Raw genomic sequence first — 106,567 nt, 5'->3', positions numbered from 1 at the left:
GACGAAGTGATTCCGGATGCATACGACCCGTCGAAGAAGCATCGCCCGACGATGCTGACGACCGACCTGTCGCTGCGTTTCGATCCGGCCTACGAAAAGATCTCGCGCCGCTTCTACGAGAACCCGGCCGAGTTCGCCGATGCGTTCGCTCGCGCGTGGTTCAAGCTCACGCACCGCGACATGGGCCCGCGTACCCGCTATCTCGGCCCGGAAGTGCCGGCCGAGCATCTGCTGTGGCAGGACCCGATTCCGGCCGTCGACCACCCGTTGATCGACGCCGCCGACGTCGCGGCGCTGAAGGCGAAGGTGCTCGCATCGGGCCTCACGGTGTCGCAGCTCGTGTCGACCGCGTGGGCGTCGGCGGCGACGTTCCGCGGCTCGGACAAGCGCGGCGGCGCGAACGGTGCGCGCATCCGCCTCGCGCCGCAGAAGGACTGGGAAGTGAACCAGCCCGCGCAGCTCGCGACGGTGCTCGAGACGCTCGAAGGCGTGCAGAAGGCGTTCAACGACGCGCAGACGGGCGGCAAGAAGGTGTCGCTCGCCGACCTGATCGTGCTGGCCGGTGCGGCCGGCGTCGAGCAGGCCGCGAAGAACGCGGGCATTACGGTGACGGTGCCGTTCGCGCCGGGCCGTGCGGATGCGACGCAGGAAGAGACGGACATCGACGCGATGGCGGTGCTCGAACCGCTGGCCGACGGCTTCCGCAACTTCCTGAAGCACGCGTACAAGACGCCGGCCGAAGCGCTGCTGGTCGACAAGGCGCAACTGCTGACGCTGAGCGCGCCGGAGATGACGGTGCTGGTCGGTGGGCTGCGGGTGCTCGGCGCGAATGCGGGCGGTGCGAAGCACGGCGTGTTCACCGACCGTCCGGAAGCGCTGACGAACGACTTCTTCGTGAACCTGCTCGACATGGGCACGGAGTGGAAGCCGGCGTCGGCCGCGAACGACGTGTTCGAAGGGCGCGATCGGGCGACGGGGCAGGTCAAGTGGACCGGTACGCGTGTCGACCTGATCTTCGGTTCGCATGCGCAACTGCGTGCGCTGGCCGAGGTGTACGGCAGCGCGGATGCGAAGGAGAAGTTCGCGCACGACTTCGTCGCGGCCTGGAACAAGGTGATGAACCTCGATCGTTTCGATCTCGCGTGAATGTCGCGCGGCGGTAGTGCCGCCACGTTGTAACGTGAAACGGCCGGATCGTACGACCGGCCGTTTTTTCTTCCAATCCGTTGTCGAAGGAGTGACGACCATGACGCAAATGATGCTCAACTTGCGTGCCGCCGTGGCGGCGCCCGTTCTGCGATCGCCGGCCGGGGTGGCGCGATACGTCGTCGGTTTCGCGATCGTCGTCGGCGGTGCCGCGGAGCTGGTTTCGCAGGCGCTGCACGCGCTCGCGCCGTTCGTCTCGGCGGCCGGCGGCTGAGCGCCGCGGTTCGCCCGCCCTGCCGGGCCCCGCCGCCCGCAAGCGCAAGCCGCGCGATGCGGCACGCGGTTTGCTCGACGCATTTTCGCCGGTTCAACATTTCGAATGAGGAGTCCCGAAGATGGCCAAGAAAGGCAACGCCACGCAGATCAACATCGGCATCAGCGACAAGGACCGCAAGAAGATCGCGGACGGCCTGTCGCGCCTGCTCGCCGATACGTTTTCGCTGTACCTGAAGACCCACAATTTCCACTGGAACGTCACGGGGCCGATGTTCAATACGCTGCACCTGATGTTCGAAGAGCAGTACAACGAACTGTGGCTCGCGGTCGACTCGGTCGCCGAGCGCATCCGCACGCTCGGCGTCGTTGCACCGGGCACATTCGCGGATTTCGCGAAGCTGTCGTCGGTGGCGGAGGCGAACGGCGTGCCGGCGGCCGAAGAGATGATCCGCGAGCTCGTCGAAGGGCACGAGACGGTCGTGCGCACCGCGCGCGAGATCTTCCCGATCGCCGACGCGGCGAGCGACGAACCGACCGCCGACCTGCTGACGCAGCGCCTGCAGACGCACGAAAAGACCGCGTGGATGCTGCGGTCGCTGCTCGCGTAAGTCCGGGCGCTGCTTGGCCGCTCCGGCGCGGCTCGGCGCGGCCGGAACAGGGCACGCGTTCGGTGAATTCGGGCCAGTTCGCGTGCGTCCCCGCGGCAGCCCGTTCCGGCGGGCAAAGGCCTGGAATGAACAGGCTCCGCAGCTCCCTCGGCGAATCGGTCCCTTGATGGGCGTGCGACACGGCCGGCCCCGTGCGGCGGGCCGCCGCGGCCGATGCGGGCGCAGCGCCGGCCGGCCGCGGCCCGCGCCGACATGACGCGAAGCACCGCTCGGCTCTAAAATGCCGGAGTTATCTTCCCGGTGCTTCGCCATGCTTGCCCGCTTTCCCCTGTATCTGCGGCTCGTCCGGATGGACAAGCCGATCGGCAGCCTGCTGCTGCTGTGGCCGACGCTCAACGCGCTGTGGATCGCGTCCGACGGCCATCCGCGCTGGCCGCTGCTCGTGATCTTCTCGCTCGGCACGCTGCTGATGCGCTCGGCCGGTTGCGCGATGAACGACTACGCGGACCGCGATTTCGATCGCCACGTGAAGCGCACGGCCGACCGGCCGCTGACGTCGGGCAAGATCCGCGCGTGGGAAGCCGTTGCGATCGCGGTCGGGCTCGCGTTCATCTCGTTCCTGCTGATCCTGCCGCTCAACACGCTCACGAAGCAGCTGTCGGTCGTCGCGCTGTTCGTCGCGGGCTCGTATCCGTTCATGAAGCGCTTCTTCGCGATTCCGCAGGCATATCTCGGCATCGCGTTCGGTTTCGGCATCCCGATGGCGTTCGCGGCGGTGCAGGATACGGTGCCGACGATCGCCTGGGTGATGCTGGTCGCGAACATCTTCTGGTCGGTCGCTTACGACACCGAATACGCGATGGTCGATCGCGACGACGACATCAAGATCGGCATCCGCACGTCGGCACTGACGTTCGGCCGCTTCGACGTCGCGGCCGTGATGGCGTGCTATGCGGCGACGCTCGGCATCTACGTGTGGATCGGCGTGACGCTCGGCTTCGGCCTCGCGTATTGGGCGGGCTGGGCGGCGGCGGTCGGCTGCGCGCTGTATCACTACACGCTGATCAAGGGTCGCGAACGGATGCCGTGCTTCGCGGCGTTCCGCCACAACAACTGGCTCGGCGGCGTGCTGTTCGCGGGGATCGCCGTGCATTACCTGCTGGCGGGCAGCTGAACGACGGCGTGTGTCGGCGTGCACAGCCAATAAAAAAGCGGCCAGTTGGCCGCTTTTTTTCGTCCGATACCCGAGCAGCAGGTACCGCCGGCGCGCTTACGCGCGCCCGAGCTCGTCGCCCATTTCCTTCGCGCGCGCCTCGGCCGCGAGCGCGCCGCGCACGATCGCTTCCTTCACGCCCTGCGCGTCGAACGACGCGAGCGCGGCGGCCGTCGTGCCGCCCTTCGACGTCACGCGCTCGCGCAGCACGCTCGCCGGTTCGCCCGATTGCGCGGCGAGTTGCGCGGCGCCCGCGAACGTCGCGACCGCAAGCGCGCGGCCCTGTTCGTCGTTCATGCCGAGGCGGCGCGCGGCTTCCTGCAGCGCTTCGATGAAATAGAACACGTAGGCGGGGCCGCTGCCCGAAATGGCCGTGACCGCGTCGAGTTGCGATTCGTCGTCGAACCACACGATCTCGCCGACCGCGCCGAGCACGGTCGACGCGAGTTCGCGGCCCGCCGCATCGACGCCCGGCAGCGCGGCGAGACCCGTTACGCCCATGCCGACGAGTGCGGGCGTGTTCGGCATCGTGCGCACGATGCGCGGGTAGTCGCCGAGCCAGCGTGCGAGGTCCGCGCCGCGGATGCCGGCGGCGATGCTGATCACGAGCTGCGACTTCAGGTGCGGCGCGAGTGCCTGCGCGACGTCCTTCAGCACCTGCGGCTTCACCGCGAGCACGATCGCGTCGTAGTCGGCGAGCGTCGCGTCGATGGCCGCGCCGGTGCGCACGCCGAACTGCTGCGCGGCGCGTGCGCGTACCTCTTCGTTGACGTCGATGGCATACAGGCCGTCGGCGGCGACGCCGCGCTTGATCAGGCCGCCGATCAGGGCCGCGGCCATGTTGCCGCCGCCGATGAATGCGATTTTCATGATGTCGGATTGAGCGAGTGAGTGAACGGAAAGGCGGAAAAGGGCGCGGCGTTCAGTGCGAGTAATCGCGCGCGCCGAAGATCGCGGTGCCCACGCGCACGATCGTCGCGCCTTCGAGCACCGCCGCGTCGAGATCGGCGGACATGCCCATCGACAGCGTGTCGAGCGGCAGGCCGTCGGCGCGCAGCGTGTCGAACAGCGCGCGCAATGCGCGATGCGGCACGCGTTGCGCGTCGGTGGTATCGGCCGGTTCGGGAATCGCCATCAGGCCGCGCAGTCGCAGCGACGGCAGCGCGGCGACCGCGCGCGCGACCTCGGCCACGTCGGCCGGCGCGACGCCGCTCTTCGACGCCTCGCCGCTGATGTTCACCTGCACGCACACGTTGAGCGGCGGCAGATGCGCGGGGCGTTGTTCCGACAGGCGCTGCGCGATCTTCAGGCGGTCGACCGAATGGACCCAGTCGAAGCGTTCGGCAACCGGGCGCGTCTTGTTCGATTGCAGCGGCCCGATGAAATGCCATTCGAGGCTCGTGCGCAGGTCGGCGAGCGCGTCGATCTTGTCGATCGATTCCTGCACGTAGTTTTCGCCGAATGCACGCTGCCCGGCCGCATGCGCGGCGCGCACGTCGTCGGCGGGAAACGTCTTCGAGACGGCGAGCAACGATACGGTCGCGGGGTCGCGACCGGCCGCGCGGGCGGCGTCGGCGATGCGGCGATGAACGGATTCGAGACGGGCGGCGAGATCGGACATGACGGGCACGGGAGCAGGCACAAAAGCGGGCATGGAGCGGATGCGCCGCGGCACGCGACGCATCGATCCGCCCATTATACGGACGCCGCGCGCGAGGCCCGCGGCCCGGTTTCCGCCCGTCGTTCGCGTGACCGCGCGCTAGCCGTACAGCAGATGCTCGACGAGCTGGATCCAGTGGGCGACCGGAATCTGCGTGCCGCTCTGCAGGTGCGCGATGCAGCCGATATTGCCGGAGACGATCATCTGCGGCTCGAGCGCCTGCAGCTTCAGCAGTTTCTGCTTGCGCAACCGGTACGACAGCGACGGCTGCGTGAGCGAATAGGTGCCGGCCGAGCCGCAGCACAGATGGCTGTCGGCCGGCAGCCGCACGTCGATGCCGAGCGTCTCCAGCAGGCGTTCGACCTTGCCGCGCGACTGCTGGCCGTGCTGCAGCGTGCACGGCGGGTGATACGCGACCGTATGGATCGCGCGGCGCCGCGCGAGCGTGGCAAGCTCGGCCTCGAACGCGAGCAGCACGTCCGAGATGTCGCGCGTGAGCGACACGATGCGCTGCGCCTTTTCCGCGTAAGCCGGGTCGTCGCGCAGCAGGTGCGCGTATTCGAGCACCGTCGCGCCGCACCCCGACGCATTCATCACGATCGCCTCGACGCCCTGTTCGACATGCGGCCACCATGCGTCGATGTTGCGGCGCGCGTCGTCGAGCGCTTCGTCGTGGTAGTTCAGGTGCAGGCGGATCGCGCCGCAGCAGCCCGCATCGGGCGCGACGACCGTCTCGATGCCGAGCGCATCGAGCACGCGCGCGGTCGCGATGTTGATGTTCGGCAGCATCGACGGCTGCACGCAGCCGCCGAGCATCAGCATCTTGCGCGTATGCGTGCGATGCGGCCATTCGAGCAGTCGCGTGCGCGGCGGTACCTTGTCGCGCAGCCGCTTCGGCAGCAGCGGGCGCACGTGCTGGCCGAGCCGCATCACCGGCGAGAACAGCGCGGCGTTCGGCACGAGGCTCGCGAGCACGCGGCGCACGAGCCGCTGCTGCACCGGGCGCTGCACCTGCGCCTCGACGTGCTTGCGGCCGATCTCGACGAGCCGGCCGTACTGGACGCCGGACGGGCAGGTCGTCTCGCAGCTGCGGCACGTGAGGCAGCGGTCGAGGTGCTGCTGCGTGCTGCGCGTGACGGGCGCGCCTTCGACCATCTGCTTGATCAGGTAGATGCGGCCGCGCGGACCGTCGAGTTCGTCGCCGAGCAACTGGTAGGTCGGGCAGGTCGCGGTGCAGAACCCGCAATGCACGCACTTGCGCAATATCGCGTCGGCCTCGTCGCCGTCGGGCGTATTGCGGATGAAATCGGCGAGGTTCGTTTGCATCGAGCCCTCAGATATCGGGGTAGAGCCGGCCGCGGTTGAAGATGCGCGCGGGATCGAACGCGGCCTTCAGTCCGCGGTGGATTTTCATCATCGGCGCGGGGAGCGGCGTGAACACGCCGGCGCTGCGGTCGTAGCTGTCGCCCGCGCGGAACAACGTCGCGTGGCCGCCGGCCTGTTTCGCGCTCATCCGCACGGTCTGCGCATCGGCATCGGTGATCCACCAGCGCTGCGCGCCGCCCCATTCCATCAGCTGGGTGCCGGGCAGGTGCATCGGTTCGGTGATCGACGGCAGCGCGAGACGCCACAACGCATAGCCGGGCGGAATGCCGTTGAAGAACGGGTCGGTATGCTCGCGCAGGCCGGCCCAGAATCGTTCGGCCTCGACCGCGTCGACCACTTCTCCGCCGAGCAGCGTCTTCGCGGATTTCACGGCCGCTTCGGCGCCCGACAGGCGCAGCACGAGCGTGCCGTTGCGCCACACGCTCGCGCTCACGGGCAGCGGATGGCCGCCCCATTCGTTGAGCTTGCGCACCGCGTCGGTCGCCGTCATCTCGAACTTCAGCGTGACTTCGGCGACGGGCATCGGCAGCACCTTGATCGACAGGTCGAGCATCAGCCCGAGCGTGCCGAGCGCGCCGGCCATCAGCCGCGACACGTCGTAGCCGGCGACGTTCTTCACGACCTGGCCGCCGAAGCGCAGCATTTCGCCGCGGCCGTTCATCAGCGTGACGCCGAGCACGAAATCGCGCGGCGCGCCGCACGTGGCGCGCCGCGGGCCCGCGAGGCCGGCCGCGACGCAGCCGCCCACGGTGGCCGCGCGCCCGAAGTGCGGCGGCTCGAACGGCAGCATCTGGCCGCACTCGGCGAGGACGGTTTCAAGTTGCGCGAGCGGCGTGCCCGCGCGCACCGTGACGACGAGTTCGGCCGGGTCGTACGACACGACGCCCTGAAACGCGCGCGTGTCGAGTATTTCGCCCTCGAGCGTCTGGCCGTACCAGTCCTTGGTGCCGCCGCCGCGAATCCGCAGCGGCCGGCCGTCGGCACTGGCGGCGCGGATGCGCTCGGCCCATCCGGCGACGATGTCGTCCTCTTCCATGTTCTGTTGCTGCCTCGACTTGTTGTCCGGTCGATTGTACCGGGGTGGCGCGAATCCACATCGCGACTATCCCTAAGCCCCGTATTTCAGGCCGCATGGCCGGGCCGTCGCGCGAACGGGCCGCACGGGCACGGCCGTGCGCCGCGGCCCGGCCGCCGGGCCGGGCCGCGTCCCGCGCGCTGCTCAGAAGCGCGGCAGGTCGGGGTGCGGCAGCAGCCCGCCGCGCACGTGCTGGCGGCCGTATTCGGCACAGCGCGCACGGGTCGGGATGCCCTTGTCCGGGTTCAGCAACCCGGCCGGGTCGAATGCGCGCTTGACCGCGAAGAACGCATCGCGCTCCTGCGGCGAGAACTGTACGCACATCGAATTGAGCTTCTCGATGCCGACGCCGTGCTCGCCCGTCACGCTGCCGCCGAATTCCACGCAGCATTCGAGGATTTCCGCGCCGAACTGCTCGGCGCGGTGCAGCTCGTCCGGATCGTTCGCGTTGTAGAGGATCAGCGGATGCATGTTGCCGTCGCCCGCGTGGAACACGTTGATGCAGCGCAGCCCGTAGCGTGTTTCGAGCTGCTCGATGCGCGCGAGCAGCGGGCCGATCGCGCGGCGCGGCACGGTGCCGTCCATGCAGTAGTAGTCGGCCGAAATGCGGCCGGCGGCCGGGAACGCGTTCTTGCGGCCCGACCAGAAGCGCAGCCGTTCGTGTTCGTTGCGCGATACCTGGATGCGCGTCGCGCCGTGCTCGCGCAGCACGGCCGTCATCCGCACGATCTCTTCGGCGACTTCTTCCGGCGTGCCGTCCGATTCGCACAGCAGGATCGCTTTCGCGTCGAGGTCGTAGCCCGCGTGCGTGAACGCCTCGACCGCCTGCGTGGCCGGCTTGTCCATCATTTCGAGCCCGGCCGGGATGATCCCCGACGCGATGATCGCCGCGACGGCCTCGCCACCCTTGACGACGTCGTCGAAGCTCGCCATCACGAGCTGCGCCGTTTGCGGCTTCGGGATCAGCTTCACCGTGACCTCGGTGACGATCGCGAACATCCCTTCGCTGCCGATCATCACGGCGAGCAGGTCGAGGCCCGGCACGTCGAGCGCGAGCGAGCCGAACTCGACGACCTCGCCGTCGATCGTCACCGCGCGCACGCGCATCACGTTGTGCACGGTCAGCCCGTATTTGAGGCAGTGGACGCCGCCGGAATTTTCCGCGACGTTGCCGCCGATCGTGCATGCGATCTGCGACGACGGATCGGGCGCGTAATACAGGCCGTACGGCGCGGCGGCCTCCGAGATCGCGAGGTTGCGCACGCCCGGCTGAACGGTCGCCGTGCGCGCGTAGGGATCGACTTCGACGATGCGCGTGAAGCGCGCGAGCGACAGCACGACGCCGAGCGCGATCGGCAGCGCGCCGCCCGACAGGCTCGTGCCCGCGCCGCGCGGCACGATCGGCACTTCCATGCGGCGGCAGATCTGCACGATCCGCTGCACCTGCGATTCCGTTTCGGGCAGCGCGACCGCGAGCGGCAGGCGGCGGTACGCGGACAGGCCGTCGCATTCGTACGGCGCCGTGTCTTCGTCGCGGTACAGCAGGCAGTGCGTCGGCAGCACGGCCATCAGCGCCTGCACGACTTCGCGCTGGCGCTGCGCGCGTGCCGCGCTCGACAGTTCGACGGGAGCGTTCATGGGGTCTCCAGCAGCAAGCGGCGCGGTCCCGCGCCGCCGTGTCAGCACGTGAAAATCTTGCCCGGATTCATCAGGTTGCGCGGATCGAGCGCGAGCTTGATCGCACGCATCGTATCGATCGCGGCGTCGCCGTGCTCTTTCGGCAGGAAGCGCATCTTGTGCAGCCCGACGCCGTGCTCGCCCGTGCAGGTGCCGCCGAGGCGCAGCGCGCGCTCGACGATCCGGTCGTTGATGTGCTCGGCTTCCGCGATTTCTTCCGGCTTGTCGGGATCGATCAGGATCGCGACGTGAAAATTGCCGTCGCCGACGTGGCCGACGATCGGGCAGGGCAGCGTCGACGCGCGCAGGTCGACTTCCGTTTCCTCGACGCACGCGGCGAGCTGCGAGATCGGCACGCACACGTCGGTCGTCACCGCGCGGCAGCCGGGTTTCAACTGCAGCATCGCGAAATACGCGTTGTGGCGCGCGGCCCAGAGGCGGCTGCGGTCCTCGGGGCGGGTCGCCCATTCGAAGCCCTGGCCGTTGTTCTGGCCGGCGAGCGCCTGCACGAGCTCGGCCTGTTCCTTCACGCCGGCTTCGGTGCCGTGGAATTCGAAGAACAGCGTCGGCGCTTCGGTCAGCGTCAGGTTCGAGTGGCGGTTGATCGAGCGCACCGCGAGCGCATCGACGAATTCGACGCGCGCGATCGGCACGCCGATCTGGATCGTCTCGATCACGGTGCGCACCGCGTCGCCCATCGACGGGAACGTGCAGATCGCGGCCGATACGGCTTCGGGCAGTGGATGCAGGCGCAGCGTGATCTCGGTGATCACGCCGAGCGTGCCTTCGGAGCCGACGAACAGGCGTGTGAGGTCGTAGCCGGCCGACGACTTGCGCGCGCGCGAGCCGGTTTTCACCACGCGGCCGTCGGCGAGCACTGCGGTGAGGCCGAGCACGTTCTCGCGCATCGTGCCGTAGCGCACGGCGTTGGTGCCCGACGCGCGGGTCGCGGTCATCCCGCCGATGCTGGCGTCGGCGCCCGGGTCGATCGGGAAGAACAGGCCGGTGTCGCGCAGCGCTTCGTTGAGCGCCTTGCGCGTGATGCCCGGCTCGACGGTGACGGTCAGGTCTTCGGCGTTGATCGACAGCACGCGGTTCATTTCCGACAGGTCGAGCGACACGCCGCCGCGCACCGCGAGCAGGTGGCCTTCGAGCGACGAGCCGGCGCCGTACGGGATCAGCGGCACGCCGTACAGCGCGCACAGCGACACGACTTCGCGCACGTCGTCTGCGCTGTGCGCGAACACGACGGCGTCGGGCAGTTGGGGGTCGAACGGCGATTCGTCGCGCCCGTGATGGGCGCGCACGGCATCGGCGGTCGACACGCGCTCGCCGAAGGCGGCGCGCAGCGCATCGAGCATGGCGGGGGGAAGCGGGCGGCGCGTGGCGGCCGGCGGGGCAGGGTGATTCACGAACGTCTCCTTGTCGATCCGGGTGAGCGCATCGGCGCCGCCCCGGCTCCCGTGCTGCAGGGTTTCGGCCCATTCTACGCTGTAACGCCCGCTGCGCCTGCCGCCGCGGGCTGCGATAATCGCGTTCGAACGCAACCGGGCCGCGTCGCGGCCGAGCACGAGAGGACATTCGCATGGGCAACCGCTTGAGCAAGATCGCCACGCGCACGGGCGACGACGGCACCACCGGCCTCGGCGACGGCCGGCGCGTCGGCAAGGACGATACGCGCATCGCCGCGATCGGCGACGTCGACGAGCTGAACTCGAACCTCGGCGTGCTGCTCGCCGAAACGCTGCCGGACGATGTGCGCACGGCGCTGGTCACGATCCAGCACGACCTGTTCGATCTCGGCGGCGAATTGTGCATTCCCGGCCATACGGTGCTCGACGACACGCATCTCGCGCGGCTCGACCGCTGGCTGGCCGACTACAACGCGACGCTGCCGCCGCTGAAGGAATTCATCCTGCCGGCCGGCTCGCGCGCGGCGTCGCTCGCGCACGTGTGCCGGACCGTGTGCCGCCGCGCGGAGCGTTCGATCGTCGCGCTCGGGCGCACCGACACGCTCAACGATGCGCCGCGGCGCTACGTGAACCGGCTGTCGGACCTGCTGTTCGTGCTGGCGCGCGTACTGAACCGTACCGACGGCGGGTCGGACGTGCTGTGGGAGCGCGGCCGCGTCCGCTGACGCTTCGTCTCTTTTTTGCGCTGCGACAATTTGACCGAGGGGGCATGTTTTCTTAAACATGTATCGTATGTGCATGTTTAACGGAGAACGAACATGACCCACATCACCGCTGACCAGATGGCTCGCGTGAAGGCCACTGCCCCTGTCCTCGCCGAGCACGGCGCGACGATCACGAAGCATTTCTACCAGCGCATGTTCGCGCGCCATCCGGAACTGAAGAACCTGTTCAACCAGACGCACCAGAAAACCGGCAGCCAGCCGGAGACGCTCGCGAAGGCCGTCTACGCGTATGCGGCGAACATCGACAATCTCGGCGCGCTGGGCGGCGCCGTGACCAGGATCGCGCACAAGCACGCGAGCCTGAACATCCGCCCGGAGCATTACCCGATCGTCGGCGAGAACCTGCTCGCGTCGATCGTCGAGGTGCTGGGCGACGCGGTCGACGCGGAAACGCTCGAAGCATGGCGCGTCGCATATGGCCAGCTCGCGCAGATCATGATCGGTGCCGAAGCCGACCTGTATGCGAACGCGGCATGGAGCGGTTTCCGTCCGTTCAAGGTCGAGCGCAAGGTGCGCGAAAGCGACGAGATCACGTCGTTCTACCTGACGCCCGCCGACGGCGGCGAAGCGCCGACGTTCGAGCCGGGCCAGTACGTCACGGTGAAGCGTTTCGTCGGCGACCTCGGCGTCGACCAGCCGCGCCAGTACAGCCTGTCCGACGCGCCGCACCGCAAGTGGCTGCGCATCTCGGTGAAGCGCGAGGCGGGCAAGCCGGAAGTCATTCCGGCCGGCAAGGTGTCGACGCTGCTGCACGACGGCGTCGAGGAAGGGGCGATCGTCGAGGTGACCGCGCCGATGGGCGAGTTCTCGCTGAAGCGCGGCGTCGAGACGCCGGTGGTGCTGATCTCCGGCGGCGTCGGCATCACGCCGATGATGTCGATGGCGTCGACGCTGGTGGCTGAAGGCAGCAAGCGCGACGTGCGGTTCGTCCACGCGTGCCGCTCGGGCGCGGTGCACGCGTTCCGCGACTGGCTGAACGACACGGCGCGCGCGCACGCGAACGTCAGGCGCACGGTGCTGTACGAACGGGTCGGCCCGGCCGACCGTGCCGGTATCGATCACGATCTCGAAGGGCGCCTCACGCCGGAGCGCGTGAAGCAATACGCGCTGGTGCCGGACGCCGACTACTACATCTGCGGGCCGATCGCGTTCATGAAGGCACAACGTGACGCGCTGGCCGCGCTCGGCGTCGCGCCGGAGCGCATCCATACCGAGATCTTCGGCTCGGGCGCGCTCGAGTGATGGCCCGACGATCGTTTTCCGGCCTGTAAGCAAAACCCGGCGCGAGCCGGGTTTTGCTTTTTGCACGGGGGCAGGCGTCAGGCGCGCAGCACCAACGTCGCGTGATAGCGCCACACTTTGGGATCGGCGCTGACGAGCGGCATGCCTTCATGGAGTGCCTGCGCGACCATCACGCGGTCGAACGGATCGGCATGATCCGGAAAATCGGGTAGTGCGGCGACACCTTCGACGTGATCGCTGCTGATCGGCAATTCCGCAAAACCCGCAAGCCGGAATGCCGAACACGCATCGCGTGGATGGACGGGCAGATTGCCTTTGCGGTATTTGGTCGCGATTTCCCAGATGGACGCAGCGCTGACGTACAGCGTGTTTTCCGGATGTTCGATCCACGCTGCCGCAGTTGCCGAAAGTTGACGCGCACCCTCAGCCGCCCATAGCGCAATGTGCGTATCGAGCAGCAGCTTCACGGTGCGAGCCCCTGTTCCGAGCTGGCATCGAAGTCGGTGGCAATCGATTCATCGCCGGTATTGAATGCCTCGACGGTGGTCGGGATATTCAGCCCCGCAAGCAACTGACGGGCTGCACCGATCCGCTTCGGCGCAGCATAAGGAACGATCCGGGCAACCGGATGACCATGGCGGGCGATCACGACTTCGGATTCTCGCCCCAATTCAAGCGCTTCGCCGAGGCTCGAGAGCCGTGACTTGGCGTCGTGCATGTTGACGGTCGGCATGATCGTCCCTTGGCTAGCTAAATGATGTTAGCTAGTCTGGCAGACCGAAGCGACGACCGCAGGCTGGCCGCATGGCCGATCCGCCGCCCGGCGGCCAACCTGCTGGCGTCCGTCAGTTCCCGCTGCCGCGCGTGACGCGGCGCGCCTTCACCGCTTCCGCGAGGCCTTCGAGCACCTTCACGCTGTCGTCCCACGCGATGCACGCATCGGTGATGCTCTGGCCGTAGGTCAGCTCGCAACCTTCCTTCAGGTCCTGGCGCCCCTCGACGAGGTGCGACTCGATCATCACGCCGACGATGCGGGCGTCGCCGGCCGCGATCTGGCGGCCGATGTCCGCGCAGACCGGGATCTGGTTTTCGTGTTTCTTCGAGCTGTTCGCGTGGCTCGCGTCGATCATCAGGCGCGCGGCGAGGCCGGCCTTGCCGATGTCCGCGCACGCGGCGTTCACGCTGTCGGCATCGTAGTTCGGCGTCTTGCCGCCGCGCAGGATCACGTGGCAGTCCTCGTTGCCGGCCGTCGACACGATCGCCGAATGGCCGCCCTTCGTCACCGACAGGAAATGGTGCGGCTGCGACGCGGCCTTGATCGCGTCGACCGCGATCTTCACGTTGCCGTCGGTGCCGTTCTTGAAGCCGACCGGGCACGACAGCCCCGACGCAAGCTCGCGGTGCACCTGCGACTCGGTCGTGCGTGCGCCGATCGCGCCCCACGAGATCAGGTCGGCGATGTACTGCGGGCTGATCATGTCGAGGTATTCGGTCGCGGCCGGCAGCCCCATCTCGTTGATCTGCAGCAGCAGCTCGCGCGCGGTGCGCAGCCCTTCGTTGATCTTGAAGCTGTTGTCGAGGTGCGGATCGTTGATGAGCCCCTTCCAGCCGACCGTCGTGCGCGGCTTCTCGAAGTACACGCGCATCACGATTTCCAGCTCGCCCTTGAAGCGCTCGCGTTCCTTCACGAGCCGGCCCGCGTATTCGATCGCCGCCTTCGTGTCGTGGATCGAGCACGGCCCGATGACGACGATCAGCCGGTCGTCCATCCCGTGCAGGATGCGGTGCATCGACTGGCGCGCGTTGTAGATCAGCTCGGATGCGGCTTCGGAGCACGCGAATTCGCGGATCAGGTGGGCGGGCGGCGTCAGTTCCTTGAGTTCGCGAATGCGGACGTCGTCGGTATTGTGCGGGGGCATGCAGTTTCTCCTAAGTTCCGGGCGCCGTTCGGTCAGTGCGAGTGCGCGTGCGGCAGATTCATCAATTCAAGCGATTCAGTGGTTTCGGTCGGGGCCGCGATGTCGCTGCGGCGGCGACCGGCTGGCGAAGGGCGAAAAAAAACCGCCGGGTTCGCCGGCGGTTTTTTCGGGAATTTCGGTTGCGCTTGACGCGCCATCAACCCTCTCGATCCGCCAACGGTCTGAGATGCCAAAAAAAGTAAAAGTAAAACTTGGCGGACATGACGGAAATGGAGTTCGTCAAAAAAGTTGATTCGGAATTTATACCCCGTCGCCGCGCGGCTGGCAACCGGGGGTGGTCGAAAATGCGGACATTCCGCGCGTTTTCTTCAAAATACGCGGAATGTCTGCGCGGCGATGCGGTTATGCCGTACCGCCGACCGTCATCCTGTCGATCCGCAGGGTCGGCTGGCCGACGCCGACCGGCACGCTCTGGCCTTCCTTGCCGCATACGCCGACACCGCTGTCGAGCGACATGTCGTTACCGATCATGCTGACGTCCTTCAGCGATTCGGGGCCGCTGCCGATCAGCGTCGCGCCCTTCACCGGGTAGGTGACCTTGCCGTTCTCGATCATGTACGCCTCGGAGGCCGAGAACACGAACTTGCCGTTCGTGATGTCGACCTGGCCGCCGCCGAAGTTCACCGCGTACAGGCCGTTCTTCACCGACGCGATGATTTCCTGCGGGTCCTTGTCGCCGTTGAGCATGTACGTGTTCGTCATGCGCGGCATCGGCAGCGCCGCGTACGACTCGCGCCGCGCGTTGCCCGTGACCGGCATCTTCATCAGGCGCGCGTTCAGCGTGTCCTGGATGTAGCCCTTCAGGATGCCGTCCTCGATCAGCGTCGTGCACTGCGTCGGGTTGCCTTCGTCGTCGATGTTCAGCGAGCCGCGGCGGTTCGGCAGCGTGCCGTCGTCGACGACGGTCACGCCCTTCGCGGCGACCCGCTCGCCGATCCGGCCGGCGAACGCCGACGAACCCTTGCGGTTGAAATCGCCCTCGAGGCCGTGGCCGATCGCCTCGTGCAGCAGCACGCCCGGCCAGCCCGGGCCGAGCACGACCGTCATCGCGCCGGCCGGCGCGGGGCGGGCGTCGAGGTTCACGAGCGCTGCATGCACGGCGTCGTCGACGTAGCGCGACAGCACGTCGTCGGTGAAGTAGCCGTAGTCGAAGCGGCCGCCGCCGCCGCCGGAGCCGATCTCGCGGCGGCCGTTCTGTTCCGCGATCACCGTGACGGACACGCGCACGAGCGGGCGGATGTCGGCCGCGAGCGCGCCGTCGCTGCGCGCGACCAGCACGACGTCGTATTCGCCGGCGAGGCCCGCCATCACCTGCGTGATGCGCGGGTCGCGGCCGCGCGCCATCTGCTCGATGCGCTCGAGCAGCTTGACCTTGGCCGTCGCATCGAGCGACGCGAGCGGATCGGACGGCAGGTACAGGTCGCGGCCCGAGATGCCCGTCAGCGACGTCGCCGCCTTGATCTTCTGGCGGCCGCCGCCGGCCGCCGCGATCGCCTTGGTGGCCGCGGCGGCTTGCGCGATCGCTTCCGGCGACAGGTCGTCCGAGTAAGCGAACGCGGTGCGGTCGCCCGCGACCGCGCGCACGCCGACGCCCTGGTCGATGCTGAAGCTGCCCGATTTGACGATGCCTTCCTCGAGGCTCCACGCTTCGCTGCGGGTCGCCTGGAAGTACAGGTCCGCGTAGTCGACGCGATGCGTGAAGATGTCGGCGATCGTGCGCGTGAGCAGGCTTTCGTCGAGGCCGTACGGCGTGAGCAGGATGTCCTTCGCCAGCGCGAGGTTGCGGATGCCGGGTTCGATGATGTTCATGCGGATATCGGGGGTTCTCAAAAAGTTGTCGGGTGCTGCTGGGCAGATGGGTTGGTCGCGCGGCGTTTCAAGCAGCGCGGCGAATTCAGGTCAGCACGCGGTGTCGCCACGCGGGCAGGCTCTGGCGCACATCGGCGATGCGCTGCGGGTCGATCGCGCCGAGCACGACGCTGGCGCCCACGTCGCGGACCGCGACGATCTCGCCCCACGGGTCGATCAGCATGCTGTGACCCCACGTGCGCCGGCCGTTCTCGTGCTTGCCGCCTTGTGCGGCCGCGAGCACGTAACACTGGTTCTCGACGGCCCGCGCGCGCAGCAGCGTTTCCCAGTGCGCGCGGCCCGTCGTATACGTAAACGCCGACGGCACGACGATCAGCGCGCAGTCGCCCAGGCGGCGATACAGCTCCGGAAAGCGGAGATCGTAACAGACCGACAGGCCGACCCGCCCGAACGGCGCGTCGAACGCGACGACCGTGTCGCCCGCGCGGATCGTGCGCGCCTCGTCGAACGATTCGTCGCCCTTCTCGAAGTTGAACAGGTGGATCTTGTCGTAGCGCGCGGCCTCGTTGCCGGACGGATCGAAGACGAGCGTCGTGTTGAGCACGCGATCGGCCTCCGGCGCCTTCAGCGGCAGCGTGCCACCGATCACCCAGACGCCGTGGCGGCGCGCGGCGTCCGCCAGGAAGCGCTGGATCGGGCCGTCCTGGTAAGGCTCGGCGAGCGCGAGCTTGTCGGTGTCGCGCTGACCCATGAAGCAGAAGTATTCGGGCAGCAGCACGAGCCGTGCGCCTTCGCCGGCGGCTTCCGCGATCAGGCGGCGCGCTTCGTCGAGATTGCGTGTGACGTCCGGCGTGCTCACCATCTGCAGCGCGGCGACCCGGAAGGGCGTGGCGGAACGGGTAAGGTCGGTCATCGCAGGATCGGTTGCGTGATAAATGGGGTGCGGCCCGGCACCGTGCGCGGTTCGATGCGCGGCTCAATGACTCGCCGCATCGGCCGGACCGTGATTCATCTTACCCTGATCGCCCCGCACCCGCTCGATGTGCGGGTGCGCCCACGAGCCGGTGATCGCGTAGTCGAGCGCGAACGCGTGCGACAGCGTCTCCGACAGCGCGTAGTTCGCGGCCAGCACGCCGACGCCGAGCAGCGGGTTGATGATCGCCGCCCCGATCGCGGCCGCGCCCGCGCTGATTTTCGGCGCGACGTGCGCGTGCAGGTCCTGCGTCTCGGTGCCCAGATCGACCGCGCCGCGTACGGTGACGTTTGCGGGCCCCGTCATCATCGAGAAGTCGTCGGTGCGGGCGATCCCGTTCGAGATCCGGCCGGTACCGGTGATCTTGTCGAACGGCAGCCCCTTGCCGATCACGTCGCGGAAATTCAGCGTCAGGAAGCGCGCGAGGCTCTGCAGGCTCAGCACGCCGAGCAGCTTCGCCGCGCCCGGATCGACCTTCAGGATCTGGCCGTGTTCGAGATCGAGCGCGATCTGGCCGCCGAGCGACGGGAAGTCGAGCGCGGTCGGGCCGCCGCGCCAGCCCACCTTGCCGGTGACCGAGCCGTGGCCGTCCGCGAGCGTGCGCGGCAGGCCGACGCGATCGAGCAGCGCGCCCGCGTTGTCGATGTCGAGCTTGAAGTCGAACACGGTGCGGCGCGGCGCATCGCTTTCGTCGGCGCCGCGGGCGAGCGCCCGGCGCGACGTGCGCCAGTTGCCGGTCGCCGTCAGTTTCGCGGCCGGGTTCGACAGCTCCAGCTTGTCGAGCTGCCACACGGGCGTGCCGTCTTCGTCGATGTTGCGCGCGTTGACGACCAGGCGGCCGATGTCGTGGTTGCGCGCGACGACCTGGTCGACGATCAGGTCGATCGACGGCATCGGGCGATCGGTCGGCGTCGGCAGGTTCATCGCGCGGCCGACGAGATCGTGCTGCGCGCTGTCCGGGATCACGAGCTTCGCGAGCCGCGCGTTCAGCACGCCCGCGCCGTTGTGGCCGCCGCCCGGCGCCCACGACAGGTAGCCCGACACCTGGTTCGACGCGATGTTCGCCTGCCAGAGCTCGTCGACGTGCGACGCGCCGACGATCACGTTTTCCCAGTTGCGCTTGAGCAGCTTCAGCGTACCGAAATGGAGCGCGAAGCGCTTCGGCGCAAAGCTCGCGAAATCGACGCGCGGCGCGCTCTGCGGCTCCGGCACGCGCGGCGTGTCGGGCTTCAGCGTACGGGCCAGCGCGAGCCACGCATCGGCGTCCAGCTCGTTGACGTCGACGGCCGCGCTCACGCCGTCCTGCGGCATGTCGGGCATCCGGTGGATGCCCATCGCGCCGCGTACCGCGCGCAGCGGCTGGCCGCGCGTCGCGTCGAGCAGGTAGGTGGCCGACACGGGGCCGAGCGTCAGGTCGGCATGTTCGAGGCGCTTGCCGTCCGCCTGCGGCGCCGGCTGCAGCGTAAAGCTGAACGGCATCGGCGTGCCGGCCGGTTTCGCGAACGGCGCCGGGAAGTTCAGCGCGACACCCGTCAGGTCGGAATGCGCACTGACGTCGGGCAGCCGGCCCGGCGCGCCGCGCACGGCGACCTTGTACGGCGCATCGCCGACCACGTGCTCGAGCAGCGCGGCGGCGGGGCCGTGCAGATTCAGCCCGCGTGCGGCGTCGAGCGCGAGCCGGCCGTCGACGTTCACGGCGTACGGGCCGTGCGACTGGAAGTTGCCGTTCGCGCGCACCGGGCCGCCGAGGAACCGCCCGGACAGGTCGTGCAGCGACGCGCCGGCCTCGGTGAAGCGGACGCTGCCGCGCAGCGCCGACAACGGCGGCACGCCGCTGGTCGACAGCGTGTTGCCGCCGAATGCGAGCGCCCCTTCGATATGCGTATGCGGATGGGCGACGTGCTGCGGAATCGTGATCTTGAGCGCGAGCGACGCGGGCCCCTGCGCGTCGATCCGCTGGCCGATATGGCCGCTCATCGTGCCGAGCGAGCTGTTGTCCGCGTAGTCGATCAGGTCGGCGAGCGGGCCCTGCGCATGGCCGTCGATGATCAGCGGCGAGTGGGTCGGGTTGCCGAGATCGTCGATGCGGCCCGTGACCTTCGTCAACGCGACGCGCTTGTAGTGCGCGCGCCCGATGTCGAAGCGCAGCTTGTTCTGCGCGAGCTCGAACACGCCGTCGATCCCGTCGAGCGCCGGCCAGACGCTTGGCGTGCCGTTCGCGAGCTTGCGCGGCGGGTACGGCGTCGGCTCGAAGCGGCCGCCGGTGAACGGCGCGACGATGTGGAACACGCCGGCGTCCGGCTCGTGTTCGAACGGAAATTTTTCGAGCGGGCCGCGTGCGACGATCGACGCGCCCTTGGTCACCTTGCCGTCCTGCAGTGCGTGGCCGAGATAGTCGCGCAGGTGCTCGGACATCCCGGTCGGCAGGTAGCGCGGAATGCGCGCGACCGACGCGCGCGCGAAATCGGCGCGCAGGTCGAGCGAGCCGCGGCCGTGGCCGGGGTTCGTGTACGAGCCCGACACCGCAATTTCGGCATCGGGGTTCGACACGAACAGGTCGGACAGCGAGACGTCGACGCGCGCATGCTTGTCGCCGGGCGCGGGCGTGATCGCCCATTTCGCGTTGCCGCGCAGCCGGTCGAACGTCAGGCGCGGCTCGTCGAATTCGCCCGGCACCGTGACGGCTGCGTCGACCGTGTCGATATGCGCGGAGCCGCCCGTCTCGCTCGCATCGACGCGACCCCACAGGTTCTCGACGCCCGGCCAGCCGGCGCGCGGGTGGCCGCGCGGCGAGAGCCCGGGCGGCGGCTCCTGCGCGGCGAAGCTGATGCCTTGCAGGTCGCCGAGGAAACGGTAGCGGACGATCGGCGCGGCGCCCATGCGCCGCTCCTCGTCGGCGAGATCGGCATGCGCGGGTTTCGCGCGCTCGACCTCGATGTGATAGTTCGACACCATCCCGCGCGGGTCGAGCTTGATCAGCTCGTTGCGCAGGCGCGCCGACAGCGGCAGCCCGCGGATGAACTCGCTGAGGATGCCGAGATCGACGCGGTCGCCGACGACACTGAGCAACTGCCCCTGGTTCGCGGTCGGCACGCGGTAGCGGGCCGTCAGCGTCGACAGCGCGAGCGAGCGGGCGAGCGGCGTGCCGTCCGGCAGCGGCGGCTGGCCGAGCTCCGCGTTGAAGCGCGTCAGGTGCAGCATGTAGTCGTGGCCGGCGTCGAGCTGCATGTCCCAGCCGAAGCCGACCGTCGGCACGTCGAGCCGCGGCTGCGTCGGGCGCACGCGCAGCGCGACGTCCGCGCCCTGCAGGTTGCCGCCCGCCGAGTGCAGGTGGCCGTCGCCGAAGGTGGCCCAGATCGCGTTGTCGATCCGGCCCGCGTGAATCGTGAGCGGCATGTCGAGGTAGCGCGCGAGTGTCTGCAGGTCGACCGGGCCCGTCGACAGGTACGCATCGCCCGTCCAGTTCGACGGCTTGCCGACCGGCGCGAGCGGCTTGTGCCTGAAGCGCGCGCGGAAATCGAGCGGGCCGAGCAGCAGCGTGCCGTTCGCGGGCGCCTGCAGCGCGGCCTTGTGCACGCGGCCGTCGTTGAGTACCGCGAGCCGGATGCCCGACAGCACGAGTTCCGGCGCATCGTGCTGCGCGTCGCGCCAGCGCAGCGTGCCGCCACGCAGCACGATCGCCTCCTGCTTCAGCAGCCACGTGCCGAACGTGTCGTTGCCGCCGTGGGTGGTCGCCACGCCGACGCCGGCGATGCTCAGCGAGCCGTCGGCCGTACGCGCGACGACGAGGTCGGGCTGGTCGACGATCAGGCTCGACAGCGCGGGCGACAGCCGCAGCAGCGACAGCCACGACAGCGCGGCCGTCGCGTGCGGCACCGACAGCGCGACCTGGCCGTCGCGGCCGCGGATCGTCAGGTTCGTGAGTTCGACGCCCGGCTGCATGCCGGACCAGCTGGGAGAAAGCTTGCCGATCGAAAGCTGCGCGTGGAGCTTGTCGGACACCGCCTGCTCGATGCGCGGGCGGAATTCGTCGATGCGGGGCAGCACTACGTAGCGCAGCCCGAGGAACGCGCCGGCCGCGACGAAGTAGGTGCCGATCCCGACTGCCAGCGTCACCCTGAACACGCGGCGCAGGACCGGATGATCGTGCTTCGGAGGTCCCGCTTCGGGCGCAGCTACGGCGGATTCCTGACGGTCGGACATGCGGCGGACGGGCGGCGATATGGTAGTTTTGCAGACTGACGTTGAAATGTATCACACGGGTTCGTGCCGGCGGCCGTTGCGGCAGCGCGGCACGGGCTTTCCGGCGCGCGGTTTCGCGACGGGCGCACCTGCGTTCCGCGATGCCGCGCCGAGTCCATGGGGCCGGCCGGGCGCGGGGCGCGCATGCGCTTCCGGTGCCGGCCGGCCTTTCCGCCAGGCCCGCTTCTCGATGACCGACGCTTCCGCCCTGATCTGCACGTCCTATTCCCGTTACCTGGCCCGCGCGGCGGCCGCGCGACCCGCGCTGGCCGACCAGGTCGCCGCGTGGGCCGCCGCGCCGCTCGGTCGCGCGCAGCTCGACGCGCGCCTGACCGAACTGCTCGCGACGCCGGCCGGCACGGCCGCGCCGACCGAGGAGCAACTGAAGCGCGCGCTGCGGCAACTGCGGGCCGAGGCATTCGGCGCCGTGGCGGAGCGCGACCTGCGCGGGCTGGCGGACGTCGCCGAGGTGACGGGCGCGATGACCGATCTCGCCGAAGTGGCCGTGCAGCGCTCGCTCGCGCTGCTGTCGGCCGAACTCGAGGCGCTGTACGGCGAGCCGCGCGGCGCCGACGGCCAGCGCGTCGTGCTCGGCGTGGTCGGGATGGGCAAGCTCGGTGGCCGCGAGTTGAACGTGTCGTCGGACATCGACCTGATCTTCGTCTACGAGGACGACGGCGAGACGACCGGCGGCACGCGTTCGCCGCTGTCCACGCAGGAATACTTCACGCGGCTCGGCCGGCGCCTGATCGGCGTGCTGTCGGAGGTTACCGCCGACGGCTACGTGTTTCGCGTCGACATGCGGCTGCGCCCGAACGGCGATTCGGGGCCGCTCGTCTGCAGCCTCGGGATGCTCGAAGAGTATTTCTACGTGCAGGGGCGCGAGTGGGAGCGCTACGCGTGGATCAAGGGCAGGCTCGTGTCGGAAGGCGACAGCGACGCGGCGCAGCGGCTGGCGTCGCAGCTCGAATCGATCGTCAAGCCGTTCGTGTACCGGCGCTATCTCGATTTCGGCGTGATCGGCGCGATTCGTTCGCTGCACCAGCAGATTCGTCACGAAGCCGCGCGCCGGGCGTCGATGCGGCCCGACAAGGCCGACGACATCAAGCTCGGGCGCGGCGGCATCCGCGAGATCGAGTTCAGCGCGCAGGTGTTCCAGCTGATCCGCGGCGGCCAGGATGCGGAATTCCGCGTGCGGCCGACGCTCGCGGTGCTGCGCCATGCGCAGGCGCGCGGGCTGATCGGCGACGATGTGCGCGCCCGCCTGACCGACGCGTACAACTTCCTGCGCACGCTCGAGCACCGGCTGCAGTACCGCGACGACGCGCAGACGCATGCGATGCCGGTCGAGCCCGGCGAACGCGCGGCGCTGGCCGCGTCGCTCGGTTTTGCCGACTATGCGGCGCTGATGACGGTGCTGGACGGCCACCGCACGTTCGTCGAGGCGCAGTTCGACCAGATTTTTGCCGACAAGGCGAGCGGCATGCCCTGCGCGGCCGGTGACGACACGGCGGCCGCATGGATCTGGAGCGGTGCGCTGGCCGACGACGGCGAGGACGACGCGCTGGTCGCGCGTCTCGACGGCCTCGGCTTTACCGATCCGGCCGCCGTGCTCGCGCGGTTGCGCGCGATCTGGCAGTCCTCGCGCTACACGGGCCTGCCGGAAAAGAGCCGGCAGCGCTTCGACAGCGTCGCGCAGCGGGCGCTCGACGCCGCGCCGAAGATCGACGCCGCGCGCCGCGACGACACGATCGTGCGCCTGTTCGACCTGCTCGAGACGGTCAGCCGGCGCGGGGTCTATCTCGCGCTGCTGACCGAATACCCGGCCGCGCTCGACCGCGTGCTGTCGGTGCTCGGGGCGACGCGCTGGGGCGGCGGCTACCTGATCCGCCACCCGCAACTGCTCGACGAGCTGCTCGACGACGAGGCGATCGCCAGCCCGTTCGACTGGCCGGCGTTCAAGGACGCGCTGCGCGCGCGCCTCGCCGCGGCCGACGGCCCCGAGCAGCAGATGGACCTGCTGCGGCACGCGCAGCACGCGGAGGTGTTCCGAATCCTGCTGATCGATCTGGCCGGGCAACTGTCGGTCGAGCACGTGAGCGACCGGTTGTCCGAGCTGGCCGACGCGGTGCTCGACGTGACGATCGAGGTCGTCTGGTCGCAGCTCGCGAAGCGCCATCGCGACGTGCCGAAGTTCGCGGTGATCGCGTACGGCAAGCTGGGCGGCAAGGAGCTCGGCTACGCATCCGATCTCGACCTGATCTTTCTGTACGACGACGCCGACGAGCGCTCGGCGGACGTCTACACGACCTTCACGCGGCGCCTGATCACGTGGCTCACCACCGCGACCGGGGCCGGCGCGCTGTTCGACATCGACCTGCGGCTGCGGCCGAACGGCGAAGCGGGGCTGCTCGTCACCGATCTCGACGCGTTCCGCCGCTACCAGCTGCGCGAGGGCGACGCCGCGAACACCGCGTGGGTCTGGGAGCACCAAGCATTGACTCGCGCCCGCTACAGCGCGGGCGACGCGCAGATCGGCGCGGATTTCGAGGCGATCCGCCAGCAGGTGCTGACGACCCCGCGCGACGGCGCCGTGCTCGCGAAGGAAATCGTCGACATGCGCGGCAAGGTGTTTGCCGGCCACCCGAACCAGACCGAGCTGTTCGACCTGAAGCACGACCGCGGCGGGATGGTCGACATCGAGTTCATCGTCCAGTACTGGGTGCTGCTGCACGCGTCGAGCGATGCCGAGCTGATCCGCAACACGGGCAATATCGCGCTCTTGCGCGAGGTCGCGCGCTTCGGGCTGATGGGCGAGGACGAGGCCGAGCGCGTCGGCGCCGCCTACCGTACGTACCGGAAACTGCAGCACAAGCTGCGGCTCGACGGGATGGAGAAGGCGCGGGTCGATCCGGCCGTGGTGGCCGACGAGCGGGCGGCCGTGACGGCGCTGTGGACGCGCGTGTTCGGCTCGGTTGAAACGGAGAGTTGAAACGGCCGTTCGATCTGGTGCGGCAGGGCGGACGCGATCGTGCCGCCGTGCTCGGAAAAAGACCGGCGCGTGCGCCGGTCTTTTCGCGTTCGATCAACGGATCAACGGATGGCCGGCGTCAGGCCGCGAGCATTTCCTTCGCGTGCTTGCGCGTCGTGGCCGTGATTTCGAGCCCGCCGAGCATTCGCGCGACTTCCTCGATCCGGTTGGCCCGGTCGAGCGCGACGACCGTCGACACCGTGCCGCCGCGATCGTCGGCGCCTTTCGCGACCTGGAAGTGGTGGTCGCCGCGTGCAGCGACTTGCGGCAGGTGCGTCACGCACAGCACCTGGCGATCGCGCCCGAGCTGGTGCAGCAGGCGGCCGACCACTTCGGCGACGCCGCCGCCGATTCCCGTATCGACTTCGTCGAAGATCAGCGTCGGCGTCGGGCTGGCCGCGCTCGCGATCACCGCGAGCGCGAGGCTGATCCGCGCGAGTTCGCCGCCCGATGCGACCTTCGCGAGCGGCCGCAGCGGGACGCCGGGGTGCCCGGCCACGCGGAACTCGACCTGCTCGAGCCCGTGTGGGCCGCCGTCGGCGAGCGGCACGAGCGCGACTTCGAAACTGCCGCCCGCCATCGACAGCTCCTGCATGCCGGCCGTGACGGCCGTGCCGAGCGCCTTGGCGGCTTGCGTGCGTGCCTTGGACAGATGTCTGGCGTCGGCGAGGTAGGCTTCCCGCGCCTTGGCCTGCACCGCCTCGAGCGCGCCGAGATCGGCGGCCGCGTCGAGCGCGGCGAGCTGCGCGCGGCGTGCCGCGTGTTCTTCGTGCAGCGTGTCGGGCGGCAGCCGGAACTTGCGGGCGGTCGAGTGCAGCGCGTCGAGCCGCGTTTCGACCTGCGCGAGCCGTTCAGGATCGAGATCGATGCGCTGCACATAGTGCGACAGCGAATAGACGGCTTCCTGCAACTGGATTTCGGCCGGTTCGAGCGACGCGAGCGCGTCGCCGAGCGCCGCGTCGTAGTCGGCGAGGCTGCGCAGCTTCGACACGATCGTGCCGAGCTGCGCGAGCATCGCGTCGTCGGACTCGGAGAGCGCGTTGAGCGCACCGCGCACGCCTTCGATCAGGTTCGCCGAATGCGACAGGCGCTTGTGCTCGTTGCTGACTTCGTCCCATTCGCCGGCCTGCGGCGCGAGCTTGTCGAGCTCGGCGAGCTGCCATGCGAGCTTTTCGCGTTCGAGCTGCAGTTCGCGCTCGTGCGCCTTCGCGGCGTCGATCGCCTGCGTCGCGTCGCGCCACACGCGCCATGCGCGTGCGACGTTCGCCGCGTCGGCGACGAGCCCCGCGTGCGTGTCGAACAGCTCGCGCTGCGCGTCGGGCCGCATCAGCAGCTGGTGCGCATGCTGGCCGTGGATGTCGACGAGCATTTCGCCGAGTTCGCGCAGTTGCGCGAGCGTCGCGCTGGTGCCGTTGATGAACGCGCGCGACCGGCCGTTCGCGTCGATCACGCGGCGCAGCATCACGGTGTCCTCGGCGTCGAACGCATGCTCGTCGAGCCAGCGCGCGACGCGGTCGTGCGGCGTGAATTCGGCGGTGATGTCGGCGCGGCTGCAGCCGGTGCGCACGACGCTCGCGTCGGCACGTTCGCCGAGCGCGAGGGCGAGGGCGTCGATCAGGATCGATTTTCCGGCGCCGGTCTCGCCGGAAAAGACGGAAAAGCCGCTGTCGAATTCGAGATCGAGCGCGGCGACGATGACGAAGTCGCGGATCGAGAGGTGGCGGAGCATGATGTCGGGCGGAGCGGCGTCAGGACGCCTTGTCGTCTTCGTTCGAGGCGTGTTCGTTCCAGTGCAGCTTCTTGCGCAGCGTTGCATAGTAGCTGTAGCCGATCGGGTGCAGGAACGGCACCGTGTGCTTCGAGCGGCGCACCTCGATCGTGTCGTTCAGTTCGAGCGCGGTGAACGACTGCATGTCGAAGTTCACGTTGACGTCGCGCCCGCCGACGATCTGGATCGCGATTTTCGAATCGTCGGGCAGCACGATCGGCCGGTTCGACAGCGCGTGCGGCGCGATCGGCACGAGCACGACGCCCTGCAGCTGCGGATGGAGGATCGGGCCGGCGGACGACAGCGCATACGCGGTCGAACCGGTGGGCGTGGCGACGATCAGGCCGTCCGAACGCTGGTTGTACATGTACCGGCCGTCGACCGACGCGCGCAGCTCGACCATGCCGGAGAAGCCGCTGCGGTTCACGACGACGTCGTTGAACGCGAGCGCATGGTAGATCGGTTCGCCGTCGCGCATGATCCGGGCCTCGAGCAGCGAGCGCTCCTCGCGCTCGAACTTGCCCGACAGGATCACCGGCACGAGCGCCTGCATGTCGGCCGCCGCGATATCGGTGATGAAGCCGAGCCGCCCGTGGTTGATCCCGATCAGCGGTGTCTTGTACGGCGCGAGCTGGCGGCCGATGCCGAGCATCGTGCCGTCGCCGCCCAGCACGACCGCCACGTCGGCGCGCGCCCCGATTTCGGCCGGGGTCAGCGCCGGGTAGCCGTCGATGCCGATCTCGCGCGCGGTCTCGGCTTCGAAGACGACCTCGAAGCCCCGTTTGGCGATGCAGGCGGCCAGCGTGGCGAGCGGCTCGGCGATGTTGGGCGTGTTGCTCCGGCCGACGAGCGCGACAGTGTTGAACTGATTACCGGTTTTCATGCCGGCATTACACCATAGCTCGTTGACGAAAAGAACCGGCTGTGCGCGGGCGGGGCCGGATCGGGCCGGCCCGCGCAATGGTTGCCGACGCCACTCGCCGCGCCCGCGCGGTTGCGCTAGAATTTTCCACCATGCTAGATCCTCGCGCACGAACCCTCCTGAAAACCCTGATCGAACGGTATATCGCCGACGGTCAGCCAGTCGGATCGCGCACGTTGTCCCGTTACTCCGGGCTCGAGCTGAGCCCGGCGACGATCCGCAACGTGATGTCCGACCTGGAGGAGCTCGGCCTCGTATCGAGCCCGCACACGTCGGCCGGCCGCGTGCCGACGCCGCGCGGCTACCGGCTGTTCGTCGACACGATGCTGACGGTCGAGGCGCCGATCGACGCCGAGGCCGTCGCGCGGCAGGTGCAGAACACGCTGCAGGCCGGCGAGCCGCAGCAGCGCGTCGTGGCGGCTGCCGCGAGCGTGCTGTCGAACCTGTCGCAGTTCGCGGGCGTCGTACTGACGCCGCGCCGCAGCCACGTGTTCAAGCAGATCGAGTTCATGCGGTTGTCGGACAAGCGCATCCTGCTGATCATCGTCACGCCCGAGGGCGACGTGCAGAACCGGATGCTCGCGACGCCGCGCGACTACTCGCCGTCGCAACTGACCGAAGCGTCCAATTACATCAACGCGCATTTCGCCGGACTGTCGTTCGACGAGGTGCGCCGCCGCCTGCGCGACGAGATCGACCAGTTGCGCGGCGACATGACCGCGCTGATGCACGCGGCCGTGACGGCTAGCACCGAGGTGCCCGACACCGAGGACACCGTGCTGATTTCCGGCGAACGCAACCTGCTCGAGGTGGCGGATCTCTCTTCCGACATGGCGCGGCTGCGCAAGCTGTTCGACGTATTCGACCAAAAGACGGGCTTCCTGCAACTGCTCGACGTGTCGAGCCACGCCCAGGGCGTGCAGATTTTCATCGGCGGTGAATCGACGCTCGTGCCGATCGAGGAAATGAGTGTCGTGACCGCGCCTTACGAGGTGAACGGGCAGATCGTCGGCACGCTCGGCGTGATCGGCCCGACCCGCATGGCGTACAACCGCGTGATACCGATCGTCGACATCACCGCGCGCCTGCTGTCGCTCACGCTGAGCCAGCAGTAGCCTGCCGCCGCCAGCCCGATCCCGCACCGCCATCGTGCCGCGGCGGCGTGCATCCCGACAGTCGGCCGAACGGCCAGCCGACCACCGCGAGGCGGCCCGCTATAATTGAGGGCCGTCCGGTCCCGTGCCTCGAGCACGTTCTTGCCCATGCGTTTCGATCTTGAGCCGCCTTCGAGCACCGCGGCCGCCCATCGCATCGGTGTGCTGCTGATCAATCTCGGCACGCCCGACGCTCCGACGCCGCGCGCGGTGCGCCGCTATCTGGCTGAATTCCTGTCGGATCCGCGCGTCGTCGAGATTCCGCAGGCCGTCTGGCAGGTGCTGCTGCGCACGTTGATCCTGCCGCTGCGCGGCCGTGCGTCCGCGAAGAAATACGCGGCCGTCTGGATGCCCGAGGGCTCGCCGCTGCGCGTGTACACCGAGCGCCAGACCGACAGCGTGCGCCACCTGCTCACGTCGAACGGCTATCACGTGACGGTCGACTACGCGATGCGCTACGGCAGCCCGAACATTTCGCACGCACTCGCGCAGTTCAAGCGCGCGGGCGTCGAGCGCGTGCTGCTGATGCCGATGTATCCGCAATACTCGGCGTCGACCACGGCCACCGCATTCGACGCTGCATTCAACGCGCTCGCGCGCATGCGCAACCAGCCGGAGGTGCGCACGGTGCGGCACTACGCCGACCATCCGGCCTATATCCACGCGCTGGCCGAGCAGGTGCGCCAGTACTGGGCGCAGCATGGCCGGCCCGACTTCGCGGCCGGCGACAAGCTCGTGCTGAGCTTTCACGGCGTGCCGAAGCGCACGCTCGACCTCGGCGACCCCTACCACGACCAGTGCCAGCAGACGGGCGCGCTGCTGATGGCCGCGCTCGGGCTGTCGACGACCGAATGCCGCGTGACGTTTCAGTCGCGCTTCGGCAAGGCCGAATGGCTGCAGCCCTATACCGCGCCCACGCTGCGCGAGTTCGGCGAGGCCGGTGTGCGGCGGGCCGACGTGTTCTGTCCCGGTTTCACGGCCGACTGCCTGGAGACGATCGAGGAGATCGGCATGGAAGTGCGCGACGAGTTCCTCGCCGGCGGCGGCAAGGCGTTCCACCGCATTCCGTGCCTGAACGGCGCGCCCGCCTGGATCGGCGCGCTCGGCGAGATCGTCGCCGAGAATCTGCAGGGCTGGCCGGTCAAGGCCGTGCAGCCCGAAACGGTGAGTTGAGATGAAACGATCCTTGCGCGCTCTTCGGGCGGTCAGCCCTCTTGAGGCGGCCCGGCGGAGACTGACATGAACTACAAGATTTCGACCGATCCGTGCGCGAAGCTGCGCATCGACAAATGGCTGTGGGCGGCCCGGTTCTTCAAGACGCGTTCGCTCGCGACCGAGGCGGTCGACAAGGGGCACGTGAAGATCGGCGGCGCGGCGGTCAAGCCGGCCAAGGACGTGCGGGTGGGCGACGAGGTCGAGATTGCGATCGACGGCATCGTCTGGCACATTGCCGTGCTTGGCGTGTGCGACGTGCGCGGGCCGGCGAGCGTCGCGCAGACGCTTTACGAGGAAACGGAAGCGGGGCGGGCCGCGCGGCTCGCCGAACTGGAGCGCCGCCGCACGTATCGCGAGCCGGCGGCCGAATTGCACGGCCGGCCTACGAAGCGCGACCGGCGCATCATCGACAGATTTTCTGGTGGGAGCTGAACATCTGGTCGAACGTCGCCCGCGCGCTCCCGTATTCGGTCGTGCGGTCGGTAACGGCTCCAGACAGGCAGATGGTGGTGGTGCCGGCAATGAGTACCAGCGCGACCACCGATATCGCAAAGGTCAGTTTCACGGTACTCCCCTCGAAAGAAGGGTGAAAACGGCGCCAGGTGGATGTCAGGCGACGGTCAGCTAGGGGTAAACACGCTTTTCCGGCGTCTGGATGGAGTGTAGTGCAGCGGGCCTGTGCCAAGCTAGTACTTGCCAGGTAAGCGTTGTTACCGCCTGTTTCGCCCCTGCGGCGGACTATGCGGGCAATGCACCGGTGCCGCGCGCGGTTGTTTCGCGGCAATGGCGAATGCCGACGAATAACCCCCTTGAAATCGTCGTTTTCACCCTTATTTGCACCAGCAATGTGCGGTGCCGCCGGGTATACGGCTCGGCGGTTGCCGATTTGGCTTCAACCTCTAATCGACTTTCAGCGACATGGAAAACACGCAAGAGAATCCGGCTACCCAATCGGCCGAAGATATCGGCAGCGAGAAGCAGGCGGCGCAAGGCGCTGCCCCCGCCGCCGACGCAGCCGACGCGGCGCTCGCGGAGGCTCAGGCCAAGGTCGCCGAGCTGCAGGAAAGCTTCCTGCGGGCGAAGGCCGAGACCGAGAACGTCCGCCGCCGTGCGCAGGACGACGTCTCGAAGGCGCACAAGTTCGCGATCGAGAGCTTCGCGGAGCATCTGCTGCCCGTGCTGGACAGTCTGGAAGCGGCCGTCAACGATACGTCCGGCGACATCGCGAAGGTGCGCGAAGGCGTCGAGCTGACGCTGCGCCAGCTCACGAGCGCGCTCGAGAAGGGCCGCGTCGTCGCGCTGAACCCGGTCGGCGAGAAGTTCGATCCGCACCAGCACCAGGCGATTTCGATGGTGCCGGCCGAGCAGGAGCCGAACACCGTCGTCACGGTGCTGCAAAAGGGCTACATGATCGCCGACCGCGTGCTGCGCCCGGCGCTCGTCACCGTCGCCCAGCCGAAGTAAGGCCGTCGCGATGCTGCCCGCCGGCGTCGATCCGGCCGCGTTCGATGCTCCGAAGGAAGTCACCTTCTGGGGCGCGTTCGACATGCAGGCGCTGGACGCCGGCACGTTCGACGCGGCGATCGACGGCGCCGGCGATGCGCTCGCGGTGGTGTTCTTCTGGGGCGTCGACTGCTTCAACTGCGAGGTCGCGAAGAAGGCGATGCTCGCGCAGCCCGATGCGATCCGCGCACTGGGCCTGAAGTGGTTCCATTGCAACGTGTACGAAAACCATCAGCTGGGGCGCCGCTTCGGGCTGCACGGTGTGCCGGCGTGGTTCTTCTTCCATCGCGGCAAGCGGCTCGGTCGCGCGACGGGCTGGCATGGCCTCGCGCAGTTCCAGGCAGCCGTATCGGCGGCACGCGCGAAAATCGTCGCGTCGGGCGGCGATCCGCCGGGCGGCGATCCGCTAGCCGGCAGCGATTGAAAAATTTAATATCCGCATCGCTCGTCGGGTCTTGAAAACGGACCGGCCGGACGCATTTCGGGAACAGAGTTGAATTCTGGCGCGCAAAGCCGCCCCAAAACGCGGGTTTTTGCGCAGCAAACAAGCATTTCTGGAGATTAGGAAAAAATGGGAAAGATCATCGGTATTGACCTCGGCACCACGAACTCGTGCGTCGCCATCATGGAAGGCAACCAGGTCAAGGTCATCGAGAACTCGGAAGGCGCCCGCACCACGCCGTCGATCATCGCGTACATGGACGACAACGAAGTGCTCGTCGGCGCGCCGGCCAAGCGTCAGTCGGTGACGAACCCGAAGAACACGCTGTTCGCGGTGAAGCGCCTGATCGGCCGCCGCTTCGAAGAGAAGGAAGTCCAGAAGGACATCGGCCTGATGCCGTACAGCATCATCAAGGCCGACAACGGCGATGCATGGGTCGAAGCGCACGGCGAAAAGCTCGCGCCGCCGCAGGTGTCGGCCGAAGTGCTGCGCAAGATGAAGAAGACGGCCGAAGACTACCTCGGCGAGCCGGTCACGGAAGCCGTGATCACGGTGCCGGCGTACTTCAACGACAGCCAGCGCCAGGCGACCAAGGACGCCGGCCGCATCGCGGGCCTCGAAGTCAAGCGGATCATCAACGAGCCGACCGCGGCCGCGCTCGCGTTCGGCCTCGACAAGGCCGAGAAGGGCGACCGCAAGATCGCCGTGTATGACCTCGGCGGCGGTACGTTCGACGTGTCGATCATCGAGATCGCGGACGTCGACGGCGAAATGCAGTTCGAAGTGCTGTCGACCAACGGCGACACGTTCCTTGGCGGCGAAGACTTCGACCAGCGCATCATCGATTACATCATCGGCGAGTTCAAGAAGGAGCAGGGCGTCGACCTGTCGAAGGACGTGCTCGCGCTGCAGCGCCTGAAGGAAGCCGCTGAAAAGGCGAAGATCGAGCTGTCGTCGGGCCAGCAGACCGAAATCAACCTGCCGTACATCACGGCGGACGCGTCGGGCCCGAAGCACTTGAACCTGAAGATCACCCGCGCGAAGCTGGAAGCGCTGGTGGAAGACCTCGTCGAGCGCACGATCGAACCGTGCCGTATCGCGATCAAGGACGCAGGCGTCAAGGTGTCGGACATCGACGACGTGATCCTGGTCGGCGGCCAGACCCGCATGCCGAAGGTCATGGAGAAGGTGAAGGAGTTCTTCGGCAAGGATCCGCGCCGTGACGTGAACCCGGACGAAGCCGTCGCAGTCGGCGCGGCGATCCAGGGCCAGGTGCTGTCGGGCGACCGCAAGGACGTGCTGCTGCTCGACGTGACCCCGCTGTCGCTCGGTATCGAGACGCTCGGCGGCGTGATGACGAAGATGATCAACAAGAACACGACGATCCCGACGAAGCACGCTCAGGTGTACTCGACGGCCGACGACAACCAGGGCGCCGTGACGATCAAGGTGTTCCAGGGCGAACGCGAAATGGCAGCGGGCAACAAGCTGCTCGGCGAGTTCAACCTCGAAGGCATCCCGCCGGCACCGCGCGGCGTGCCGCAGATCGAAGTGACCTTCGACATCGACGCGAACGGCATCCTGCACGTCGGCGCGAAGGACAAGGCGACCGGCAAGGAAAACAAGATCACGATCAAGGCGAACTCGGGTCTGTCCGAGGCTGAAATCGACCAGATGATCAAGGACGCGGAAGCGAACGCAGCGGAAGACCACAAGCTGCGCGAGCTGGCCGATTCGCGCAACCAGGGCGACGCGCTGGTCCACAGCACAAAGAAGGCGCTGACCGAGTACGGCGACAAGCTGGACGCGGGCGAGAAGGAAGCGATCGAAGCGGCGCTGAAGTCGCTCGAGGACGCGCTGAAGGACACGTCGTCCGACAAGGCTGCGATCGACGCGAAGGTCGAGGAGCTCGGCAAGGTGTCGCAGAAGCTCGGCGAGAAGATGTACGCCGACATGCAGGCTCAGCAGGCGGGTGCGGCCGGCGCGGCCGGTGCAGCGGAAGGCGCGGCCCATGCGGGCGGTGCGCAACAGGCTGCCGACGACGTCGTCGACGCCGAGTTCAAGGAAGTGAAGAAGGACTAAGCCGGGTTGCAATGGCACCGTACGCCGCGCGCGCAAAACGCGCGCGGCGCGGCTGACAAGCGGTCTGTCTTTCCTTCCGGATGGCCGGATCGACTCCACGCCTGGCGGGCTTTGCGGCCCTCCGGGCACATTTGTTTTTTGGCGGGTGCTGCGCGAGCCGTCCGCGGACGGCGCAGCGCCAGACGAGTCGAGAGACTTTACTGCAGGCGAAAGGAGCCGCCGCGTGCGCGATGCGTGGCGGCACAGTGAATCGATATGGCGAAACGGGATTACTACGAGGTTCTGGGCGTCGCGAAGAATGCGAGCGACGACGAAATCAAGAAGGCATATCGCAAGCTTGCGATGAAGTATCACCCTGACCGCAATCCGGACAGCAAGGATGCGGAAGAGCATTTCAAGGAGGCGAAGGAAGCCTATGAAATGCTGTCGGATGGCCAGAAGCGGGCTGCGTACGACCAGTACGGGCATACGGGCGTCGATCCGAACATGGGCGGTGCGGGCGCACAGGGCTTCGGCGGCTTCGCGGATGCATTCGGCGACATCTTCGGCGACATCTTCGGCCAGGCCGCGGGCGGTGCCGCGCGCGGCGGCCGCGGCGGCCCGCAGGTGTATCGCGGCGCCGACCTGCGCTACAGCATGGAAATCACGCTCGAGCAGGCCGCGCACGGCTACGACACGCAGATCCGCGTGCCGAGCTGGGTATCGTGCGAAGTCTGTCACGGATCGGGCGCGAAGCCGGGCACGAAGCCGGAAACCTGCCCGACCTGTCACGGCCAGGGCACGGTGCGCATGTCGCAGGGCTTCTTCAGCATCCAGCAGACCTGCCCGAAGTGCCACGGCACGGGCACCTACATCCCCGAGCCGTGCGTGCATTGCCACGGGTCGGGCAAGGTGAAGGAAACCAAGACGCTCGAAGTGAAGATCCCGGCCGGCATCGACGACGGGATGCGCATCCGCTCGGCCGGCAACGGCGAGCCGGGCATCAACGGCGGGCCGCCGGGCGACCTGTACGTCGAGATCCACATCAAGCCGCACTCGGTGTTCGAGCGCGACGGCGACGATCTCCACTGCCAGATGCCGATCCCGTTCACGACCGCCGCACTCGGCGGCGAGATCGAGGTGCCGACGCTGGCCGGCCGTGCGTCGTTCCCGGTGCCGGAAGGCACGCAGTCGGGCAAGACGTTCCGTCTGCGCGGCAAGGGCATCAAGGGGCTGCGTTCGAGCATCGCAGGCGATCTGTACGTACACGTGCAGGTCGAAACGCCGGTGAAACTCACCGACCAGCAGCGCGACCTGCTCAAGCAGTTCGAGAAGTCGCTGGCGGAGGGCGGCGCGCGTCACAGCCCGCAGAGCAAGAGCTGGTTCGACCGGGTGAAGAGCTTCTTCGAGTAACAGCATGACTGAAGGCAACGAGAGCGCGTCGTTCGCGCTCTTGGACGATTGCGACTCGACCGCGCTCGCGCGGTCGAGTCGTTTGTATTCCGGCTTCGTGCACGAACGCGTGTGCACGGATCCGGCGCAACTCGACGCGATCGATGCGGCGGTGGCGCAGGATCTGCGCGACGGGCTGCATGCGGTCGTCGTCGGCGATTACGAATTCGGACGCAACCTGCAACGGGCGCAGCCGGGCCACGCCCCGCTGCGCTTTTTGCTGTATGCGCGCTGCGAGCGCCTGTCGCGCGACGAAGTCGACGCGTGGCTCGCGCAGCAGGACGGCGGCGGCACGCCGTCGATCGCGGGTGTCGCGCATGTCGCGAAGAGCGTGTCGCGCGATGCGTTCGACGCGGCGATCGCCGCCGTGCACGATGCGCTGCGCGCCGGCGATTCGTATCAGGTCAACTACACGTACCGGCTGAATTTCGACGTGTTCGGCACGCCGCTCGCGCTGTACCGGCGGCTGCGCGCGCGCCAGCCGGTGCGCTACGGCGCGCTGATCGCGTTGCCCGACGGTACCTGGGTCGTGTCGTGCTCGCCCGAGCTGTTCGTCGAGAAGCACGGCGACGTGCTGCGCGCGCGGCCGATGAAGGGCACCGCGCCGCGTTCGGCCGATCCGCGCGACGATGCGGCCGCCGCCGCGTTCCTCGCGAGCGATCCGAAGAACCGCGCGGAAAACGTGATGATCGTCGACCTGCTGCGCAACGATGTGTCGCGGATCGCGCGCACGGGCACGGTCAAGGTGCCGGCGCTGTTCTCGGTCGAGCCGTATGCGTCGGTGTGGCAGATGACGTCGACGGTCGAGGCCGGCTGGCGCGACGGGACGACGTTCGCGCAGATGCTGCGCGCGCTGTTCCCTTGCGGGTCGATCACCGGCGCGCCGAAGTACAAGACGATGCAGCTGATCGACACGATCGAGTCGACGCCGCGCGGGCTCTACACGGGCGCGATCGGCTGGCTCGATGCGCCGAAGGAAGACCAGTCGACAGGCGATGCGGCGCCCGACGGTGTGGCCGGCTGCGGCGATTTCTGCCTGTCGGTCGCGATCCGGACGCTGACGCTCGAAGCGGTCGGTATCGATGCTGTCGCAACGGTCGACGCGCGCGAGGCGGCGACTCGCCGGGCCGGCCGGCGCCGCGGCACGATGGGCGTCGGCGCGGGCATCGTGCTCGACAGCGTTGCCGCCGACGAATATGCGGAGTGTGAATTGAAAGCACGATTCCTGACCGACGCTGATCCCGGCTTCCAGTTGTTCGAAACCACGGCGGCCACGCGTACAGACGGCATCCGGTATTTCGAGCGCCATCTCGCGCGGCTGCAGGGCAGCGCGGACGCGTTCGGCTTCCGCCTCGACGCCGACGCATTGCGTCGCGAGGTCGATGCGCGCTGCGCGGCGCTCGACGGCGACGGCCCGTACCGGATGAAGCTCGCGCTCGCGAAAGACGGCATGCTCGACATCACGGCCGCGGCGCTGAAGCCGCTGCCCGCGGGGCCGGTCGGCGTGATGCTTGCGGCCGCGCACGGCTTCGCGCCGACCCGCACCGACGACGCGCTGCTGCTGCACAAAACGACGCGTCGCGCCGAATACGACCGTGCATGGCAGGCGGCGGAAGCGCTCGGCGGCTTCGACATGCTGTTCGTCAACGAGCGTGGCGAGGTGACGGAGGGCGGCCGCTCGAATGTGTTCGTGAAGCTCGACGGCCAGTGGGTGACGCCGCCGCTGGCGAGTGGCGTGCTGCCGGGCGTGATGCGCGGCGTGCTGCTCGAGGATCCAGCACTGGGCGCAGAAGAGCGTGCGTTGACGCTCGATGAAGTGCTGAACGCGGAGGAACTGATGATCTGCAATGCGTTGCGCGGGCCGATGGAAGCGCGGCTGATTCATGGCTGCGCACCGGCCTGAACGCGGATTACTTCTGCGGCGTACATCGCCAGCTTTGCACGATGGTGTGCCCACGTCTGTATCGCGCGACGCACGTCGGTGCCTGTCGGGCGCATGCGCATCCCTCATTTCACGACCGAAAAGGCATCGGCGTTATCGCCCGGATCGATGCAACCACGCGTGCGGCATGACGCGAGCCTTCGGCTGGTTGCCTCCCGGTCCGTCGAATCAGCGCGCTGGCGGTTTGCAGTGCCAGTCGATCATTGTCGATGGCGTCCGCTTCGCGTCGTAGCGGACCGTGCAGGTTCGCGCGGCGGTGCCGAGCGGCCGGGCGACAGTCGCGGCGGTGTCGAAATACTCGCAACTCACCCAGTACTCGGTGTCGGCCGAGGCAAGCGACCATGTATCGACGAGCGTATTGCCGCGTTTGACACCGCCCGACGGGGCGAGCATCGCGAGTCGATCGGGCGGTCCGGCCCAGAACGACACGCCGATCAGCGGATGCGCTTTCTGCGAATCGTAGGATTTCCAGCCCTCGGGTGCAGGACCGTTGACCGCTTGTGAAACCGGCAGACGGGCCGGACACTGGACGAGTGCCGACGTGGCGTATGCCGACGACATGCAAACGATTGTCAGCAACGTGGCGAGTGCCGCGCCGGCCGGAAAAAAGGCGCGCGACATCGTCATCTCACCACCGAGAACGCATCGGCGTTGTTGCTCGGGTCGATATAGCGACCGTTTCTGTCCTTGCCCTGGAACCGCATGTGCCGTTTCCTGACCTTCGACAGACTGCGCCATTGTTCGACGACGTAGATGCCTGTCGAATCCTGACCCAGATAGAACGCTGCATGGTTGCCGTGCGGTCTGTTCGGATAACGCTGTTGTCAAAGGTCGCGATGACCGTGCCCGGACGAATGGCCGAATCGCCCTTGACGATTTTTTCCGGCCGCCAGCCCGAGGCCGCACCCACTCGGGTATGAGCCTTCACGAGCGCGACGCACTCGCCGTCGCCTTGTAGCGGTTCGCCTTCCAAGGCGGCTGCGCGTTCGAATACGTGGGACATTTTTGCCTCCGTGGAGCGATGGAAGCGCAATGGTCTCAGTAACGAAGAGGCGCGGATATGGGACGTGTTTGAAATGCCAGGCTGTCAGATCGAACGACGAACGACGGGTGTCGTCGAGCAGGCGGCGACGCGTGTGTCCGCATCGCGTCGCCGCGTCGTTCAAAATCAGAAGGAGTGTTCGGGGCCGGGGAACGAACCGTCCTTCACCGCGCTCACATAGGCTTCGACGGCCGCCTGGATGGTCGGCTGCCCCTGCATGAAATCCTTCACGAATCGCGGGCGCTTGCCGGGGAAGATGCCCAGCATGTCGTGCAGCACCAGCACCTGCCCCGAGCAGTCGACGCCCGCGCCGATACCGATCGTCGGAATCTTCAGCATGTGCGTGACTTCGGTCGCGACGAGCGTCGGCACGGCTTCGAGCACGACGAGCTGCGCACCGGCGTCCTCGACCGCGCGTGCGTCGCGCAGAAGTTGCGCGGCGCCGGCTTCGGTCTTGCCCTGCACCTTGAAGCCGCCGAACGCATGCACCGACTGCGGCGTGAGGCCCACGTGCGCACACACGGGCACCGCGCGTTCGACGAGGAAGCGGATCGTCTCGGCGAGCCATTCGCCGCCTTCGAGCTTGACCATCTGCGCGCCTGCGCGCATCAGCTTGACCGCATTCGCGAACGCGTCGGCGGGCGTGCCGTACGTGCCGAACGGCAGATCGGCGACGACGAGCGCGCGCGGCTGGGCCCGCGCGACACAGGCGGTGTGATACGCGATGTCGTCGATCGACACGGGCAGCGTGGTGGTGTGGCCCTGCAGCACGTTGCCGAGCGAATCGCCGATCAGCAGCACGTCGACGCCCGAGCGGTCGAGCAGGGCGGAAAAGCTCGCGTCGTAGCACGTAAGCATCGCGATCTTCTCGTCGGCGTCGCGCATTGCCTGCAGCTTGGGCACCGTGACGGCAGGCCGGCTCGATTCCTGGAGATAGGTCATGGGAAATCCGGTTCGGATGGGTGAGGAACGACAGGCGAGGACGCGTTAGCGCGTCGTCTCGCCCTTGACGAAGAATTCCTTGCGGCCGCGCATCGTCTCGATGCGCTCGATCAGCAGGGCGAGGTCTTCGGGGGAGTCCAGCGGGTTCAGGTGTTCGGCTGCGACCGTCAGCACCGGCGTGCGGTCGTAGTGGTAGAAGAATTCGTTGTACGCGTCGACGAGCGAGCGCAGGTACGCATCGCTGATCTGCAGCTCCATCGGCAGCCCGCGCTTCTGGATGCGCGAGAACAGCACCTCGGGGCTCGCCTGCAGGTAGACGACGAGGTCGGGCGACGGCGCCTGCGGCACGTCCACATGCGTCGCGACCGAGCGATACAGCTGCCATTCGTCTTCCGGCAGGTTCAGCCGCGCGAAGATGTCGTTCTTCTGCGGCATGAAATCGGCGATGACCGGGCGGCCCGTTTCGAGCGCACCGATCAGCTCGCGCGCCTGCTGCGCGCGCTGCAGCGCGAACGACAGCTGCACGGGCAGCGCGTAGCGCGCGGTGTCGCGATAGAAGCGTTCGAGGAACGGGTTGTCCTGCGGGCGCTCGAGCAGCGCCTGCATCGACCAGCGCTCGGCGAGCAGCCGCGCGAGCGTCGTCTTGCCGACGCCGATCGGGCCTTCGATCACGAGATAGCGGTGCGGGGCGCGCAGGTCGGGCGCGGTGACGGTAAGGGGAGTCGGGGTCATCGGCAGCGGTTCTTGTCGGCGTCTTCGCCGGCGGCGAGCGCCTTCTGCATCGGGCACTGGCAGGTCTGTACCTTCTCGACGCGCTGGTCCGCGACGGCGGCGAGGAACGCAGCGGCACGGCCGCGCGCGGGGATGTCGAGCGCCGGCTCGATCTCGACGAGCGGCACGAGCGCGAACGCGCGGTCGGTGAGGCGCGGGTGCGGGACGATCAGGTCGGGTTCGTCGATCGAATCGGCGCCGAACAGCAGGATGTCGAGGTCGAGCGTGCGCGGCGCATTGCGATACGGGCGCTCGCGGCCGAAGTGATGTTCGATCTTCTGGCAGAGCGCGAGCAGCTCGCGGGCCGACAGCGTCGTGTCGAGCTTGACGACGCAGTTGTAGTAGTCGTCGCCGCCCGCTTCGAAGGGCGCCGTGCGATACAGGCTCGACTTGCCGAGAATCGAGATGGTGCGCTGCTGCGCGAGGCACACCACCGCGTCTTTCAGGGTCTGGCGTGCGTCGCCGAGATTCGCCCCCAGTCCGATATATGCAACCGTCATGGCATCACTTCCTACGTCGTTCGCCGGCGCGTGCGTCAGTCGTCGGAGCCGCCCGCGGTATCCGGCGCCGGCTCGGCGGCACCTTCACCCGGCTTGCGGTTTCGCGCGCCGCCGCGGCGGCGCCGCTTGCGGGGCGATTTTTCCTTCGAGCCGCCCTGCGTGAGCAAGGTCTCGCGAGCGGCCGCATCGCCTTCGATGAAATCCGTCCACCACTGTCCGACTTCCATATCGAGCTCGCCGGATTCGCAGCGTAACAGGAGGAAATCATACCCCGCTCTAAACCTTTGGTGTTCCAGCAGCCGCATCGCGCTGCGGCCCGAGCGTTTCTCGAGGCGCAGCTGCAGCCCCCAGATCTCGCGCATGTCGGCCGAATAGCGCTTGTGGATCGCGAGTTTCTCGGTCTGCATGTCGAGCACGTCGTCCATCGCGCGATGGAGCGCCGGCACCGGGATTTCGCCGTCGGCCGTGTATTGCTCGAAGCGCTGGCGCATGTCGTGCCACAGCAGCGTCGCGAACAGGAAGCCCGGCGACACCGGCTTGCCGGCGCGCACGCGCGCGTCGGTGTTGTTCAGCGCGAGCGTGATGAACTTCTCGCCCTGCGGCTGTTCGAGCACGACGTCGAGCAGCGGCAGCAGTCCGTGGTGCAGGCCTTCCTTGCGCAGCCGCGTCAGGCACGCGAGCGCGTGGCCCGACAGCAGCAGCTTCAGCATTTCGTCGAACAGGCGCGCGGCCGGCACGTTGTTGATCAGGTCGGCGAGTGCGCCGATCGGCTCGCGCGTGTGCGGCTCGATTTCGAAACCGAGCTTGGCGGCGAAGCGCACGACGCGCAGCATCCGCACCGGATCCTCGCGAAAGCGCGTGGCCGGATCGCCGATCATCCGCAACAGGCGGGCGCGCACGTCGGCCATCCCGTCGTGGTAATCGAGCACCGTCTGCGTCGACGGGTCGTAGTACATCGCGTTGATCGTGAAGTCGCGGCGCGCGGCGTCTTCGTGCTGCTCGCCCCACACGTTGTCGCGCAGCACGCGGCCGCTCGCATCGACCGCGTGGGTGCGGCGATCGAGTTCGTCGCGCTTCAAGCGCTTCGGCGGCTCGGCGGTCGCGGCCGCTTCAGGCGGCGCGTCGACCAGCGCGCGGAACGTCGACACCTCGATCAGCTCCTGGCCGAACTGCACGTGGACGATCTGGAAGCGGCGGCCGATCAGGCGCGCGCGGCGGAACAGGCGCTGCACTTCGGTCGGCGTCGCATCGGTCGCGACGTCGAAATCCTTCGGCGCGATGCCGAGCAGCAGGTCGCGCACCGCACCGCCGACGATGAATGCGCGGAAGCCCGCCTGCTGCAGCGTGTCGGTCACGCGCACCGCGTTCTTCGAGATCAGCGCCGGATTGATGCCGTGCACGCTGGCCGGCACGACGGTCGGCTCGTGGTTGCTGCGCGGTTTCTTCGCGCCGCCGCCGCGGGCGCCCTTCGGGGCACGCGGGGCAGCAGGGGCCGCTTCGTCGGCCGGGGCCGCTGCGGGAGAGGTTTGCTCGGTTTCGTCCTGGCCGAGCAGCTTGCGAATGAATTTTTTGATCACGACGTTCAGAAGAGATCGAGGATGCGCCAGCCGCGGTTGCTTGCATGCGCGCGCAGCGTGTCGTCAGGGTTGGTCGCGATCGGGTCGGTGACTTTCTCGAGCAACGGAATGTCGTTGTGCGAGTCGCTGTAGAAATACGTGTGTTCGAAGTCGCTCCATTGCTTGCCCAGCGACGCGAGCCACGCTTCGGTCCGCACGATCTTGCCTTCGCGATAGCTCGGCGTGCCGGTGGGCCGGCCCGTGTACGGCGAATCGGGATGCCCGTCGGTCGTTTCGACCTCGCAGGCGATCAGCGTGTCGACACCGAACGCGGACGCGATCGGGCGCGTGATGAATTCGTTGGTCGCCGTCACGACGCAGCAGAGATCGCCCGCATCGAGGTGCCGGCGCACGAGTTCGAGCGCGGCGGGCGTCATTGCGGGCCGGATCACCTCGTGCATGTACTGCTCGTGCCATTGCGCGAGCTGCGCGCGCGAATACTTCGCGAGCGGCGTGAGCATCGCGGTGAGGTACGCGTGGATATCGAGGTTGCCGGCCTTGTAGTCGGCGAAGAACTGATCGTTCTGACGCGAGAAGCTTTCCGCGTCGACGATGCCGAGCTTCACCATGAAGCGGCCCCATTCGTGGTCGCTATCGGTCGGGATCAGCGTGTGATCGAGGTCAAAGAGTGCCAGATTAGTCATGGAAGCGCATTTTACTCGAAGCGGTGGGGGCCCGCGCCCGGTGGTGTGATGTCGTCGCCGGGACGCGCGAGCATGCGGCGCAGCAGCGGCAGCGTGACCGCGCGCTTTTGTTCGAGCGAGAAGCGGTCGAGCGCGTCGAGCAGCGCCATCAGGCTCGGCATGTCGCGGCGGAAATGGGTCAGCAGGTAGGCGGCGATGTCGTCGGTGAGCGCGATTCCGCGCTCCTTTGCCGCGAGCTTGAGCACCGCGATCTTGCCGGCGTCGGACGGCGGTGACAGGTGGAAGACGAGCCCCCAGCCGAGGCGCGTGCGCAGATCCTCGCGCACGTCGAGCGCGAGCGGCGCCGCAGGGCCCGCTGCGACGAACGCGCTCGACGGGTGGGCGCGCACTTCGTTGAACAGGTTGAACAGCGCGACCTGCTGCGTGTCGCTCATCCGGTCGCAGTCGTCGATCGCGTAGATGCCGATGCGCGGGTCGAACGTGAACGCGCCGAGCGGGCTCTGCGGCGTGAGATAGCGCGCATAGCCGTACGACGCGTCGCTCACGAGCGCCTGCAGCAGATGGGTGCGGCCGCTGCCGGGCTCGCCCCAGATATAGAACGACCGGTCCGGCACGGGGCCCGCCGCGAGCGCGAGGTCGAGCTTCTGCAGGCGCGAGATGAGCTCGTCGTTCTCCTCGTTCATGATGAAGTTGTCGAACGTGGCGGGCGGCGGCGTGCCGAGATCGAGCGTCAGTTGACGGGACACAACAGTCACAATGCGGGTCGGTTGAAAATACGCGTGCCGTACGCCGGGCACGCGGCGGAAACTGCGGCTCCATGGGCTTCACGCGCGGCCGCACGCACGGCGCCGCGCGGGTTTCGGCGCGGTTCGCTCGGCGTTGAAAACGGGGACGTGTCGACCAAGATGCAATCCCTGACGATTCGGTGCTGGGAATTCCGGCCAACGGGCCGGCTTCGGGTAAAATCGCATTTTACCGACCTTCTCGCATTCCCCCATGAATCCTCCGAAATCCGCTCCCGACGCTCAGGGTCTGTCCTATCGCGACGCAGGCGTCGACATCGACGCGGGCGACGCGCTCATCGACAAAATCAAGCCTTTTGCGAAGAAAACCCTGCGCGACGGCGTGCTCGGCGGCATCGGCGGGTTCGGCGCGCTGTTCGAAGTGCCGAAGAAGTACAAGGAGCCGGTGCTCGTGTCGGGCACCGACGGCGTGGGCACCAAGCTCAAGCTGGCGTTTCATCTGAACAAACACGACACGGTCGGCCAGGATCTCGTCGCGATGAGCGTGAACGACATCCTCGTGCAAGGCGCCGAGCCGCTGTTCTTCCTCGATTACTTCGCGTGCGGCAAGCTCGACGTCGATACCGCTGCTACGGTCGTCAAGGGCATCGCGCAAGGTTGCGAACTGTCGGGCTGCGCGCTGATCGGCGGTGAAACGGCCGAAATGCCGGGCATGTACCCGGACGGCGAATACGACCTGGCCGGCTTCGCGGTCGGCGCGGTCGAGAAGAGCAAGATCATCGACGGCAGCACGATCGCCGAAGGCGACGTGGTGCTGGGCCTCGCATCGAGCGGCATCCATTCGAACGGCTTCTCGCTCGTGCGCAAGATCATCGAGCGCGCGAACCCCGACCTGTCGGCCGATTTCCACGGCCGCTCGCTGGCCGACGCGCTGATGGCGCCCACGCGCATCTACGTGAAGCCGCTGCTCGCGCTGATGCAGAAGCTGTCGGTGAAGGGCATGGCGCACATCACGGGCGGCGGTCTCGTCGAGAACATCCCGCGCGTGCTGCGCGAAGGCCTCACCGCCGAGCTCGACCAGAAGGCGTGGCCGCTGCCGCCGCTGTTCAAGTGGCTGCAGGAGCACGGCGGCGTCGCCGATGCGGAAATGCACCGCGTGTTCAACTGCGGGATCGGCATGGCCGTGATCGTTTCGGCAGCCGATGCGGACGCAGCGATCGCCGACCTGACCGCCGCCGGCGAACAGGTGTGGAAGATCGGCACCGTGCGTGCGACCCGCGAAGGCGAGGCGCAGACGGTCGTGGTCTGACACGCAGCAGCAGATGCAGCAAGGAAAGCCGCCCGGAGTCGATCCGGGCGGCTTTTTTTTCGTGCGGTGCGTGGCGTCACGGTGCGCGCCGATGAAGGAGGGACGACGATGACCGAAGACGAACGCGCGATCCGCGAGCTCGTGGACAACTGGTTCGTGTCGAGCCGCCGCGGGGACCTGGCGACCGTGCTCGACCTGATCGCCGACGACGCGATCTTCATGGTGGCCGGCAAGCCGCCGTTCGACAAGGCGGCGTTTGCAGCCGCATCGCGCGACGCGAACGCCGCGGGCGCGGCCGCACCGAAGATCGACGGCCGTTACCGGATCGACGAACTGCGCGTGTTGGGCGACTGGGCGTACATGCGCAATTTCATCGAGATCGACGCGACCCCGCCGGGCGGCGACGCGATCCGCCGTTCGGGTCATACGCTGACGATCTTCCGCAAGACCGACGGCCGCTGGCAGCTCGTACGCGACGCGAATCTCGTGACGCTCGCGCACTGAGTGCGGCAGCGGGCGTGACCGTGCAGGCCGACACTCATGCGGACGGCCGCGCCGCCGCCGTGGGCCGCGCGCCGGCCAGCAGCGGCGGCACGAGCAGATAAAGCAGTGCGGCCGCGGCCCAGACGAGCCCCGGCCACGTCGCGCGCGTCGCCGCGTAGGTGGCGGTGACGACCAGCGGCCCGGCGACGCCGATCAGGCTCGACACGCTCGCGAGCGTGCCTTGCAGTTCGCCCTGGCGCGCGTCGTCGACCTGCCGTGCGAGCATCGCCTGCAGTGCCGGCAGCGTCATGCCGCCCGCCGCGAACAGCGGCAGCAGCGCGAACGGCACCCATGCGGCGGTCGCGAACGCGATTATCGCGAGCCCGATCGCGTCGCCCGCGAGGCCCAGCGCAAGCGCGCGACGCTCGCCGAGCCGCGCGATCAGCGGCCCGATCGCGAAGGCCTGCGCGAGTGCGTGACACGCGCCGTAGCCCGCCAGCGACAGTCCCGCGATCGGCGTCGACCAGCCGAAATGTTCCTGGCCGTACAGGATCCACAGCGTCGCGGGAGCCTGCGACACCAGCGCCACGATCACGTAAATGCCGATCAGCGGCACGAGCGCCGGTGCGCCGCTCAACCGGCGCAGGCTGGAGAACGGGTTGAGTGCGCCCGCCGCATGGCCTTCGCGGGCCGAACGCGGCCGCGATTCCGGCAGCGCGCGCCAGACGAGCGCGAGATTGAGCGCGTTGAGCGCCGCGGCCGCGACGAACGGCGCGCGCAGATGCAGCGCGCCGAGCAGGCCGCCGATCAACGGGCCCGCGATGAAGCCGATGCCCATCATCGCACCGAGCTGGCCGAAGCGTCGCGCGCGGTCGGGTTCGGCGGTGACGTCGGTCATGTACGCGGTCGCGACCGCGACGTTCGCGCCGGTGATCCCCGCGATCAGCCGCCCGACGTAGAGCCATGCGAGTGTCGGTGCGAGCGCCATCAGCAGGTAGTCGAGCGCGGCGCCGGCGAGCGAGACGAGCAGGACGGGCCGGCGGCCGAAGCGGTCGCTCAGCGCGCCGAGCAGCGGTGCGCACAGGAACTGCGCGAACGCGTACAGCGCGAGCAGCATCCCGTAGTGGGTGTCGGTACTGCCCGCATCGGCAAGCGAGCGCAGCAGCCCGGGCAGGATCGGCATCACGATCCCGACGCCGATCGCGTCGAGCAGGACCGTGGCCAGAATGGCAATCAGGGACGGATTCAAGGGTGTGACTCTATCGGTGATAGAGTGGCGATTATTCCACAGCTTTCCCTATCGGTGATAGAGATGAAGGACACAGGCGCGCGGCTGACGCGCGACACGGTATTGCGCGCGGCGCTCGACCTGCTGGATGAAGTGGGGATCGACGGGCTGTCGACGCGGCGGCTCGCCGAGCGGCTCGGCGTGCAGTCGCCGACGCTTTACTGGCATTTCCGGAACAAGGGCGAACTGCTCGACGCGATGGCCGAGGCGATCATGCTCGAGCGCCACGACGCGTCGCTGCCGCGCGCGGGCGAAGTGTGGGATGCGTGGCTCGTCGACAACGCGCGCAGTTTCCGCCACGCGCTGCTGGCCTATCGCGACGGCGCGCGCCTGCATGCCGGCACGCGGCCGCGCGCGCTGCACTTCAGCTCGATCGAACGCAAGGTCGCGCTGCTCTGCGACGCGGGTTTCACGCCGGACGAGGCGGTCGACGTGATGTACGCGATCGGCCGTTTCGTGGTCGGATGGGTGCTGGAAGAGCAGGCCGGGCCGGGCGGCGACGCCGCTGCGCCGCTGCCGGACGCCGCCGAGTATCCGCTGCTTGCGAACGGCTGGGCCGCGCTGCGCGAGCGCAGCGGCGGCGCGGCATTCGAGCGCGGCATCGCGTGGATCGTCGACGGCGCGCGCGCGCGCCTGGCGGCGCGTCGGACGCGCTGACGCGGTCAGCCCGGTGGGTTGCCGTCGAGCACGCGTTCGAGCGCGTCCAGTGCGCGGGCCGTCGCGTCCGGCGCGATGCAGTCGACGACGATTCGCTCCGGCATCGCGCGCAACCAGGTGATCTGGCGCTTGCAGAGCTGCCGCGTCGCGAAGATCCCCTTGTCGCGCATCGTCCGGTAGTCGGTGTCGCCGTCGAGGAATTCCCACGCCTGCCGGTAGCCGACGCAGCGCATCGACGGCAGGTCCGGATGGAGATCTTTGCGACGGCGCAGCCGCTCGACTTCGTCGATGAAGCCCGCATCGAGCATCGCGTCGAAGCGCTGCGCGATCCGGGCATGCAGCACCGCGCGATCCGACGGCTCCAGCGCGACTGGCACGAAGCGGTAAGCGGCGGCCGCATCGTCGGTGCGCCGCGGCGCGGTCAGCAGCGCCGACATCGGCTGCCCGGTCAGCATGAACACTTCGAGCGCGCGCTGGATGCGTTGCGAATCGTTCGGCGCGAGCCGCGCGGCCGTGTCGGGATCGACCTGCGCGAGCCGCGCATGCAGCGCGGGCCAGCCGTCGCGCGCGGCTTCGGCATCGAGGGTGGCGCGCACGTCCGGATCGGCGCCCGGCAGGTCGTTGAGCCCCTGCGTCAGCGCCTTGTAGTACAGCATCGTGCCGCCCGCGAGCAGCGGCGTGCGGCCGCGCGCGGCGATCTCGCCGATCAGGCGCAGCGTGTCCGCGCGGAAACTCGCGGCCGAATACGCGTCGGCCGGGTCGATGATGTCGATCAGGTGATGCGGCACGCTCGCGCGTTCTTCGCGCGAAGGCTTCGCGGTGCCGATATCCATGTCGCGGTAGACGAGCGCCGAATCGACGCTGACGATCTCGATCGGGCGGCGCGCCGCGAGCGCCAGCGCCGCGGCCGTCTTGCCCGACGCGGTGGGGCCGAGCAGGCAGGCGATCGTCGTCGGGCTGGCGTGAGGTGCCGCGCTCATTGGCCGCGCATGAAGAGGCGGTCCAGATCGTTCAGCGTGAGCTGATACCAGGTCGGCCGGCCGTGATTGCACTGGTCCGCGCGTTCGGTCGCTTCCATCTGCCGCAGCAGCGCATTCATCTCGTCGAGCGTCAGGCGCCGGTTCGCGCGCACCGCGTGATGGCAGGCGAGCGTGCCGAGCAGTTCGTGCTGCCGCTCTGTGAGCACGCGTGAACCGCCGAACGCATGAAGGTCGGCGAGCACCGCACGCGCGAGCGACTGCAGGTCGGCATCCTTCAGCAGCGCGGGGACCGCGCGGATCGCGAGCGTCGTCGGCGACAGCACCGCCAGGTCGAACCCGAGCGATTCGAGCGTGTCGCGTTCTTCCTCGACCGTGCCGATCTCGACCGGCGTGGCCGTCATCGAGACCGGCAGCAGCAACGACTGCACGGCGACCGTGCGATCGGCCAGCGCGTTCTTGAACTGTTCGTACAGGATCCGCTCGTGGGCCGCGTGCATGTCGACGATCACGAGACCGTGCGCGTTCTGCGCGAGCACGTAGATGCCGTGGATCTGGCCGAGCGCGAAGCCGAGCGGCTGCTCGTCGTGCGCGGTGGCGGCGAGCGGCGAAGCCGCGAAGCCCGACCGCGGTGCGATCGGTGCGTTGGCCGAATCGGCCATATCGGCCGAATCGCGCGCGATGAGCGTCGTGCCGTCCGGCGTGCCCGCGCCCGTGTCCTTGCGGCCGAACAGCGCGTCATAGAGCGCGAGCGGCTGTGCGACGGGCAGCGTGCCCTGGGTCATCCGCGCCTGGCGCATCCAGGTGTTGCCCGACGACGAGGACGACGACGGCGAGAAGCCGCTGCCGCCGGTCGCGTTGCCGTGCGGGGCCTGGCCGAGCGGGGTATCCAGGAACGAAGCGGGCCCGCGCGGCGCCGGTGACAGTTGCGCGGCATGGCCGCCCGCGGTGGTTTCCGGCGACGCGCCCGCGTGACGCGCGAGCGCACGCTGGACTGCATGGAACACGTACTGGTGGATCGAGCGCGAATCGCGGAAGCGCACCTCGATCTTCGACGGATGCACGTTCACGTCGACGGCTTCGGGCGGCAGGTCGAGAAACAGCACGTACGACGGGTAGCGGTCGCCGTGCAGCACGTCCTCGTAGGCGGCGCGTACCGCGTGCGTCAGCAGCTTGTCGCGCACGAAGCGGCCGTTGACGAAGAAGTATTGCTGGTCGGCGCGACCGCGACTCGCGGTCGGCAGGCCTGCGCAGCCGTACACCGCAAGCGGGCCGGCCTGCTCGTCGAGCGGCAGGTGCGCGGTCGCGAAGCTGTCGCCGAGGATCTTCGCGACGCGCTGCGCGGGCTCGGTCGCATTCCAGTGCTCGACCGCCTTGCCGTTGTGCAGCACTGAGATCGCAACGTCCGGCCGCGCGAGCGCCGCACGGCGAATCATTTCCAGGCAGTGGCCGAACTCGGTCTGCTCGCTCTTCAGGAACTTGCGCCGCGCGGGCGTGTTGAAGTACAGCTCGCGCACCTCGATCGTCGTGCCGGTCGCGCCGGCGGCGGGCGACAGCACGCCTGTCTGCGCGTCGATCTTCATCGCATGCGCGGCATCGGCCGTGCGGCTCGTGATCGACATCTCGGCGACCGATGCGATCGACGCGAGCGCTTCGCCGCGAAAACCCAGCGTCGCGACCGCCTCGAGCTCCTCGAGCGAGCGGATCTTGCTGGTGGCATGGCGCATCAGCGCGAGCGCCAGCTCGTCGGGCGGAATCCCGCAGCCGTCGTCGGTGATCGAGATGCGCTTCACGCCGCCTTCTTCCAGCACGATGCGCAGCGTCGTGGCGCCGGCGTCCATCGCGTTCTCGAGCAGCTCCTTGACGACCGACGCCGGGCGTTCGACGACCTCGCCGGCGGCGATCTGGCTGATCAGCTGGTCGGGCAGGGGCTGGATCGCGCGCAGCGGGCGCGCGGCGGGGGCGGGCGCGGCGCCCGCGGCCGTTTCGGTGATATCGGACATGGCCGAATTATAGCGAGGCCGCGAATGCGTGCCGGGGCGAGCGGCGGTTACGTTTTTTCACGGAGCCTTAAGGTAGTTTCGGTATCATGGCCTCGTTACACGCACCGCCTTGACCGGCGGGCGCGCCAGCCTTTTTCGGCCGTTCCGGCCCTATCGCCATCGAGGAATCGCATTTGGATACGCTGCTTCATTTCGTCAACCTTGTCCTGCATATCGACGCTTTCCTCGGCGATTTCATCCGGCAGTACGGCGCATGGGTCTATCTCGTGCTGTTCCTGATCGTGTTCTGCGAGACCGGGCTCGTCGTGTTTCCGTTCCTGCCCGGCGATTCGCTGCTGTTCATCGGCGGGGCGTTCGCGGCGACGGGGGAAATGAACGTCGGCGCGCTGATCGTGCTGCTGCTCGTCGCGGCGATCGCCGGCAACACGGTCAATTACATGATCGGCCGCTGGGTCGGCCCGAAGGTGTTCAATACCCATATCCCGGTGCTCGAGCGCTTCCTCGATCGCGCCGCGCTGCAGAAGACCCACTCGTTCTACGACAAGCACGGCGGCAAGACGATCGTGCTCGCGCGCTTCATCCCGGTCGTGCGTACGTTCGCGCCGTTCGTCGCGGGCGCGTCGTCGATGAGCGTCGCGCGCTTCCAGTTGTTCAACGTGATCGGTGCGCTGGTGTGGGTGCTGCTGCTCGTGCTGCTCGGCTATTTCTTCGGCAATATCCCGTTCATCCGCCAGTACCTGAACGTGATCGTGCTGGCCGGGATCGGGGCGGCGGTCGTGCCGGTCGCGCTGGGTGCGGTGTGGAAGCTGGTGCGCGGCAAGCAGTCGGACAATGTGCCGAAGGCGGGTGGGCGCTGAGCGGGGGCGTTTCGTTTTCTTTTCGGGCAGTGAAAAAGCGTGGCGGGTGCCACGCTTTTTTTTCGTCCGTTGCGGGTGTTGCGCGTTACGCGGTGCGATGCGCGACGGGGGTTTCGGGCGTCGGGTACTGGGCGTCGCGGAACGTCTCGAGGATCACGCGGTTGGTGTCGCAGTACACCTGCCAGTAGTTCTCGGGCGCCGTGGACGGACGCACGAACAGCAGCGGACCTTCCGGCGTGAACTGCAGCACGCCGACGTCCGGCGCCGGGCTGGTCAGCACGTTCGGGATCTGCTGGATCGACGTCTTCAGGCGGCTGATCGCGTCGACGGCATCGACGCTGTTCGCGATCTTCGCGGTCAGGTCGACGCGGCGGTGCGACGTCGCGCTGTAGTTGGCAATGTTGTCCGAGAAGATCTTGTTGTTGCCGACGATCGTCACGATGTTGTCGGCGGTGATGATCGTCGTGCCGAACAGGCCGAGCTCCTTGACCGTGCCCGTGACGCCGCCTGCGTTGATCACGTCGCCGATCTTGAACGGACGCAGCACCTGCATGAACACGCCTGCGGCGAAATGTGCGAGCAGGCCGCCCCAGGCGGTACCGATCGCGAGGCCGAGGCCGGCGAGCAGGGCAGCGAACGAGGTCGTCTGCACGCCGAAGATCTGCAGGATCGCGAGGATCAGCAGGATCGTCAACAGCACGCCGACGACGGAGGTCAGGTAGTCGGTGAGCGTCGGGTCGACCTTGCCGCTGCGGCGCACGACCTTGCCGAGCAGGCGAGTGCCGATGCGGATCGCCCAGCGGCCGATGAACCATAAGACGATCGCGGCGAGGAGGTTGAGGCCGAAGTCGAGGCCGCGGGTCATCAGGAATTGCTGGGCTGTGGCGAGATCGATCATGGGGGCTCCGGGGGAGGGGCAGGAGGCGCGGCTGGCGAGCCACGGTGGTCCGCTTTTTTATAACTGACTGGAGCGAAAGGGGCAACTGTCCTGCAGGCAAGTGTTCGCGACATTGCAATCCCGAGGCCGTAGGTTGTCGGGCCGCCCGTACGGCGCTGGAGTGTAACGGGCTCACCTTTCGCGGCACCGTTCATGTGGCGATCACCTGTTCTCGCGGAAACGAATTCGTGAACTGCGTGCAGGATCAGCAGGGCTGCGTTTTCAAGCGGGACATACGAAGCAAGCGAGGTTTTTTGGGGGCTCTTTGCGAAACGATTACCGGGCCGTGGAGGACTTGCCGGCCATCTCGCGGGACTCGGGCCCATGAATGTATCATCGGTCGCAGATGGCGTGATTTCGTGGATCCAGCACGGCACCGATGCGATTTGCTCGTCAAGCGAGGCCCGGGCCGTCTTCGCGTTACATGCGCTGGTAACGCTGTCGGAAGCGCCAGTGGAAATGAACCAGTGCATTACGGGTCCAGCGAATTGCCTTGAGTAACGGGCGTAAGCGGTTGCCCCGAACCTGTTTCAGCGGGCGGCACGCTGCGTTGGCGATCTGTCGGCATACAGCTTCAGGAGTCGTGAAGCGGTGCAGCCGCCAATCCCAATACAGCGGGTAGCGCAACAGTGCGCCGGCCGTGAGCATGTCGAGCGACAATTTGCGCTCGCGCCACGGCACCGGTGCCAGCGCGTCATGGGTGAGTCCCCAGCCGGCGTAGAACGGTAGACCGTAAGTAAATACAGCCTTGCCACGCAACAGCGCTTCGAAGCCGGACAGTGATGACAACGTGTGCACTTCGTCGGCGCGTTCGATCAGCGAAATCAGATCGGCATCGGCGTCGACAACGTCGGCGAATCGTGCCGCATCGATGAGGCCGTTCCGATTACCCGACAGGACGTCGGGATGTGGCTTGTAGACGACGAACGCGTCGGGCCGAATCCGCCGAACTTCTTCCAGCAGCATTTCTGCGGTATTGATCGCCCGCGTACCGAGGCGGATGGACGCGTCATCGGCCACTTGACCTGGCACGAGGACGACGCGCTTGTCGCGCGGAACCTGCCATGCCGGTGCGCGGCGGCCAAGGTTGTATTTCGTGAGGCCGAGTTCTGCGATGAGGGAGCGTAGCATGGATGCGCGCGCCAGTTCGGCCGAATCGAATCTCGTGTTGTTCAGTATCGCGGTCAGATCATTCGGACGGCTTGCATCGAAATACAGGCCTTGACGATCGATTACCTGACTGCGGGGTGCAATCATGTCGGACCCGAGACCGGTCGAATGGAGGAAGCCGTCCTCGATCCTGATGATTTGAACGCCGGATGGAATCTCGGTTGCCTCGCGCCCGCCCCATACAACGGCCTGTTCGTCGGGGCGCAGTTGTTGCGGTTGGTCGATCCAGCGCAATGAGCCGCCACCTGCTGTTAGATAGGGGGTGGCGAATGGCCGTTTCCACCATTGGAAACGCAGCGCGGCAACGCATTTGAGCGTCGAATAGCGAGAGGCGACGGCTCGTTGAATTTCCACGCTATCCAGTACGGATGCCAGTGTCCCGGGTAGGTGCGTCTCGGGATCCAGATACCGGGCGTGGTGCAGGAACGCAACGTCGAAGAATGCAGCGAGCGTCGGACGGGCCGTTCGTTCCGGAAATTCTAAAGCGTCGTGCGTGAGGCCCCATCCTGCGTAGTACGGCTTGCCGAACACGTGCGTGGGTACATCCGCCAATATCCCGCCGACACCTTCCGACGCGCTGACGACATACAGGTGATCAGCTGTGCCGAGAACTTCGCTAAACGAATACGGTTCGTGAAGCCGGCGGATGTCGTCGGGCAAGGCTGCACCGGACGAAAGCCAGGCACCGCTCCCTGGGTCGCTGGAGCGCACGAGCCAGAACTCCGCGTCGGGATGGGCCGACCTTGCATTCTGCAGCAAGGTGCGGAAATCGCGACGTCGAGTGCGTCCCGGGGATCCAGGATTTGTTGCGGAGTACGTTCGTTCGTCAATGAGGATGATGCGTGAACTCGGCGAGCGGGATGCGGAGAACTGTTGTGACGCCGCCACTCGACTCGACGGGTGCAATGCGTCGGTTGAGAGGACGCGTTGCATCAGCAATGGGATATTGGACGTTTGGCAATCGGATTTCATGGTCAGCAGCATGGTGTTCATGCTATCGATCAGCGATCGCATTGCATCGTGCGCGGTGAATGGAACGGCAAACCACGAGAGTTGCGGGATGCCCAGGTCTCGGCTGGGTGCGACTGGGCCTGGCCATGCTGCCAAGGTTTCCGGCCGCACTGTGCGGGCCAGTCGCTGCACCAGCGGCCACGCAACCTTGCGGTCAACCCACAGATAGGGAGATTTGCCGAGCAGCCAGTTCAGCATGCGTCGCCCCGGAGTGATTTCGCGTAGGTCAAAGGTCCGAGGGGGGCTGGATTCTCGAGGTGAATCGCTCATCGTGGCGCGAACATTCAACCCAGTTCTTCCAGGAAGCGGTCGACCTGGGCGAAATGTTCGGTCCAGGTGGGCGCGCGAAACTGCGCGATCCGAACCAACTGATTATCACGCTCGGGGCTTGGCGCATGCGAATAGGCACGGATTCGGGCCATCCAGCCTGGGCCATCGAGCGGGTCCAGGTAGTCGGGAGCGTCACCCGCCACCTCCCGGAATACACCCAGGTCGCTGGCAATGACGGGAACCTGCATCGTCAATGCTTCAACGAGTGGCATACCGTAACCTTCTACGAACGAGGGGAACAGGAGGGCGCGCGCATGTTGCAGCCACACCTGCAATTCTCGATCGGAGCAATTGGGCTGTTCCACCACGGCGCCCTTCAGGCTTTCGCACCGCTCGAGCATATCGACGACGTTCTCGCACTCCCAGCCCCGCCGACCGATGACGATAAGCTTCGGCGCATCGAAGCCGGAATCCTCCACGATTCGACGCCATACGTGCAGCATGAACCAATGATTCTTGCGCGGTTCGATAGTGCCAAGCATGACGAAATAAGGCGAATCGATCGGGGCACGAGAGTTGCGTGTCGGCCGCTCGATTCCTGGAGCCAGCCTGGCGACGACGGTGCGCGGCAGCTTCATGCCGGCGCGATGTGCTTCGTCGGTGAGGGAATCTAGCGTGAAGCGGGAGTTGGCAATGACGCCTGACGCATGTTCGAGTACGGTATGAATGCGTAGTCGATGCGTTTCACGGACTCCTTCGCGACAATATTCGGCATGAGTCAGCGGAATCAGGTCGTGCACCATGAAGACGGTGCGGACGCCAAGATTGCGCATTGCCTGCAGATATCGCGCGAACTCCATCCCCGAGTGACTGGTGTGCAACAGGATGCTTCCGGGCAGCGGTGTTTTTCGCCATGCGCTCACGAGCGCCTTGGTGGCGAGGATCCGCATCCTGGCGACTCGGCTGAAATCCTGATCTAGCAAGGTCTGAAATACGACAGCGGAATCGCTCTCCGACAATACGGTGTGAAAGCCCCGCTCGCTGAGCACCGCTCGTGCCCTTGGCGCATAGCGGCGAATGTACTCGAGGCCGACACGGTCTACTCCGGTAGGGAGCATGCGCTTGCCGAGGCGTGTCAGCAGACGCGTCACGTCCAATAAGATTCTTTGCACTGGTCAACCCGATGATCGGAGATATTCGCTTGGAGCCCGTGTCGGGGCGGCCTCATATTCTAACCGTTACATGTGATAATCGAAGCTGTGGATTCGTCGGCGTAATGGACATTCTGAATGTCTGGGCGTCATGGAGTGGGATGCATTCTTGTTGTCGGTCCCCTTTTGGCGAGGAGCAGCGGGCTGTCTTCACGACCGCCTTCGGATGGCAGCAACGATTTTCGCAAAGGCTTCGCTGCTACACCATGCAGCGAGACATGGCCCTTGGACGACGTCGAAGCACGGTCGAACTTACTATGGTGCCGCGTTAGAGCGGTGAAATATACATCCGGTGTTTGGCCGCGATGGTGATTTTTGGATTTGAGCTGGGGAGAACGAGTGAATATCGTTGAGACGAATATTCCGGACTTGAAGATCGTCGAGCCGAGAGTTTTTGGTGATGAGCGCGGTTTTTTCTTTGAGAGTTTCAATCAAAAAAAATTTGTCGAGGCAATTGGTCGCGATGTTGAGTTCGTGCAAGACAACCATTCAAAATCGGCGAAGAATGTGTTGCGCGGCCTTCACTACCAGATACAGCATACTCAAGCAAAGCTCGTTCGTGTGGTTTCCGGTGAGGTATTCGACGTTGCTGTCGATTTGCGGCGCTCATCGCCTACGTTCGGTCAATGGGTGGGGGTAACGCTCTCTGCCGAAAACAATCGGCAACTTTGGATTCCAGAAGGGTTTGCCCACGGATTCGTGGTGACTTCCAGCTCGGCGGAATTCTTGTACAAAACGACGGACTACTGGTATCCCGAGTACGAGAAGACGATCCTTTGGAACGATCCGCAACTGAATATCGACTGGCCGCTATGCGACGCTCCTGTCGTTTCCGCCAAGGATCAGCAAGGGGTTCTGTTCGCAACGGCCGATCTGTTCTGAACACCGGTCATGCCCCGGTCTTCCGGGGCATCGGAGCAGCGACGAACAATTGTGTGCCGCGCCGCTCCGTTTTTTGCTGCGTGCGATTATTAAACGGCTTCCAGAACCAGAACGCCGGCAAGATCGAGCCGGTTTTCATGGCGTGATTCGCGAGATGCGTCATGGAATCCGTCGAACGTGAATATTTGCCCTGACGGAGGCGTCAGTCTGGTTTGTAGCGCAATGGTTTCCGTTCTGGGAATTGCAGCCAGCTGGTTGGGATTGCTTTCCATGAGAAGCGGAATGCTCGAGTAGATAAACTTTCCTTCGGGAATGTCTTGATACCGGGTCGATAGTGCGACAGGTCTTCCATCATGCTCCAGTTCGGCGTACCAATGAGCATTGGTCGATGCGAGTGACACGGCGATCGGAATGCCGGAAACGGGTATGGCGAGCTGCTCACCGGCCGTCAGTGTCAGACAATCTGCTTTTACATGCCGATTTTCGATGCGAACGAGTTTGCCTCCAGTACCGGTTTGCACCGCAATTTCTTTCGCGGAAGCGAAGCGGGGCTTCAGGCGCGTCTGGGTACCGGGGAGGGAAATGGGGCGAGTTAGCTCACCGAGCTTCGGACCCCGTTGCCATAGTGCATTGACGCGTTCGGCTAACAACGTGCCGATCATCGCGACCGTGCAGCCGCGGTGGTAGTGCGCCTCGTCCGAGTAGACGAACGACGGAATCGGCCAGCCGAACGTATCGAAGAACCACGAGCGGGTGTCGACGAACGAAATCCCGCGATCCCGATACCATGCGATTTCAGCATCGTAGATCTGGTTATGAATGTCGGTTCTGTAGAACGGCTGGGCGGACAGGATAAGCGGCACGATGGTCGCGTCCGGGAAGCGCTCCGCAGCGGCGTTGAAGAAAATCTCGAGGAACAGACGTTTCAGGTCCGCTCCGTCGGGGCGATGATTGAGGTGCCCCGTGTCGTTCAGTGAATATTCGAGGACGATGACATCGGGTACCTCGGTAATTTCCTGAAGGCGCCCGATGGAAGTGAGCGACGTGGTGCCGCCTACGGAAATGTTGTCGAGCGTCACCTCGTTGCCCGAAATCGCGGAAAGGTGGCTGGCGAACCTGCCAATGTACCCGTTGGCTATGACTGAGTTGGATCCGCCAATGATGGCTACGCGCATATTGCCTCGAAGAGTGAGCCGGTCATTATCAGCGATCGAGGCTTCGGCCACATGATCGCTATTGTGTGCAATTCGCCGGATTCCACGCATGCTGCAATGATCGGCACCCGGCGACAAATTGATATCTTAGCCGGATCGGTTACCGTGCAATCGAAAGAAAAACGCGACGTATCCCCCGAGTGGCACACTTGTGGTGCATAGCCACCGGGGTTGCAGCGGCCCCCGGCTAGCGCGTGTGCTCTTTCAGGATATTTTTCAGGTATTGACCGTAGCCGTTCTTGCTGAGCGGTGCAGCAAGGCGGAGCAATTGCTCGGAATCGATGTAGCCCAAGCGATAGGCAATTTCTTCGATGCAAGCCACTTTCAGTCCCTGGCGATGTTCCATCGTGGCGATGAAGTGGCTGGCCTCGAGCATCGAGTCGTGGGTACCGGTGTCGAGCCACGCGTAGCCGCGTCCCATCGTCTTGACGTCAAGCAGACCTTCGCGCAGGTAGGTTGCATTGACATCGGTAATCTCGAGTTCGCCGCGAGCCGACGGTTTGATCGATTTGGCGATGTCGACGACCATGCTGTCGTAGAAATACAGGCCGGTAACGGCGTAGTGCGATTTCGGCTGAGCAGGTTTTTCCTCGATGCTGATCGCGCGACCGTCCTGGTCGAATTCGACCACCCCATATCGTTCGGGATCGTTGACGCGATAGGCAAACACGCTGGCGCCGGTTTCCTTGCGCGCGGCCTCGTGCAGGAGCGACACAAATTCGTGGCCGTGGAAAATGTTGTCGCCGAGCACGAGTGCGGAGCGATCTCCCGTGAGGAACGATTCGGCAAGGATGAACGCTTGAGCCAGTCCGTCGGGGCTCGGCTGAACCGCGTATTGAAGATTGAGTCCCCACTGATGACCGTCACCGAGCAACTGCTCGAAGCGCGGTGTGTCCTGAGGCGTCGAGATGATCAAAATGTCGCGGATGCCTGCCAACATCAACGTGCTGAGCGGGTAGTAGATCATCGGCTTGTCGTAGATCGGTAGCAATTGCTTGCTCACCGCCTGCGTTGCAGGGTACAGACGGGTTCCCGAACCACCCGCGAGAATAATGCCCTTTCGTTTCATGATGTTGGTCTGCTCTCGGTTTCAATGTTGTAGTTGAGCGAATACATGGTCGATGCCGTATTGCCAGGGTTGCATGTGCAGATCGAATGTATTGGCGAGCTTGCTGCAATTCAGCCGTGAATTCGCGGGGCGTGTCGCGGCTGTCGGATAGGCACTGGTGGGGACGGCCTGAATGGCGTCTTGCTTCAGTTTCAATGCGATGCCGGATTCTTCGGCAAGGCGAACGATACGACGCGCGTAGTCATACCACGTCGTCTCGCCTGCGGCGGCCAGGTGATACGTACCCCAGGCGTCGAACGACGGGAACAGCGCGCGGGCGAGCACGTGGGCGGTCACGTCGGCGATGAAGGGCGCGGTGGTTGGCGCACCGACCTGATCGGCGACGACGTTGAGCTGCTCACGCTCTTGCGCCAGCCTGAGAATCGTTTTGAGAAAATTCTTCCCGTGCACGCCGACAACCCAGCTCGTACGCAAAATCAAATGACGGCTGCATGCTGCGCGAACCGCAACTTCACCCGCCAGCTTGCTCTGCCCGTAGACCGATAACGGATGCGTGGTGTCGTCTTCGAGGTACGGTTCTGCTTTCGTGCCATCGAATACGTAATCCGTCGAATAGTGAATAAACGGAACGTTCCTGTTTGCCGCCCACGAGGCCATGACGCTAGGAGCATCGGCGTTGATCGCATGCGCCAACGCAGCCTGGCTTTCCGCGAGGTCTACTGCCGTATAGGCGGCCGGATTGACAATGACATCCGGTTGCAATGCGGTGAGCCGTTCCGCAAGCGTGCCAATGTCGGAAAGATCCAGATCTTCCCGTTTCGGTACAAGCAACTCGCCGAGCGGTGCCAATGCACGTTCGAGTTCGAAGCCGACCTGGCCGCTGGAGCCCGTGATCAGGATGCGCGGCATGCATCGGCTCCATATTGCAGGTCAATCCAGTCGCGATAGCTGCCAGACGTGACGTTCTGCACCCACTCCTGATTGTCGAGGTACCAACGCACCGTCTTCCGGATGCCGCCTTCGAATGTCTCTTCAGGTTTCCAGTTCAACTCGCGCTCCAGCTTGCGAGCATCGATTGCGTATCGGCGATCATGCCCGGGGCGATCCTGAACGAAACTGATCTGGTTTGCGTAAGACTGTTTGTCGCTGCGAGGCTGAAGCTCGTCAAGAATCGAGCAGATCGTTCGAACAACCTCGAGATTCGTGCATTCGTTCCAGCCGCCCACGTTATAGGTTTCGCCGACGCTCCCTTGTTGCAGAACACGCCGAATGGCCGAGCAGTGATCCTTCACGTAGAGCCAGTCCCGGATTTGCTGGCCGTCGCCGTAGATCGGCAGGGGCTTGCCGGCCAGCGCGTTCAGAATGACGAGCGGAATGAGCTTTTCCGGGAAATGGTAAGGACCGTAGTTGTTGGAGCAGTTGGTGGTCAGTACCGGCATGCCGTAAGTGTGGTGCCATGCGCGGACGAGATGATCCGACGCGGCCTTGCTTGCGGAGTAGGGGCTGTTGGGCTCGTAGCGGTTCGTTTCCGCGAAGGCCGGATCGTTGGGGCCGAGCGTGCCGTAGACTTCGTCGGTCGACACGTGAAGAAAGCGGAAAGCCTCACGCTCTGCGTCCGGAAGCTCGCTCCAGTAGCCTCGCACCGATTCGAGCAGGTTGAAGGTGCCGACCACGTTGGTTTGAATGAAATCGCCCGGGCCGGAAATGGACCGGTCGACATGCGATTCGGCAGCGAAGTTGATGACCGCGCGCGGGCGATGCTGTTTCAGAAGGTCTCCGACCAGTTCCCTGTCACCGATGTCGCCGCGGACGAACGTGTGCCCAGGATTGTCGGCAAGCGATGCAAGCGTGTCGAGATTGCCCGCATAGGTCAGTTTGTCCAGGTTGATGACGGGCTCTTCGGAGCTGGCAATCCAGTCCAGAACGAAGTTGGCGCCAATGAAACCCGCACCGCCAGTGATTAGCAACATAATGGTCTCTACAATAAATATGAATGAATAGGGCAGTGTGCTTCGACGAAATCGAGTATTCGAAATCCATATGCGCTTTCGTCAATCGGAAAGGCATCGGAGCGCATGCTCATTTTCCGCTTTACGGCGGCGAAGCACTTCGAATGATTTGCCGCACGAATCGAATCGTGCGGCGGGAGATTTACGTGTGGATTACCGGAAAGTCGTAACCGTCGTCATGACCGGGTAAGCAACGGAGAAGATTACATTGAGGAATTTTTGCAGTTCCGCAATTGGCGCATTGGACACGTAGACCACATCCTTGTTGTCCATCATGAAGCTTTGCGCGACGAAGAAACTGTTGGGATCCTTCAGGTTGACTCGATAAACGACCGGAACTAGGCCGTTGGGTGCCGTCTTGACCGGCTGAAGCGGCCATTGGAGCGCATTCGCCTTCTCGAACCGGAAGATGAAGACGCCCTGGGCATCGGAGCGCGAATCGTTCAGGCCGCCCATGCGACCGAGCGCCTGGGCCAGCGTAATGCCCTGCGCTTCGAAGTTGATTTCCTCGTTCTTGCCGGTCGCGCCGAGCGCCGTGAAGCTGTTCGGCTGATACAGCGCCGTCACGACGTCGCCGGGCTGAAGCGGAACGTTCTGGCGCGGATCCCGGATGATCGTTTCCAGCGGCAGCGACTGCACGGTCTTGCCGCGTGTAACCTGTAGCGTCATTTTTTCGATCGGCTGCCGCACGCCGCCCGCGCTGGCGAGCGCGTCGAGGATGCGCTCGCCGCTGGGCGTCAGCGGCATGCGTTTGCTGGAATTGACGTCGCCGACGATCGTGACGTAGGAGGTCGTGTTCTGCACCAGCCTGACCAGCGTTTGGGGCTGATTGGCCTTGCCCTTCAGTCTCTCGGTGATCGCCACGCCGAGTTCCTCGGGCGTGCGTCCGGCGGCCTTGATCGGCCCGACGAACGGGATACGCACATTACCGTAGCTGTCGATCGTCTGATCCGGCAGCGCCGTTACGCGCGCATTGGAGGTGGTGTTGGGGCGCCCGTCCGTCGAAGACGTGCCAAACAGCAAAGCAGGCGGAGCCTCCCAGATCGACACCTCGATGACGTCGCCGGCGCCCAATTGCTGTGACGTCGTCGCGTGTTCGCCGAGGGTTTTCGAAAAGTCGCCGGCCATTTGCAGGGAGAGCAGGCGCCGGGCGACGTCGTCGTTGACGTCGACCACCTGAATGCCGATCGAGCCCGGATTGGCGGGAGCTTGCGTGACGGCCGACGTGCTCGGTCCGGACGTGGGGATAGACGAGCAGGCCGTGAGGGCCATTCCGCATAGTAGCGGCAACGTATAGGTCAGGGAGTGTATGCGACGCATGTTACGAGTGTCTTAAATTTTAGGCTGAGCGTTTGAGACCGCTGCTTCTGAACAAACCTGCAGCGGTCACGGAAAAGGGGGGGGCGATGTGATTCGGTTTCGCGGCTCGCATCCAATCGATCGTCGTCGGCTGAGGAGCGAGGACCGGGTACATGCCGGACGGCCCGCGCCGGCGGCAAAACGTCCGCGTTCGGCGGGGAGGCGGACGGTTTTGCGTTGCACGTGAATTGCTACATGTAGCAGGATGAGCCATTCAATATGCCCGGTCTGGTTCGAAAAACATCAGTGCTTGCCGGAAATTCAGCAGGCACCATTTTAAACAATACCGTACGCGGAAATACGCAATGATCCGGTACGGTCGGAACGACTGGATCTATCCCCCGATTCCTGCCGTCCCGGCTGATATCGCACCGAGAAAACGTTCCCACTGAGGCAGGATGTTCTTTGGCTGATACCGGGTTGCCATTTCGCGTCCCAGTGCTTTCAATTCGGAACGCCGCATTTCAGCGCCGTCGTCATAGGCAACGCGGCCGATCGCATCCGCCAGGCTCCGCGTGCAGTGCGGATCAAAGTATTCGGTCGCTTCGCCGTAGACCTCGCGATGGACCGCGATGTCGGATGACACCACGACCCCGCCGCTGGCCATGGACTCCAGGCCAGAATAGTCGAAACCCTCCGCGAGGCTCGGGCACACTGTCGCGACGGCGTGCCGGTACAACGTGCACAGATCTGCGGCGGGGACCCCGGACAGGACGAACAGGGCGCCGGTATCGATCCACGCGCGCATTTCCTGGGTCAGTACCTCGCTACCCCAGCCGGCGTTGCCGACGAAAACGAGCTTGATCGATGGATCGCGACCCGCCATGAGCGTCGACCATGCTGCCAGGAGTCTAGCGTGATTCTTGCGGGGTTCGATCGTGGAAACCATCAGTAGATACTTGAACGGCTGCCGATCCAGCGCGTCCGCGTAAAAGCGCTCTCTCGATTCGGTCGTGGAAAAGGTCGGATTCAGCGGGCCGGCCGGGGTAATGCGAAGCCTTACGATCTGCTTGACCCGATCGGCCGGCGCGTCGGTTTCGCGGAAATCGGCCGAGATCATGTTGTGAATCGTGACCGACCGATCGCGAACCTCGGGAAGCAACGCGATCAGGCCCTGTCGGGTCGTTTCGGACACACAGGCAAAATACGCGCCCGATTTTGCATTGCTGATCAACGCATGCATGTGCGTGGCGTGATGCCGGACCTTGTTGGCGATCGTGTCGGGCATCATGATCGGAAAGGCGTCGTGATAGCGCACGACGAACGCAACATCGCTGGGGATTCTGCCGGGATACGGCGTCTGCGCAATGAAGACGTTGGCCCGATCGAGCGCGAGGCGTGGATAGATTGCCTCACGCCGGAACTTCAAGGTCAGAAGTCCTGCACTCTGCAACACGTTCCAGGGAACCGTGCAGACACGTAGATCTCGCGCGGTGACGACCTTGAAATCGTCTGCCGGCAGGGTCTTCTCGAACAGGCGGCGCCAGACGAATTCCTCGAAGCCGCAGGGCGCGAAGCGAGTGAGCCGCACGTGAGCACGCGCGGGACGCAACAGCGCGGACAGCGCCAGCGCGTAGGCGGTTCGGCGGGAGCGGACATAGGTACGAACCGTCGCCCAGATGCCTTTGGGTCGCGGTTTGTCCATCGATACGACAACCCGCGTGCGTTCGCGTACGGCAGCGAGCGTCATGTCCGGTTCGCGAGCCGAATCGTCTTCGGCGCCCGGCGCAAGAAACGCGAGCGACGTCTGGAGCAGCCCCTCGACCTCGATCGCCTGGCACTCGCATAAGCCTCGAAACAGGAGTCTCGTTTCCTGGGGAATGCCGGCGTGGCCATCGAGGGCGGGCCGCATTTCCAGAAGAACGCTGAAAGTTCGGTTGTTTGTCATGACGGGATCAGGTTTCTTCCCTGTTCGAGTAGCCAACCGGATCGGCAGACGGCCGATCTTCGAATGTCGCGCACGGATGTGCCGGTACAGAGCCGGCCTTCCTGTTCGCGCCCAGCCCTGCTCTCGGCGGCCATGCAATCTGGCACTGGGCCCGATCCAGCGTCAGATTCCGGCTATAGGCCGGATCGTCCGCCATGAAATCGGCCCAATGTTGCCGCATGTACGCCACCTCGCCATCCGAGCGCCGCTTTTTTTCCGGCGTATCGTCTTCACCGCGGGTTGCCGATTCGTGATGATAGAGTTCGGCGAACGGCGTCCAGATGATTCGATATCCTGCGCTTCTGATGCGCAAGCAAAAGTCGATGTCGTTGAAAGCGACGGGCAAAGACGTTTCGTTGAGGCCGCCGATGTCGACGTAGAGCGATTTCCTGACGACGAGGCAGGCAGCCGTGACGGCAGAAAGGGATTGAACGACTGCTGCCCGAGCCTGATAGCCCGGATCGTGCCTTCGCAGCCCGCGGTGGATATGATCCGCGGCGCCGCTGAGGCCGAGGATGACACCGGCATGCTGCACGGTGTCGTCCGAATACAGAAGTTTTGCGCCGACGGCGCCGACTTCGGGGCGCGTTGCCTGCCCCAGCATTTCTTCCAGCCAGTCCGGGCTGATGACCTCGATGTCGTTGTTGACGAGGGCAAGATAGTCTCCGCGTGCGCGTGCACAAGCGTGGTTGTTGAGCGCGGAATAGTTGAACGGCCGGTCGTCGCGGACGATCTCGATGCGTTCATGCGTGGCCAGCGTGGCAAGGTAATCCAGCGTCTCGCGCTCGTCGGAGCCGTTGTCGACGACGACGATCTCGTAGTGCGGGTAGGTCGTTCGGCGCAGAATGGATTCGATGCATTGGCGCAGCAGCGACAGCCCGTTCCTGGTGGGAATGATGATGCTGACCATCGGGGCCGGCTCGGGTAGCCGATACCGAACCCGGTAGCCGTGCGCCGTTATGCTCGCATCCGCTGCGACTCCGTTGCGCTGCAGATGGTTCGCGAGTGCCAGGTATCCGGCTTGCCTGTCCGCATCGGTGGCCGTGTCGAACTGATCCCGGGCATCGGTGCGAACGTGGTAGAGGATGCTCGGAATATGCACGATGCCATCCGGTCGGGCAGTTCCGATGCACCGCAGCGCCAGATCGTAACCGGACGCGAAGCCCGGACGCGGATCCCAGCCGCCCACGGCCTCGAACAGGCGTGCATGGCAGGCGCTCAAATGCGAGAGCGTGCCGCGAGCCAGGCACAGATCTTCGTTCCAGTCGCATTTGAAGTGCGGATCCTTGCGTGATCCGTCTTCATCAATCCGATCCTCGTCGGAATAGATCAGCTCCGCATGCGGTGCTGCATCGGCAGTCTCGCAGATGGAAAACAGCGCGTGCCGGGGCAGCAGATCGTGCTGGCCGAGCACCGCGATCCACGATCCGGACCGAATCAACGCGCGGGTCAGTTCGTCTTGGGGAGTTGCGTGGTTGCCCGTCTGCAGGATTTTCACGCGGCTGTCGCTCCGGGCGTGATGCTCCAGCAAATGCAGAATCTCCGGATCCGACGTGGCGGGAGCGACGATATGAAGTTCCCAATACGGGTAAATCTGCGCCTTCACATGCAGAATGGTTGCGTTCAGCCAGGCGGCATCCGGCGTGGCCAACGCCATCGCCACCGCAACGGTGGGGCGATCACGGAATGAATCGATGCGACGGCTCATCCGGGCAAGTGCGTCGCCGTTCGGCGTGTCGAAGCACTCGACCCAGTCCGAGTAATCAACGAGCGCATCCGGGTTCTCGAAGAGCTGGCAGTAGTCGTGCCACATGTCCCGCTCAGGCCCGGCGTTCGCTTGCCGGGTCGATGACGAGCCGGATGCTTCGCGTTTGTACATCGGATGCAGCGCGCTCAGCTTTCGATGCATGCGCGAGCGTGCGAATCGGCCCGTCACGCGCGCCAACCTGAATTGCGTAACCGCGTCGTCCGGGTGCGCGGATTCCATCTGCAGGCTGACGCGTCCGGGCGAAGACAGGCGGATGAGCCGTTTACTGACTTGTCTCGTGCTCGTCGTGACCGAGAACGATTCGATTTCGCCACCTTCCTGGGCGACGACGACGCGCACCTTGACGCTGGGGGCGGCGGCATGCGCCCGAAGCTCCAGCATGTACCACCCCGCCTTCACGCGAGCGTGTACCGCATAGCACTTGCACGGCCGCGAGTTCTTCGGCTGATCGGTGTCGTCCGGAAGGCGCCGCAGGTGCGACATGTTCCAGCTCAAGCGAAAGAACTCCAGATCGATCATAGATGACACGGTAATGCGCTACGTCATGACGGAAGGCAGATTGCCGGACCGATGACAGACTCGTATTTCGGGACCTGCATTCACATGACGGGGACGATACGTCCCCGTCATGGCATGGCTGGCGCGGGGCGATCTCGCGAGGAGAGCGAAAGATCAAATCGCGTCCTGTAATGCCGGTAGCGTCGATGAACCTTCGGTTACGCCAGTTTCCGCAGCGCGTCGCAGACGTGGTCGACTTCGGCGTCGCTCAGGTATTCACCCATCGGCAAGCTCAGAACGGATTGACTGAGGCGGTGCGCGACCGGCGTTGCCTGGCTGTAGTGCTGCATGTCGGCGTAGCAGGTCTGCTCGGTAGGAATCGTCGGGTAGTGGATGCCGACACCGACCCCGGCTTCCGTCAGCTGACGCTGAACGGTATCTCGATCCCGGCAGACGATGACGTAGTTGTGCCAGACCGATTGCAGCCCGAAGTCGAGCAGCCGGAAGACCGGAGCGGACTCGTCGACGTTGCCGAGGGCCTGATCGTAGCGTGCGGCGATCGCCCGTCGCTTCTCGATGATGCGATCGAGATCCTTGATCTTCAGGGACAGGAAACCGGCCTGAATCGGATCGAGGCGGCTGTTGAATCCGATGGAATCGTGACGATACTTGACCGAGCTGCCATAGTTGCCAAGTTCGCGCACGCGCTGTGCGAGCACGCTGGAGTTGGTGACCACGCATCCGGCATCGCCGACTGCACCGAGGTTCTTGGAAGGGTAGAAGCTGAACGTCGCGATATCACCGAATGTGCCTACCTTGCGGTCGAAGCGGATATCGCCGTGAGCCTGGGCAGCATCCTCGATGACATACAAGCCGTGTCGCTTTGCGATCTCGTTGATGCGCTTCATATCGGCGGTCGCGCCATACAGATGGACGACGATGATCGCCTTGGTACGCGGCGTAATTGCAGCTTCGATCAGGTCAGGATCGAGGTTGGCCGTTCGAGGTTCGACATCGACCGGGACATTGACCGCGCCGACGTGGGTCACGGCAAGCCAGGTCGCGACGAACGTCTGTGCGGGAACGATGATTTCGTCACCCGGGGCGATACCGAGCGCCTTCAGGGCCAGCGTGATGGCGTCGAGCCCGTTGCCGACCCCGACGCAATGCTCGATGCCGCAATATTCAGCGAATTCCCGTTCGAATTGGCTAACGAGTCCACCGCCGATGAAAGTGCCGTCGTCGAAAAGCTTCGACGCGACGCTGAGAAATTCTGCCTTGTAAGGCGCATTCAGGCGACCTAGATCCAAAAAAGGTACATTCACAGCACGTTCTCCCGCGGTGATTTTGCTGTTTTGAGATATTGATGAAAGTCGTCATAGTTTCTCAGATAGTCCGACTCGCTATATTGCTCACTTGCGAGCACGGCACACACGGCGCCGGACGTGAAACTGTCGACGACGCGCCAGATATGAGGGCAGACGTAGAAGGGCTTGTTCGGTTGATTGATCAATACTGTCCGCTTGTTCGTGCCGTCGTCAAGGTGCAGCTCGTAACAGCCGGCGAACGCGAAAAACACTTGATGCAGATTCTTGTGTGCGTGCCCCGCGCGCTCGACGCCGAACGGTACGTCGTACAGAAAGTAGAATCGCTTGACGTCGAACGGAAGCGCGCCTCCATTTTCAATGAACGACAGGTTCCCGCGGCGATCCGAGAACTGCGGAAGGTCGATGAATCGACACATGTCAACTGAGTAGGTCATGTTTTATGGCGTCGGCGACGTGTTGAAAATTGCCGTAGATGACCGGCGGTGCATTCTCAAAATCTCGAAAATGCGTCTCAAAAAAAGAACTGCTGCGCTGCCCGGTAGAAAGCAGGTAAAACGGAAGCGCCGCTGCTACGGATGCCGACCAGTCACTCTCAGTGTCGCCGGCGTAGCAGCAGGCGCCGTGATGTACGAGGCGCTGTGCTTTCGAATTTCCGACCCCGCCCAGCGGCGAGACGGTTTCCCAGATTGGAAAGAACTTCAATAGATTCAGCGATACGAGTTGCCGTTCGAGCAGCGCCGCGTTGCGGCGCGCGGACAGCAGCATCAGATCGGCCGATGCTGCCAGACCGCGAAGCGCGTCGGCAACGTCCGGCAGCAGCCTGTCGTGCTCGCTGGCCTGTTCGCTCTCGACGATATCGATCCAGGCCGCCGAGATCTTGCTCGCCAGCACTTCATCCACGCCCGTCGCCGTCAGCGCCTTGAGCGTGGAAGATCCATTGCGTTTCAGGTCCCAGAACGTGTCGTGGGCATCGTAGGCGACGTGATGCAGCTTTGACGCTTCATCGAGCGCATACAACTGCTTTTCTTTGCACGAAACGAGCGTGCCGTCGAAATCGAGGGCGACTAGCGGGCGATGTGGCTTCATGACGAGAAGGTCACAATTTCTTCGTAATGGCGGCAGACGATCGCTTCACCGCCCTGTGCCAGCCGGTGCGCGCATGTGCTTTTGAATTCCGATGCTTCCTCGAGATCCAGGAGCGCGGCGAAATGCCATTGAAGCAGCGGAAATCCTGCCGCGACGGAAAGTGCCGTGCCGCCGCCGCAACGGGGATTGATGTCGATGATCTTCAGGTCACCGCTTTCGATGTCGCCGATTACCTGAAAACAGAACAGGCCCTGGAGTTCGAACACGTCCGCAATGCGGCGCGCGAGCGCGTCGGTGTTCGGGTGCACGAAGACGCGTGCCTTCGTGCATACGCCGGCCTTGGTTTCGAGACGCTCGCGTGCGACGGAAATCAGGTCGGCGCCGACACGAAGGACATCGATCGTATATTCGTCGCCGGCGCAGGGCTGTTGATACACGATGGCATCGGTCAGGTCTGCCTGACGGTCCAACTCGTCGAAGTTCGTCACCCGGCGAACGCCGACGCTTCCTACGCCGGATCGCGGCTTGCGAATCAATGCCTGATAGCGCTCGATATCGCTCGGCTGCAGTTTCGAGCCCGGAATCGTATCGGGAACGGGGAGGCCCGCCTCGCGGGAGATATCGAAATTCAGCAGCTTGTCGTTTGAATTTCGCACGCTGTCGGCCGACAGGGCCGGCAGCCGCACGCGCGCGGGAAATCGGGCGCGATGGGCGGTGACGGCAAGAATTTCAGCATCGTGGATCGGATAGATCGCATCGACGCCTTCTTTTTCGCAGATGGCCGTCAAGGCCGACACGAAGGCATCGGTATTGCTCGCGAGCGGTACCTGATAGTGCGTGGTATTCCAGCGAGAGGGAGCCGCAATCATGTGGCGCTCGTTGCTGTCCGTCGTCACAACTCTGACGCCGGGAATCTGCGACAGGCTCTTGATGACGTTGACTGCCGTGGCGGTACCGGCGGCAGTGACAAGGACGCACTTCTGAATATTGGTAGGCATATCGACTTTTGCGCTCACAACGCTTCACCCAATCATCGGACGTGCTTGATAGAACGACCGATGCCTCTCTTCCATGAACTTGAACAATTTGTCCATCAGACCATGATCCAGGTGCTGATCGGCTGCAATGCCGAATCCGCACGGATGGTCGCCGGTCTTTTCCGCGTCGAAAACCACGACTCGATGCTGGCGAGTCGCAGACAGGAATGAATCATAGGACTTCAATTGTTCGAGCTGAGTTTCCGAACATGCATACAGGTAGGGCAAATCGACGGACGAGAAGTCAATATGCGCGCCGTCCTGGAAGCAGCCTTCTTCGATCAGTGCCGTGACGAGGGGCGACAGTGCGTCATGAGCCGGAACGAGATACGGTACGCCGCTGTTGTCTCGCAGCAGATGGGCCGAACTGAGCTTTCTCAACGCAAGCGCCTTGCGCAGCAGGCCGAGCGCGCGGACGGTCTTGATCCGCATCGCGTTGACTTCCTGCAGACGCTCCGTTTCCCACATGCTGATGCATTCAAGGACCGCCGCGTGCAGCATGGCGATGCCGGAGCAGTAAGCCGTGACCATCGTCAGGCTGTGGTCGAGCGCTCGGACGAACTCGATACGCCGTTCCGAATCGTTGTTCAGGCCTGCATAGAAGTGCTCGAAACGACTGCTCATCAGTACCCGCATCAGCGTCATGAGCAACTCGTACTCGCTCTGCAGCCGCATCTGTGAGCCCGAGCTCAGATTGTTGTTGTGCAACCGGTACGAGCACGTGATCTGCCTGGTGAACACGAAACGGCCGTGCAGCAGCAAATTGAGCCACAGCTCGTAATCCTGCAGGCGCTCGTTCGACGCGCCCCAGTACGAGATGTTGAAAAACTCGCGGCGGAACATCGACGCGGGTGCGCAGAGGAAATTCCCGGCCGTCAGTTTGGCGAGCAGCATCTCATGACCATCTTCGTCGATGCGGCTGTGATTGAACACGGTAGCGGCCATCGGCTTGCTTTGCGCATCGATATAGGTGACGCCGGCAAAGGCTGCGCTCGCGTCCGGATTGTTGTCGAGCGCGGCGCAAAGCGCCGACAGGTGATCCGGCGACCAGACGTCGTCCTGGCCGATCTGCGCGATATAGCGTCCACGTGCGAGCCGCGATGCGTCAACGAGTGCGGCGCATACGCCCAGGTTGACCGGCTTGCGCAAACGCCGAACGGAGAGGGCGTGACCGCTCATCCACGACGTCAGAAGATCCCAGCTTCCATCGGTCGACCCGTCGTCGACGACGATCAGTTCGAAATCGGTCAGGTTCTGCGATGCAATGGAATCCAGCATCTCCTGCAGGTAGGCCTGTCCGTTGTAGACCGGCAAGAGGATGCTGACTGTCGGATTGGAACTGTTCTTGTTCATTTGTAGCGTGCTTCCATCAAACGACCAGCAGATGTGATGCCGTGCGGCTCTTGTTCATTTTCGGTGCTCGCTTGGAGCTCAGGATGCCGATGTTTTGCGCCGTCAGCTTGGCGAAATCAGCAGGGCTGAGTCTGTCGTCGATCGTTTCCAGCACCGGAACGTTGTTCAGGTGACGCGAGACGTTGTCGTGGATCCGGCTGTCGCGAGGAAGCTTGTGTCGCGGCACGACGAGGCATTTTCCGGTGATGAAGTCGTCGAGGTAAGCCAGCGGGACGTTGGACAACGCTCCAAGCAGCGGGTGGTCTCCCCGGCCCATCTGATGTTCCGAAATGGCGGTCATGCGGTGGGTATAGACGTCGAAGCGCGAGCAAATCAGCTTTGCCAGTTGCTTTCGGTCCTGCGCCGACGCAGTGGGATACCGGTATCGAACGAGGTAGCGTGCTTCATCGTCGAGCTCGATGTTCGCCAGCGGATCCAGCTCGCGGTAGAGGCCCTTGGCGATCTCTATCCGTTCACCGTCAGCAAGCGGCTTCTGGCCCAGACTCTTGGCCGTACTGTCGTCGTGAACCCGCCAGCCGTAGCTGGGATAGGGCATGTATTTGCTGGAAATCGGTTGCGAGCCGAAATGCCGGATGTAACCGAGCGACAGCCAGATGTCGAAGCAGCTGCGATATTTTTTGACGGCATCGGTTTCCTTCCCGATCAGTTCCTTGCAAATCGCCGTGCGGAACAGCGTGATGTGATGCATGTAGAAGTAATGCATCGAACTCAGCGGATCGAATGTCGGCTTGGCAAAGTGGACATTGACCTCCTGCCCGAATCGCACTTCGTCGGTATAGATGAGGTCGTGACGCTCCCCGACCTCGTTCAGGTGCGCGACGATCGGCGCGAGGTCCACCTCGTCGTCATGGTCGAGAATGGCGACGTACGGCGTGCTGGCGGCGTTGATGCCGCTGGTATAGGAGGTAAAGATTCCCTGATTGACGTCGTGCCTGACATATTTGATGTTTGGGAAGCACGATTGCATCCTGTCGATGAACGATTCGACATGGGGTACCCCTGGGGAGTCGTTGACGACGACCCATTCGATCGAGTCCTGTACGGCCCAGAGTGACGTCGCCAACCGTTCCAGATAATAGATCGACGTCTTGTAGAGCGGCGTGATGACGGAAATGAGCGGTGTATCGGTGCTTGCCGGCCCACGCATGACGGGCTGGTGATTTTCGCCGAGGGCATGAGGGAGCCGGGTCAGCGACGCGTGCAGGCTCGAGACTTGCTCGTTGGTCGACGCCGCGACGCGCGCGAGCGCATGCAGCGAGTTCTCCAGATCATTCAGCTTCCGGTCCTGATCCTTGTGGCGTCGCGTCCACGGTGCCGTGAAGCTGAAAAATCGCTTCAGCTTGGTCGCACGAATGGCGCGGTCCAGTCCACTCATATCGATCGAGCGTGCGCGGGCTTCCTTCGAATTTCTCAGCTGTCCGAGAATTTGAAGCTTGCCGATCCCGTTGCGGATACGGCGCAGATAATATGCATGGCCCTCCTGATCGGCTTCCCTGCCCAATACTGTCCGATATGCAGCAAGAACGAATGCTTCGTCGTCCAGACCGAGCAGATCGTCCAATGTAGCCGGAGGAACCTTGTGCGAATAAGGGGGGGAAGTGACAGTCATTGGTAAACCTACCTCAATTTTTCTTGCGATGTATTCTGCTTCGGTGGTGTGACAGGGAATCTTGGCGCTCTCCCGCCGCCTGCCAGTCGGTAAATTCATCCTGCCTCGCTATCTGGCGGGGATGATCCAGCGTCCTATTCGTCGTAAGGTCGAAGTGAGTTTCCATGAGGCGCTTGCCTTGATCCGCTCTAGCTCGTCGCGAGTTGCTTGCAGGTCCCGTTCGAGCATGTGTACCCGGGTCTCGGTTGCGCTCCACTGCGCCTTGTATTCCGTTGCTTCGGCCTGATGCTGTCGATCGCGAGTCTGCAGTTCACGTCGGGCTGCTTCAATATCCGCTTGAAGCGCTTTCACTTCATCGTGAAACTGCGCTTCACGTGCGATGCGCTTGTCGTCGGAGCCGCGCAGCGCTGCTTGCAATTCGTCTAACTGGTCGGTGAGAGTCTGGGTCTTCAGTAGGGCCGCAGACAGGGCGGCTTCTGATCTTTCCTGAAGAGAGGTCAATTGCTGGCGATGTCCATCGCGTTGTTCGTTGAGCGTTTGTTGCCATTGAAGTTCTCGACGCGCGTCAGCTTCGGCGGAGCCGTGTTTCTCGGCGACCAGACTACTGAGATTTTGCTGCGCGGTTTTGATCGCTGCGATCAATGATTCTCGCTCACGGAAAGATTCCGCTTCAAGCGTGCGTACCAACTGATTGTGAGTGGTTTCGCGAACCAGCGCTTCCTGGTTCCACGTCAATTCGCTTGCGGCATGCTCGGCAGTGACGCGGCTTACAGCAGCTTCGCTCAACTGGAGCGCCTGTGACAATGCGTCGATTCGAAGCGTTGCAGTATGCGCGTCTGCCTTGGACTGCCGTTCCAGCTCCAGAATTTTCTCTTCGAGTGTGCGGCACTGATCCCTTTGGCGAACGAACTCCCCGCCGTGCTGCATCGCAGTCTGGTAATAGAGATCGACCTGGGCCGATAGCGCGTCGATCAACCGAAGGGTAGGCTGCATGCCCGCGAGAGCGTCACTCCACTCGATGCATCGCTGCCGCAATTCGGGATCATCCAGATCGTGCTTCTGGAGTGCGCATGCCCTGAGTGCCGTGTAGGCATCCCGGACCATGGTCTGACACATTGGTTCGAGATCGAAGTCAGTGCTCGAGAAAACCGTGTGCCGTAGCGAAAGGTCCAGAAACTCGGTTTCGTACGCTGCCAGCCGTTGCGGGTCGATCTTCAGGCCAAATCGAGTTGCGCACAAGTCGATGTAGGGCTGAGGCGCTTCGAGAAAGGCGTCGTAATCTACGATGCATCTGGATGCGCCGTTGGTATGAACGAGTCCCGGCAGGACGTGCTGAAGCCACAGGAGGTAACTTTTTCCGGGGATGAAGCCGTTGCGTTCCTTGAGTGAACGAGCGACGCTCACCGGATTGCGCAAGGTAATTAGATAATGCGTCTCGACTTGGCAATGCGCGAAGACCTGTTGCCAGAAAGGGAGCAATTTGGACACCCGCGGATCCTTGAATCCGAATACATCCGCATCGCGGATTTTCTTTTGCAGCAGGTCGACTGCTTGTCCGAAAAAGCCCTTATGGCGCAACGTGTCGAAATCGATTTCTTCGAGCGACGTCAGATGATGCCAGTCATTTTCCACGGCATCGAGCATGGCGATGTTGAGCGCATTGAGGTCGCTGTCTTCGAAGAACCCTTTTGCGTTGTTTCCTTCAATGCCAGGAAGTAATGCGTCACCGAGCTGCACGCCCAGTACCGGGAGCATATTGGTGATTGCACTTGAGCCGCTGCGATGCATCGCAAGAACGACGATCAGTTTTTGACGGTAAGTTGCCACTCAAATACCTTTGCGCCCACGCGCGTCGCTTCGCTCGATTCTGTTGATAATCGACCAGTTGAGTTGGACGGCCGATCGAGTTCCGGCCCGATTTTCCGGAATATCTTTACATCAGACAAATAACCCGCTTTGCATGGCGATGTGGAGTCAAGCGGTGCTTGCCTGATAAAAATCGTAAGCTTGGCCGACGTCCGCGAAATTGTGAAGCTTTCCCTGCACCAGCACGGCTGCGCGGTCGCAATGCTGTCGAACATATGCGACATCATGGCTGACAATAATGAGCGCTCGATCCCGTCGTTTTTCGAAAAGCTCGTGATGGCATTTCGCGTGAAAGCGGCTGTCACCAACCGCGATAATCTCATCGATCAGGAAGCAATCAAATTCAATTGCCATCGAAATTGCGAACGCCAAACGTGCCCGCATGCCGGAAGAATACGTCTTAACTGGTTCTCGAAGGTAGCTGCCTAACTCCGAAAATTCCTGCACGAACGGCTCCGCGCGCTTCGCATCCGCACCATACACCCGACATACGAAGCGCAGGTTATCCATTCCTGTCAGGCTTCCCTGGAAGGCGCCGCCGAAGGCAAGTGGCCAGGAGACACTCATGTCACGCGTAATGCGCCCGGCCGTCGGAGGTTCTGCGCCGCTGATCATCCGGATCAACGTCGATTTCCCTGCACCGTTCCGTCCGAGAATGCCGACACGTTCGCCCTTGTTTACGGTCAGTGAAATGTCGTCGAGTACCGTGCGTCGGCCGGTCCGAGTGTGGTAAGCCTTGCTCAGGCCTTTGAGAGCAATCATTCCGGCTCCACGTGCTTGCTGGCCTCCCGGACGAGGCACAGACCGATGAGTAGAAGAACCAGGTCGAAGGTCACCATATAACCGATGTCGTAATGTGCTTTGACGAGAGGGCCGAAATAACCGGATCGGATCATTTCTACGCCGTGCACCATTGGCAGAAGCAAAACGAATTTCTGCGCATACTGAGGCATCCAATCCACCATGAATACCGCGCCCGACAATGGAAACAGCAGGTAGGCGATCGTGTGCCAGACTCGCTCGACGGTTTCGCTGCGCTCGCTTAGTGCGCCAAGCGTAAATCCGAGGCCGCAAGCGAGGGTCGCGATATGAATCCATCCGCCGAGGATCAGGGCGATGTTGTGCGGCGGCGCCATCATGCCGATCCCGATGAAGAGCACGCTCAGTACGAAAAACGACATCGTTGCGCCGGATATCTCCAGCACCAGGCGTGCCATCAGAAGATCGATTACCCTGACGTTGCGATGGTAGAGCAGGCTTTGATTGGGCTGGATCGCAAGCGAGCAGCGGCCTGCGCAATTGCGCCATAGCAGCACTGTCGAATAGCCGGTGACGGCAAATGCCGTGATCGGCAACGTCGAGCCGTGAGTCGCCTTGGTGACTGTCCATAGGGCTGTGACGCCCAGCGTGAACATCATCGGTTCGCACATGATCCACAGGAAGCCAACGTTGTGGCGACCGTAGCGCGTGATGATTTCACGCATCAGCAGCGCGCCGACGACGCGGATCTGAATGCGCAACGAACGAAAGAAGGGCGTGTCGTGATGCACGGCTTGCCGATTAGTCATAGTGCTCTCGGACGCCGGCCAGCAACAGGCTCAAGATGCCCCAGACGATCATGCTCAACGCGAAAGTTTCAAAAATCGATTTTAGGCGTCGCGGTTCGATTGCGATGTCTGGGGTGTTGGGCTCGACGAGCCGTTCGAGATAGAGTTGCTTGCGCTGCAATTCGGCGCGCGCGTTTTCCATACCTGTCATCGCGGAAGCTAGCTGCTTGTCCGCAAACTGCGATTCCAGCTGCAGGCGTGCGTATTGAGCAGCCTTGTCCGACAGCGAGCCGGTTCGGCCGGCGACACCGCTGGTGGCCGCCTCGATTTGACGCTGAAGCGTCGAAATATTGGTTTTTAGCGTCGCGACCTGCGGGTTTGCCGGCGCGGTGGACTGCAACTGGATTAGTTGGCTCTGTGCCGCCAGCAACTGCGATTGCAGACTGCTGACTTGCTGCAGCTCCAAGGCGGATTGCTTGTCGGGATCGAAAACCGTGTGCGTGTTCCGATATGAGGCTAGAGCTGCAGCTGCATCCTTGGCCTTTTCGGTTGCCTGGTCGACCTGCTTCTGCGCGAATCGCACGGTATCGTTCGCGGCACGATCGTTCATGCGATTTACGAGGCCTTCACTCAGCTCCAGCAGCGATTCGTTGATCCTTTCGGCATCCTGCGCAGTGTAGGCGCGGATCTGAAGGGTCGTGATGGCGGATGCTGAGTCGAAGTCGACCGAGACGACATGCTTGCGATAGTATTTCAGCAGGGCTTCAAAGCTGTTGTCGAACGACTTCGAGAACCTGCTGACGAAGTCGCCGTGGTCACCATACGCGTTGGCAATATAGTCGGCCTTGTTCAACTCACGTAGTGCATCGCGGGACTGGATATAGTCGACCACCGCGTAGGTGTCGTCCTGCGCGCGCGAGAAGCCGGAGCCTTGCAGCAATGCGCCCACGACGCTCGTTTGCATTTGCCGCTGTGGGCTGCGAACAACGAAGCGCGATTCCGAGACGTAAACGTCGGATGCGATGAGACCGAAGTACGCGACCGCGATCGCGGTTGGGACGATCACTGTGAACGCGAAGAGACGGTTGATTCCCTTGATGCGCTCCATCAAGGGCTTCTTGCCGTTGTTGGGTGGTACGGTCGTTTCGTTGCTAGATGTGGTTTCCAACGCAATTCCCAGACTAAATATTTTTCCCGTCCCGTAGCAACGGGCTTGCGAATTCCGACGAGCGGGGCAGGGAATCGCAGCGACCGATGCGGCGGTGCATCCCATCTCGGCCGGCAAACGTCGGAGGCGTTGCCCGCCGCATCTGGCATGCGCCGCCCGTGACTTTCGCGTGTGCGAGGCGGCGAACGCAGTAGGTTTTTTAAAACGAGCCGCCGATTATAGCTACGTGGAGTGACTCGCGCTATCTCTCGCTGTGGCAACGCGCATGTTGCGAAATCGCGGATGTTTATATTTTCACAAAGGTACTGTATTCTTCGCCGGTTCTGGAGCACCGGTCTGCTTATTAAAAAACTGCTGCTGACCTAGCCGTGGGGGGTCCTTCGTCTGGTTCGTGCAGCCTTGATGCTTTCACATGCAACGCTCCTTTCTTGTCCTGCAGGGTACGGCTTCCCCATTTTTTGGCAGGCTGGCTGCCGCGCTGCGTGAGCGCGGACACTGGGTTCGTAGGGTCAATTTTTGTGGCGGGGATCTGATTTATTCGGATTCGAAGGGAAGCTGGAACTACTCGGATCCGGTCGAGCATTTGCTGGAATGGTATGACCACATCGTAAAATCGGGCAATTTTACTGACATCGTCATGTTTGGCGATTGTAGGGAAATTCATCGTCCTGTCCATCCGATCGCCGAGGCGAACGGCCTCCGGGTCCATGTGTTCGAGGAAGGATACGTCCGTCCTCATTGGCTGACGCTTGAGCGCGGCGGCGTGAATGGCCGGTCGTCGTTGCCGAAGGATCCGGCTGTCTACTACGCGGCGCGCGGCGCGACGCCCTCCGCCGGGGTCGGCCGCCCAACGGGGTATAACCTGTATGAGCGCGCGTTTCATGACATCCGCTACCGTGCAGCCAATGCGTTCCTTAGCGCCCGGTTCCCGCATTATCGGAGTCACCGGCCGAAGAACGGCCTGTTTGAATACGCTGGGCTGGCGTCGCGGGCGCTACTGCAAAGGCTTCACCAGGGCGAGGCCGAGCGTGTGACAGCAGAACTTCTGGCGAAAGAGCAGGATTTTTATCTTTTCCCGCTGCAATTGAATTCGGACGCGCAAATTATTGTCCATTCCCCATTTGACGGGGTCCGTGACGCAATCGATCGTGTGGTGCAATCGTTTGCGGCATATTCTCCGCCGGATTCATTGCTGGTAATTAAGAATCACCCGCTTGACACGGGATTGATCGAATACAGGCGCTATACCGAAAGGCTGGCTCACGAGTTGTGCGTGGCCGAACGAGTTCGCTTTATCGACGCCGGGCATTTGCCGACGCTTCTCGATCATGCTAGGGGCGTCGTCGTGGTGAACAGCACAGTGGGCTTGTCGGCCCTACATCATCGGCGGCCGCTGATTACGCTGGGCGACGCAATCTACTCAATCCCCGGGTTGACCTGGCAGGGAACGCTGGATGGCTTCTGGGGGCAAGGGAGCGAGCCGGACATGGATCTTTATCAAGCGTTCCTAGACTACATCATGCATTACACGCAGATCAACGGCGATTTTTACACGCGGACCGGCATCGAGATGGCGGTAAAGGGATCGGTCGACCGGCTGGATCGGGCACATGCGTAATCAAGGGCCGGCGCATATCGTGGTTACCGGAGCCAGTGCCGGCCTCGGTCAAGCTATTGCATACGCCTACGCACGGCCTGGGGCCGTGCTCGGCCTTATCGGTCGCGATCGCGAGCGGATTGATGCGACCGCTGCGATCTGCCGTGCGCGCGGTGCTACGGTTGAAACAGGCGTCATCGACGTGCGTGAGGCGACGGCCATGGCTGCGTGGCTCGACGATTTCGACGCCCGGCATCCGATCGACCTGTTGATCGCGAATGCCGGTGTCGCCAGCACGATCGCATCGGCCTCGGATTGGGAGGGGGGGGAGCGCATCGCGCACGTTATCGATACCAATCTGTACGGCATGCTCAACACGGTCCTGCCTGTCATTGAGCGGATGTGTTCGCGCAGGTATGGTCGCGTTGCAATGGTCAGCTCGCTCGCCGCGCTGCGCGGCATGGCGATCTCGCCTGCCTATTGCGCGAGCAAATCTGCCATCAAGGCCTATGGAGACTCGGTAAGACCGCTGCTGGCTCGCCGCGGGGTGGGCGTTACGGTGATCCTTCCCGGCTTCGTGAAGACGGCGATGAGTGACGCGTTCCCCGGCGACAGGCCGTTTCTGTGGAGTGCCGAACGTGCTGCGACCTACATTCGTCGCCGGCTCGATGCGGGGAGCAGCGAGATCGCGTTCCCGGGCTTGCTCGCGCTCGGCATGCGCCTGCTGTCGTTTTTACCCGCCGCGCTGGCCGATGCGATTCTTGGCCGCTTGTCGTATCTGCCGTCGAAGGGCCGGGTCAATTGAGTGGGAGCCATACATGGGGGCTCGCAGCCACTGTTGCGTTCTCGTTCGCGTTCGATGCGGTCGCCATTCCGCGGGCACCGATTCGACGACCGTTGCTGTCGTCTGCACTTCACATTCTTTCGGTACTCTTCTTATTTGACCTGCTGGTCGCCGTCACGTCACGGCCGCTTTTTTCGGCCTGCGCGACGCTCGCGCTCGTCGGTCTTGTCGCTGCAGTCAGCAATGCCAAATACGAGTCGTTGCGTGAGCCGTTCGTATTTACCGATCTCAGTCTCTTCAGCCAATTGTTTTCGCACCCCCGGCTCTACCTGCCGTTCCTGAGCGTGGGCAAACTCGCCGCGATTGGAGCCGGCATCGTACTGGTGATCGCGGGCTTCGTCGTCGAGCGGTCCGTGTCTTTAGGTTCTCCCGCAATGACCTGGCTTGCGGTGGTATTGCCATTCGCGCTCGCCGTATCCGTCGCCGCTCGCCTGCCGCTCACGCTTGATCCGAACGTCGACCAAGGGCGCCATGGTTTCTTTGCAGTGTTTGTAGCCTATTTGCTCAATGGCCTGCGTCCCACGACATTTCGGCGGTTGCTTGAAGTGGTGGCGGCCGGACCGTTCGCCATTGGCGAGCCGCGGCGCCGCCCTGACGTGATCGTGATCCAGAGTGAATCGTTCTTCGATGCGCGCCGGCTTGGTGACACGATCGCGTCCGGGCTCTACGGGCACTTCGACGACGCGCGTCGCGAGGCTGTCTGGCACGGCGAGATGAGCGTTCCCGCCTGGGGCGCGAACACCATGCGTACGGAATTTGCCGTGCTGACCGGCACGGAAACCTTCGCGCTTGGCTATGCACGCTTTTATCCGTACGCATTTGTCAGGCGTCGAATCGCGTCACTCGCATCCTGGCTGGGATGTAGCGGCTACGATACAACTGCAATTCACCCATATTACGCGGATTTCTTCGGACGTAACCGGGTATTTCCGCTGCTCGGCTTTGCCCATTTCCTCGATATCGGTCATTTTGCTTCCGCATCGCGTGCCGGTCCGTATGTGGCGGATGTGGCTGTTTCCGACGCAATCGTTTCGAAGCTAAGTGCGGCGGACCGTGGCCGCCCACAGTTCCTCTTCGCCATGACGATGGAAAACCATGGCCCGCTGCACCTCGAGCGGGTTTTGCCAGGGGAATCGACTTCGCGGCATACTCTTGGCGAAGACGCCTCCTGGCGTGACCTGACTGCATACCTGCGGCACATTGAAAATGCAGACGCAATGATCGGGCGCTTGCTCGATTATTTGCGCACCAGCGATCGTGAAACCGTCGTTTGCTTCTACGGCGACCACGTCCCCGCACTGCCTCATGTCTTCGAAAAGCTGGGCGTTATTCCGCAAACCAGCGACTACTTCATTTGGCGAAATTACGGCACAGACACTCCCGAATGCCGGAATTTGGCGGCCGAAGAACTCGGGTCGGTACTTTTGCATGTGGTACAAGATGACGGAAATCGCACGGAGCAGCCGTGCGCGTCCGAGAAAGCGACATAAAAGATGAACAGTAAGATTGCAATAATTGGGGTGGCGTGTCGGTTTCCCGGGAGCGCGAACAATCTCGGCGACTTCTGGCAACTGCTGCGCGACGAACGCGACGCAGTCACCGAAATCCCGCCGGACCGCTTCGGCACCGATTTCTACCAGCACCCGTCCAAGCGCGAACCGGGCAAGAGCTACACGTTCTCGGCCGGCGTGCTCGACAACGTCGCCGGCTTCGACGCCGCGTTCTTCGGCATTTCTCCGCGCGAAGCGGCCCAGATGGACCCCCAGCAGCGCCTCTTGCTCGAACTCGCATGGGAAGCCTTCGAGGACGCAGGCGTACGTCCGGCCGACATGCGCGGCAGCAATTGCGGCGTCTATGTCGGCGTCGCGGGCACCGACTACGGCAACCGCAACATGGACGATCTGAACGTGATCGATCCGTATTCGGCGACCGGCAATACGCTGAGCATCGCGTCGAACCGCGTGTCCTACCTGTTCGACCTGCGCGGCCCGAGCATGTCCGTCGACACCGCGTGCTCGTCGTCGCTCGTCGCGCTCCATCAGGCCGTCAAGGCGCTGCAGTCCGGCGAAGCCGACGTGGCGCTCGCCGGCGGCGTCAACCTGTTGCTGCACCCGTTCGGTTTCGTCAGCTTCTCCAAGGCGTCGATGCTGTCGCCGCGCGGCCGTTGCCGTGCGTTCGATGCGACCGGCGACGGCTATGTCCGCTCGGAAGGCGGCGCGTTCGTGCTGCTCAAGCCGCTCGATCGCGCGCTCGCCGACGGCGACACGATCCATGCAGTGATCGCCGGCTCCGGCGTGAACTCGGTCGGCCATTCGCCCGGCGGCATCAGCGTGCCGGGCGCGGCCGCGCAGGCGTCGCTGCTGCGCAGCGTGTACGCGCGCGCGGGCATCGACCCGCAGTCGCTCGCGTATCTCGAGGCGCACGGCACCGGCACCGCGGTCGGCGATCCGATCGAGGCGCGGGCGCTGATCGACGTCGTGTCGGGCGAACGCCCGGCGGATCGTCCTCTGCTCATCGGTTCGGTGAAGACCAACATCGGCCATCTCGAGACGGCATCCGGCATGGCCGGGCTGCTGAAGGCCGTGCTGTGCCTGAAGCATCGCGCGGTACCGCGCTCGCTGCACTTCGTCACGCCCAATCCCGGGATCGATTTCGACGGCGGGCGTTTGCGCGTCGTCGATCGCTACATGCCGCTCGACGCGGGCGACGCGCCGCTGACGGTCGGTGTCAACTCGTTCGGCTTCGGCGGGACGAACGCCCACGTCGTGCTGACGGAGGCGCCGGCTGCAAACGTGGCGCCGAAGGCCGCGCCCGAGCCGGCTCCCGCCCAACTGTCTCCGCTCGTCCTGACCGCGCGCAGCGCGAACGTGCTCGGCGCGCTCGCGGGCCGCTATCTGGCTGCACTCGAGAACGGCGGCGACTGGCAGGCGCTGGCCGCCGCGGCCGCGCGTCGTCGCCAATGGCTCGAGCATCGCGCGATCGTCGCGCCGGCTGACGTGGCCGAAGGGTGCGCGGCGCTGGCGGCGCTGGCCCAGCCGGCGTCGGAAGGGCTGCCGGCGTGCGTGGCGACCGGCCAAGCCCCGTCCGACGCGGTGCGCACCGCGCTCGTCTTCTCGGGCAACGGCTGCCAGTGGGTCGGGATGGGCAACGAGCTTTATGCGGAGAATGCAGTCTTCCGCGCGGCGCTCGACGAGGTCGACGCGCTGTGGTGTGCCGACGGCAGCCCGTCGCTCGTCGACGTGATGCGCGGCGGCCCGGGCGCGGAATGGCTGGCCGGCGCGGGCGCGGAATGGCTGGCCGCGACGGAGAACGCGCAGCCGCTGCTGTTCGCGATCCAGGTCGGCATGGTTCGCGTGATCGACGCGCGCGGGATGCGTTACGACGCGGCCATCGGCCACAGCGTCGGCGAGATCGCCGCGGCGTGGGTGACGGGCGCGCTGTCGCTCGCCGACGCGGTTCGCGTGATCAAGATCCGCAGCCGCGCGCAGGCGATGACGCGCGGCAGCGGCCGGATGGCGGCCGTCGGCATCGGCGATGCAGCGGCGCGCGAACTGATCGCGCGCCACGGGCTGGCGCGGCGCGTCGAGATCGCGGGCATCAACAGCCCCGATGCGGTGACGCTCGCGGGTGAGCTGCAAGGGCTGCAGGCGCTGGAGGCCGCGCTGCGCGGCAGCGGCAAGTTCTTCCAGATGCTGGATCTCGACTACGCGTTCCACAGCAGCCACATGAACCGCATCGAGCCGGTCGTGCTGGCCGAACTGGCGAGCCTGCGGCCGCAGCCGGGCAACGGCACGTTCGTGTCGACGGTGACCGGCGGCGCGCTGGCCGGCACCGAGCTCGATGCCCGCTACTGGTGGCGCAACATTCGCGAACCGGTGCGCTTCGGCGACGGCATCGCGCATCTGATCGAGCAGGGCGTCCGGCTGTTCGTCGAGGTCTCGCCGCATTCGATCCTGCGCAGCTATGTGAAGCAGGCATGCTCGGCAGCCGGCGTGAACGGCGTGGCGCTGCCGACGCTCAAGCGCGATCACGGCAGCGCGGCGATGCTGCGGCAGGCGATTCTCGCGGCGATCGCGCATGGTGCGAGCGTCGATCCCGAGCGCTTCGCGCCGGGCGCATCGCGTGCCGCATTGCCGTCCTATCCGTGGCAGCGCGAGCGCTTCTGGCTGACGCCGACCGTCGAAGGCTACGGCCTCGTCAATCGCCGCCGCGCGCATCCGCTGCTCGGCTATCGCCTGCATGAGCACGCGTTCGCTTGGGAAAACCAGCTCGATCCGGCGAAGCTGCCGATGCTGGCCGATCACGTGGTCGACGGCGGCGTCGCGTTCCCGGGGGCCGGGTACGTGGAAATGGCGCTCGCGGCGGCACGCACCTTCTTCGATACGCCGGATGCGGCGCTCGAAGACGTCGAGATCCGCACGCCGGTGGTATTCCAGCCGCAGCAGGCGAAACTGTTCCGGCTCGTGATCGAGCCGCGCACCGCGACCTTCACGATCGAGACGCGCGACCGGATGTCCGACAGCGCGTGGACGCTGAACGTGACGGGGCGGATGCTGGAAAGCGGCAACACGCTCGGCGACGCGAGCGTCGTGCCGGCCGACGCGCTCGCCCGTCTGCTCGCGCTGCCCGCCGCCGACGGCGACACGCTGTACGCGAACACGGCGGCCATCGGCCTCGGCTACGGGCCGGCGTTCCGCTGGGTCCGCACCGTGCGGGTCGCCGCGGGCGACGGCGAGGCGCTGGCCGACGTCGCCGCGCCGGCCGCGTGCGGCGACGCGCAGGCGATGTCCGCCTATCTGCTGCATCCGGCGCTGATGGACAGCGGGTTTCATCCGCTGTTCGCGTTGCTGGCGGCGCACGCGCGCGAAGGCGAGCATCCGGCCTACGTGCCGGTGCAGATCGGCCGGGTGGACTATCTGCGCGGCGACACGGTCGAGCGGGTGCGCGTGCGGATCGACAGGCACAGCCCGCATTCGATCGTTGCGCATTTCGAATTCCTCGACGCGCGGGGCGCGATCGTCGCGCGGCTCGGCGGCTGCCGGTTCCGGCGCGTCGATCTCGTCGGCCGCCGGCAGAGCCCGCCCGCGCGTTTCGTCTACCACCTTGAAGAAATGCCGCTGCCGGGCGACGTCGACGCAGCCGGTTTGCCGGCGCCCGACGTGCTGCTCGCGCAGGCGGTTGCGCGGCTCGATGCGGCCGGGCACGACGGCCGCCGGACGCAGCATCTGACCGAAATCCTGCCGCTGCTCGACGTGCTGGCGAGCCTCTACGCGCTTCGCGCGTTCGACGCGCTCGGCGCTTTCTCCGGCACGTGGCAGCCGGCGGCCGGGCGCGACGCGCTGGCCGCGCGTCTTGCCGACATGCTGGTCGAGGACGGTCTCGCGCATCGCGATGGCGCGCTGCTCGTGCGCGACGACGCGGCATGTGCGGCGCTGCCGCCGCTCGACGAGCTGTGGCGCGGGCTGCTGGCCGAATCGCCGGGGCACGTGGCGGAGCTGACGTTGCTCGCGCACTGCGGCGCGGCGTTGCCCGACGTGCTGAGCGGGGAGAAGGACGGCGCGCGCCTGCTGTCGCCGACCGGGCACAGTCTCGTCGAACAACTTCTTGCCGCATCGCCGACGTGGCAGCACGTGCACGCGTTGCTGGGCGCAAGCGTCGAGCAGGCCGTCGACGAATGGCAGCCGGCACGCCGGTTGCGCGTGCTCGAACTGGGCGCGACGGACGGCGACGTGCTGCAGACGCTCGGCATGCATCTCGCGGCCGCGCGCTGCGATCACACGATCGCCGCGACGGCCGGCCAGCTGGCCGGGTTCGACACGGATGCGGAAGCGGCGGTGCGCACGGTCGCGCTGCAGTCGGGCGAGCGGCTGTCGCTGGCGGCCGACGACGCCGGCCCGTACGACCTGATCGTCGCGAACCGCGCGTTGAGCGGCCATCGCGACGTGGCCGACGCACTGAATGCGATGCGGTCGTGGCTGGCGCCGGGCGGCTTGTTGCTGCTGGCCGAATCGCGGCGCGGGCGCTTCTCCGACATCGTATCGGGCGCGCAGGCTGCGTCGGCTGAAGCCGATGCGGCTGTGCCGCCGACGCCGGCGGCGCTCGAGTCGGCGCTCGAACGCGCGGGCTACGTCGACGTCGTACGGCACGTCGAGCAGTCGCTCGATCTGGACGGCACGCCGACGCTCGTCATCGCGCGCAACCCCGCGAGCGCCATCGCCGCGCGACGCGACGACGAATCGAACGATCTCGATACGCTGGCGCGCAGCGAGCAATGGCTCGTGATGCACGCACCCGACGCCGCCGGCGGTTTCGGCGGGCAGCTGGCCGATGCGCTGGCGCGCGCGGGCTATCCGGCCGATATCGTCGACGTCACGCACGCGGCCGATGCAATCGCGTCGTTGCCGGCCGGGCAGCCGGCGCATGTCGTGTTCTGCGCGCCGGAAACGCCGCTCGTCGAATCGACGACGGGGGACGACCTGATGGCTGCGCAGCGTAACGGCGTGATCGCGCTGGCGGCGCTCGTGCGTGTGCTCGGTGCACAGCCGAACGCGGCCATGCGGCTGACCGTCGTCACACGCGGCGGCGCGCCGTTCTCCGGGAGCGCGAATGCGCATCCGGAACAGGCGACGCTATGGGGCCTCGGCCGCGTGCTGGCGAACGAGCACCCCGAACTCGCCTGCCGCCTGATCGATGTCGATCGCGCGGCGGACAGCCTCCCCGACGCATTGATTCGCGAGCTGACCGGCGCTGCCGTCGAGGAAGAAGTCATTCTGGGCGCACACGGGCGGCAGGTGCCGCGCATGCTGACCGCCGCACAGGCTGCGGCGCGCAACGACGGTGCGATCGCGCGTGCGGCCGTGCTCGCGTTCGATGCGCCGGGCTCGTTGCGCAATCTCGAATGGTTCGCGTTGCCGGAAAGCGCGCTGGGCGCGGACGAGGTGGAGATCGAGCCCGTTGCGACCGGCCTTAATTTCCGTGACGTGATGTATGCGATGGGGCTGCTGTCCGATGAAGCGGTCGAGACCGGCTTCGCGGGCGCGACGATCGGCATGGAGCTGTCGGGCCGCGTCGTCCGGGTGGGCGACGCCGTGACGGAATTCGCGCCGGGCGATGCGATTCTCGGCTTCGCGCCGGCGTCGTTCGCGACGCGCGTGAGGACGCGCGCGCAGGCGATCGCGCAGAAACCCGAGCGGCTGTCGTTCGAGGAAGCGGCGACGGTGCCGACCACGTTCTTCACCGCGTACTACGCGCTCGTCGAACTCGCGCGGCTGCGTCGCGGCGAGCGCGTGCTCGTGCACGGCGGCGCGGGCGGTGTCGGAATCGCCGCGATCCAGCTCGCGCGCCACTTCGGCGCGGAAGTGTTCGCGACGGCCGGCAGCGACGAGAAGCGCGAGTTCGTGCGCCTGCTCGGCGCGGACCACGTGCTCGATTCGCGCAGCCTCGCGTTCGCGGACGAGATTCGCGCGATGACGGGCGGCGAGGGCGTCGACATCGTGCTGAATTCGCTCGCTGGCGAGGCGATGGTGCGCAGCATCGATACGCTGCGGCCGTTCGGCCGTTTCCTCGAGCTCGGCAAGCGCGACTTCTACGAAAACAGCCATATCGGGCTGCGGCCGTTCCGCAACAACATCAGCTACTTCGGCATCGACGCCGACCAGTTGATGGGGGCGCTCCCGGAGCTGACCGCGCGCCTGTTCGGCGACGTGATGGCGCTGTTCGCAGCCGGCGTGCTGCATCCGCTGCCGTATCGCGCGTTTCCCGCCGAACGGGCGGAGGACGCGTTCCGCTACATGCAGCAGGCGCGCCAGATCGGCAAGGTGCTCGTGACCTATCCGTCCGGCACGCCGGCCCCGACGCGCGGCGTCACGCGCGCGGGTTCGCTCGCGCTCGATCCGCACGGCACGTACCTGGTGGTCGGCGGCACGGGCGGGCTCGGCTTCGCGAGCGCGCGCTGGATGGTCGAGCGCGGCGCCCGCCGGCTGACGCTGGCGAGCCGCTCCGGCGAACTCGCTGCTGCCGCACGCGAGGAAGTCGAGCGCTGGCGCGCGACACTCGGTGTCACGGTCGAGGTCGTGTCGTGCGATGTGACCGACGCGGCGGCGGTTGATGCGATGATCGATGCGATCGTCCGGGGCGACAGCCCATTGAAGGGCGTGCTGCATTCCGCGATGTCGATCGACGACGGCCTCGTGCGCAATCTCGACGATGCGCGCATGGCCGCGGTGCTCGCCCCGAAGGTGGCCGGCGCGTGGAACCTGCATCGCGCGACGCGCGCGTTGCCGCTCGACCTGTTCGTGGTCTATTCGTCGGCGACGACCTATCTCGGCAATCCGGGGCAGTCGAACTACGTCGCGGCCAACAGCTTCCTCGAGGCGCTCGTCGAGCATCGTCGCGCGGCGGGCCTGCCGGGCACGTTCATGGCCTGGGGGCCGCTCGAGGACGTCGGCTTCCTCGCGCGTCACGCGGATACGCGCGAGGCGTTGCAGTCGCGGATCGGCGGCGCATCGATCACGTCCGACGAAGCGATGGTCGCGCTCGAACGCGCGCTGATGGCCGGTGCGGCAGGCGAAGCCGTGGTCCGGCTCGACTGGCACACGGTGGCGCGCGGGATGCCGGCCGCGAAGGCACGCCGGTATGTGCTGCTGCAATCGCATGCGCAGGGCGGCGATGCGCGCGACGGCGGCACGCAACTGCGGGAAGAAGTGCTGGCGCTGCCGCGCGACGAAGCGATCGCATTGGTTGCCCGGACGCTGCAGGCGCAGATCGCGCGGATCCTGCACATGACGCCCGATCGCATCGCGCTCGACAAATCCGTGCTCGACATGGGGATGGATTCGCTGATGGGAATGGAACTCGGCCTCGCGGTCGAGGAAGCATTCGAGGTCAAGCTGTCGGTGATGGCGATTGCCGAGGGCGCATCGGTGACGACGCTGGCCGGACGTATCGTCGATTCGATCGGCGCGTCGGCCGACGCGGACGCCGGCTCCACGACGGATGCCGCGCAGGAGGCCGTCGCGGCGCTCGCCGCGAAGCACGCGATCGACGGCGAAGCGCGCGCGATGCTCGATAGCCGGCACGCGCCCGTGGCGGGCCAGGTGTCGCCGACGCTGGAGGTCGCGCGATGAGCGCGCCGTCCGGCTGGGCATCGCGGCAGGGCACGCTGGCAGGTCCGCTGACGATCGACGGTCACGGGCTGCACACGGGGCGCCGGGTGAGCGTGCGGATCCTGCCCGCGCGTCCGGAAGAGGGCGTGACGGGCATTGCGTTCCGTCGCGTCGCGCAGGGGCGCACGCTCGCGACGCTGCCGGTCGATCCCGCGCTGCGCCGTGCGCAGCCGCTCTGCACGATGCTGCGCAATGCCGACGGCGTCGGCGTTCGCACGATCGAGCATCTGCTCGCGTCGCTGCTCGCGTGCGAGATCGATCACGCGATCGTCGAGATCGATGCCGAGGAAGTGCCGATTCTCGACGGCAGTGCCGCGCCGTGGGTGGACGCGATCCGCGCGTGCGGGCGCGTCGCGCTCGATGCGCCGAAACGTTTCATCCGGGTGCTGCGGCCCGTCGTCGTCACCGACGGCGACGGCGACCAGCGGCGCGAAATGCGGATCGAACCGGCGCCGCGTTACGAACTGAGCGTGCGCAACGACCTGCGCGGCTTCGGCGACATGCATTGGGACGGCGCGCTGACGCCGGCCGCGTTTGCGACCGAAATCGCGCCGTCGCGCTCGTATGGCCGCGTGAAGTGGGCGGTGCCCGCGATCGTCGCCGGCTATCTGCGCGGGGTGCCGATCCTGCGCGGTGCGCGGCCGTCGTGTACGGCGTCCATCGTCGGCAATCGCGTGCTGGGCGGGATGCGGCTGCCGGAAGAGTTCGTCCGGCACCGCGTGCTCGACCTGGTCGGCGATCTCGCGCTGGCCGGCGCGCCGCTCCTGGCGCGCGTGAGCGCGCTGCGGCCGAGCCACGAGATGAACTTCCGGCTGGTGGACGCGCTGCTGGCCGAACCCACCGCGTGGGAGTGGGCCGAGTTTCCCGACGCGTGACACCACGCGTTTTCATGACGCGCGGCGTAACATAGCGTCTTTTCGAGACAGAGCGAAGGAAGCAATGGCACTGGGAGAGCATCTTCGCCAGCAACTGGCGGCGAAAGCGCTGAAACGGCAACTGGGGCGCGCGACCGAGGCGGCCGCGGCACCGGGCGTGCCCGGCACGCCCGCCGCGCAGGGCGCATCGGCGCGCAGCCGCTTCGAATCGATGCCGCAGTATCAGCAGGTGCGGATCATGCGCGAGATGGGCGAGAAGCTGCGCGTCGACTCGCCGTTTTTCCGCGTGCACGACGGCGTGGCCGGTGCGACGACGCTGATCGGCGGCCGCGAGTATCTGAACTTCGCGAACTACAACTACCTCGGTCTTGCCGGCGATCCGGCCGTGTCCTCGCGCGCGAAAGCCGCGATCGACCGCTACGGCACGTCGGCCTCCGCGAGCCGGATGGTCGCGGGCGAGCGTCCGGTGCAGCGCGACCTCGAGCGCGCGCTGGCCGCGTTCTACGAGACCGACGACTGCGTCGCGTTCGTGAGCGGCCACGCGACGAACGTGACGGTGATCGGCGCGCTGTTCGGCCCCGGCGATCTGATCGTCCACGATGCGCTCGCGCACAACAGCATCGTGCAGGGCGCGCAGCTGAGCGGCGCGAAGCGGCTGAGCTTCGCGCACAACGACTGGCAGGCGCTCGACGAACTGCTGTCGCGCGTGCGCCGCGAATACCGGCACGTGCTGATCGCGATCGAAGGGCTGTACAGCATGGACGGCGATTTCCCCGACCTGCAGCGCTTCGTCGACGTGAAGACGCGTCACGGCGCATTCCTGCTGGTCGACGAAGCGCATTCGCTCGGCGTGCTCGGCGCGACCGGCAGGGGCATCCGCGAGCATGGCGGCGTCGCGTCCGACCAGGTCGACATGTGGATGGGCACGATGAGCAAGACGCTGGCGGGCTGCGGCGGCTTCATCGCCGGTTGCCAGCCGCTCGTCGACATGCTGCGTCACCTGGCGCCGGGCTTCCTGTACAGCGTCGGGCTCGCGCCGGCGCTCGCCGAAGCGTCGCTGGCCGCGCTCGAACGCCTGCAGGCGGAGCCGGAGCGTGTCGCGCGACTGCAGGCGCGCGGGCGACAGTTCCTGACCGAAGCGCGCGCCGCCGGGCTGAATACGGGGACGAGCGCCGGGTTCGCAGTCGTGCCGGTGATCACGGGCAGCTCGCTGAAGGCCGCGCAATGGGCCAACGCGATGTTCGACGAAGGGATCAACGTGCAGCCGATCTTCTATCCGGCCGTCGAGGAAAAAGCGGCGCGCCTGCGCTTCTTCATCTGCTCGACGCACGAGCCGGAGCAGATCAGCCGGACGATTGCCGTGTTGTCGCGGCTCGCGGGGCGCGGCGCGTGACGCCGGCCGGTGCGTTCGCGCAAGCGGCGCCGCGCGCCGACGAGCGCGTGCGGTTTCGTGCGGCCGCGGCCGGCGACGCGGCGGCGTGCGCGCCGCTCGTGTTCGCGTCCGGCGTGGCTGAATTCGGGTTCTTTCTCGGTGAAAGCGACACGCGGTGCATCGCCTTCCTGCAGCAGGTGTTCCGGTCGCGTCACGGGCGCTTCTCGTGGCGCCGGCATCGTGTCGCGGTCGCCGACGACGGCGCCGTGCTCGCCGTGATGGCGATTCACGACGGGCGGCAGACGTGGTTCGACGACGTGCATGTCGCGTGGGCGCTGGCGCGCTTCTTCGGCGTGCGCCGCACGATCGGCCAGTTGTTGCGCGGGCTGATCCTCGAAACGGAAATTCCGGCGCCGAAGCGTTCGCAGATTCTCGTCGCGCATTGCGCCACCGACGAGCGGCAGCGCGGCACGGGAATCTTCAGCGCGCTGTTTCGCGACGCGCTGGATACCGGCGCGTTGCCCGCCGACGGCGGCCGCGATGTCGTGCTCGACGTGCTGACCCGCAACGTGCGGGCCCGTGCGCTTTACGAGCGGCTCGGGTTCACCGCGCTGCCGCGGCCCCGCGCGCGTTCGCGCCGGCTGCCCGCTGAACTCGATTCGATCCGGATGCGGTTGTCGTTGTCGCGCGGCGCCTGACGGCGCGTATCCTGCCTGGCGCTCTACTTGGGCCGCGGGCTGAACGGCTGTCGGTGTACGTTGGCATTCTCTGCGGACGTGGTGCCGTTCGCGCGAGTAGTGCACAGACGCGCGCCGGATGACGTTCGATCGCGACGGCGTCAGCCGTCCAACGGCAATTTCCGGATGATCGTGTCGACACACTCCGAGGGGCTTGCCTCGGCCGTTCGGACGTGAACGTCAGGGGACTGCGGTGGTTCATAGGCGGAATCGATGCCGGTAAATTGGCGAATCGCGCCTTGTCTTGCCAACGCGTAGAGTCCCTTCGGGTCGCGAGCCTCTGTGACTTCGAGTGCCGCGTCGACAAAGACCTCGATGAACGCACCGGTTGCAAAGCGCGCACGCGCCTTGGCGCGCGCCTCCTGGAATGGCGAGATTAACGCAGCGATGACGACGAATCCCGCATCCACCAGCAGCCTGGCCACTTCGGCGGTGCGTCGGATATTTTCCCGGCGATCGGCATCGCTGAATCCGAGATCGCGGTTCAGCCCCTCGCGCAGGCGGTCGGCATCCAGCAGATACGTGCGCAGTCCGCGGGCATCGAGTTGTTCCTGCAGCAGAGTCGCCAGCGTCGATTTGCCTGCGCCGGAGATACCGGTCAGCCACACCACGAAGGCTCGATCCTGTTTCACGTCAGAACTGGCGGGATGACCGTTCGTCGGCGTGGCGGGTGACAAATTCTTGAAGTCTTGAGGCATTTCCGATGTGAGGTGCGGACGACCGTGCAGTTACATTCTTGAGTTCGGTTTACTCCTGTGGCGGATTGTAACGCGACGGAAAGTTTGTAATCCCTTCCTTTTTTAACGAATTGCTTCGTGATCGTGTGTCTGGTACCGCCGTCTCGATGCGGTCAACAGTGTCAATGCGCTACTTGTGCCGCGGGCTGAACGGCCGCTGCTGGACATCGGCGCCGTGCGCGACGATCGCCATCCCCTCCGGTACCTCCTCCCATGCGCCCCGCAAGTCGACGAGCGGCTCGGACACGACCATGAACGCGTCGTCGCCGGCTTCGGCGATGCGCGGGTTGTGCGGATACAGCTCGTGCAGGTGCTTGAACGACGTGCTGTGGAACAGCGAGCGCGATTGCCGTTCGCTCGAATAGCGCACCGCGATGATCCGGTCGCCGTCGGTCGCGCAGATCGTCATGTTCAGCGCGTCGGCCACGCGATGCCGCGCGGCGGTTTCCTCGACCACGCCGACCATCCGCTCGAGCGCCGGCAGCGGCGTCTGCTCGAGGCCGTAGGTCAGCGCGAGGCGGAACATCAGTTCGGAGTCGGTCGAGCCTTCGAGCGTCGGGAACAGCGCGGGATCGACTTTCATCGTGAGGTCGCGGCGCAGCTTGTGGAAGTCGCGGATCAGCCCGTTGTGCGCGAACAGCCAGCGGCCGTGGCGGAACGGGTGGCAGTTGGTTTCCTGTACGGGCGTGTCGGTGGCCGCGCGAATGTGCGCGATGAACATGCGCGAACGGATCGCGCGCGCGGCTTCGCGCAGGTTGCGGTCGTTCCATGCGGGATGCACGGAGCGATAGCGGAACGGGAGTTCGTCGGGGTGCCCGTACCAGCCTATGCCGAAGCCGTCGCCGTTGGTGGTCGTCGCGCCCAGCTCCGAATGCAGGCTCTGGTCGATCAGCGAATGCTTCGCGCGGAACAGGACGGTCTCGAGATGAATCGGGTTACCCGTATAGGCGAGCCAGCGGCACATGGAGCGCTCCTTCACGATGGATCGTTCGGAGCATGGTAGCCGACTTCGTCGCGCATTCGCGCCGGGGCGGGCCCGGCTGGCCATTCGGCCAGGGACGCCGACCTATCGTCATACATCGCTGGTCCGCCCGGAGGCGCGATGCGACACGGGCGGACCAGCGGTCATGCGTTCCATGCGGCCGGGCGCCGCCACCTGACGGCAGCGCCGCGGCCGTCCAGGCTCACTCGCCGAGCGCGTCCATCACGCGCGCCGAATAGACGAGCGCCGCGCCCGCGTTCAGCGCAATCGCGACGCCGAGCGCTTCCGCCACTTCCTCCTTGGTTGCGCCATGCTTGGCCGCTTCCGCGGTGTGCACGGCGATACAGCCGTCGCAGCGCGTCGTGACGGCGACCGCGAGCGCGATCAGCTCGCGCGTCTTCGCGTCGAGATGGCCCGTCTTGGCGCCGGCGCCGGACAGCGCCTTGTAGCCGGCCAGCGTATCGGGCGACAGCTTGGCGATGTCGCCGATGCGCGTCGTGAGTTCCTTCCGGTATTCGTTCCAGTTCAGCATGATGCATCCTTTCGAGAAGAGGTGACGAGAGCGGCGGGCGCCGCGCTATCGGGCGATGCAGGACCATTCTGATCGTTCGCGCTGAGGGTTTCGATACGCTACAGTGTCAATTTTTAGCGCGATCGTCTCATGGATGCTCTGAGTCAACTGCTGTCGCTGGGCCGCAGCCATGTCGAGCTCGACGTGCGCTGCCTGCTCGACGGGCCGTTCGCGATGCCGCACGACCCGCTGCCGCCCGGCGAAGCGGTGTTTCATCTCGTGCTGGCCGGAACGTGCCGGTTGCGTACCGCGGACGGGCGCACGCTGCAGCTCGCCGACGGCGATTTCGTGCTGCTGCCCGCCGGTGGCGCGCACGACCTGCTCGACGCGGGCGCCGGCCGGTCGCGACCGGCCGCGGCGCTGCGCGAACGGGGCGCGGGCGGCGGCGCGGTGCTGCCGGTCATGTCGAATCTCGATCCGGCCGAACCGGACGGCGCGAGCGTGGACCTGCTGTGCGGGCGGTTCGTCTATGCGCGCGGCGCGGGCGAGCTGCTGATGCGCACGCTGCCGCACGTGCTGCATGTCGGGTTGCGCGAGGCATCGGGGTTCGCGCCGCTGCAACTACTGACGAGCGTGCTGCGCGCCGAGGCGTCGAACGCGCAGCCGGGCGCGGGTGCGATCGTGAATGCGCTCGGCCAGGCGCTGCTCGCGTATGCGTTGCGCGCATACGGCCGCGGCGCGCGCGTGCCGTCCGGCTGGCTCGCGCTGGCAGCCGACGCGCGGCTCGGCCCGTCGGTCCAGGCCGTGCTGCAGGCGCCCGAGAAACCGTGGACGGTCGAGTCGCTCGGCGACGCAGCCGCGATGTCGCGTGCGACGTACGCGCGGCATTTCCGCGAGCGGGCCGGGATGAGTGTCGGCGCGTTCGTCGCGCAGATCCGGATGATGCATGCGTGCGCGCTGCTGCAGGACACGCAGCGCGGGCAGGCGGAGATCGGGCAGGCGGTCGGCTACCAGTCCGAGGCCGCGTTCGGCAAGGCGTTTCGCGCGGTGCTCGGCACGACGCCGGGCCGCTGGCGACGGGCGCAGCGCGAACCGTAAGACTGCAAGCAAGCGGTCTTGCCGCGTACCAAAGCTGCTACCATGCGCGACACGCAGTTCAACGAAAATGATTTCGAACAAGAAGAAAGAGAGGGCAAAGCAATGAACCAGACCACCATCCAGCAACCGTCGTTCGCGTTCGTGGCCGCGTCGTGGGCCGCACTGCTCGCCGGTTTCGCGGCATTCCTGATCGGGCTCTGGAACGCCGGCATGCAGCTCAACGAGAAGGGCTACTACTTCACCGTGCTGGCGTTCGGCCTCTATGCGGCGATCTCGCTGCAGAAGAGCGTTCGCGACCGCGCGGAAGGCATTCCCGTCACCGGCATCTACTACGGCCTCAGCTGGATCGCGCTGCTGCTGTCGATCGCGCTGCTGGTCGTCGGTCTCTTCAACGCGACGCTGCAATTGAGCGAGAAGGGCTTCTACGCGATGTCGTTCGTGCTCGCGCTATTCGGTGCGGTCGCCGTGCAGAAGAATACGCGTGACCTGCAGAACGCGAAGCCGCGCTATACCGACGCCGATTCGGCGCCGTCCGTCCAGGAGTGACGCCACGCGAAGCGGGCGCGTTGCAGCGCTGCCCGTTTCGCGACGACGACGCGCGGGCGACCTGCAATCGTTGCAGTGCGGCGGGTTTCTCGCCCATTCGTTTCATCCGCGCCGGTGCGCATGACGAGGGTGATATTCCGGATGCCTGACTGCGCGGAAACCACGCGGCGCACCTGCGCGCAGCGCGTACGAGGGCGGCGAACGCCGTGCTCGTGCGGGAGACGGACGACCGGCGCGGCGGCGGAGGGCGCACAGGCCGTCGACGGTCTGAAGCGCGTCGTATCGGCGCTGTCGAAGCAGACCGTGCGGCCCGCGTCACTCGCGCAATGGATCATCGCGCACGACGGCCTGCCGGCCTATACGTGCGCGGAGATTGCCGCGCTGGGCGCCCGCCCGGTCGACTTCGTCGAGATCGGCGTGAGCACCGGCAATTACGACGCAAAGAACGACGCGTTTCGGCGCGACGTGTTCGTGCAATTCCCTCCGAGCCGCTCGACGACAATCCGTACGCGGGATAGGGTGGCGTGCTGCGGGACGCGAGCGTGCGCGGACGCATCGTTCGATGCCGTGTGACCCTCTTCCGGGAGAAAGAGCGTGAGAGTCGATTTCAAACCGCGGGTGCTGCATCGGGCCGTGCTTGCCATGGTGCTTTCGATGCTGGCGGCCGGCGCGTGCGCGCAGACGGCACCCGCTGCGCCGGGCGTCATTGCGGTCGGGAACGAGCCGGCCGGCATCGCGTTCGGGCCGGACGGCAAGCGGCTGTATGTCGCCAGCAACGGCGACAACACCGTCGCGGTGATCGACGTTGCGGCCGGGCAGCGCATGCGTGACCTTGGCGAGCGACCGGCGAAGGTTGCGAAGGATGGCTGTCCCGACAACTTCTGCCGCGGGATGGGAGCGACGGGTATTGCGATCGCGGCCGACGAGCGTCATGCGTATGTCAGCTCGATGCGTCCCGATTCGCTGGCGAAGCTCGACCTCGACAGCGGGCAGATCGACAGCGTCGCGAAGGTGCAGCGCTTTCCGCAGGCTGTCGCGGTGTCGCCGGACGGCGCGCGCGCCTACGTGCTGAACGTGGTGGCCAACTCGGTATCCGTCATCGATCTCGCGACGTTCCGCACGGTCGGCAAGCCGATTGCGCTGAACGGCGGCAGCGCCGGCAACCAACCGTTCGGCCGCCCGGCTGCGCTTGCGCTGTCGGCGGACGGGCGGCGCCTGTTCGTCACGAACGGCGTGGCGGGCGGCATCGACGCATTCGATACGCAGACGCGCGCGCAGGTCGGCACGATTGCCGATGCCGACGCGTTCGACGTGGCGGTCGAACCGGGCTCCGGCGAACTGGTTGCGCTGTTTCGCGACGGCATCGCGATCTACGATGCGAACACGCTGAAGCCGCGCCAGGCCGCGCAGTATTGCCGTGCGCTGACGAGCTACCGCTTCGCGTTCAGTCCGGACGGTCATCTGATCGCGTTCAGCTTGCCGCAGGAGAACACGGTGCTGGTCGTCGATCGCACGACGGGCCTGCTGCGTGCCGCCTATCGCACCGGCGAATGGCCGCTTGCGCTGGCGTTCAATCCGGACGGCAGCCGGCTCGCGGTGCTCAATGCGAGCCAGGCCGGCAGCGTGTCGCTGTTCGATATACGCGACCCGGGGCGGCTCACCGACTATGTGGCCGCCAGTGGCGAGCTGTTTTGCCGGCCGGCCGAGCAGGCCGCGGCGCAATGAATGACGGGAGTCGGCCGGCTTGCCCGCGCAATGCGCATGCCGGCAACCGGCGCACATGGAATGGCGAGGAGACAAAGATGATCCGGAATGCAAACGGGTTCGGCGTGCGTATCGCAGCCTGCGCGGCCGTGGCCGTGCTGCTGAGCGCGTGCGGTAACTTTCCGCAGGCAGGCGGGCCGTCGCTCGAGTGGGTGGCTGGCACACCCGGTTCGGAAGGCAATCTCGACGGTGCCGGTACGAGCGCCCGCTTTGCCGGCGGCCTGCGGCTGCATGCCGACCGGGACGGCGGCGTGCTCGTGGCGGACAAGTACGCGTCGACCGTGCGACATATCGATACGCAAGGCCATGTGACGACGCTGGCCGGTCGCAGCGGCGTGCGCGCGTACCAGGACGGCGTGTCTGGCGCCGCGCGCTTCGACCAGCCCGGCGATGCCGTGCACGCGCCGGACGGCACCGTCTATGTGGCCGACACCGGCAACTCGCTGGTGCGCGCGATCCGGCCTGACGGCACCGTCGCGACGATCGCCGGCGTGCCGGGCCAGTCGGGCGACGCGGATGGCCCGCGCGGCGTCGGTCAGCTCGATCACCCGGATGTCATCGCGCTGGACGGGCAGGGCCGGCTCTGGACGCTCGAACAGTATTCGGGGCATTTGCGCATCGTCGGCGCCGACGGATCGGTGGCGACGTGGAAGCAGCCCGACGGCGATTGCACGCCATCGGGGATCCGCGCGATCGCGGCGAGCCCGGACGGTGCGATCTGGATCACCGACGGCAAGGCGTTCGGCCATGTGACGCCGAGCGGCTACTCGCCGTCGTCCTCGTGCAAGACCGCCGATGCGCGGGATGATGCGTCGTCGGCGGTGCCGGTTCGCATGCCGCCGGAGCCGGGTCCGGTCGCGGCACTGGCCGCAAGCGTGCCGTTCATCGGCATGGCGCCGGCGAGCGAAAATGACAAGCAGCCCGAATCAAGCGATACGCGCGACGATCCCGATTACATCGCGCTGGCGTTCGATGGCGCGGGGCAGATGATCGCGGCCACGGCGCGGTCGATCTCGGCGATCGGTGCCGACGGCAAGCCGGGCGCGACCGTGCGCATCGCGCAGCCTGCGTTGCAGCGCGGACGCTCGGATGATCGCGACCTGACGTCGCTGGCGATCGACGGATCGGGCCGCTGGCTGGTCACGACGGGCAGCGGCGAGGTCGTGCTGCAGGCGGCGCCGGACGGCCGCCTGCTCGCCTACGCCGGTGTGAGCAACCGCGGCGATGCGCTGCTGGTGACCGGCACCGCCGACGCGAAGCGCGTGCGGTTGCCGGGGTCGGTCGACGACGATTTCGCGGTGGCCGCCGACGGCACGATCTACTACGTCGACCGGCTAGACGATGCGATCTACCGGATTGCGCCCGACGGCAAGAGCGAGCTGTGGGCCGGCGCGCCGGACGTCAAGGGGCGCAACGACGGGCCGCGCCTGACCGCGCGCTTTCGCTATCCGTCGGGGCTTGCGCTGGACGCGGCGGGCAACCTCTATGTCGCCGACAGCGGCAATGCGCTGATCCGGCGTATCGATTCGCGCGGCGACGTGCAGACGGTGAGCGGTAAGGTCAGCGACGAGACGCGGGTCGACGGCGCGTTTGCGCAGGCAACGTTCTGGCGGCCGCGTTACCTGCGCTTCGATCGCGATGGCCGGCTGTACGTACTCGACGACAGCCCTTACGTGGCCGGCCACGGCGCGAGTATCCGCCGGCTCGACTTCTCGACGGGAACGGTCGCGACGGTGGCGCGCGAGGCGCAGCAATACAAGATTTCGCGCGAAGACGTCGAACGCTTCGTCGCAAGCGGGCGACGGCCGGGCAGCTACGAGGATCTGGCGATCGGCCCGCAAGGACAGCTCTACGTACTGAGTCGCGACGTGATCTGGCAGATCGACCCCGCGACCGGCACCCACCGCATCCATTTCCTGCCCGGGCCGTGGCCGGCTGCGGAGCACGCGTACTACGGCGCGCTGGCGAATGCGAAGTCGCGCGACGAGGAAGACCGGCTGACGAACAACCTGATCAGTTGCGACTGGACGTGGTGCATGCCCGACCGGATCGCGGCCGATGCGAGCGGCAACGTGTACGTGAGCGACAGCGGAAACCATACCGTGCTGCGGATCGACGCGAAGGGCGACGCGGCGGTGATCGCCGGGCAACTCGGATCACGCGGCAATCGACCGGGCGCATTGCCGGGGTCGCTGAATCGTCCGGCGGGGATGGTCGTCGCGCCGAACGGCGATCTGTTCGTGGAAGTCGGCGACGAGGGGATCATGCGATTGCGCGCACCGGGCGCTGCCGCGGCGCAGGTGCCGGTTGCGGCGGCGACATTGGAGAAGGCCGTGGAGGCCAGCGTGCGACAGCCGTGACGGACGACGCGATCGATGCTTGCCGGTGCGGTCAGGCTGCGCCGGCGAGTGTCGTCGCAGTCGGGTGTGACGTCGATCGGCATGCGGTGCGTTTGCATCGGGGCAGCGGTCGCCGGCAGAGAGGGGCGCGTTGCTCGACAATGCGACAGACGCAAAAAAGCCTCCACTTGGGAGGCTTTAATTGCACTATCGAAGATAGTTGGTAGGGTGGGAGGGACTCGAACCCTCGACTCTCTGATTAAAAGTCAGATACTCTAACCAACTGAGTTACCACCCCACGTTCTTGAAACCTGTTGGCTCGTTGCTTCAACAACTTTTGCAACGACCCAAAGAGCAAAAGATTATAGCGACGGGTTATCAGGCTGTCAACAACCCGTCACGATAATTATTTGATCGTTTCAAGCTTGCCCTGCGCCGTCTGCGCCGCGTTCGACCCGGCGTACTGCGAAACGACCTGCTCGAACGTCTTCTTCGCGGCCGCCTTCTGGCCTTGCTCGAGCTGGTTCGTGCCGATTGCCACGAGTGCGTCGGCTGCGCGCGGATGCTGCGGGAACTTGCTGACGATCCCTTGCCACGTTGCCGTCGAACCGCGGTAATCGCGCAGCGCGTATTGCGCATTGCCGTACCAGTACTGCGCGGTCGGCTGGTAAGGGCTCTGCGGATACTTCGAGATGAACGCGCGGAACGAAGCCGCGGCTGCCTTGAAGTTGCCGTTGCGGAACTGCTGTTGCGCCGCGTTGAGCGCATCCGTTTCACCCGGCTGCACGGTGCCTTCGACACCATCGATCGTCGCCTGCTGCGGCTCGAACTTCTTGAGTCGCGTGTCGAGATCCTGGTAGTACTCCTTCTGCTGCCGTTCGAGCGTCGTCAGCCGGTTCGTCAGGTCCTCGTTCTCGCCGCGCAGCGTCGCGACCTGCTGGTTCAGCTGGTCGATACGGCCGGATTGATCGAGGATCGTACGCTGGGCGGCGGACAACTGGCTCGCCAGGTTGTCGGTTTTACTGCGCAGATCGAGCACGGCGCGGCGCGCTTCGTTGTCGTCGAACACGCCGGCGTGCGCCGGCGCGGCCGACCACGCCGCGCCGGCGACGCAGAATGCTGCGGCAACGCGCAGCCAGGTTACACGGTGCGTCATACGGCGATTCTTCCGTTACTTACTGTTGGTAGACGAGGTCGGCGCGACGGTTCTGCGCCCACGATGCTTCGTCGTGACCCGTTGCCTGCGGCTTTTCCTTGCCGAGGCTCACGGCTTCCATCTGCGAGTCGTTCACGCCGAGCAGTGCCATCGCACGACGCACGGCTTCCGCACGCTTCTGGCCCAGCGCGAGGTTGTACTCGCTCGTGCCGCGTTCGTCGGTGTTGCCCTGGATCAGCACGTGGCGCTGCGGGTGGCTCTTCAGGTACTGAGCGTGCTGCTGCATCAGCGGCTGGTACTCGTCCTTCACCGAATAGCTGTCGAAGTCGAAGTAGATGCTGCGCTTCGCGAGCGGGCTGTTCGGGTCGTTCAGCGGATCGACGTTCACTTGCGCGACGTTGTCGGCGCTCGGCTGCGTGCTGACCGCGCCCGCGTTGTTTGCCTTGTCGTCGAGCTTCACGCCCGACTTGCACGCTGCGAGCGCGCTGATCATCATCACGGCCAGGGCCAGACGAGCTTTATTCGACATCATGGTTACTCTCCTTGTGGTCATTGCATGAAGGGCCCCCACGACGGCTCACGTACGGAGCCGCCCTGGACGGACAGGATCTGCGGCGGCGCGCTGCCGTCGGAGGGCACTGCTGCCAGAACATTGCGACCACCCGACTGGGTGGCGTACAGAAGGTACTGGCCGTTTGCCGCGAAGCTCGGCGATTCGTCGCGATTCGTATTCGTGATGGCGTTCGCCGCGCCGGTCTGCAGATCCTGAACGTACAGCTTGAAGCCCCCGCCCGTGCGGGAGATGTAAGCGAGCAGCTTGCCGTCCGGGCTGATACGCGGACTCGTGTTGTAGCTGCCGGTGAAGGTCACGCGCTGCGCGGCACCGGCGCTTTCACCCTGTGCGGGCATCCGGTAGATCTGCGGCGCGCCGCCGCGATCGCTCGTGAAGTAGATCCAGCGACCGTCCGGCGAGTAGAACGGCTCGGTGTCGATCGAGCTGCTCTGCGTGAGGCGGCGCAGGCCGCCGCCCGTCGAGTTGACCGTATAGATTTGCGTATTGCCCGTGAGCGACAGCGCGACGGCCAGCGTGTTGCTGTCCGGCGACCATGCCGGTGCGCTGTTGTTGCCCTTCTGGTCGGAGACGATGTAGCGGCGGCCGGTCGGCAGGTCGTGGATGTAGACGATCGGCTTCTTGCGCTCGAACGACACGTACGCGACCTTCGTGCCGCTCGGCGACCAGGACGGCGAGATGATCGGCTCCGTGCTCGACAGCGCGATGCGCGCGTTCTGGCCGTCCGAATCCGAAATCTGCAGCTGGTAGCGGTTGCCGGTCTTAATCACGTACGACAGGCGCGTGGCGAACACGCCGCGCACGCCGAGCAGCTTCTGGTAGATGTAGTCGGCGATCTTGTGGCCGGCCGTGCGCAGCGTGGTGTCGGTGGCCGTCAGCGACAGGCCGCCGAGGCTTTGCTGCTTCACGGTGTCGTACAGGATGAAGTTGACCTTGTACTGGCCGTTCGCCTCGCGGTTCACGCTGCCGGCGACGAACGCATTCGCGCCCTTGGCCTTCCACGCACCGAGATCGACCGATGCCGTTTCCGGCACGGGCGTGCTGCCTGCGTCGATGTTGGTGAATTTGCCGCTGCGGGCGAGGTCGGCACGGACGATCGACGTGACCTGCTGCGGCAGGTTCGCCTCGTTCGCGAAATTCGCGGTGGCGATGGGGAACTGGGTCGAGCCGACCCCGGTGATCAGCACGTTGACCTGAGCGTTAGCGGCGCTGCCCGCCGTAATCAGACACGAGGCCACGAGTGCCCTGAAACCTAGCTTTGTCATCAAACTCATGCTTCTTGCTTCCCGTATGGCTTGGATCGCTGCGCAACGGCAGAGACAGTAAAAATACCCGATTCGTTCCCGTCCGACCGCGACGCCCGGAGTGTAAGCGCATTTCCTTTCACTCCGCCGCCTTGAAGGTAATCGTAATGTCAGACGGGGTACGACCGTTAGAATCGGGCGGCAACGGGACCGATGCGTGGATCGCATTGACCACGGCTTGATCCCACCCCGAATTCCCGCTGGAACGGGAAACCGATGCGCTCAATACGTCACCGGACGGCGTGCACCGAATCTTGACGACGGTGGTCAGGCCTGCCCGCTCGCCGCCCCAAACGATGTTCGGTTTGACGCGGCGGCGCACCTTGTCGGCATAGCCGGGCGTCGCGGCATGGCCGCCGGAGCCCGTGCCCGTGCCGCTTTTCGCGAGGCCTTCGCCGCCGCCTTCGCCGGCGCCGGACAGGCCCTGCATCTGGGCGAGACGCGCGCTGCGCTCGCGGTCGAGCTTCGCGTTCGCCGCCGCGGTGGCCTTCGCGCGCGCCGCGGCTTCGGCCTTCGCCTTGGCCTGCGCTTCCGCCTTCGCCTTCGCGGCCGCGTCGGCCTTCGCCTTCGCCGCCTGCTGCGCTTCGAGCTGCGCCTGCTTCTGCTGCTGGAGTTTCTGCTGTTCGAGCTTCTGCTGCTCCGCGAGCTGCTGTTGCTTGAGCTTGTCGGCCTGCTTCTGCTTGTCGCGTTCCGCGGCCTTCTGCGCGGCGAGGGCGGCTGCCTGCTGCGCCGCGAGTTGCGCACGCCGGGCTTCCTCTTCCTGCTGGGCCTTCAGTTGCTGTGCGCGGCGCTGCTGTTCGAGCAGCGCTTCACGCGCGGCCGCTTCCTGCTGCCGCTTCTTCTGCTGCAGCGCGATGTCGGCCTGCTCGTCGCGCACCGGGGGAGGCGGCGGCGCGACCTTCACGGGCGGCGTGGGCGTGACGACGGGCCGCGGCACGGCGACGTCGGGCACCTCGGTCCACAGCTCGGCTTCGGCGCCGGCCGGCGTGCTGTTCTGCCACTGCACGCCGTGATAGAGAAACAGCGCGAGCAGCACGTGCATCAGCGCGGCGAGCGCGAATGCGCGCCCGGTGCCGCGCTCGCGGGGAGGGCGAGGCGGGTAGGCGGTACTGCGCGAGGATTGCTGCCGGTTCATTGCGATTTGACGAGGAGGCCGACGCGCTTGACGCCGCGCGCCTTCAGATCGGACATCACGGTCATGACGGCATCGTACTGCACGGTCTTGTCGGCTGCGATCACGACCGGCTGGTCGGGGTGATCGGCCTGCCGGGCCGAGATGAAGCTGTCGAGCTCGGCCTTCGTCATCGTGTCTTCCTGCGTCGCGCCCGAGTCGCCCTTGTACTTGACGCTCATCGTGCGGTCGGCCTTGATGTTGACGACGACGGGCGGCGTCTGCTCCTGCGGCGCGGCGTTGCCGACGGTCGGCAGGTTGATGATCGACGGGGCGACGAGCGGTGCGGTGACCATGAAGATCACGAGCAGCACCAGCATCACGTCGATGTACGGCACGACGTTGATGTCGGCCATTGCGCGGCGCGAGCGGCCGCCGCGCATGCTGGATCGGATGGGGCTTCCTGCCATGGCGCGCTCCTTACTGGGCCTGACGCTGCAGGATGTTCGAGAACTCTTCGATGAAGGTCTCGAAGCGGATCGCGAGGCGGTCGATGTCGTGCGCGTAACGGTTGTACGCGACCACCGCCGGGATCGCGGCGAACAGGCCGATCGCGGTGGCGACGAGCGCCTCGGCGATGCCCGGCGCGACGTTCGCGAGCGTGGCCTGCTGCACGTTCGCGAGGCCGCGGAACGAGTTCATGATCCCCCAGACCGTGCCGAACAGACCGATGTACGGGCTGACCGAGCCGACCGATGCGAGGAACGCGAGGTTTGCTTCGAGCACGTCCATTTCACGCTGGAACGACGCGCGCATCGCGCGGCGTGCGCCGTCGAGCACGAGGCCCGGATCGCTGAGGCGCTTTTCCTTCGCTTTCAGGAACTCGCGCATGCCCGATTCGAAGATCCGCTCGAGCGCGCCGATCGTGTGGCGGTTGTTCGCTGCGCTCTGGTACAGCGCCTGCAGGTCGCCGCCCGACCAGAAATCCTTCTCGAAGCGTTCGGTCTGCGCGCGTGCGCGGCGGATCGCGAACCACTTGCGGAAGATGAATGTCCACGACATCAGCGACAGCAGCAGCAGCAGCCCCATCACGGCCTGGGCCAGCACGCTCGCGTTGAGGACGAGGGAAATGATCGACAGGTCTTGAGAAGTATTCATAGAGGTTTGAGTAACGTCCCTTCGGGGCGCCGGGTATGCGTGCGGCGCGGCGCGCCGGCCATGCCTGGCGCCGAACCTTGCTTAGTATCGAATCAGAAAGGCAAGTTCATAGGCTTTGTCTAAACGGCGCTCACGCGAGCTTCGTTGACAGTGGACGCTGCGCGTCGTCGACGATGGGCCCACGGTGCAGCGCGTCGAGCACGGGCGGCGGGATGGCCGCGGGCCGGATGCCGGTACGGTCGACGCAGCCGAGGCGGATGTGTCCGGCCACGAGCAGCGTGTCGCCACACCAGGCTTCCTGCATGAATTCCACCGACGCGCGGCCGATGCGCGCCGGCCGGTTCGTGATCGCCAGCGTGTCGTCGAGTCGCGCCGGTGCGCGGTAGTCGAGCGACGTGCTGCGCACGACGAAGATCGCGCCGGTGTCGTCGGCGAGCCGACGCTGGTCGATGCCGCAGGCGCGCAGCCACTCGGTGCGGGCGCGTTCGAAGAACTTCAGGTAGTTGGCATAGAAGACGATGCCGCCTGCGTCGGTATCCTCGTAGTAGACGCGCACCGGCCAGATGAAGCCGGAGGGCGCTTCCGGGGAGCGGGTAGGCTGAGTCATGGCGCGCATTCTACCGGAAGGCCGGGGCCTGATTCGTAACCGATTCGTAACGGAATGTAGTATGCCGTAGCACGCCGCGGACCGGCCCGAACAGGCCGGCCCGCGGGCTTCAGCCGCGGTGGACGGTCGGGCCGCCGGGTGCCTGCGCGATCGGCATCAGCTCGATCGCGTTGATGTTGACGTGGGCCGGGCGCGTCGCGATCCAGTAGATCGTATCGGCGATGTCTTCGGGCATCAGCGGCTGGACGTTGTGGTAGACGTTCGCCGCTTTCGCGTCGTCGCCGCGATAGCGGACGTTCGAGAATTCGGTGCCGCCGCAGAGACCCGGCTCGATGTCGGTGACGCGCAGCGGCGTGCCGAGCAGGTCCGCGCGCAGGTTCAGGCTGAATTGTCTGACGAAAGCCTTGGTGGCGCCGTAGACGTTCCCGCCCGCATAAGGGTACGAACCCGCGACCGAGCCGATATTGAAGATGTGCCCGCGGCCGCGCTCGATCATGCCGGGCAGCAGCGCGTGCGTGACCGTGACGAGGCCCGTGCAGTTCGTGTCGATCATCGTGTGCCATTCGTCGAGGCTGGCCTTTTGGGCCGGCTCGACGCCGAGCGCGAGGCCGGCGTTGTTGACGAGCACGTCGAGCGCTGCGAAATCGGCGGGAAGGGCGGCCGGCACGGCCTCGACGGCCGCGCGATCGCGCACGTCGAGCTCGAGCGGCAGAAGGGCATCGCCGAGTTCGGCGGCGAGCGCATCGAGACGATCCTTGCGGCGCGCGGTCGCGACGACGCGGTGGCCTCCATTGACGAAGGCACGGGCGATGGCGGCGCCGAAGCCGGCGGACGCGCCTGTGACGAACACGATCATTGCTGCTCCTGGTCGATGACAAAATAGCGGGTGGTATCCCGCAAGCCTACTGAG

At 65.6% G+C, this 106,567-nt stretch carries 87 protein-coding genes, 1 tRNA gene and 2 pseudogenes; 32 read left to right on the top strand and 58 right to left on the bottom strand.

The window, feature by feature from the left end; all coding sequences use genetic code 11:
• The 4 genes from HWX08_RS34360 to ubiA all read left to right on the top strand — a co-directional run.
• Positions 1-1,146 (top strand): peroxidase family protein (locus HWX08_RS34360; protein WP_341773827.1); only part of this gene is annotated, 1,146 nt, incomplete at its 5' end.
• A 34-nt stretch (positions 1,147-1,180) separates the two neighbouring features.
• A complete protein-coding gene (locus tag HWX08_RS11890; RefSeq protein ID WP_157126711.1) occupies positions 1,181-1,420 on the top strand; it encodes a hypothetical protein in 240 nt (79 codons plus the stop codon).
• Positions 1,421-1,541: 121 nt separating this feature from the next.
• Entirely contained in the window at positions 1,542-2,030 is a 489-nt protein-coding gene (gene dpsA, locus HWX08_RS11885; RefSeq protein WP_069255819.1) for a non-specific DNA-binding protein DpsA, read from the top strand.
• A 310-nt stretch (positions 2,031-2,340) separates the two neighbouring features.
• Complete coding sequence (gene ubiA / locus HWX08_RS11880) at positions 2,341-3,204, top strand: 4-hydroxybenzoate octaprenyltransferase (RefSeq protein ID WP_174923059.1); 864 nt, start codon at positions 2,341-2,343, stop codon at positions 3,202-3,204.
• Between the two features lie 96 nt (positions 3,205-3,300).
• Here the strand turns inward: ubiA and proC are convergent, their stop codons facing one another.
• The 6 genes and pseudogenes from proC to HWX08_RS11850 form a co-directional block, all read right to left on the bottom strand.
• On the bottom strand, positions 3,301-4,113 hold the full coding sequence (gene proC / locus HWX08_RS11875; protein WP_107312516.1) for a pyrroline-5-carboxylate reductase: 813 nt from the start codon (positions 4,111-4,113) through the stop codon (positions 3,301-3,303).
• A 52-nt stretch (positions 4,114-4,165) separates the two neighbouring features.
• The gene (locus HWX08_RS11870; protein ID WP_069255822.1) at positions 4,166-4,864 is read right to left on the bottom strand and encodes a YggS family pyridoxal phosphate-dependent enzyme; all 699 of its coding nucleotides are present in this window, start codon (positions 4,862-4,864) and stop codon (positions 4,166-4,168) included.
• Between the two features lie 138 nt (positions 4,865-5,002).
• Entirely contained in the window at positions 5,003-6,229 is a 1,227-nt protein-coding gene (glcF, locus tag HWX08_RS11865) for a glycolate oxidase subunit GlcF (RefSeq protein ID WP_069255823.1), read from the bottom strand.
• A gap of 7 nt (positions 6,230-6,236) precedes the next feature.
• Positions 6,237-7,325: a glycolate oxidase subunit GlcE gene (gene glcE / locus HWX08_RS11860; protein WP_175869752.1), complete on the bottom strand. Its 1,089-nt coding sequence runs from the start codon at positions 7,323-7,325 to the stop codon at positions 6,237-6,239.
• A gap of 183 nt (positions 7,326-7,508) precedes the next feature.
• Positions 7,509-9,002, bottom strand: a complete 1,494-nt coding sequence (locus HWX08_RS11855) for an FAD-linked oxidase C-terminal domain-containing protein (protein WP_069255825.1) — start codon at positions 9,000-9,002, stop codon at positions 7,509-7,511.
• 41 nt (positions 9,003-9,043) lie between these two features.
• Positions 9,044-10,724, bottom strand: a pseudogene (locus HWX08_RS11850) (FAD-binding oxidoreductase).
• Here HWX08_RS11850 and HWX08_RS11845 point away from each other — a divergent pair.
• Both HWX08_RS11845 and hmpA read left to right on the top strand, forming a co-directional pair.
• Positions 10,627-11,178 carry a cob(I)yrinic acid a,c-diamide adenosyltransferase gene (locus HWX08_RS11845; protein WP_069255826.1) on the top strand — a complete coding sequence of 184 codons (552 nt, stop codon included), beginning with the start codon at positions 10,627-10,629 and terminating at the stop codon, positions 11,176-11,178. The pseudogene HWX08_RS11850 and the gene HWX08_RS11845 overlap by 98 nt on opposite strands.
• 93 nt (positions 11,179-11,271) lie before the next feature.
• Positions 11,272-12,480, top strand: coding sequence for an NO-inducible flavohemoprotein (gene hmpA / locus HWX08_RS11840; protein WP_174923055.1), 1,209 nt, complete (start codon positions 11,272-11,274; stop codon positions 12,478-12,480).
• 77 nt (positions 12,481-12,557) lie between these two features.
• Here the strand turns inward: hmpA and HWX08_RS11835 are convergent, their stop codons facing one another.
• The 6 genes from HWX08_RS11835 to HWX08_RS11810 all read right to left on the bottom strand — a co-directional run bounded on the left by HWX08_RS11835 (position 12,558) and on the right by HWX08_RS11810 (position 21,444).
• A complete protein-coding gene (locus tag HWX08_RS11835) occupies positions 12,558-12,947 on the bottom strand; it encodes a type II toxin-antitoxin system VapC family toxin (protein WP_174923053.1) in 390 nt (129 codons plus the stop codon).
• The gene (locus HWX08_RS11830) at positions 12,944-13,213 is read right to left on the bottom strand and encodes a type II toxin-antitoxin system Phd/YefM family antitoxin (RefSeq protein ID WP_174923052.1); all 270 of its coding nucleotides are present in this window, start codon (positions 13,211-13,213) and stop codon (positions 12,944-12,946) included. The genes HWX08_RS11835 and HWX08_RS11830 overlap by 4 nt, the downstream gene beginning before the upstream one ends.
• Positions 13,214-13,325: 112 nt before the next feature.
• The gene (gene aroG, locus HWX08_RS11825) at positions 13,326-14,399 is read right to left on the bottom strand and encodes a 3-deoxy-7-phosphoheptulonate synthase AroG (protein WP_069255829.1); all 1,074 of its coding nucleotides are present in this window, start codon (positions 14,397-14,399) and stop codon (positions 13,326-13,328) included.
• Between the two features lie 402 nt (positions 14,400-14,801).
• On the bottom strand, positions 14,802-16,268 hold the full coding sequence (gene tldD / locus HWX08_RS11820) for a metalloprotease TldD (RefSeq protein ID WP_069255830.1): 1,467 nt from the start codon (positions 16,266-16,268) through the stop codon (positions 14,802-14,804).
• An 85-nt stretch (positions 16,269-16,353) separates the two neighbouring features.
• Positions 16,354-17,181, bottom strand: coding sequence for a carbon-nitrogen hydrolase family protein (locus HWX08_RS11815; protein ID WP_069255831.1), 828 nt, complete (start codon positions 17,179-17,181; stop codon positions 16,354-16,356).
• Positions 17,182-17,244: 63 nt separating this feature from the next.
• Positions 17,245-21,444 carry a YhdP family phospholipid transporter gene (locus HWX08_RS11810; RefSeq protein ID WP_174923051.1) on the bottom strand — a complete coding sequence of 1,400 codons (4,200 nt, stop codon included), beginning with the start codon at positions 21,442-21,444 and terminating at the stop codon, positions 17,245-17,247.
• Between the two features lie 229 nt (positions 21,445-21,673).
• On the opposite strand from HWX08_RS11810, the gene glnE reads away from it, so the two are divergent.
• Complete coding sequence (gene glnE / locus HWX08_RS11805; RefSeq protein ID WP_175807042.1) at positions 21,674-24,475, top strand: bifunctional [glutamate--ammonia ligase]-adenylyl-L-tyrosine phosphorylase/[glutamate--ammonia-ligase] adenylyltransferase; 2,802 nt, start codon at positions 21,674-21,676, stop codon at positions 24,473-24,475.
• Positions 24,476-24,593: 118 nt separating this feature from the next.
• On the opposite strand, the gene recN is transcribed toward glnE, so the two are convergent.
• Together recN and HWX08_RS11795 are read right to left on the bottom strand one after the other, a co-directional pair.
• The gene (gene recN / locus HWX08_RS11800; protein ID WP_069255833.1) at positions 24,594-26,243 is read right to left on the bottom strand and encodes a DNA repair protein RecN; all 1,650 of its coding nucleotides are present in this window, start codon (positions 26,241-26,243) and stop codon (positions 24,594-24,596) included.
• 19 nt (positions 26,244-26,262) lie between these two features.
• Complete coding sequence (locus tag HWX08_RS11795) at positions 26,263-27,165, bottom strand: NAD kinase (RefSeq protein WP_069255834.1); 903 nt, start codon at positions 27,163-27,165, stop codon at positions 26,263-26,265.
• A 131-nt stretch (positions 27,166-27,296) separates the two neighbouring features.
• Between HWX08_RS11795 and hrcA the strand changes: the two genes are divergently transcribed.
• The 3 genes from hrcA (at position 27,297) to HWX08_RS11780 (ending at position 30,005) form a co-directional block, all read left to right on the top strand.
• A complete protein-coding gene (gene hrcA, locus HWX08_RS11790) occupies positions 27,297-28,319 on the top strand; it encodes a heat-inducible transcriptional repressor HrcA (protein ID WP_069255835.1) in 1,023 nt (340 codons plus the stop codon).
• Positions 28,320-28,466: 147 nt separating this feature from the next.
• Entirely contained in the window at positions 28,467-29,531 is a 1,065-nt protein-coding gene (hemH, locus tag HWX08_RS11785) for a ferrochelatase (RefSeq protein WP_174919689.1), read from the top strand.
• A gap of 66 nt (positions 29,532-29,597) precedes the next feature.
• Complete coding sequence (locus tag HWX08_RS11780; protein WP_174919687.1) at positions 29,598-30,005, top strand: RNA-binding S4 domain-containing protein; 408 nt, start codon at positions 29,598-29,600, stop codon at positions 30,003-30,005.
• Here HWX08_RS11780 and HWX08_RS11775 read toward each other — a convergent pair.
• Positions 29,977-30,138 (bottom strand): hypothetical protein, encoded by a 162-nt coding sequence (locus tag HWX08_RS11775; RefSeq protein WP_006476841.1) that lies wholly within the window; start codon positions 30,136-30,138, stop codon positions 29,977-29,979. The two genes, HWX08_RS11780 and HWX08_RS11775, sit on opposite strands and share 29 nt — an antisense overlap.
• Before the next feature lie 353 nt (positions 30,139-30,491).
• On the opposite strand from HWX08_RS11775, the gene grpE reads away from it, so the two are divergent.
• From grpE to HWX08_RS11750, 5 genes are all read left to right on the top strand, one after another.
• On the top strand, positions 30,492-31,037 hold the full coding sequence (grpE, locus tag HWX08_RS11770) for a nucleotide exchange factor GrpE (RefSeq protein WP_174919685.1): 546 nt from the start codon (positions 30,492-30,494) through the stop codon (positions 31,035-31,037).
• Between the two features lie 10 nt (positions 31,038-31,047).
• The gene (locus HWX08_RS11765; protein WP_174919683.1) at positions 31,048-31,500 is read left to right on the top strand and encodes a thioredoxin family protein; all 453 of its coding nucleotides are present in this window, start codon (positions 31,048-31,050) and stop codon (positions 31,498-31,500) included.
• 147 nt (positions 31,501-31,647) lie between these two features.
• Positions 31,648-33,600 carry a molecular chaperone DnaK gene (dnaK, locus tag HWX08_RS11760; protein WP_069255840.1) on the top strand — a complete coding sequence of 651 codons (1,953 nt, stop codon included), beginning with the start codon at positions 31,648-31,650 and terminating at the stop codon, positions 33,598-33,600.
• A 255-nt stretch (positions 33,601-33,855) separates the two neighbouring features.
• Complete coding sequence (dnaJ, locus tag HWX08_RS11755) at positions 33,856-34,992, top strand: molecular chaperone DnaJ (protein ID WP_174919682.1); 1,137 nt, start codon at positions 33,856-33,858, stop codon at positions 34,990-34,992.
• Positions 34,993-34,996: 4 nt separating this feature from the next.
• Positions 34,997-36,934, top strand: a complete 1,938-nt coding sequence (locus HWX08_RS11750; protein WP_174919681.1) for a chorismate-binding protein — start codon at positions 34,997-34,999, stop codon at positions 36,932-36,934.
• A 207-nt stretch (positions 36,935-37,141) separates the two neighbouring features.
• Here the strand turns inward: HWX08_RS11750 and HWX08_RS11745 are convergent, their stop codons facing one another.
• The 8 genes and pseudogenes from HWX08_RS11745 to hda form a co-directional block, all read right to left on the bottom strand.
• Positions 37,142-37,594, bottom strand: a complete 453-nt coding sequence (locus tag HWX08_RS11745; RefSeq protein ID WP_174919679.1) for an STY0301 family protein — start codon at positions 37,592-37,594, stop codon at positions 37,142-37,144.
• Positions 37,595-37,596: 2 nt separating this feature from the next.
• Positions 37,597-37,976 (bottom strand): annotated as a pseudogene (locus HWX08_RS11740) (BPSL0067 family protein).
• A gap of 165 nt (positions 37,977-38,141) precedes the next feature.
• Positions 38,142-38,957: a 3-methyl-2-oxobutanoate hydroxymethyltransferase gene (panB, locus tag HWX08_RS11735; protein ID WP_174919677.1), complete on the bottom strand. Its 816-nt coding sequence runs from the start codon at positions 38,955-38,957 to the stop codon at positions 38,142-38,144.
• Positions 38,958-39,002: 45 nt separating this feature from the next.
• The gene (locus HWX08_RS11730) at positions 39,003-39,689 is read right to left on the bottom strand and encodes a deoxynucleoside kinase (RefSeq protein ID WP_069255845.1); all 687 of its coding nucleotides are present in this window, start codon (positions 39,687-39,689) and stop codon (positions 39,003-39,005) included.
• Complete coding sequence (gene folK / locus HWX08_RS11725) at positions 39,686-40,228, bottom strand: 2-amino-4-hydroxy-6-hydroxymethyldihydropteridine diphosphokinase (RefSeq protein WP_069255846.1); 543 nt, start codon at positions 40,226-40,228, stop codon at positions 39,686-39,688. Before folK ends, HWX08_RS11730 begins: the two co-directional genes overlap by 4 nt.
• 35 nt (positions 40,229-40,263) lie before the next feature.
• Positions 40,264-41,805, bottom strand: coding sequence for a polynucleotide adenylyltransferase PcnB (pcnB, locus tag HWX08_RS11720; RefSeq protein WP_069255847.1), 1,542 nt, complete (start codon positions 41,803-41,805; stop codon positions 40,264-40,266).
• A 5-nt stretch (positions 41,806-41,810) separates the two neighbouring features.
• Positions 41,811-42,488 (bottom strand): histidinol-phosphatase, encoded by a 678-nt coding sequence (locus tag HWX08_RS11715; protein ID WP_069255848.1) that lies wholly within the window; start codon positions 42,486-42,488, stop codon positions 41,811-41,813.
• A gap of 11 nt (positions 42,489-42,499) precedes the next feature.
• On the bottom strand, positions 42,500-43,234 hold the full coding sequence (gene hda, locus HWX08_RS11710; protein WP_069255849.1) for a DnaA regulatory inactivator Hda: 735 nt from the start codon (positions 43,232-43,234) through the stop codon (positions 42,500-42,502).
• Positions 43,235-43,484: 250 nt separating this feature from the next.
• On the opposite strand from hda, the gene purM reads away from it, so the two are divergent.
• Together purM and HWX08_RS11700 are read left to right on the top strand one after the other, a co-directional pair.
• Positions 43,485-44,540 carry a phosphoribosylformylglycinamidine cyclo-ligase gene (purM, locus tag HWX08_RS11705; protein ID WP_069255850.1) on the top strand — a complete coding sequence of 352 codons (1,056 nt, stop codon included), beginning with the start codon at positions 43,485-43,487 and terminating at the stop codon, positions 44,538-44,540.
• Positions 44,541-44,648: 108 nt separating this feature from the next.
• Positions 44,649-45,044: a YybH family protein gene (locus HWX08_RS11700; RefSeq protein WP_069257941.1), complete on the top strand. Its 396-nt coding sequence runs from the start codon at positions 44,649-44,651 to the stop codon at positions 45,042-45,044.
• A gap of 34 nt (positions 45,045-45,078) precedes the next feature.
• On the opposite strand, the gene tet is transcribed toward HWX08_RS11700, so the two are convergent.
• Positions 45,079-46,272, bottom strand: coding sequence for a Tet(A)/Tet(B)/Tet(C) family tetracycline efflux MFS transporter (gene tet / locus HWX08_RS11695; RefSeq protein WP_174919675.1), 1,194 nt, complete (start codon positions 46,270-46,272; stop codon positions 45,079-45,081).
• A gap of 63 nt (positions 46,273-46,335) precedes the next feature.
• Between tet and tetR the strand changes: the two genes are divergently transcribed.
• Positions 46,336-46,968 (top strand): tetracycline resistance transcriptional repressor TetR, encoded by a 633-nt coding sequence (tetR, locus tag HWX08_RS11690; protein WP_174919674.1) that lies wholly within the window; start codon positions 46,336-46,338, stop codon positions 46,966-46,968.
• 5 nt (positions 46,969-46,973) lie between these two features.
• Here tetR and miaA read toward each other — a convergent pair whose 3' ends face one another.
• Together miaA and mutL are read right to left on the bottom strand one after the other, a co-directional pair.
• A complete protein-coding gene (miaA, locus tag HWX08_RS11685; protein WP_174919672.1) occupies positions 46,974-47,948 on the bottom strand; it encodes a tRNA (adenosine(37)-N6)-dimethylallyltransferase MiaA in 975 nt (324 codons plus the stop codon).
• Positions 47,945-49,948: a DNA mismatch repair endonuclease MutL gene (gene mutL / locus HWX08_RS11680; RefSeq protein ID WP_174919670.1), complete on the bottom strand. Its 2,004-nt coding sequence runs from the start codon at positions 49,946-49,948 to the stop codon at positions 47,945-47,947. Before mutL ends, miaA begins: the two co-directional genes overlap by 4 nt.
• A 173-nt stretch (positions 49,949-50,121) precedes the next feature.
• Here mutL and HWX08_RS11675 point away from each other — a divergent pair, with 173 nt between their 5' ends.
• On the top strand, positions 50,122-50,805 hold the full coding sequence (locus HWX08_RS11675) for a DedA family protein (protein WP_069255855.1): 684 nt from the start codon (positions 50,122-50,124) through the stop codon (positions 50,803-50,805).
• Between the two features lie 85 nt (positions 50,806-50,890).
• Here the strand turns inward: HWX08_RS11675 and HWX08_RS11670 are convergent, their stop codons facing one another.
• From HWX08_RS11670 to HWX08_RS11660, 3 genes are all read right to left on the bottom strand, one after another.
• A complete protein-coding gene (locus tag HWX08_RS11670; RefSeq protein ID WP_174919668.1) occupies positions 50,891-51,703 on the bottom strand; it encodes a mechanosensitive ion channel family protein in 813 nt (270 codons plus the stop codon).
• A gap of 459 nt (positions 51,704-52,162) precedes the next feature.
• On the bottom strand, positions 52,163-54,121 hold the full coding sequence (locus tag HWX08_RS11665) for a capsular polysaccharide biosynthesis protein (RefSeq protein ID WP_244122737.1): 1,959 nt from the start codon (positions 54,119-54,121) through the stop codon (positions 52,163-52,165).
• 86 nt (positions 54,122-54,207) lie between these two features.
• Positions 54,208-55,311 (bottom strand): glycosyltransferase family 4 protein, encoded by a 1,104-nt coding sequence (locus HWX08_RS11660; protein ID WP_425128455.1) that lies wholly within the window; start codon positions 55,309-55,311, stop codon positions 54,208-54,210.
• 432 nt (positions 55,312-55,743) lie between these two features.
• Here HWX08_RS11660 and rfbC point away from each other — a divergent pair, with 432 nt between their 5' ends.
• Entirely contained in the window at positions 55,744-56,286 is a 543-nt protein-coding gene (gene rfbC / locus HWX08_RS11655; protein ID WP_174919663.1) for a dTDP-4-dehydrorhamnose 3,5-epimerase, read from the top strand.
• 89 nt (positions 56,287-56,375) lie between these two features.
• Here rfbC and HWX08_RS11650 read toward each other — a convergent pair whose 3' ends face one another.
• The 17 genes from HWX08_RS11650 to HWX08_RS11570 form a co-directional block, all read right to left on the bottom strand.
• Positions 56,376-57,551 (bottom strand): SGNH/GDSL hydrolase family protein, encoded by a 1,176-nt coding sequence (locus tag HWX08_RS11650; RefSeq protein ID WP_174919661.1) that lies wholly within the window; start codon positions 57,549-57,551, stop codon positions 56,376-56,378.
• Positions 57,552-57,687: 136 nt separating this feature from the next.
• Complete coding sequence (gene rfbA / locus HWX08_RS11645; protein WP_174919659.1) at positions 57,688-58,569, bottom strand: glucose-1-phosphate thymidylyltransferase RfbA; 882 nt, start codon at positions 58,567-58,569, stop codon at positions 57,688-57,690.
• Between the two features lie 21 nt (positions 58,570-58,590).
• Positions 58,591-59,478 (bottom strand): dTDP-4-dehydrorhamnose reductase, encoded by an 888-nt coding sequence (gene rfbD / locus HWX08_RS11640; RefSeq protein WP_174919657.1) that lies wholly within the window; start codon positions 59,476-59,478, stop codon positions 58,591-58,593.
• Positions 59,463-60,539: a dTDP-glucose 4,6-dehydratase gene (rfbB, locus tag HWX08_RS11635; RefSeq protein ID WP_208454951.1), complete on the bottom strand. Its 1,077-nt coding sequence runs from the start codon at positions 60,537-60,539 to the stop codon at positions 59,463-59,465. The genes rfbD and rfbB overlap by 16 nt, the downstream gene beginning before the upstream one ends.
• A gap of 192 nt (positions 60,540-60,731) precedes the next feature.
• Positions 60,732-61,898, bottom strand: a complete 1,167-nt coding sequence (locus tag HWX08_RS11630) for a polysaccharide biosynthesis/export family protein (RefSeq protein ID WP_174919655.1) — start codon at positions 61,896-61,898, stop codon at positions 60,732-60,734.
• A gap of 373 nt (positions 61,899-62,271) precedes the next feature.
• Complete coding sequence (locus HWX08_RS11625) at positions 62,272-63,825, bottom strand: glycosyltransferase family 4 protein (RefSeq protein WP_174919653.1); 1,554 nt, start codon at positions 63,823-63,825, stop codon at positions 62,272-62,274.
• A gap of 7 nt (positions 63,826-63,832) precedes the next feature.
• Positions 63,833-66,151 carry a glycosyltransferase family 2 protein gene (locus HWX08_RS11620; RefSeq protein WP_174919651.1) on the bottom strand — a complete coding sequence of 773 codons (2,319 nt, stop codon included), beginning with the start codon at positions 66,149-66,151 and terminating at the stop codon, positions 63,833-63,835.
• Between the two features lie 197 nt (positions 66,152-66,348).
• A complete protein-coding gene (locus HWX08_RS11615) occupies positions 66,349-67,455 on the bottom strand; it encodes a DegT/DnrJ/EryC1/StrS family aminotransferase (protein WP_174919649.1) in 1,107 nt (368 codons plus the stop codon).
• Positions 67,452-67,892 carry a sugar 3,4-ketoisomerase gene (locus tag HWX08_RS11610; RefSeq protein WP_174919647.1) on the bottom strand — a complete coding sequence of 147 codons (441 nt, stop codon included), beginning with the start codon at positions 67,890-67,892 and terminating at the stop codon, positions 67,452-67,454. The genes HWX08_RS11615 and HWX08_RS11610 overlap by 4 nt, the downstream gene beginning before the upstream one ends.
• Positions 67,876-68,544, bottom strand: coding sequence for an HAD family hydrolase (locus HWX08_RS11605; protein WP_174919645.1), 669 nt, complete (start codon positions 68,542-68,544; stop codon positions 67,876-67,878). Before HWX08_RS11605 ends, HWX08_RS11610 begins: the two co-directional genes overlap by 17 nt.
• On the bottom strand, positions 68,541-69,542 hold the full coding sequence (locus tag HWX08_RS11600) for an ATP-grasp domain-containing protein (protein WP_175807040.1): 1,002 nt from the start codon (positions 69,540-69,542) through the stop codon (positions 68,541-68,543). The genes HWX08_RS11605 and HWX08_RS11600 overlap by 4 nt, the downstream gene beginning before the upstream one ends.
• Positions 69,543-69,566: 24 nt before the next feature.
• Positions 69,567-70,934, bottom strand: coding sequence for a glycosyltransferase family 2 protein (locus tag HWX08_RS11595; RefSeq protein WP_174919643.1), 1,368 nt, complete (start codon positions 70,932-70,934; stop codon positions 69,567-69,569).
• 16 nt (positions 70,935-70,950) lie between these two features.
• Entirely contained in the window at positions 70,951-72,603 is a 1,653-nt protein-coding gene (locus HWX08_RS11590; protein ID WP_174919642.1) for a glycosyltransferase, read from the bottom strand.
• A 108-nt stretch (positions 72,604-72,711) separates the two neighbouring features.
• On the bottom strand, positions 72,712-74,430 hold the full coding sequence (locus HWX08_RS11585; RefSeq protein WP_174919641.1) for a hypothetical protein: 1,719 nt from the start codon (positions 74,428-74,430) through the stop codon (positions 72,712-72,714).
• Between the two features lie 147 nt (positions 74,431-74,577).
• The gene (locus HWX08_RS11580) at positions 74,578-75,231 is read right to left on the bottom strand and encodes an ABC transporter ATP-binding protein (RefSeq protein ID WP_059590821.1); all 654 of its coding nucleotides are present in this window, start codon (positions 75,229-75,231) and stop codon (positions 74,578-74,580) included.
• A complete protein-coding gene (locus tag HWX08_RS11575) occupies positions 75,228-76,037 on the bottom strand; it encodes an ABC transporter permease (RefSeq protein ID WP_174919640.1) in 810 nt (269 codons plus the stop codon). The genes HWX08_RS11580 and HWX08_RS11575 overlap by 4 nt, the downstream gene beginning before the upstream one ends.
• A complete protein-coding gene (locus HWX08_RS11570) occupies positions 76,030-77,124 on the bottom strand; it encodes a KpsE/RkpR family capsule polysaccharide export protein (protein WP_244122735.1) in 1,095 nt (364 codons plus the stop codon). The genes HWX08_RS11575 and HWX08_RS11570 overlap by 8 nt, the downstream gene beginning before the upstream one ends.
• Before the next feature lie 472 nt (positions 77,125-77,596).
• On the opposite strand from HWX08_RS11570, the gene HWX08_RS11565 reads away from it, so the two are divergent.
• The 7 genes from HWX08_RS11565 (at position 77,597) to HWX08_RS11535 (ending at position 91,734) form a co-directional block, all read left to right on the top strand.
• A complete protein-coding gene (locus HWX08_RS11565; RefSeq protein WP_174919637.1) occupies positions 77,597-78,802 on the top strand; it encodes a capsule biosynthesis protein in 1,206 nt (401 codons plus the stop codon).
• The gene (locus tag HWX08_RS11560) at positions 78,795-79,586 is read left to right on the top strand and encodes an SDR family NAD(P)-dependent oxidoreductase (RefSeq protein WP_174919629.1); all 792 of its coding nucleotides are present in this window, start codon (positions 78,795-78,797) and stop codon (positions 79,584-79,586) included. Before HWX08_RS11565 ends, HWX08_RS11560 begins: the two co-directional genes overlap by 8 nt.
• Positions 79,583-81,115, top strand: coding sequence for an LTA synthase family protein (locus HWX08_RS11555; protein WP_174919627.1), 1,533 nt, complete (start codon positions 79,583-79,585; stop codon positions 81,113-81,115). Before HWX08_RS11560 ends, HWX08_RS11555 begins: the two co-directional genes overlap by 4 nt.
• A gap of 3 nt (positions 81,116-81,118) precedes the next feature.
• Positions 81,119-88,750 (top strand): type I polyketide synthase, encoded by a 7,632-nt coding sequence (locus HWX08_RS11550; RefSeq protein WP_174919625.1) that lies wholly within the window; start codon positions 81,119-81,121, stop codon positions 88,748-88,750.
• A complete protein-coding gene (locus tag HWX08_RS11545) occupies positions 88,747-89,664 on the top strand; it encodes a UDP-3-O-acyl N-acetylglycosamine deacetylase (RefSeq protein WP_174919623.1) in 918 nt (305 codons plus the stop codon). Before HWX08_RS11550 ends, HWX08_RS11545 begins: the two co-directional genes overlap by 4 nt.
• Before the next feature lie 64 nt (positions 89,665-89,728).
• The gene (locus tag HWX08_RS11540) at positions 89,729-91,057 is read left to right on the top strand and encodes an aminotransferase class I/II-fold pyridoxal phosphate-dependent enzyme (protein WP_174919619.1); all 1,329 of its coding nucleotides are present in this window, start codon (positions 89,729-89,731) and stop codon (positions 91,055-91,057) included.
• Positions 91,054-91,734, top strand: coding sequence for a GNAT family N-acetyltransferase (locus HWX08_RS11535; protein ID WP_174919617.1), 681 nt, complete (start codon positions 91,054-91,056; stop codon positions 91,732-91,734). Before HWX08_RS11540 ends, HWX08_RS11535 begins: the two co-directional genes overlap by 4 nt.
• Before the next feature lie 140 nt (positions 91,735-91,874).
• Here HWX08_RS11535 and cysC read toward each other — a convergent pair whose 3' ends face one another.
• The 3 genes from cysC to HWX08_RS11520 all read right to left on the bottom strand — a co-directional run bounded on the left by cysC (position 91,875) and on the right by HWX08_RS11520 (position 94,024).
• A complete protein-coding gene (gene cysC, locus HWX08_RS11530; RefSeq protein ID WP_174919615.1) occupies positions 91,875-92,471 on the bottom strand; it encodes an adenylyl-sulfate kinase in 597 nt (198 codons plus the stop codon).
• A gap of 169 nt (positions 92,472-92,640) precedes the next feature.
• Positions 92,641-93,474 (bottom strand): class II glutamine amidotransferase, encoded by an 834-nt coding sequence (locus tag HWX08_RS11525; protein WP_107312469.1) that lies wholly within the window; start codon positions 93,472-93,474, stop codon positions 92,641-92,643.
• 220 nt (positions 93,475-93,694) lie between these two features.
• Positions 93,695-94,024, bottom strand: coding sequence for a carboxymuconolactone decarboxylase family protein (locus HWX08_RS11520; RefSeq protein ID WP_044844086.1), 330 nt, complete (start codon positions 94,022-94,024; stop codon positions 93,695-93,697).
• Between the two features lie 129 nt (positions 94,025-94,153).
• On the opposite strand from HWX08_RS11520, the gene HWX08_RS11515 reads away from it, so the two are divergent.
• The 5 genes from HWX08_RS11515 to HWX08_RS11495 all read left to right on the top strand — a co-directional run bounded on the left by HWX08_RS11515 (position 94,154) and on the right by HWX08_RS11495 (position 99,771).
• A complete protein-coding gene (locus tag HWX08_RS11515) occupies positions 94,154-95,101 on the top strand; it encodes a cupin domain-containing protein (protein ID WP_174919614.1) in 948 nt (315 codons plus the stop codon).
• A gap of 102 nt (positions 95,102-95,203) precedes the next feature.
• A complete protein-coding gene (gene yiaA / locus HWX08_RS11510) occupies positions 95,204-95,647 on the top strand; it encodes an inner membrane protein YiaA (protein WP_174919612.1) in 444 nt (147 codons plus the stop codon).
• 120 nt (positions 95,648-95,767) lie between these two features.
• Positions 95,768-96,220 carry a hypothetical protein gene (locus tag HWX08_RS11505; protein ID WP_174919610.1) on the top strand — a complete coding sequence of 151 codons (453 nt, stop codon included), beginning with the start codon at positions 95,768-95,770 and terminating at the stop codon, positions 96,218-96,220.
• Positions 96,221-96,289: 69 nt separating this feature from the next.
• Positions 96,290-97,372, top strand: a complete 1,083-nt coding sequence (locus HWX08_RS11500) for a beta-propeller fold lactonase family protein (RefSeq protein ID WP_174919608.1) — start codon at positions 96,290-96,292, stop codon at positions 97,370-97,372.
• 77 nt (positions 97,373-97,449) lie between these two features.
• Positions 97,450-99,771: an NHL repeat-containing protein gene (locus HWX08_RS11495; RefSeq protein ID WP_174919607.1), complete on the top strand. Its 2,322-nt coding sequence runs from the start codon at positions 97,450-97,452 to the stop codon at positions 99,769-99,771.
• 200 nt (positions 99,772-99,971) lie between these two features.
• Here the strand turns inward: HWX08_RS11495 and HWX08_RS11490 are convergent.
• The 9 genes from HWX08_RS11490 to HWX08_RS11450 form a co-directional block, all read right to left on the bottom strand.
• A tRNA-Lys gene (locus HWX08_RS11490) sits at positions 99,972-100,048 on the bottom strand.
• Between the two features lie 108 nt (positions 100,049-100,156).
• On the bottom strand, positions 100,157-100,906 hold the full coding sequence (gene ybgF, locus HWX08_RS11485) for a tol-pal system protein YbgF (RefSeq protein ID WP_107312465.1): 750 nt from the start codon (positions 100,904-100,906) through the stop codon (positions 100,157-100,159).
• A 19-nt stretch (positions 100,907-100,925) separates the two neighbouring features.
• On the bottom strand, positions 100,926-101,438 hold the full coding sequence (gene pal, locus HWX08_RS11480; RefSeq protein WP_006484980.1) for a peptidoglycan-associated lipoprotein Pal: 513 nt from the start codon (positions 101,436-101,438) through the stop codon (positions 100,926-100,928).
• A 17-nt stretch (positions 101,439-101,455) separates the two neighbouring features.
• Positions 101,456-102,751, bottom strand: a complete 1,296-nt coding sequence (gene tolB / locus HWX08_RS11475; RefSeq protein WP_069255880.1) for a Tol-Pal system beta propeller repeat protein TolB — start codon at positions 102,749-102,751, stop codon at positions 101,456-101,458.
• A gap of 109 nt (positions 102,752-102,860) precedes the next feature.
• Entirely contained in the window at positions 102,861-103,916 is a 1,056-nt protein-coding gene (gene tolA / locus HWX08_RS11470; protein ID WP_174919605.1) for a cell envelope integrity protein TolA, read from the bottom strand.
• Positions 103,913-104,362, bottom strand: a complete 450-nt coding sequence (gene tolR / locus HWX08_RS11465; RefSeq protein WP_006484943.1) for a protein TolR — start codon at positions 104,360-104,362, stop codon at positions 103,913-103,915. The genes tolA and tolR overlap by 4 nt, the downstream gene beginning before the upstream one ends.
• 10 nt (positions 104,363-104,372) lie before the next feature.
• Entirely contained in the window at positions 104,373-105,050 is a 678-nt protein-coding gene (tolQ, locus tag HWX08_RS11460; protein WP_006484959.1) for a protein TolQ, read from the bottom strand.
• A gap of 130 nt (positions 105,051-105,180) precedes the next feature.
• Complete coding sequence (gene ybgC / locus HWX08_RS11455; RefSeq protein ID WP_107312463.1) at positions 105,181-105,666, bottom strand: tol-pal system-associated acyl-CoA thioesterase; 486 nt, start codon at positions 105,664-105,666, stop codon at positions 105,181-105,183.
• Positions 105,667-105,766: 100 nt separating this feature from the next.
• Complete coding sequence (locus HWX08_RS11450; RefSeq protein ID WP_107312462.1) at positions 105,767-106,513, bottom strand: SDR family NAD(P)-dependent oxidoreductase; 747 nt, start codon at positions 106,511-106,513, stop codon at positions 105,767-105,769.
• Positions 106,514-106,567: the final 54 nt, after the last annotated feature.

The organism is Burkholderia metallica (assembly GCF_902832845.1).
Classification (GTDB): Bacteria; Pseudomonadota; Gammaproteobacteria; order Burkholderiales; family Burkholderiaceae; genus Burkholderia; species Burkholderia metallica.
Note: the sequence above shows the minus strand (reverse complement) of the source record. Positions and strands in the feature narration are given on the sequence as shown.

Coding starts and splice junctions, on each gene's coding strand:
- dpsA (WP_069255819.1), top strand. CDS start 1,542: ATGGCCAAGAAAGGCAACGCCACGCAGATCAACATCGGCATCAGCGAC.
- ubiA (WP_174923059.1), top strand. CDS start 2,341: ATGCTTGCCCGCTTTCCCCTGTATCTGCGGCTCGTCCGGATGGACAAG.
- proC (WP_107312516.1), bottom strand. CDS start 4,113: ATGAAAATCGCATTCATCGGCGGCGGCAACATGGCCGCGGCCCTGATC.
- HWX08_RS11870 (WP_069255822.1), bottom strand. CDS start 4,864: ATGTCCGATCTCGCCGCCCGTCTCGAATCCGTTCATCGCCGCATCGCC.
- glcF (WP_069255823.1), bottom strand. CDS start 6,229: ATGCAAACGAACCTCGCCGATTTCATCCGCAATACGCCCGACGGCGAC.
- glcE (WP_175869752.1), bottom strand. CDS start 7,325: ATGGAAGAGGACGACATCGTCGCCGGATGGGCCGAGCGCATCCGCGCC.
- HWX08_RS11855 (WP_069255825.1), bottom strand. CDS start 9,002: ATGAACGCTCCCGTCGAACTGTCGAGCGCGGCACGCGCGCAGCGCCAG.
- HWX08_RS11845 (WP_069255826.1), top strand. CDS start 10,627: ATGGGCAACCGCTTGAGCAAGATCGCCACGCGCACGGGCGACGACGGC.
- hmpA (WP_174923055.1), top strand. CDS start 11,272: ATGACCCACATCACCGCTGACCAGATGGCTCGCGTGAAGGCCACTGCC.
- HWX08_RS11830 (WP_174923052.1), bottom strand. CDS start 13,213: ATGCCGACCGTCAACATGCACGACGCCAAGTCACGGCTCTCGAGCCTC.
- aroG (WP_069255829.1), bottom strand. CDS start 14,399: ATGCCCCCGCACAATACCGACGACGTCCGCATTCGCGAACTCAAGGAA.
- tldD (WP_069255830.1), bottom strand. CDS start 16,268: ATGAACATCATCGAACCCGGCATCCGCAACCTCGCGCTGGCGAAGGAC.
- HWX08_RS11815 (WP_069255831.1), bottom strand. CDS start 17,181: ATGACCGACCTTACCCGTTCCGCCACGCCCTTCCGGGTCGCCGCGCTG.
- HWX08_RS11810 (WP_174923051.1), bottom strand. CDS start 21,444: ATGTCCGACCGTCAGGAATCCGCCGTAGCTGCGCCCGAAGCGGGACCT.
- glnE (WP_175807042.1), top strand. CDS start 21,674: ATGACCGACGCTTCCGCCCTGATCTGCACGTCCTATTCCCGTTACCTG.
- recN (WP_069255833.1), bottom strand. CDS start 26,243: ATGCTCCGCCACCTCTCGATCCGCGACTTCGTCATCGTCGCCGCGCTC.
- HWX08_RS11795 (WP_069255834.1), bottom strand. CDS start 27,165: ATGAAAACCGGTAATCAGTTCAACACTGTCGCGCTCGTCGGCCGGAGC.
- hrcA (WP_069255835.1), top strand. CDS start 27,297: ATGCTAGATCCTCGCGCACGAACCCTCCTGAAAACCCTGATCGAACGG.
- hemH (WP_174919689.1), top strand. CDS start 28,467: ATGCGTTTCGATCTTGAGCCGCCTTCGAGCACCGCGGCCGCCCATCGC.
- HWX08_RS11780 (WP_174919687.1), top strand. CDS start 29,598: ATGAACTACAAGATTTCGACCGATCCGTGCGCGAAGCTGCGCATCGAC.
- grpE (WP_174919685.1), top strand. CDS start 30,492: ATGGAAAACACGCAAGAGAATCCGGCTACCCAATCGGCCGAAGATATC.
- HWX08_RS11765 (WP_174919683.1), top strand. CDS start 31,048: ATGCTGCCCGCCGGCGTCGATCCGGCCGCGTTCGATGCTCCGAAGGAA.
- dnaK (WP_069255840.1), top strand. CDS start 31,648: ATGGGAAAGATCATCGGTATTGACCTCGGCACCACGAACTCGTGCGTC.
- dnaJ (WP_174919682.1), top strand. CDS start 33,856: ATGGCGAAACGGGATTACTACGAGGTTCTGGGCGTCGCGAAGAATGCG.
- HWX08_RS11750 (WP_174919681.1), top strand. CDS start 34,997: ATGACTGAAGGCAACGAGAGCGCGTCGTTCGCGCTCTTGGACGATTGC.
- HWX08_RS11745 (WP_174919679.1), bottom strand. CDS start 37,594: ATGTCGCGCGCCTTTTTTCCGGCCGGCGCGGCACTCGCCACGTTGCTG.
- panB (WP_174919677.1), bottom strand. CDS start 38,957: ATGACCTATCTCCAGGAATCGAGCCGGCCTGCCGTCACGGTGCCCAAG.
- HWX08_RS11730 (WP_069255845.1), bottom strand. CDS start 39,689: ATGACCCCGACTCCCCTTACCGTCACCGCGCCCGACCTGCGCGCCCCG.
- folK (WP_069255846.1), bottom strand. CDS start 40,228: ATGACGGTTGCATATATCGGACTGGGGGCGAATCTCGGCGACGCACGC.
- HWX08_RS11715 (WP_069255848.1), bottom strand. CDS start 42,488: ATGACTAATCTGGCACTCTTTGACCTCGATCACACGCTGATCCCGACC.
- purM (WP_069255850.1), top strand. CDS start 43,485: ATGAATCCTCCGAAATCCGCTCCCGACGCTCAGGGTCTGTCCTATCGC.
- HWX08_RS11700 (WP_069257941.1), top strand. CDS start 44,649: ATGACCGAAGACGAACGCGCGATCCGCGAGCTCGTGGACAACTGGTTC.
- tetR (WP_174919674.1), top strand. CDS start 46,336: ATGAAGGACACAGGCGCGCGGCTGACGCGCGACACGGTATTGCGCGCG.
- miaA (WP_174919672.1), bottom strand. CDS start 47,948: ATGAGCGCGGCACCTCACGCCAGCCCGACGACGATCGCCTGCCTGCTC.
- mutL (WP_174919670.1), bottom strand. CDS start 49,948: ATGTCCGATATCACCGAAACGGCCGCGGGCGCCGCGCCCGCCCCCGCC.
- HWX08_RS11670 (WP_174919668.1), bottom strand. CDS start 51,703: ATGATCGATCTCGCCACAGCCCAGCAATTCCTGATGACCCGCGGCCTC.
- HWX08_RS11665 (WP_244122737.1), bottom strand. CDS start 54,121: ATGCTGAACTGGCTGCTCGGCAAATCTCCCTATCTGTGGGTTGACCGC.
- HWX08_RS11660 (WP_425128455.1), bottom strand. CDS start 55,311: ATGCTCCCTACCGGAGTAGACCGTGTCGGCCTCGAGTACATTCGCCGC.
- HWX08_RS11650 (WP_174919661.1), bottom strand. CDS start 57,551: ATGCGTGGAATCCGGCGAATTGCACACAATAGCGATCATGTGGCCGAA.
- rfbA (WP_174919659.1), bottom strand. CDS start 58,569: ATGAAACGAAAGGGCATTATTCTCGCGGGTGGTTCGGGAACCCGTCTG.
- rfbD (WP_174919657.1), bottom strand. CDS start 59,478: ATGCCGCGCATCCTGATCACGGGCTCCAGCGGCCAGGTCGGCTTCGAA.
- rfbB (WP_208454951.1), bottom strand. CDS start 60,539: ATGTTGCTAATCACTGGCGGTGCGGGTTTCATTGGCGCCAACTTCGTT.
- HWX08_RS11630 (WP_174919655.1), bottom strand. CDS start 61,898: ATGCGTCGCATACACTCCCTGACCTATACGTTGCCGCTACTATGCGGA.
- HWX08_RS11625 (WP_174919653.1), bottom strand. CDS start 63,825: ATGACAAACAACCGAACTTTCAGCGTTCTTCTGGAAATGCGGCCCGCC.
- HWX08_RS11620 (WP_174919651.1), bottom strand. CDS start 66,151: ATGATCGATCTGGAGTTCTTTCGCTTGAGCTGGAACATGTCGCACCTG.
- HWX08_RS11610 (WP_174919647.1), bottom strand. CDS start 67,892: ATGACCTACTCAGTTGACATGTGTCGATTCATCGACCTTCCGCAGTTC.
- HWX08_RS11605 (WP_174919645.1), bottom strand. CDS start 68,544: ATGAAGCCACATCGCCCGCTAGTCGCCCTCGATTTCGACGGCACGCTC.
- HWX08_RS11600 (WP_175807040.1), bottom strand. CDS start 69,542: ATGCCTACCAATATTCAGAAGTGCGTCCTTGTCACTGCCGCCGGTACC.
- HWX08_RS11595 (WP_174919643.1), bottom strand. CDS start 70,934: ATGAACAAGAACAGTTCCAATCCGACAGTCAGCATCCTCTTGCCGGTC.
- HWX08_RS11590 (WP_174919642.1), bottom strand. CDS start 72,603: ATGACTGTCACTTCCCCCCCTTATTCGCACAAGGTTCCTCCGGCTACA.
- HWX08_RS11580 (WP_059590821.1), bottom strand. CDS start 75,231: ATGATTGCTCTCAAAGGCCTGAGCAAGGCTTACCACACTCGGACCGGC.
- HWX08_RS11575 (WP_174919640.1), bottom strand. CDS start 76,037: ATGACTAATCGGCAAGCCGTGCATCACGACACGCCCTTCTTTCGTTCG.
- HWX08_RS11570 (WP_244122735.1), bottom strand. CDS start 77,124: ATGGAGCGCATCAAGGGAATCAACCGTCTCTTCGCGTTCACAGTGATC.
- HWX08_RS11565 (WP_174919637.1), top strand. CDS start 77,597: ATGCAACGCTCCTTTCTTGTCCTGCAGGGTACGGCTTCCCCATTTTTT.
- HWX08_RS11560 (WP_174919629.1), top strand. CDS start 78,795: ATGCGTAATCAAGGGCCGGCGCATATCGTGGTTACCGGAGCCAGTGCC.
- HWX08_RS11550 (WP_174919625.1), top strand. CDS start 81,119: ATGAACAGTAAGATTGCAATAATTGGGGTGGCGTGTCGGTTTCCCGGG.
- HWX08_RS11545 (WP_174919623.1), top strand. CDS start 88,747: ATGAGCGCGCCGTCCGGCTGGGCATCGCGGCAGGGCACGCTGGCAGGT.
- HWX08_RS11540 (WP_174919619.1), top strand. CDS start 89,729: ATGGCACTGGGAGAGCATCTTCGCCAGCAACTGGCGGCGAAAGCGCTG.
- cysC (WP_174919615.1), bottom strand. CDS start 92,471: ATGCCTCAAGACTTCAAGAATTTGTCACCCGCCACGCCGACGAACGGT.
- HWX08_RS11525 (WP_107312469.1), bottom strand. CDS start 93,474: ATGTGCCGCTGGCTCGCCTATACGGGTAACCCGATTCATCTCGAGACC.
- HWX08_RS11520 (WP_044844086.1), bottom strand. CDS start 94,024: ATGCTGAACTGGAACGAATACCGGAAGGAACTCACGACGCGCATCGGC.
- HWX08_RS11515 (WP_174919614.1), top strand. CDS start 94,154: ATGGATGCTCTGAGTCAACTGCTGTCGCTGGGCCGCAGCCATGTCGAG.
- yiaA (WP_174919612.1), top strand. CDS start 95,204: ATGAACCAGACCACCATCCAGCAACCGTCGTTCGCGTTCGTGGCCGCG.
- HWX08_RS11505 (WP_174919610.1), top strand. CDS start 95,768: ATGACGAGGGTGATATTCCGGATGCCTGACTGCGCGGAAACCACGCGG.
- HWX08_RS11500 (WP_174919608.1), top strand. CDS start 96,290: ATGGTGCTTTCGATGCTGGCGGCCGGCGCGTGCGCGCAGACGGCACCC.
- HWX08_RS11495 (WP_174919607.1), top strand. CDS start 97,450: ATGATCCGGAATGCAAACGGGTTCGGCGTGCGTATCGCAGCCTGCGCG.
- ybgF (WP_107312465.1), bottom strand. CDS start 100,906: ATGACGCACCGTGTAACCTGGCTGCGCGTTGCCGCAGCATTCTGCGTC.
- pal (WP_006484980.1), bottom strand. CDS start 101,438: ATGATGTCGAATAAAGCTCGTCTGGCCCTGGCCGTGATGATGATCAGC.
- tolB (WP_069255880.1), bottom strand. CDS start 102,751: ATGAGTTTGATGACAAAGCTAGGTTTCAGGGCACTCGTGGCCTCGTGT.
- tolA (WP_174919605.1), bottom strand. CDS start 103,916: ATGAACCGGCAGCAATCCTCGCGCAGTACCGCCTACCCGCCTCGCCCT.
- tolR (WP_006484943.1), bottom strand. CDS start 104,362: ATGGCAGGAAGCCCCATCCGATCCAGCATGCGCGGCGGCCGCTCGCGC.
- tolQ (WP_006484959.1), bottom strand. CDS start 105,050: ATGAATACTTCTCAAGACCTGTCGATCATTTCCCTCGTCCTCAACGCG.
- ybgC (WP_107312463.1), bottom strand. CDS start 105,666: ATGCGCGCCATGACTCAGCCTACCCGCTCCCCGGAAGCGCCCTCCGGC.
- HWX08_RS11450 (WP_107312462.1), bottom strand. CDS start 106,513: ATGATCGTGTTCGTCACAGGCGCGTCCGCCGGCTTCGGCGCCGCCATC.